Annotated in this window: 110 protein-coding genes (2 of these 110 only partly in view); 64 read left to right on the top strand and 46 right to left on the bottom strand. The window is 70.1% G+C overall.

Annotated features, from left to right (window positions below):
• The 4 genes from boxA to AC07RV_RS14740 form a co-directional block, all read right to left on the bottom strand.
• On the bottom strand, positions 1-125 hold the beginning of the coding sequence (gene boxA, locus AC07RV_RS14725) for a benzoyl-CoA 2,3-epoxidase subunit BoxA (protein ID WP_296788544.1). It extends 1159 nt beyond the left edge of the window; only the first 125 of its 1284 coding nucleotides appear in the window; its start codon is at positions 123-125; the stop codon falls past the left edge of the window.
• 50 nt (positions 126-175) lie between these two features.
• The gene (gene boxB / locus AC07RV_RS14730) at positions 176-1603 is read right to left on the bottom strand and encodes a benzoyl-CoA 2,3-epoxidase subunit BoxB (protein WP_093343739.1); all 1428 of its coding nucleotides are present in this window, start codon (positions 1601-1603) and stop codon (positions 176-178) included.
• 31 nt (positions 1604-1634) lie between these two features.
• Entirely contained in the window at positions 1635-3311 is a 1677-nt protein-coding gene (boxC, locus tag AC07RV_RS14735) for a 2,3-epoxybenzoyl-CoA dihydrolase (RefSeq protein ID WP_296788540.1), read from the bottom strand.
• Positions 3312-3501: 190 nt separating this feature from the next.
• Positions 3502-4437 carry a helix-turn-helix transcriptional regulator gene (locus AC07RV_RS14740; RefSeq protein WP_203203572.1) on the bottom strand — a complete coding sequence of 312 codons (936 nt, stop codon included), beginning with the start codon at positions 4435-4437 and terminating at the stop codon, positions 3502-3504.
• A 162-nt stretch (positions 4438-4599) separates the two neighbouring features.
• Between AC07RV_RS14740 and AC07RV_RS14745 the strand changes: the two genes are divergently transcribed.
• From AC07RV_RS14745 to AC07RV_RS14795, 11 genes are all read left to right on the top strand, one after another.
• The gene (locus AC07RV_RS14745) at positions 4600-5100 is read left to right on the top strand and encodes a DUF4863 family protein (protein ID WP_296788535.1); all 501 of its coding nucleotides are present in this window, start codon (positions 4600-4602) and stop codon (positions 5098-5100) included.
• 124 nt (positions 5101-5224) lie between these two features.
• Positions 5225-6775 carry a 3,4-dehydroadipyl-CoA semialdehyde dehydrogenase gene (locus AC07RV_RS14750; RefSeq protein ID WP_296788533.1) on the top strand — a complete coding sequence of 517 codons (1551 nt, stop codon included), beginning with the start codon at positions 5225-5227 and terminating at the stop codon, positions 6773-6775.
• 58 nt (positions 6776-6833) lie between these two features.
• The gene (locus AC07RV_RS14755) at positions 6834-8381 is read left to right on the top strand and encodes a benzoate-CoA ligase family protein (RefSeq protein WP_296788529.1); all 1548 of its coding nucleotides are present in this window, start codon (positions 6834-6836) and stop codon (positions 8379-8381) included.
• Positions 8382-8442: 61 nt separating this feature from the next.
• The gene (locus AC07RV_RS14760; protein ID WP_296788526.1) at positions 8443-9249 is read left to right on the top strand and encodes an alpha/beta fold hydrolase; all 807 of its coding nucleotides are present in this window, start codon (positions 8443-8445) and stop codon (positions 9247-9249) included.
• Positions 9246-10421, top strand: coding sequence for an ABC transporter substrate-binding protein (locus tag AC07RV_RS14765; RefSeq protein WP_093343725.1), 1176 nt, complete (start codon positions 9246-9248; stop codon positions 10419-10421). The genes AC07RV_RS14760 and AC07RV_RS14765 overlap by 4 nt, the downstream gene beginning before the upstream one ends.
• Positions 10422-10616: 195 nt before the next feature.
• Positions 10617-11489, top strand: coding sequence for a branched-chain amino acid ABC transporter permease (locus AC07RV_RS14770; RefSeq protein WP_093343724.1), 873 nt, complete (start codon positions 10617-10619; stop codon positions 11487-11489).
• A gap of 26 nt (positions 11490-11515) precedes the next feature.
• The gene (locus AC07RV_RS14775) at positions 11516-12508 is read left to right on the top strand and encodes a branched-chain amino acid ABC transporter permease (protein ID WP_296788521.1); all 993 of its coding nucleotides are present in this window, start codon (positions 11516-11518) and stop codon (positions 12506-12508) included.
• An 8-nt stretch (positions 12509-12516) separates the two neighbouring features.
• Entirely contained in the window at positions 12517-13269 is a 753-nt protein-coding gene (locus tag AC07RV_RS14780; protein ID WP_093343723.1) for an ABC transporter ATP-binding protein, read from the top strand.
• Positions 13270-13354: 85 nt separating this feature from the next.
• Positions 13355-14056: an ABC transporter ATP-binding protein gene (locus AC07RV_RS14785; RefSeq protein ID WP_057595313.1), complete on the top strand. Its 702-nt coding sequence runs from the start codon at positions 13355-13357 to the stop codon at positions 14054-14056.
• 12 nt (positions 14057-14068) lie between these two features.
• A complete protein-coding gene (locus tag AC07RV_RS14790; RefSeq protein WP_093343721.1) occupies positions 14069-14968 on the top strand; it encodes a helix-turn-helix domain-containing protein in 900 nt (299 codons plus the stop codon).
• A gap of 88 nt (positions 14969-15056) precedes the next feature.
• On the top strand, positions 15057-16931 hold the full coding sequence (locus AC07RV_RS14795) for a tannase/feruloyl esterase family alpha/beta hydrolase (protein ID WP_296788517.1): 1875 nt from the start codon (positions 15057-15059) through the stop codon (positions 16929-16931).
• A gap of 9 nt (positions 16932-16940) precedes the next feature.
• Here the strand turns inward: AC07RV_RS14795 and AC07RV_RS14800 are convergent, their stop codons facing one another.
• Positions 16941-17399, bottom strand: a complete 459-nt coding sequence (locus AC07RV_RS14800) for a hypothetical protein (protein ID WP_296788515.1) — start codon at positions 17397-17399, stop codon at positions 16941-16943.
• 162 nt (positions 17400-17561) lie between these two features.
• On the opposite strand from AC07RV_RS14800, the gene AC07RV_RS14805 reads away from it, so the two are divergent.
• Positions 17562-19499 carry a sigma-54-dependent Fis family transcriptional regulator gene (locus AC07RV_RS14805; RefSeq protein ID WP_296788513.1) on the top strand — a complete coding sequence of 646 codons (1938 nt, stop codon included), beginning with the start codon at positions 17562-17564 and terminating at the stop codon, positions 19497-19499.
• A gap of 10 nt (positions 19500-19509) precedes the next feature.
• Here the strand turns inward: AC07RV_RS14805 and AC07RV_RS14810 are convergent, their stop codons facing one another.
• From AC07RV_RS14810 to AC07RV_RS14820, 3 genes are read right to left on the bottom strand one after another with little or no spacing between them, the layout of a single operon-like run.
• Positions 19510-20409: an aminotransferase class IV gene (locus tag AC07RV_RS14810; protein WP_296788511.1), complete on the bottom strand. Its 900-nt coding sequence runs from the start codon at positions 20407-20409 to the stop codon at positions 19510-19512.
• Between the two features lies 1 nt (position 20410).
• On the bottom strand, positions 20411-21256 hold the full coding sequence (locus AC07RV_RS14815) for an alpha/beta fold hydrolase (protein ID WP_296788509.1): 846 nt from the start codon (positions 21254-21256) through the stop codon (positions 20411-20413).
• Between the two features lie 22 nt (positions 21257-21278).
• A complete protein-coding gene (locus AC07RV_RS14820) occupies positions 21279-22259 on the bottom strand; it encodes a tripartite tricarboxylate transporter substrate binding protein (protein ID WP_296788507.1) in 981 nt (326 codons plus the stop codon).
• Between the two features lie 103 nt (positions 22260-22362).
• Here AC07RV_RS14820 and AC07RV_RS14825 point away from each other — a divergent pair, with 103 nt between their 5' ends.
• Positions 22363-23436 (top strand): GlxA family transcriptional regulator, encoded by a 1074-nt coding sequence (locus AC07RV_RS14825; RefSeq protein ID WP_093343711.1) that lies wholly within the window; start codon positions 22363-22365, stop codon positions 23434-23436.
• A 49-nt stretch (positions 23437-23485) separates the two neighbouring features.
• Here the strand turns inward: AC07RV_RS14825 and AC07RV_RS14830 are convergent, their stop codons facing one another.
• Entirely contained in the window at positions 23486-24832 is a 1347-nt protein-coding gene (locus tag AC07RV_RS14830) for a hypothetical protein (RefSeq protein WP_143129163.1), read from the bottom strand.
• 371 nt (positions 24833-25203) lie between these two features.
• Here AC07RV_RS14830 and AC07RV_RS14835 point away from each other — a divergent pair, with 371 nt between their 5' ends.
• On the top strand, positions 25204-27006 hold the full coding sequence (locus AC07RV_RS14835) for an NAD(P)/FAD-dependent oxidoreductase (RefSeq protein ID WP_093343708.1): 1803 nt from the start codon (positions 25204-25206) through the stop codon (positions 27004-27006).
• Positions 27007-27028: 22 nt separating this feature from the next.
• Here AC07RV_RS14835 and AC07RV_RS14840 read toward each other — a convergent pair whose 3' ends face one another.
• Genes AC07RV_RS14840 through AC07RV_RS14850 form a run of 3 tightly spaced genes read right to left on the bottom strand, consistent with a single transcriptional unit; the run spans position 27029 to position 28318 of the window.
• The gene (locus AC07RV_RS14840) at positions 27029-27739 is read right to left on the bottom strand and encodes a Crp/Fnr family transcriptional regulator (RefSeq protein WP_093343707.1); all 711 of its coding nucleotides are present in this window, start codon (positions 27737-27739) and stop codon (positions 27029-27031) included.
• A gap of 13 nt (positions 27740-27752) precedes the next feature.
• A complete protein-coding gene (locus AC07RV_RS14845) occupies positions 27753-28133 on the bottom strand; it encodes a DUF1090 domain-containing protein (RefSeq protein WP_093343705.1) in 381 nt (126 codons plus the stop codon).
• Positions 28130-28318, bottom strand: a complete 189-nt coding sequence (locus AC07RV_RS14850) for a hypothetical protein (RefSeq protein WP_143129162.1) — start codon at positions 28316-28318, stop codon at positions 28130-28132. Before AC07RV_RS14850 ends, AC07RV_RS14845 begins: the two co-directional genes overlap by 4 nt.
• Between AC07RV_RS14850 and AC07RV_RS14855 the strand changes: the two genes are divergently transcribed.
• The 4 genes from AC07RV_RS14855 to AC07RV_RS14870 are packed head-to-tail and all read left to right on the top strand — an operon-like array spanning position 28290 to position 33208.
• Positions 28290-29210, top strand: coding sequence for a beta-keto acid cleavage family enzyme (locus tag AC07RV_RS14855; RefSeq protein ID WP_093343704.1), 921 nt, complete (start codon positions 28290-28292; stop codon positions 29208-29210). The two genes, AC07RV_RS14850 and AC07RV_RS14855, sit on opposite strands and share 29 nt — an antisense overlap.
• A gap of 38 nt (positions 29211-29248) precedes the next feature.
• On the top strand, positions 29249-30454 hold the full coding sequence (locus tag AC07RV_RS14860) for an ABC transporter substrate-binding protein (protein ID WP_296788497.1): 1206 nt from the start codon (positions 29249-29251) through the stop codon (positions 30452-30454).
• Entirely contained in the window at positions 30451-31398 is a 948-nt protein-coding gene (locus AC07RV_RS14865; protein ID WP_296788494.1) for a 3-hydroxyacyl-CoA dehydrogenase NAD-binding domain-containing protein, read from the top strand. Before AC07RV_RS14860 ends, AC07RV_RS14865 begins: the two co-directional genes overlap by 4 nt.
• A gap of 1 nt (position 31399) precedes the next feature.
• Positions 31400-33208, top strand: a complete 1809-nt coding sequence (locus AC07RV_RS14870) for a feruloyl-CoA synthase (protein WP_296788491.1) — start codon at positions 31400-31402, stop codon at positions 33206-33208.
• A gap of 3 nt (positions 33209-33211) precedes the next feature.
• On the opposite strand, the gene AC07RV_RS14875 is transcribed toward AC07RV_RS14870, so the two are convergent.
• A complete protein-coding gene (locus AC07RV_RS14875; protein WP_296788489.1) occupies positions 33212-34024 on the bottom strand; it encodes a PaaX family transcriptional regulator in 813 nt (270 codons plus the stop codon).
• Between the two features lie 79 nt (positions 34025-34103).
• On the opposite strand from AC07RV_RS14875, the gene AC07RV_RS14880 reads away from it, so the two are divergent.
• Both AC07RV_RS14880 and AC07RV_RS14885 read left to right on the top strand, forming a co-directional pair.
• Positions 34104-34895: a crotonase/enoyl-CoA hydratase family protein gene (locus AC07RV_RS14880; protein ID WP_296788486.1), complete on the top strand. Its 792-nt coding sequence runs from the start codon at positions 34104-34106 to the stop codon at positions 34893-34895.
• Positions 34896-34933: 38 nt separating this feature from the next.
• Positions 34934-36460, top strand: coding sequence for a class I adenylate-forming enzyme family protein (locus AC07RV_RS14885; RefSeq protein WP_296788484.1), 1527 nt, complete (start codon positions 34934-34936; stop codon positions 36458-36460).
• On the opposite strand, the gene AC07RV_RS14890 is transcribed toward AC07RV_RS14885, so the two are convergent.
• Positions 36461-37885 (bottom strand): aminotransferase-like domain-containing protein, encoded by a 1425-nt coding sequence (locus AC07RV_RS14890; RefSeq protein ID WP_296788482.1) that lies wholly within the window; start codon positions 37883-37885, stop codon positions 36461-36463. It lies immediately after the preceding gene.
• Between the two features lie 143 nt (positions 37886-38028).
• Here AC07RV_RS14890 and AC07RV_RS14895 point away from each other — a divergent pair, with 143 nt between their 5' ends.
• The 3 genes from AC07RV_RS14895 to AC07RV_RS14905 all read left to right on the top strand — a co-directional run bounded on the left by AC07RV_RS14895 (position 38029) and on the right by AC07RV_RS14905 (position 41260).
• Entirely contained in the window at positions 38029-39318 is a 1290-nt protein-coding gene (locus AC07RV_RS14895; RefSeq protein ID WP_296788480.1) for a hydroxymethylglutaryl-CoA reductase, degradative, read from the top strand.
• Between the two features lie 101 nt (positions 39319-39419).
• On the top strand, positions 39420-39875 hold the full coding sequence (locus tag AC07RV_RS14900; protein WP_296788478.1) for a hypothetical protein: 456 nt from the start codon (positions 39420-39422) through the stop codon (positions 39873-39875).
• Positions 39872-41260, top strand: coding sequence for a tripartite tricarboxylate transporter permease (locus AC07RV_RS14905; RefSeq protein ID WP_177239342.1), 1389 nt, complete (start codon positions 39872-39874; stop codon positions 41258-41260). The genes AC07RV_RS14900 and AC07RV_RS14905 overlap by 4 nt, the downstream gene beginning before the upstream one ends.
• Here AC07RV_RS14905 and AC07RV_RS14910 read toward each other — a convergent pair.
• Complete coding sequence (locus AC07RV_RS14910; RefSeq protein ID WP_296788476.1) at positions 41257-42576, bottom strand: AsmA family protein; 1320 nt, start codon at positions 42574-42576, stop codon at positions 41257-41259. The genes AC07RV_RS14905 and AC07RV_RS14910 overlap by 4 nt on opposite strands.
• Positions 42577-42678: 102 nt before the next feature.
• On the opposite strand from AC07RV_RS14910, the gene AC07RV_RS14915 reads away from it, so the two are divergent.
• The 5 genes from AC07RV_RS14915 to minE all read left to right on the top strand — a co-directional run bounded on the left by AC07RV_RS14915 (position 42679) and on the right by minE (position 46522).
• A complete protein-coding gene (locus AC07RV_RS14915; RefSeq protein WP_093343687.1) occupies positions 42679-43104 on the top strand; it encodes a hotdog fold thioesterase in 426 nt (141 codons plus the stop codon).
• A 49-nt stretch (positions 43105-43153) separates the two neighbouring features.
• Complete coding sequence (locus tag AC07RV_RS14920; RefSeq protein ID WP_296788473.1) at positions 43154-44437, top strand: solute carrier family 23 protein; 1284 nt, start codon at positions 43154-43156, stop codon at positions 44435-44437.
• 155 nt (positions 44438-44592) lie between these two features.
• The gene (gene minC / locus AC07RV_RS14925) at positions 44593-45360 is read left to right on the top strand and encodes a septum site-determining protein MinC (protein ID WP_203203544.1); all 768 of its coding nucleotides are present in this window, start codon (positions 44593-44595) and stop codon (positions 45358-45360) included.
• A gap of 64 nt (positions 45361-45424) precedes the next feature.
• Complete coding sequence (gene minD / locus AC07RV_RS14930) at positions 45425-46240, top strand: septum site-determining protein MinD (RefSeq protein ID WP_093344160.1); 816 nt, start codon at positions 45425-45427, stop codon at positions 46238-46240.
• A 3-nt stretch (positions 46241-46243) separates the two neighbouring features.
• Entirely contained in the window at positions 46244-46522 is a 279-nt protein-coding gene (minE, locus tag AC07RV_RS14935; protein ID WP_093343682.1) for a cell division topological specificity factor MinE, read from the top strand.
• Between the two features lies 1 nt (position 46523).
• Here the strand turns inward: minE and AC07RV_RS14940 are convergent, their stop codons facing one another.
• Positions 46524-48131, bottom strand: a complete 1608-nt coding sequence (locus tag AC07RV_RS14940; protein ID WP_296788466.1) for a rhodanese-like domain-containing protein — start codon at positions 48129-48131, stop codon at positions 46524-46526.
• A gap of 2 nt (positions 48132-48133) precedes the next feature.
• The gene (locus tag AC07RV_RS14945) at positions 48134-49114 is read right to left on the bottom strand and encodes a Bug family tripartite tricarboxylate transporter substrate binding protein (protein ID WP_093343679.1); all 981 of its coding nucleotides are present in this window, start codon (positions 49112-49114) and stop codon (positions 48134-48136) included.
• 136 nt (positions 49115-49250) lie between these two features.
• Here AC07RV_RS14945 and AC07RV_RS14950 point away from each other — a divergent pair, with 136 nt between their 5' ends.
• Positions 49251-50219, top strand: coding sequence for a fatty acid desaturase (locus tag AC07RV_RS14950; RefSeq protein ID WP_296788462.1), 969 nt, complete (start codon positions 49251-49253; stop codon positions 50217-50219).
• Between the two features lie 16 nt (positions 50220-50235).
• Here the strand turns inward: AC07RV_RS14950 and AC07RV_RS14955 are convergent, their stop codons facing one another.
• Positions 50236-51153: an alpha/beta hydrolase gene (locus AC07RV_RS14955; protein ID WP_296788459.1), complete on the bottom strand. Its 918-nt coding sequence runs from the start codon at positions 51151-51153 to the stop codon at positions 50236-50238.
• Positions 51154-51358: 205 nt separating this feature from the next.
• Positions 51359-51961, bottom strand: coding sequence for a TetR/AcrR family transcriptional regulator (locus tag AC07RV_RS14960; RefSeq protein WP_093343675.1), 603 nt, complete (start codon positions 51959-51961; stop codon positions 51359-51361).
• 176 nt (positions 51962-52137) lie between these two features.
• On the opposite strand from AC07RV_RS14960, the gene AC07RV_RS14965 reads away from it, so the two are divergent.
• Together AC07RV_RS14965 and AC07RV_RS14970 are read left to right on the top strand one after the other, a co-directional pair.
• A complete protein-coding gene (locus AC07RV_RS14965; RefSeq protein WP_057591795.1) occupies positions 52138-53082 on the top strand; it encodes a CysB family HTH-type transcriptional regulator in 945 nt (314 codons plus the stop codon).
• Between the two features lie 176 nt (positions 53083-53258).
• Positions 53259-53522 (top strand): hypothetical protein, encoded by a 264-nt coding sequence (locus AC07RV_RS14970; RefSeq protein ID WP_093343673.1) that lies wholly within the window; start codon positions 53259-53261, stop codon positions 53520-53522.
• A 91-nt stretch (positions 53523-53613) separates the two neighbouring features.
• On the opposite strand, the gene AC07RV_RS14975 is transcribed toward AC07RV_RS14970, so the two are convergent.
• Together AC07RV_RS14975 and AC07RV_RS14980 are read right to left on the bottom strand one after the other, a co-directional pair.
• On the bottom strand, positions 53614-54024 hold the full coding sequence (locus tag AC07RV_RS14975; protein WP_093343671.1) for an RcnB family protein: 411 nt from the start codon (positions 54022-54024) through the stop codon (positions 53614-53616).
• A 155-nt stretch (positions 54025-54179) separates the two neighbouring features.
• Positions 54180-54776, bottom strand: a complete 597-nt coding sequence (locus AC07RV_RS14980; protein WP_093343670.1) for a dihydrofolate reductase family protein — start codon at positions 54774-54776, stop codon at positions 54180-54182.
• A 148-nt stretch (positions 54777-54924) separates the two neighbouring features.
• Between AC07RV_RS14980 and AC07RV_RS14985 the strand changes: the two genes are divergently transcribed.
• From AC07RV_RS14985 to AC07RV_RS14995, 3 genes are all read left to right on the top strand, one after another.
• Positions 54925-55353 (top strand): winged helix-turn-helix transcriptional regulator, encoded by a 429-nt coding sequence (locus tag AC07RV_RS14985; RefSeq protein WP_296788452.1) that lies wholly within the window; start codon positions 54925-54927, stop codon positions 55351-55353.
• 106 nt (positions 55354-55459) lie between these two features.
• On the top strand, positions 55460-55876 hold the full coding sequence (locus tag AC07RV_RS14990) for a VOC family protein (RefSeq protein ID WP_296788448.1): 417 nt from the start codon (positions 55460-55462) through the stop codon (positions 55874-55876).
• 133 nt (positions 55877-56009) lie between these two features.
• Positions 56010-56648: a GDSL-type esterase/lipase family protein gene (locus tag AC07RV_RS14995; protein WP_093344157.1), complete on the top strand. Its 639-nt coding sequence runs from the start codon at positions 56010-56012 to the stop codon at positions 56646-56648.
• A 16-nt stretch (positions 56649-56664) separates the two neighbouring features.
• Here AC07RV_RS14995 and AC07RV_RS15000 read toward each other — a convergent pair whose 3' ends face one another.
• From AC07RV_RS15000 to AC07RV_RS15010, 3 genes are read right to left on the bottom strand one after another with little or no spacing between them, the layout of a single operon-like run.
• Positions 56665-57027, bottom strand: coding sequence for a hypothetical protein (locus tag AC07RV_RS15000; protein ID WP_296788444.1), 363 nt, complete (start codon positions 57025-57027; stop codon positions 56665-56667).
• Between the two features lie 31 nt (positions 57028-57058).
• The gene (locus AC07RV_RS15005) at positions 57059-57640 is read right to left on the bottom strand and encodes a cob(I)yrinic acid a,c-diamide adenosyltransferase (protein WP_208513809.1); all 582 of its coding nucleotides are present in this window, start codon (positions 57638-57640) and stop codon (positions 57059-57061) included.
• A 13-nt stretch (positions 57641-57653) separates the two neighbouring features.
• A complete protein-coding gene (locus AC07RV_RS15010; RefSeq protein ID WP_296788655.1) occupies positions 57654-58163 on the bottom strand; it encodes a DinB family protein in 510 nt (169 codons plus the stop codon).
• A 212-nt stretch (positions 58164-58375) separates the two neighbouring features.
• Between AC07RV_RS15010 and AC07RV_RS15015 the strand changes: the two genes are divergently transcribed.
• Complete coding sequence (locus AC07RV_RS15015) at positions 58376-59800, top strand: FAD-binding oxidoreductase (RefSeq protein WP_093343662.1); 1425 nt, start codon at positions 58376-58378, stop codon at positions 59798-59800.
• A gap of 91 nt (positions 59801-59891) precedes the next feature.
• Here the strand turns inward: AC07RV_RS15015 and AC07RV_RS15020 are convergent, their stop codons facing one another.
• The 10 genes from AC07RV_RS15020 to AC07RV_RS15065 form a co-directional block, all read right to left on the bottom strand.
• Positions 59892-60797 (bottom strand): CsgG/HfaB family protein, encoded by a 906-nt coding sequence (locus AC07RV_RS15020; protein ID WP_093343661.1) that lies wholly within the window; start codon positions 60795-60797, stop codon positions 59892-59894.
• Between the two features lie 106 nt (positions 60798-60903).
• Positions 60904-61866, bottom strand: coding sequence for a ParB/RepB/Spo0J family partition protein (locus AC07RV_RS15025; RefSeq protein ID WP_296788438.1), 963 nt, complete (start codon positions 61864-61866; stop codon positions 60904-60906).
• Positions 61866-62414: an RBBP9/YdeN family alpha/beta hydrolase gene (locus AC07RV_RS15030; RefSeq protein WP_296788435.1), complete on the bottom strand. Its 549-nt coding sequence runs from the start codon at positions 62412-62414 to the stop codon at positions 61866-61868. Before AC07RV_RS15030 ends, AC07RV_RS15025 begins: the two co-directional genes overlap by 1 nt.
• A gap of 42 nt (positions 62415-62456) precedes the next feature.
• Complete coding sequence (locus AC07RV_RS15035) at positions 62457-63374, bottom strand: ParA family protein (RefSeq protein WP_093343656.1); 918 nt, start codon at positions 63372-63374, stop codon at positions 62457-62459.
• Between the two features lie 9 nt (positions 63375-63383).
• The gene (locus AC07RV_RS15040; RefSeq protein WP_208513812.1) at positions 63384-63998 is read right to left on the bottom strand and encodes a LysE family transporter; all 615 of its coding nucleotides are present in this window, start codon (positions 63996-63998) and stop codon (positions 63384-63386) included.
• 147 nt (positions 63999-64145) lie between these two features.
• A complete protein-coding gene (gene rsmG / locus AC07RV_RS15045) occupies positions 64146-64784 on the bottom strand; it encodes a 16S rRNA (guanine(527)-N(7))-methyltransferase RsmG (protein ID WP_296788431.1) in 639 nt (212 codons plus the stop codon).
• Complete coding sequence (mnmG, locus tag AC07RV_RS15050) at positions 64781-66733, bottom strand: tRNA uridine-5-carboxymethylaminomethyl(34) synthesis enzyme MnmG (RefSeq protein WP_057591811.1); 1953 nt, start codon at positions 66731-66733, stop codon at positions 64781-64783. Before mnmG ends, rsmG begins: the two co-directional genes overlap by 4 nt.
• 170 nt (positions 66734-66903) lie before the next feature.
• Positions 66904-67788 carry a transglutaminase-like domain-containing protein gene (locus AC07RV_RS15055; RefSeq protein WP_296788428.1) on the bottom strand — a complete coding sequence of 295 codons (885 nt, stop codon included), beginning with the start codon at positions 67786-67788 and terminating at the stop codon, positions 66904-66906.
• A 28-nt stretch (positions 67789-67816) separates the two neighbouring features.
• Positions 67817-67966 carry a hypothetical protein gene (locus AC07RV_RS15060; protein ID WP_177239341.1) on the bottom strand — a complete coding sequence of 50 codons (150 nt, stop codon included), beginning with the start codon at positions 67964-67966 and terminating at the stop codon, positions 67817-67819.
• Positions 67966-68151 carry a DUF1328 domain-containing protein gene (locus AC07RV_RS15065; protein WP_057591813.1) on the bottom strand — a complete coding sequence of 62 codons (186 nt, stop codon included), beginning with the start codon at positions 68149-68151 and terminating at the stop codon, positions 67966-67968. The genes AC07RV_RS15060 and AC07RV_RS15065 overlap by 1 nt, the downstream gene beginning before the upstream one ends.
• Before the next feature lie 177 nt (positions 68152-68328).
• Between AC07RV_RS15065 and gstA the strand changes: the two genes are divergently transcribed.
• From gstA to gloA2, 5 genes are all read left to right on the top strand, one after another.
• Entirely contained in the window at positions 68329-68937 is a 609-nt protein-coding gene (gstA, locus tag AC07RV_RS15070; RefSeq protein ID WP_296788424.1) for a glutathione transferase GstA, read from the top strand.
• A gap of 236 nt (positions 68938-69173) precedes the next feature.
• Positions 69174-70277 carry an alkene reductase gene (locus AC07RV_RS15075; protein ID WP_296788422.1) on the top strand — a complete coding sequence of 368 codons (1104 nt, stop codon included), beginning with the start codon at positions 69174-69176 and terminating at the stop codon, positions 70275-70277.
• A gap of 45 nt (positions 70278-70322) precedes the next feature.
• Positions 70323-70808 (top strand): RidA family protein, encoded by a 486-nt coding sequence (locus AC07RV_RS15080; protein ID WP_296788419.1) that lies wholly within the window; start codon positions 70323-70325, stop codon positions 70806-70808.
• Positions 70805-71278, top strand: coding sequence for a GNAT family N-acetyltransferase (locus AC07RV_RS15085; protein ID WP_296788416.1), 474 nt, complete (start codon positions 70805-70807; stop codon positions 71276-71278). Before AC07RV_RS15080 ends, AC07RV_RS15085 begins: the two co-directional genes overlap by 4 nt.
• Positions 71275-71679, top strand: a complete 405-nt coding sequence (gene gloA2 / locus AC07RV_RS15090) for an SMU1112c/YaeR family gloxylase I-like metalloprotein (protein ID WP_296788413.1) — start codon at positions 71275-71277, stop codon at positions 71677-71679. The genes AC07RV_RS15085 and gloA2 overlap by 4 nt, the downstream gene beginning before the upstream one ends.
• Here the strand turns inward: gloA2 and AC07RV_RS15095 are convergent.
• Together AC07RV_RS15095 and AC07RV_RS15100 are read right to left on the bottom strand one after the other, a co-directional pair.
• Positions 71676-73052 (bottom strand): sensor histidine kinase, encoded by a 1377-nt coding sequence (locus AC07RV_RS15095; protein ID WP_444813871.1) that lies wholly within the window; start codon positions 73050-73052, stop codon positions 71676-71678. The two genes, gloA2 and AC07RV_RS15095, sit on opposite strands and share 4 nt — an antisense overlap.
• A gap of 49 nt (positions 73053-73101) precedes the next feature.
• Positions 73102-73791: a response regulator transcription factor gene (locus AC07RV_RS15100; protein WP_093343640.1), complete on the bottom strand. Its 690-nt coding sequence runs from the start codon at positions 73789-73791 to the stop codon at positions 73102-73104.
• 137 nt (positions 73792-73928) lie between these two features.
• Between AC07RV_RS15100 and AC07RV_RS15105 the strand changes: the two genes are divergently transcribed.
• The 5 genes from AC07RV_RS15105 to AC07RV_RS15125 all read left to right on the top strand — a co-directional run bounded on the left by AC07RV_RS15105 (position 73929) and on the right by AC07RV_RS15125 (position 78285).
• Complete coding sequence (locus AC07RV_RS15105) at positions 73929-74801, top strand: alpha/beta hydrolase (RefSeq protein ID WP_093343639.1); 873 nt, start codon at positions 73929-73931, stop codon at positions 74799-74801.
• Between the two features lie 160 nt (positions 74802-74961).
• A complete protein-coding gene (locus AC07RV_RS15110; protein WP_093343637.1) occupies positions 74962-75252 on the top strand; it encodes a phosphopantetheine-binding protein in 291 nt (96 codons plus the stop codon).
• Positions 75249-76559, top strand: coding sequence for a beta-ketoacyl-[acyl-carrier-protein] synthase family protein (locus AC07RV_RS15115; RefSeq protein WP_296788407.1), 1311 nt, complete (start codon positions 75249-75251; stop codon positions 76557-76559). Before AC07RV_RS15110 ends, AC07RV_RS15115 begins: the two co-directional genes overlap by 4 nt.
• 47 nt (positions 76560-76606) lie before the next feature.
• Positions 76607-77743: a sterol desaturase family protein gene (locus AC07RV_RS15120; RefSeq protein WP_296788404.1), complete on the top strand. Its 1137-nt coding sequence runs from the start codon at positions 76607-76609 to the stop codon at positions 77741-77743.
• Positions 77744-77802: 59 nt separating this feature from the next.
• Positions 77803-78285, top strand: coding sequence for a GNAT family N-acetyltransferase (locus AC07RV_RS15125; RefSeq protein ID WP_296788401.1), 483 nt, complete (start codon positions 77803-77805; stop codon positions 78283-78285).
• A gap of 7 nt (positions 78286-78292) precedes the next feature.
• Here AC07RV_RS15125 and AC07RV_RS15130 read toward each other — a convergent pair whose 3' ends face one another.
• Complete coding sequence (locus AC07RV_RS15130; protein WP_296788398.1) at positions 78293-80551, bottom strand: heavy metal translocating P-type ATPase; 2259 nt, start codon at positions 80549-80551, stop codon at positions 78293-78295.
• A 147-nt stretch (positions 80552-80698) separates the two neighbouring features.
• Between AC07RV_RS15130 and AC07RV_RS15135 the strand changes: the two genes are divergently transcribed.
• Both AC07RV_RS15135 and cueR read left to right on the top strand, forming a co-directional pair.
• The gene (locus AC07RV_RS15135; RefSeq protein ID WP_057591827.1) at positions 80699-80893 is read left to right on the top strand and encodes a heavy-metal-associated domain-containing protein; all 195 of its coding nucleotides are present in this window, start codon (positions 80699-80701) and stop codon (positions 80891-80893) included.
• A gap of 68 nt (positions 80894-80961) precedes the next feature.
• A complete protein-coding gene (gene cueR / locus AC07RV_RS15140) occupies positions 80962-81309 on the top strand; it encodes a Cu(I)-responsive transcriptional regulator (protein ID WP_398495232.1) in 348 nt (115 codons plus the stop codon).
• A 4-nt stretch (positions 81310-81313) separates the two neighbouring features.
• On the opposite strand, the gene AC07RV_RS15145 is transcribed toward cueR, so the two are convergent.
• Positions 81314-82288 (bottom strand): YcjF family protein, encoded by a 975-nt coding sequence (locus tag AC07RV_RS15145; RefSeq protein WP_296788392.1) that lies wholly within the window; start codon positions 82286-82288, stop codon positions 81314-81316.
• Positions 82289-82467: 179 nt separating this feature from the next.
• Between AC07RV_RS15145 and AC07RV_RS15150 the strand changes: the two genes are divergently transcribed.
• The 3 genes from AC07RV_RS15150 to creC all read left to right on the top strand — a co-directional run bounded on the left by AC07RV_RS15150 (position 82468) and on the right by creC (position 85094).
• Positions 82468-82635: a hypothetical protein gene (locus AC07RV_RS15150; RefSeq protein WP_296788389.1), complete on the top strand. Its 168-nt coding sequence runs from the start codon at positions 82468-82470 to the stop codon at positions 82633-82635.
• Positions 82636-82848: 213 nt separating this feature from the next.
• Positions 82849-83661 (top strand): response regulator, encoded by an 813-nt coding sequence (locus AC07RV_RS15155; protein WP_296788386.1) that lies wholly within the window; start codon positions 82849-82851, stop codon positions 83659-83661.
• Positions 83658-85094 carry a two-component system sensor histidine kinase CreC gene (gene creC, locus AC07RV_RS15160; protein WP_296788383.1) on the top strand — a complete coding sequence of 479 codons (1437 nt, stop codon included), beginning with the start codon at positions 83658-83660 and terminating at the stop codon, positions 85092-85094. Before AC07RV_RS15155 ends, creC begins: the two co-directional genes overlap by 4 nt.
• 4 nt (positions 85095-85098) lie before the next feature.
• Here the strand turns inward: creC and AC07RV_RS15165 are convergent, their stop codons facing one another.
• From AC07RV_RS15165 to creD, 4 genes are all read right to left on the bottom strand, one after another.
• Positions 85099-85710, bottom strand: coding sequence for a hypothetical protein (locus tag AC07RV_RS15165; protein ID WP_093343625.1), 612 nt, complete (start codon positions 85708-85710; stop codon positions 85099-85101).
• Positions 85711-85790: 80 nt separating this feature from the next.
• Positions 85791-88175, bottom strand: a complete 2385-nt coding sequence (locus tag AC07RV_RS15170) for a penicillin-binding protein 1A (RefSeq protein WP_296788379.1) — start codon at positions 88173-88175, stop codon at positions 85791-85793.
• Positions 88176-88188: 13 nt separating this feature from the next.
• A complete protein-coding gene (locus AC07RV_RS15175; protein WP_296788376.1) occupies positions 88189-89505 on the bottom strand; it encodes a glycoside hydrolase family 3 N-terminal domain-containing protein in 1317 nt (438 codons plus the stop codon).
• Positions 89502-90950: a cell envelope integrity protein CreD gene (gene creD, locus AC07RV_RS15180; protein ID WP_296788373.1), complete on the bottom strand. Its 1449-nt coding sequence runs from the start codon at positions 90948-90950 to the stop codon at positions 89502-89504. Before creD ends, AC07RV_RS15175 begins: the two co-directional genes overlap by 4 nt.
• Before the next feature lie 187 nt (positions 90951-91137).
• On the opposite strand from creD, the gene AC07RV_RS15185 reads away from it, so the two are divergent.
• Genes AC07RV_RS15185 through AC07RV_RS15205 form a run of 5 tightly spaced genes read left to right on the top strand, consistent with a single transcriptional unit; the run spans position 91138 to position 96763 of the window.
• A complete protein-coding gene (locus tag AC07RV_RS15185) occupies positions 91138-93210 on the top strand; it encodes a VIT and vWA domain-containing protein (RefSeq protein ID WP_296788370.1) in 2073 nt (690 codons plus the stop codon).
• Positions 93211-93227: 17 nt separating this feature from the next.
• Positions 93228-94163: an exosortase Q gene (gene xrtQ, locus AC07RV_RS15190; protein WP_296788367.1), complete on the top strand. Its 936-nt coding sequence runs from the start codon at positions 93228-93230 to the stop codon at positions 94161-94163.
• A gap of 43 nt (positions 94164-94206) precedes the next feature.
• A complete protein-coding gene (locus AC07RV_RS15195; protein WP_296788653.1) occupies positions 94207-94734 on the top strand; it encodes a hypothetical protein in 528 nt (175 codons plus the stop codon).
• Positions 94731-96020 carry a biosynthetic peptidoglycan transglycosylase gene (locus tag AC07RV_RS15200; RefSeq protein WP_296788364.1) on the top strand — a complete coding sequence of 430 codons (1290 nt, stop codon included), beginning with the start codon at positions 94731-94733 and terminating at the stop codon, positions 96018-96020. Before AC07RV_RS15195 ends, AC07RV_RS15200 begins: the two co-directional genes overlap by 4 nt.
• Complete coding sequence (locus AC07RV_RS15205; RefSeq protein ID WP_296788362.1) at positions 96017-96763, top strand: GNAT family N-acetyltransferase; 747 nt, start codon at positions 96017-96019, stop codon at positions 96761-96763. Before AC07RV_RS15200 ends, AC07RV_RS15205 begins: the two co-directional genes overlap by 4 nt.
• An 11-nt stretch (positions 96764-96774) precedes the next feature.
• Here AC07RV_RS15205 and AC07RV_RS15210 read toward each other — a convergent pair whose 3' ends face one another.
• Positions 96775-97506 carry a TetR/AcrR family transcriptional regulator gene (locus AC07RV_RS15210; protein ID WP_296788360.1) on the bottom strand — a complete coding sequence of 244 codons (732 nt, stop codon included), beginning with the start codon at positions 97504-97506 and terminating at the stop codon, positions 96775-96777.
• A gap of 131 nt (positions 97507-97637) precedes the next feature.
• Between AC07RV_RS15210 and AC07RV_RS15215 the strand changes: the two genes are divergently transcribed.
• From AC07RV_RS15215 to AC07RV_RS15235, 5 genes are all read left to right on the top strand, one after another.
• On the top strand, positions 97638-99107 hold the full coding sequence (locus AC07RV_RS15215; RefSeq protein WP_296788358.1) for a carotenoid oxygenase family protein: 1470 nt from the start codon (positions 97638-97640) through the stop codon (positions 99105-99107).
• Complete coding sequence (locus AC07RV_RS15220) at positions 99104-99667, top strand: hypothetical protein (RefSeq protein ID WP_296788355.1); 564 nt, start codon at positions 99104-99106, stop codon at positions 99665-99667. Before AC07RV_RS15215 ends, AC07RV_RS15220 begins: the two co-directional genes overlap by 4 nt.
• Before the next feature lie 52 nt (positions 99668-99719).
• Positions 99720-100619 carry a pirin family protein gene (locus AC07RV_RS15225; protein ID WP_057591842.1) on the top strand — a complete coding sequence of 300 codons (900 nt, stop codon included), beginning with the start codon at positions 99720-99722 and terminating at the stop codon, positions 100617-100619.
• Between the two features lie 92 nt (positions 100620-100711).
• Positions 100712-101785, top strand: a complete 1074-nt coding sequence (locus tag AC07RV_RS15230; RefSeq protein WP_296788353.1) for a flavodoxin family protein — start codon at positions 100712-100714, stop codon at positions 101783-101785.
• A gap of 150 nt (positions 101786-101935) precedes the next feature.
• Positions 101936-102508, top strand: a complete 573-nt coding sequence (locus tag AC07RV_RS15235) for a Spy/CpxP family protein refolding chaperone (protein ID WP_093343608.1) — start codon at positions 101936-101938, stop codon at positions 102506-102508.
• Positions 102509-102599: 91 nt separating this feature from the next.
• On the opposite strand, the gene AC07RV_RS15240 is transcribed toward AC07RV_RS15235, so the two are convergent.
• Entirely contained in the window at positions 102600-103037 is a 438-nt protein-coding gene (locus AC07RV_RS15240; protein WP_093343607.1) for a serine/threonine protein kinase, read from the bottom strand.
• 377 nt (positions 103038-103414) lie between these two features.
• Here AC07RV_RS15240 and AC07RV_RS15245 point away from each other — a divergent pair, with 377 nt between their 5' ends.
• From AC07RV_RS15245 to AC07RV_RS15255, 3 genes are read left to right on the top strand one after another with little or no spacing between them, the layout of a single operon-like run.
• Positions 103415-104143 (top strand): endonuclease/exonuclease/phosphatase family protein, encoded by a 729-nt coding sequence (locus AC07RV_RS15245; RefSeq protein ID WP_172705372.1) that lies wholly within the window; start codon positions 103415-103417, stop codon positions 104141-104143.
• 14 nt (positions 104144-104157) lie between these two features.
• Positions 104158-105429, top strand: coding sequence for a cardiolipin synthase ClsB (gene clsB / locus AC07RV_RS15250; RefSeq protein ID WP_093343605.1), 1272 nt, complete (start codon positions 104158-104160; stop codon positions 105427-105429).
• Entirely contained in the window at positions 105426-106421 is a 996-nt protein-coding gene (locus AC07RV_RS15255) for a lysylphosphatidylglycerol synthase domain-containing protein (protein WP_296788350.1), read from the top strand. Before clsB ends, AC07RV_RS15255 begins: the two co-directional genes overlap by 4 nt.
• Here AC07RV_RS15255 and AC07RV_RS15260 read toward each other — a convergent pair.
• Positions 106412-106987, bottom strand: a complete 576-nt coding sequence (locus AC07RV_RS15260; protein ID WP_296788348.1) for an acyloxyacyl hydrolase — start codon at positions 106985-106987, stop codon at positions 106412-106414. The genes AC07RV_RS15255 and AC07RV_RS15260 overlap by 10 nt on opposite strands.
• Before the next feature lie 226 nt (positions 106988-107213).
• Between AC07RV_RS15260 and AC07RV_RS15265 the strand changes: the two genes are divergently transcribed.
• A complete protein-coding gene (locus tag AC07RV_RS15265; protein WP_203203486.1) occupies positions 107214-107735 on the top strand; it encodes a polyhydroxyalkanoate granule-associated phasin in 522 nt (173 codons plus the stop codon).
• A 7-nt stretch (positions 107736-107742) separates the two neighbouring features.
• Here the strand turns inward: AC07RV_RS15265 and AC07RV_RS15270 are convergent, their stop codons facing one another.
• Positions 107743-108833, bottom strand: the 3' portion of a protein-coding gene (locus tag AC07RV_RS15270; RefSeq protein ID WP_296788345.1) for a metallophosphoesterase. The gene runs 157 nt beyond the window's last position; the window shows 1091 of its 1248 coding nt (coding positions 158-1248); its start codon lies off the right edge, out of view; it ends in the stop codon at positions 107743-107745.

Raw genomic sequence — 108833 nt, forward strand, 5'->3', positions numbered from 1 at the left:
TAGTTGTTGTCGTCGTGCGTGATCGCGTTGACGGGGCAGGTGGCCTCGCAGGTGTTGCAGCGGATGCAGATCTCGGGGTCGATCAGGTGCTGCTTGATGACCCCGGCTTCAACGGCCATGTCCATGTTGTTCTCCATCCCCTCGCCGTGGGGACGAGGGATTCATATCCAGGCGCTCAGCCGAAGCGGACGTATTCGAAGTCCACCGGCTGGCGATTGATGCCCATCACCGGCGGCGCGATCCAGCCCGCGAACTTGCCCGGCTCGATGACGCGGCCCATCAACGATGCCACGAAAGCGAAGTCTTCGGTGCTCGGCAGCCATTCGTCGCGCTTGGCGGCCCATTCCATGTCGTTCACCACGCGGCCCTCGGGCGACATCTTGATGCCGGCAAGCGCGCCGATCTGGCGGTTGAAGGCCTTGTGCGGCACGACCAGGCGGGTTGGAATGCCGGCCTTCTCGAGCACCTTGTTCCAGCGGCCGACGCCGGCCACCGAGTCCTTGATGAAGTCGTCGCGCAGCACTTCGTTGAGCGCGTTGAGCATCGGCACGTCCTTCTCGACGAGCTGGCCGTCCTTCACCTCGAGCACCTTGTAGGTCTGGCCCTTGAGCACGTGGTCGTCGGTGCGCTTGCCTTCCTCGTAGCGGCCCTTGAGGCCCGAGCTGTAGAAGATGGCGGCGTTGCTCGACTGGTCGGCGCCGAACAGGTCGATGGTCACGCTGTAGTGGAAGTTCAGGTAGCGCTGGATGGTGCCGAGGTCGATGGCACCGGCCGCGCGCACCTTCTGCGCGTCGTCGGTCTTCAGTTCGTTCATGACCTGCGCGGTGCGCGCGATCACGCGCGACACGCCGCTCTCGCCCACGAACATGTGGTGCGCCTCTTCGGTCAGCATGAACTTGGTGGTGCGCGCCAGCGGATCGAAGGCGCTCTCGGCCAGCGCGGAGAGCTGGAACTTGCCGTCGCGGTCGGTGAAGTAGGTGAACATGAAGAACGCGAGCCAGTCGGGCGTGCGTTCGTTGAAGGCACCGAGGATGCGCGGGTTGTTCTCGTCGCCCGAGGTGCGCTGCAGCAGTGCATCGGCTTCTTCGCGGCCGTCGCGGCCGAAGTGCTTCTGCAGCAGGTAGACCATGGCCCACAGGTGGCGGCCTTCTTCCACGTTGATCTGGAACAGGTTGCGCAGGTCGTACATCGAGGGCGCGGTCAGGCCCAGGTGGCGCTGCTGCTCGACCGAGGCGGGCTCGGTGTCGCCCTGCGTGACGATGATGCGGCGCAGGTTGGCGCGGTGTTCGCCGGGCACGTCCTGCCAGGCCTTCTCGCCCTTGTGGTCGCCGAAGTGGATCTCGCGGTTGGCATCACCCGGGTTCAGGAAGATGCCCCAGCGGTAGTCGCGCATCTTCACGTGGCCGAACTGGGCCCAGCCCTGCGGGTCGACGCTCACGGCGGTGCGCAGATAGACCTCGTGGTTGGTCGAGCCCTCGGGGCCGACGTCGTCCCACCAGTTGATGAAGTTGGGCTGCCAGCCTTCGAGCGCGCGCTGCAGCGTGCGGTCTTCGCCGAGGTTGACGTTGTTGGGGATCTTCTCGCTGTAGTTGATCGTGCTCATCGTTGTTCCTTGGGTTGTACGGGCTGCAGGTTCAGACGCGGTTGAGATCGAAGCCGGCCTTCTCGCCGGTGCCGTAGACCTTGAGCGCACCCTTCTCGCCGACGGCGTTGGGGCGGTTGAAGATCCAGTTCTGCCAGGCCGAGAGGCGGCCGAAGACGCGCGTGATCATGTTCTCCTTGCTCGAGAAGCGCAGGTTGGCCTCGAGGCCGGTCAGCGAGTCGGGCGACATGGCGGCACGCTCCTCGATCGCGATGCGGATCTCGTCGTCCCAGTCGATGTCGTCGGGCGCGGCCGTGACCAGGCCGAGCTTCAGGGCCTCGTCGGCATCCAGCGGCTTGCCGGCGGCGCCGCGCGCGGCCTCGAGCGGCGCGGCCTCCTCGTAGAAGCGGCGCTGCAGGCGGCTCTGGTCGTTGACCATCGGGAAGAAGCCGAAGTTGAATTCGTTCAGGACCAGCCTGGGCGCGCGCTCGGCGTCGTCGGGCAGCGCGAGCATGTAGGTGCGGTCGGCCGCGAAGGCCAGCTCGGCCAGCGTGCCGGCGAAGCAGGAACCGGCCTCGACCAGCGCGAACAGGCTGCGCGAGGACACGTCGAAGCGCGCCAGCGTGCGGCGCAGCGCGCCGATGGTCTCGCGCACCAGCCAGTGGTCCTTGTTCGCGAGCATCACGGCGTCCGAGGCCAGCACGGCCTGGGCGTCGCCCTCGGTCTTCAGCAGCCAGGTGCCGATGTCGAGTTCGTTGGTGCGCAGGTTGAGGATCGCGTCGTCGAGCTCGCGGCACACGGCCAGCGGCCACCAGGCGGCGCCCGCGGCTTCGATGGCGGCGATGTCGGCCGGCTGCGCGCCGCTCGGCGCCTTCACGGTGATCGCCGCGGTGCGCTTGCTGCGGTCGATCTGCACGTTCACGTGCGAATAGGCGATGCCGTCGGCGCTGTCGGTGCGCTCGAGGCGCGTGAGGGCCACGCCCTTGGCGCCGGCGGGGCGGTCGCTGCCGGCCGCGAGCTGCGAGGCGCGTTCCTGCACGGCGGCGGCGAACTGCGCGGGCTTGGCGACCGCGTCGACCAGGCGCCATTCGACGGCACGCTGGCCGCGCACGCCTTCGACGCTGGTGCAGAAGATGTCGGCCAGGTCGTGGCGCACGTGGCGCTTGTCGGTCACGCGGGTCAGGCCGCCGGTGCCGGGCAGCACGCCGAGCAGCGGCACTTCGGGCAGCGAGACGGAGGAGGAGCGGTCGTCGACCAGCAGGATCTCGTCGCAGGCCAGCGCCAGTTCGTAGCCGCCGCCGGCGCAGGCGCCGTTCACGGCCGCGAGGAACTTCAGGCCCGAGTGCTTCGACGAGTCTTCCATGCCGTTGCGGGTCTCGTTGGTGAACTTGCAGAAGTTCACCTTCCAGGCGTGGCTCGAGACGCCCAGCATGAAGATGTTGGCGCCCGAACAGAAGATGCGGTCCTTGCCGCTGGTCACGATCACGCTGCGCACCTCGGGGTGCTCGAAGCGGATGCGGTTGAGCGCGTCGTTGAGCTCGATGTCGACGCCGAGGTCGTAGCTGTTGAGCTTGAGCTTGTAGCCGGGGCGGATGCCGCCGTCCTCGGCGATGTCGAGCGTGAGGCGCGCGATCTCGCCGTCGAAGCCGATCGACCAGTGGCGGTACTGGGAAGGCTCGATGCGGTAGTCGACGCGCGGGGCGGCGGTGGATGCGGTGGTGTCGGTCATGGCGGGGGTCTCCTGGGTCTTCCGTGGGCTTGAAAGGCCGCGGGACAAGGTCGATGCACGAATAATAATGCACTTTCCTGCGGCGATGACATGCATCATGCTGCATGTTTACGGGCACGTCAATGCCTGATGCGGTTTTTTTCGAGAACGTGACCGAAGCCCGGGCCGGCGCGCGGCGGCGCCGGCCGGGTCAGGCCTTCAGGCCCATCGCCTGGCGGGCCGCGGCGCGCAGGTTCTGGAAGCTCTGCGGCAGGGTCTGGCGGCTGGTGTCGACCGTGAGATCGGCCTTCGAATAGAAGGCGGCGCGGCCGTTGAGGATGCGGCGCAGGTCGTCCATGGCTTCGCGGCTGGCGGCCATCGGGCGGGTGTCGCCCTGGGCCGCCACGCGGCCCATGTGCTCCTCGGGCGCGGCCTGCAGCCAGACGGTGGTGCAGTGCGCGAGCAGCTCGTTGAAGGTGGCGGGGTCGGAGACGATGCCGCCGGGCGTGGCGATCACCACCTCGCTGTAGATCTGGATCGCCTCCTCGAGCGCGCGGCGCTCGTAGCGGCGGTAGGCGTTGGTGCCGTAGAGGTCGTGGATCTCGCGCACGCTGCAGCCGGCGAGCTTCTCGATTTCGCGGCTCAGTTCGACGAAGGGCACCTCGAGGTCGTCGGCCAGCATCTGGCCCAGGGTGGACTTGCCCGCGCCGCGCAGCCCCACGAGCGCGATGCGCCGGTGCCGCGCCGGGTCGACCGAGGCCGTGCCCAGCAACTCGCCGAGCGCCACGCGCACGCGGCGCAGATCGGCCTCGCTGCGGTGCTCGAGCAGCTCACGGATCAAAAGCCACTCGGGCGAGCTGGTGGTCACGTCGCCGACCAGCTCGGCCAGCGAGCAGTGCAGCGCGCCCGCCACCTGCTGCAGCACCAGGATCGAGGCGTTGCCGATGCCGTACTCGAGGTTGGCGAGATGGCGCTCCGACACCTCGGCCGCGATCGCCACCGCCTTGCGCGTGAGCCCGCGCTGCGCGCGCAGGTTGCGCACGCGCTCGCCGAGCGCGACCAGCAGCGGGTTCTTCACCTCCCCGGGCGCGGCGGGGGCGGCGCCTTCCGGCGCGGTGGCCAGCACCGCGTCTACATGCTCATTCATGCCATTCCTCTTGTTTCGCCGGCATTGTGCGCGCTCAGGGTAAACACCATAGATGCACTATATTGCTTGACACTGGTTGTCTCGATGCTTATTGTTCGGCCACACGCAAGATACTGCACGTGCAGCATTCCTGCAAGGCAATACCAAAGTTCGAGGCCCACGATGTCCGACAGCAGCCACTCCGCCAGCCCCGGCGGCAAGGAAGCCTTCCACCAACTGATCGCCGGCCTGACCGCCGAGATCGCCGGCCGGCCGCTCGACGCCGAGCTCGACCGCTGGCTCAACGCGAACCACGGCGCCGGCAGCCCCACTTTCGCGCGGCTCGGTGCCGCCTGCCGCCAGGGCGTGGCCGAAGGCTGGCTGTGCGAGCGCGAAGGCGGCGGCATCAGGTACGGCCGCGTCTTCAAGGCCGAGGACGCGCTGCACCGCTTCTCCGTCGACGTGGTCGACATGCAGGACATCGCCGGCCCGCACCACACCCATCCCCAGGGCGAGATCGACCTGATCATGCCGCTGGACGACAGCCCCGCCGCCAGCTTCGACGGACGGCCCGCGGGCTGGTGCGTCTACGGCCCCGGCAGCGCGCACCGCCCGACCGTCGCGCAAGGCCGCGCGCTCGTTCTCTACCTCCTGCCCGAAGGGCAGATCAAGTTCACGGTATGAGGCACTCCCCCAGGCTTGCCCACTTCGTGTGGCCGCCAACCCCCTCGCCGGGGGCAACACCAGCGGCCCGGCAAAGCCGGTTCCGCGGTGTTCCCCGAATCTGCACACATCGAGAGCCCATCGAATGACCGAGCTTCTTCCCAATCACGTCGCCGGCCGCTGGCAAAGCGGCTCGGGCGCCGGCACGCCCCTCTTCGACCCGGTGCTCGGCACCGAGCTCGTGCGCGTCGACGCCACCGGGCTCGACCTGCCCGGGGCCTTCGCGTTCGCCCGCGAACAGGGCGGCCAGGCCCTGCGCGCCCTCACCTACCGCCAGCGCGCCGGCTTGCTGGCCGCCATCGTCAAGGTGCTGCAGGCGAACCGCGATGCCTATTACGAGATCGCGACCGCGAACTCGGGCACGGTGAAGAACGACTCGGCCGTCGACATCGACGGCGCGATCTTCACGCTGGGCCAGTACGCCAAGTGGGGCGATGCACTCGGCGACGTGCGCGCGCTGCGCGACGGCGAGGCCGCCAGGCTCGGCAAGGAGCCGCTGTTCCAGTCGCAGCATTTGCAAGTGCCCACGCATGGCGTGGCGCTGTTCATCAACGCCTTCAACTTCCCCTCGTGGGGCCTGTGGGAGAAAGCCGCGCCCGCGCTGCTCTCGGGCGTGCCGGTGATCGTGAAGCCGGCCACCGCCACCGCCTGGCTCACGCAGCGCATGGTCAAGGACGTGGTCGACGCGGGCGTGCTGCCCTCGGGCGCGCTGTCGGTGATCTGCGGCAGCTCGGCCGGCCTGATGGACCAGCTCCAGCCCTTCGACGTGGTCTCGTTCACCGGCTCGGCCGACACCGCCGCGCTGATCCGCTCGCACGACGCCGTGGCGCGGCGCTCGGTGCGCGTGAACATCGAGGCCGACAGCCTCAACAGCGCGCTGCTGCTGCCCGGTGCCGCGCCCGGCAGCGAGGCCTTCAACCTGCTGGTGCGCGAGGTGGTGCGCGAGATGACGGTGAAGGCGGGCCAGAAGTGCACCGCGATCCGCCGCATCCTCGTGCCGGCCGAGCTCTACGACGCCGCCGCCGAGGCGATCGGCGCCAAGCTCGCGGGCGTGAGCGTGGGCAACCCGCGCAACGAGGGCGTGCGCATGGGCTCGCTGGTGAGCCGCGCGCAGCTGGCCGCGGTGCGCGAGGGACTCGATGCGCTCGCCGCGCAGACCCAGGTGCTGCACGACGGCCGCGACCGCCCGCTGGTCGACGCCGACCCGGCCGTGGCCGCCTGCATCGGCCCGGTGCTGCTGGGCGCGCGCGACGCCGACGCGGCGCGGCAGGTGCACGACATCGAGGTCTTCGGCCCGGTCGCCACGCTGCTGCCCTACCGCGACACGGCCCATGCCTTCGCCCTCGCCCACCGCGGCCAGGGCTCGCTCGTGACCTCGCTCTACGGCGCCGACGAGACGGCGCTCGCGCAGGCGGCGGTCGAACTCGCGGCCAGCCATGGCCGCGTGCACGTGATCACGCCCGAGGTGGCCCAGGCCCAGACCGGCCACGGCAACGTGATGCCGATGTCGCTGCACGGCGGCCCGGGCCGCGCGGGCGGCGGCGCCGAACTCGGCGGCCTGCGCGCGCTGGACTTCTACCACCGCCGCAGCGCGGTGCAGGCGGGCAACGGCGTGCTCGCCGCCCTGGGGCTGTAGCCGCCCTCCCTATAGATACAGCCGCAGCGCCCCCACAGAGGCCCCAAGGAGACACACGATGAGCCTGCCACCCCGCTTCAACTTCGCCGAGCACCTGTTCGCGCTCAACCGCGAGCGCGCCGCGCGCACCGCCTACGTCGACGACCGCGGCACGCTGAGCTACGGCCAGCTCGAGGAACGCGCGCGCCGCCTGGCCGCGGCGCTCAAGGCCGCGGGCCTGCGCCGCGAGGAACGCGTGCTGCTCTTGATGCTCGACGGCAACGACTGGCCCGTGAGCTTCCTCGGCTGCCTCTATGCCGGCATCGTGCCGGTGGCCGTCAACACGCTGCTCACGCCCGAGGACTACGCCTACATGCTCGACCACAGCCGCGCGCAGGCCGCGCTGGTGTCGGGCGCGCTGCTGCCGGTGCTGCAGGAAGCGATGGCGCGCGGCGGCCACGAGCTGCACACGCTGCTGGTGTCGCAACCGGCAGGTGCGCTGCCCGAGGGCGCGCAGGACTTCGAGGCCGCGCTCGCCGCCGCCGAGCCGCTGGCCGCGCCCGCGCTCACGGCCTCCGACGATCCCGGCTTCTGGCTCTACTCCTCGGGTTCCACCGGCAAGCCCAAGGGCACGGTCCACACGCAGGCCAACCTCTGGTGGACCGCCGAGCTCTACGGCAAGCCGGTGCTGGGCCTGACCGAGAACGACGTCTGCTTCTCGGCTGCCAAGATGTACTTCGCCTACGGCCTGGGCAATGCGCTGACCTTCCCGCTGTCGGTGGGCGCCACCGTGGTGCTGATGGCCGAGCGGCCCACGCCCGACGCCACCTTCCGCCGCTGGGTGGAACACAAGCCCACCGTCTTCTTCGGCGCCCCCACCGGCTTCGCGGGCATGCTCGCCTCGCCCAAGCTGCCGGCGCGCGAGGCGGTGGCGCTGCGCATGTGCTCGTCGGCCGGCGAGGCGCTGCCCGGCGAGATCGCGCAGCGCTTCAAGACGCACTTCGGTTGCGACATCATCGACGGCATCGGTTCCACCGAGATGCTGCACATCTTCATCTCGAACCGGCCCGACGACGTGCGCTACGGCACCACGGGCAAGCCGGTCGAGGGCTACGAGGTCGAGCTGCGCGGCGAGGACGGCCGCGCGGTGCCCGATGGCGAGGTCGGCGACCTCTACATCCGCGGCCCGAGCTCGGCGCTGATGTACTGGACCAACCGCGAGAAGTCGCGCGAGACCTTCCAGGGCGGCTGGACCAAGAGCGGCGACAAGTACACGCGCGACGCCGACGGCTACTTCACCTATGCGGGTCGCAGCGACGACATGCTCAAGGTCAGCGGCATCTACGTCTCGCCCTTCGAGGTCGAGGCCACGCTGATGCAGCACCCGGCCGTGCTCGAAGCCGCCGTGATCGGCAAGGAGGACGGCGAGGGCCTCACGAAGACCAAGGCCTTCGTGGTGCTCAAGGACGGCGGCACCACCACCGAGGACGAGCTCAAGGCCTTCGTGAAGGAGCGCCTCGCGCCCTACAAGTACCCGCGCTTCCTCGAGTTCGTGGCCGAGCTGCCGAAGACGGCGACCGGCAAGATCCAGCGCTTCCGGCTGCGCGAGAGAGAGAAGCAGGCATGAGCGCCGCGCCGGGCCGCCCCAAGCAAGCTCGCACCGCAGTGCGGAGCACGAAGGTGTTTCAATGAACATTCCCGACTTCGCCACCATCGACTGGCGCGGCCGCGCGGTGCGCATCGAGTGCCAGTGGATCGCGCCCGAGCGCGGCAACGCGCCGCTCGTTGTGTTCCTGCACGAAGGCCTGGGCTCGGTCGCGATGTGGAAGGACTTTCCCGCGCGCCTGTGCGAAGCCGCCGGCGTGCGCGGCCTGGTGTTCTCGCGCCCCGGCTACGGCCGCTCGACGCCGCGCGCCGAGGACGAGATCTGGGACGTGGACTTCATGCACCGCCAGGCGCACGAGGTGCTGCCCGCGCTGTTCAGCGCGCTCGCGCTCGACGGCGAAAAGCCCTGGCTGTTCGGCCACAGCGACGGCGGCTCGATCTCGCTGCTGTACGCCGCGCGCTTTCCAGACCGCGTCGCGGGCCTGGTCGTGCTGGCGCCGCACATCTTCGTGGAAGACGTGACGGTGGCGAACATCGAGCTCGCGCGCACCGCCTACCTCGGCACCGACCTGCCGCAGAAACTCGGCCGCTACCACGACAGCGCCGACTCGGCCTTCTGGGGCTGGAACCGCATCTGGCTGCATCCGCCATTCCGCGACTGGAACATCGAGGCCGAGCTCGACACGATCCGCTGCCCCGTGCTCGCCGTGCAGGGGCTCGGCGACGAGTACGGCAGCCTCGCGCAGATCCGCGGCATCGCCGCGCGCGTGCCCGGCTGCGAGCTGCTCGAGATCCCCGAATGCGGGCATTCCCCGCATCGCGATCAGCCGGATCGTGTCATCGTCGCGGCCACTTCGTTCATCACCAAAAACAGGAGACAAAGCTCATGACCATTCGCCACACCACCCGCCTCGCGCTGACCGCGCTGTCCTTCGCCGCGCTGTGCACGGCCGCCTCGGCCCAGGGCACGGGCAAGCTCAAGGTCGGCCTGATGCTGCCCTACAGCGGCACCTTCACCGCGCTGGGCGTGGCGATCGAGAACGGCTTCAAGCTCTACGTCGACGAGCAGGGCGGCAAGCTCGCGGGCCGCGAGATCGAGTACTTCAAGGTCGACGACGAGTCCGATCCCGCCAAGGCCACCGACAACGTCAACAAGCTGATCAAGCGCGACAACGTCGACGTGATCGTGGGCACCGTGCACTCGGGCGTGGCGATGGCCATGGCCAAGGCCGCCAAGGAGAGCGGCACCGTGCTGATCGTGCCCAATGCCGGCGCCGACGCCGTGACCGGCCCGATGTGCGCGCCCAACATCTTCCGCAGCTCGTTCAGCAACTGGCAGCCGGCCTACGCCATGGGCGAAGTGGCGGCCAAACAGCAGGGCAAGAAGAAGGTCATGACCATCACCTGGAAGTACGCGGCCGGCGAGGAGTCGGTCAACGGCTTCAAGGAAGGCTTCGAGAAGGCCGGCGGCAAGGTCGACAAGCAGCTCACGCTGCCGTTCCCGAACGTGGAGTTCCAGGCCCTGCTGACCGAGATCGCGGCGGCCAAGCCCGATGCGGTGTACGCCTTCTTCGCGGGCGGCGGCGCGGTCAAGTTCGTCAAGGACTACCAGGCCGCGGGCCTGAACAAGACCATCCCGCTGTACGGCCCGGGCTTCCTGACCGACGGCACGCTCGAGGCGCAGGGCGAATCGGCGCAGGGCATGCTCACCACGCTGCACTACGCCGACGGCCTGAACACGCCGCGCGACACCGCCTTCCGCACCGCCTACGCCAAGACCTTCAAACTGCAGCCCGACGTCTACGCGGTGCAGGGCTACGACGCCGCGCAGATGCTGGGCGTGGGCCTCGCCGCCACCAAGGGCGACATCACGAAGAAGGCCGACTTCGCGGCCGCGGTCGAGAAGGCGAAGATCGACAGCCCGCGCGGCACCTTCACGGTCAGCAAGTCGCACAACCCAGTGCAGGACATCTATCTGCGCAAGGTGGAAGGCAAGGAGAACAAGCTGGTGAGCACGGCGATCAAGGGTCTCGCAGACCCCGCGCGCGGTTGCCGCATGTAAGGCCTCGGCCTTCCGCTGATCGGCTCGATCTTCTTTCGTTTTCGTATTTCGTCCCGGCCCGCCCCTGCCCGTTCGGGCTGAGCCTGTCGAAGCCGCCGCGCAAGCCGCGCGCCCCGCCTTCGACAAGCTCAGGCCGAACGGCTGGAGCGGCATCCGGCTCCGATTCTTGCCAGCCTCTTCAGTGAGACCCCACCCGTGGACTTCGGCACCTTCCTCGTCCAGTGCCTGAACTCGGTTCAGTACGGACTGCTGCTCTTTCTCGTCGCCTCGGGCCTGACGCTGATCTTCGGGATCATGGGCGTGATCAACCTCGCGCACGGCAGCTTCTACATGATCGGCGCCTACATGGCGTTCTCGCTGGCGCCACTGTTCGGCGACCAGTTCCTGCTGATGCTGGTGGCCGGCGTGGTGCTCGCCGCCATCTTCGGCTACCTGCTCGAGTGGGCCTTCTTCAGCTACCTCTACCAGCGCGACCACCTGCAGCAGGTGCTCATGACCTACGGCCTGATCCTGGTGTTCGAGGAACTGCGCTCGATCCTGGTGGGCAACGACGTGCACGGCGTGAAGGTGCCGGCCTGGCTCGACGGCAGCTTCGCGCTGGGCAGCGTGATGAGCTATCCCTGGTACCGCCTGTTCGCCTCGGCCGCCTGCATCGTGCTGGCGCTGGCGCTGTACTGGGTGGTCAACCGCACGCGCCTGGGCATGATGATCCGCGCCGGCGCGAGCAACCGCGACATGGTGCGCGGCCTGGGCATCGACGTGAAGCGGCTCTACCGCATCGTCTTCGCCGCCGGCGTGGCGCTCGCGGCGCTGGCCGGCATGATCGCCGCGCCGATGTCCTCGGTCTATCCGAACATGGGTGCGAGCGTGCTGATCATCTGCTTCGTGCTGGTGGTGATCGGCGGCATCGGCTCGATCACCGGCGCGCTCGTCGCCTCGCTGCTGGTGGGCTTCGTCGACACCTTCGGCAAGGTGTTCTTCGCCGACTTGAGCGGCATCGGCATCTACCTGCTGATGGCGATCGTGCTGATCTGGAAGCCCGAGGGGCTGATGGGACGGCGTCCATGAGTTCGATCCCCAGGACCTCCACGCGCATGATTGCCTCCACGCCCTCTTCTTCACTCGCCCGGGACGCCGGCTCGTTCGGCGGCGCAGCGCTGCCGCTGGCCTGCGCGCTGGCCATCGGCATCGCCGGCCCGCTGCTGGGCAACTACGCCTCGGACTTCATCGTCAAGGTGATGATCCTGTCGATCTTCGCGCTGAGCCTCGAGCTGCTGGTCGGCATGACCGGCCTCGTGAGCCTGGGCCACGCGGCCTTCTACGGCATCGGCGCCTACGTCACGGTGCTCGCCTCGGGCGCCGAGGGCGGCAACTTCGCGCTGCTGCTGCCCGCGGCCATGGGCGCGGCCGGGCTCTACGCCCTGTTCGTCGGCGCGCTGAGCCTGCGCACGCGCGGCGTGTACTTCATCATGGTGACGCTGGCCTTCGCGCAGATGGCCTTCTTCGTGTTCCACGACACCAAGGTCGGCGGCGGCAGCGACGGCATCTACCTCTACGTGCGCCCGGCCCTCGGCGCGCTCGACCTCGAGAACCGCACGGTGCTGTTCTACGTGGTGCTGGCGGCACTGGTGTTCACCTACGCGCTGCTCGCGCTGCTGCGCCGCTCGCGCTTCGGCGCGGCGCTCGCGGGCATCCGCGTCAACGAGCAGCGCATGCGCGCGGCGGGCTTCCCCACCTACGCCTACAAGCTCGCGGCCTTCGTGCTGGCCGGCGCGCTGGCCGGCCTCGCAGGCTTCCTGCTGGCCTCGCGCGACGGCGTGGTCAACCCCGAGCTGATGGCCTGGCACAACTCGGGCGAGGTGCTGCTGATGGTGATCCTCGGCGGCCTGGGCCACCTGCGCGGCGCGGTGATCGGCGCCATCGCCTTCACGCTGCTCAAGGAGATCTTCTCGACCCACGCGCTGCTCGGGCCGCTGGCCGACCACTGGCAGCTCACGCTGGGGCTGACCATCATCGTGTTCGTGGCGCTGCTGCCCAAGGGCCTGATCGGGCTGGTGCAGCGGCTGTCGCCGAGGAGCGGGGCATGAACGCACGCATGAACGATTCGGTGCTGCTGTCAGTCGAGGGCCTCACCCGCCGATTCGGCGGCCTGGTCGCGGTCAACGCGGTCACGCTCGACCTGCACGTGGGCGAGGTGCATGCGGTGATCGGCACCAACGGCGCGGGCAAGTCGACCCTGATCAACATGCTCTCGGGCGAGATCGAGGCCTCGGCCGGCCGCATCCGCCTCGACGGCGAGGACATCACGACGCGCGCGCAGTTCCGCCGCGCGCTCGCGGGCGTGGGCCGCAGCTACCAGCGCACCACCATCTTCCCGGAGTTCAGCGTGCACGAGAACTGCCGCCTCGCGGCGCAGGCGGCCACGCCGCGACCCTGGGCGATCTGGCAGCCGTCGCGCGGCTGTGCCGCGAGCTCGGCCTCGGCCGACGCGGCGCTCGAGGCCGCGGGCCTCGCCGCCGAAGCGCACCGCATCGCCGGCACGCTGAGCCACGGCGCGCAGCGCCAGCTCGAGGTGGCGATGTGCCTGGCCACGCATCCGCGCGTGCTGCTGCTCGACGAGCCGCTGGCCGGCATGGGCGCGGAGGAGACCGACCGCATGCTGAACCTGCTCGCGCAGCTCAAGGCCACGCACGCCATCCTGCTGGTGGAGCACGACATGGACGCGGTGTTCCGCGTGGCCGACCGCATCACGGTGATGGTCAACGGCACGGTGATCGCCACCGGCAGCCCCGACGCGATCCGCGAGAACCCCGAAGTCCGCACCGCCTACCTCGGCGAGGAACACTGATGCCCCCACGCTCTGCACTTCGTGTCATCGCTGCCCCCCGGGGGGGCGCAGGCCTGCCTTGGGGCGGCCCGGTGGGAGGCCTCTGATGCTCAACGTCAAGGACCTCAACACCTACTACGGCAACAGCCACATCCTGCGCGGCGTGCATGCCGAGATCCCGGCCGCGACCTCGGTCGGCCTGCTGGGGCGCAACGGCATGGGCAAGACCACGCTGATCCGCACGATCATGGGCTACGTGCGCCCCGCCTCGGGCGAGGTGCAGGTCGACGGCCGCACGGTCACGGGCCTGCCGCCCGAGAAGATGGCGCGCCTGGGCATCGGCTACGTGCCCGAGGGCCGCGGCATCTTCCCCAACCTCTCGGTGCGCGAGAACCTCGTGATGAGCGAGCGCGCGGGCATCGACGGCCAGCGCGCCTGGACCTTCGAGCGCGTGATGGCCACCTTCCCGCGGCTGGCCGAGCGGCTGTCGCACGGCGGCCAGCAGCTCTCGGGCGGCGAGCAGCAGATGCTGTCGATCGGCCGCGCGCTGATGACCAACCCGCGCCTGCTGATCCTCGACGAGGCCACCGAGGGCCTCGCGCCGCTGATCGTGGCCGAGATCTGGCGCGTGATCGAGCAGATCCGCCAGACCGGCATCGCCACCCTGATCGTGGACCGCGACTACCGCAAGGTGCTGGCCCACACCGAGCTCGCGGTGGTGATGGAAAAGGGCCAGATCGTGCGCCAGGGCGCCTCGGGCGCGCTGCTCGCGCAGCCGCAGGCGCTGGAGGCGCTGCTCGGGGTCTGAAGGCCCACCGCCATGACGCGCGAGATCAGCCTGCTCGACACCACGGGCAAGCCGTTGCGCATGGACGGCCGGCTGCTGCTGAACGCGGGCGCCACGCCGTGGCAGGGCTTCGCCTTCGAGGTGCGCGCGATGATCGGGGACGGCGAGAACCCGGCCTGCTACAACCCGCATCCGCTGATCGGACTGTGCGTGCGCGGCCATCTGAGCGGCGTCATGACGCAGGGCCGGCGTTCGCACCGCATCGAGACGCGCGCGGGCAGCATGAGCATCTTCGAGCGGGGCTACGAGGTCGACCGCGCGAGCTGGACCGGCTGCCTCGAGGAGATGATCGCGATCGAGATCCGCCCCGAGGCGCTGCGCAGCCTCATGCCCGAGAGCGACGGCGAGCTGCACCTGCAGACCCAGCTGTCGACCACCGACGCCACCTTGCAGCTGCTGGCCACCGCCATGCGCGACGAGATCGAGCGCGGCTGCAGCTCGGGCCGGCTGCATGCGCAGGGGCTGTCGATGGCGCTCGCGAGCTACCTGCAGGGCCGCTATGGCTGCGCGCGCAGCACGCAGCGACCGCGCGGCCGGCTCTCGCAGGCCGACCTGCGCCGCGTCTACGACTGGGTGATGGCGCACCTGGCCGAGGACTTCGGCATCGACACGCTCGCAGCCGAGCTGCAGATGAGCGCGGTGCACTTCACGCGGCTGTTCCGCGCCAGCACCGGCGCCACGCCCTACCGCTACGTGATGGAGCAGCGCGTGCGACAGGCACTCGCGCTGCTCGACGGCCCGCTCGCGCTGGCCGAGATCGCGCACGCGGTCGGCTTCTCGAGCCAGGCGCATTTCACGCAGGTGTTCCGCCAGCTCGTGGGCAGCACGCCCGCGCGCACGCGTGCATCGCGGGTAAGTCCGAGGGCCGGTTGAGGGAATCCTGCAAGCGCTGATCGCATGTCGATAGACCGTGCGAGGCACGCTCGGCACATTCGATGTCTGCCAACACAGGAGACAGAAGATGCGCCACCACAACAGATCCCACACCCGTTCCGTTCCACCCTCCATCGCCCTGCTGTGCCTCGCCGCGGCCGCCGCGCTCTCGGCCTGCGGCGGCAGCGGCTCGTCGGGCACCGTGCTGCCGATCGTGCCGGCCGCGCCGCCACCCGCCGCACCGGTCGCGCTGACGTGCGACGACAGCCTCAAGACCGCGTTCAAGCCCGATGCGAACACCACCGTGCGGCTGGTGAAGCAGTTCAGGAAGGGCGACGACCTCAACCTCGACGGCAAGGCCACCGGCACGCTCGCGGCCAGCGACCTGTGCATGGTCAAGCTCAACGTCGGGCCGGGCCACGCCGGTCCCGCGGGCGCGCCCTCGACCTCGCCGGGCATCGGCATCGAGGTCTGGCTGCCCGCCAAGGCCGCGTGGAACCAGCGCGTGCGCGTGCTCGGCGGCGGCGGCTTCGCGGGCGAACCCTCGATCAGCGCGCTCGACCGCATCGGCAACGCCGGCGGCATCGATTCGCCCTCGCGCGTGGCCGGCACCGAGGGCTCGGTCAGCGCCATCACCGACACCGGCCATGCCTCGTCGAGCCCCGTGGCCGGCACCGACGGCGCCTTCGCGATGAACTCCGACGGCACCGTCAACACCGCGCTATGGACCGACTTCGCGAGCCGCGGCATCCACGAGATGGCGGTCAAGGCCAAGGCGCTCGCGGCCGGCTTCTACGGCGATGCGCCGAAGTACTCGTACTGGGACGGCTGCTCCACCGGCGGGCGCCAGGGCCACATGCAGGCGCAGGTCAATCCCGACGACTTCGACGGCATCCTCGCGGGCAACAGCGCGATCAACTGGAGCACCTTCATCACGGCCGAGCTCTATCCGCAGGTCGTGATGCAACGCGACCTCGGCGGCACGCCGCTCACGCCCGAGCAGGCCACGCTGGTGTCCTCGGCCGCGGTCAGCGCCTGCGACAGCCAGCTCACCGGCAAGCACGAGGGCTTCATCAGCGACCCGGCCGCCTGCCGCTACGACCCGGTGCAGGACAAGGCCGTGCTGTGCACCGCGAGCGGCGGCAGCAATGCCACCGCGGCCTGCCTGAGCACCGCGCAGGCGCAGGCCGTCAACAAGATCTGGTACGGCCAGACCCGCGACGGCAGCGTCCCCGCGGCCGCGGGCGACATCGGCTACGGCCCCACGCTGGCGTCGAACCAGCTCTGGTACGGCCCCACGCGCGGCACCGCGCTCTCGGGCCTGGCCGGCTCGGCCGGCGGCGTGCCCGCGCCCTTCCCGATCGCCGTGCACCAGGTCGCGCTGAACCTGCAGGACCCGACGATCGCCACGCCCGATTTCATCAACGCCACCGGCAACGGCGCCGACCGATGGAAGGGCCTGGGCTACGCGCAGCTCGCCAACGCCAGCGACCGCGGCAAGGCGCTGCAGGGTGCGTTCGCGAACATCAACGCCTACAACCCCGACCTCGCGCGCTTCCGCGACCGCGGCGCCAAGATGCTGACCTACCACGGCCTGGCCGACCAGGTGATCCCGAACTCGGGCACCGCCCACTACTACGAGCGCGCGGCCGGCGCGATGGGCGGCATCGATGCGCTGCAGAAGTTCTACCGCTACCTCGAGATCCCCGCGATGGGCCATTGCATGGGCGTGGGCTCGGTCGACGGCCTGCCCGGCACCAGCCCCGCGGCCAACCCGCCGCTGCCCGCGCCGAACCAGCTGTTCACCGCGCTCACCGACTGGGTCGAGAAGGGCATCCCGCCCGAGAACCTCGTGCTGCGCAACGGCGACAAGTCGCTCGCGCGGCCGCTGTGCACCTATCCGAAGAAGATCGCGTACCTGGGCGGGGACACGTCGAAGGCGGAGAGCTTCGCCTGCCGCTGAGCCGTGCGCTCAAGCCGCGCGCTGCTTGACGACCGTGGGCTCGATGGCCGGCGCCGGCCACAGCGCGAGGTGGTAGCGGTCCTCGCCCTCGAGCCCGTCCTCGGACAGCGTCGCGAGCCCCGCGTAGCAGGCGCGCACGCGGTAGGTGCCCGGCGTGATCGCCATGCGCGCCGCATCCGGAAAGTAGTCGGTGCAACCCGCGATCGCGAGGCGCCCGCTCGCCGTCGCGAGCGTGCACTCGACGATGTGCTCCCAGGCATCGGCAGCGAGCGGCGGCGCGGCCTCGAGGATCTCGAGCGTGACCGGCACGTTCATGTTGCGTACCGTGCCGATGCCGACCACGCCGGGCGCGGTCGCGAGCATGCGCTCCACGGCCTCGTCGCTCCATGCATCGGAAAGATCGCCTTCGGCGGATTCGTCCTGGATGTAGAACTGAAAGTAGTCGGCGAAGAGCTGGAAGGTGTGCATGCATCGGTCTCCGGTGGAAACGAAGCGTAGCGCGTCCCGGTGAAAGTCCGGGGGCGCACCGGGTTTCACCTCTGTGCTGCGACAGCGCGACAGCCGAATGATGTCCGGCTGCGCGGCCGCGCCCCGATCTTCCGGCGGCCGCCCGCCATCGCGAGGTCGAGCATGCCTTCCCTGCAATCGCGCCACATCGACAACGTCTATTCGATCGCCACCGGCACCGCGCTGGCCGATCCGGCGACCAGCCTGGTCCACAAGTCGTGGGCGCGCTGCGTGCGCGACCATGGCCTCGATCCCTCGCGGCCCACGCCCGCGCGCATCCTGCCGGCGCACGAGGTGCGCGCGCACCAGCAGCAGCTCGAACACTTCCTGTGCACCGCGCGCGCGGGCATGGAGGACATCTACCGCCGCGTGGCCGACCTCGGCTACATGGTGCTGCTGACCGATGCCGAAGGCATCACGGTCGACTACATCGGCAACCCGGCCTGGGACGACCAGCTGCGCAAGGCCGGCCTCTACCTCGGCGCCGACTGGAACGAGGCGCATGCGGGCACCTGCGGCGTGGGCACCTGCCTGGTCGAGCAGGCACCGATGACCTGCCACCAGACCGAGCACTTCGACGCCACCCACATCGCGCTGACCTGCACCACCGCGCCGCTGTTCGACCATGGCGGGCGGCTCACGGCGGTGCTCGACGTGTCGGCGCTGCATTCGCCCGAGGCCAAGGAGAGCCAGCACCTGGTGCGGCACCTGGTCGCGATCTACGCACGCATGATCGAGGACGCCGATTTCCTGCGCCACTTCCGCGGCCACTGGGTGCTGCGGCTGGGCAGTGCCTTCGGCCTGGTCGACGTCGCCGGCGAACTGATGCTCGCGCTCGACGAGGCGGGCACGGTGGTCGGCGCGAACAGCAGCGCGCGACGGCTGTTCGCGGCCCATCCGGTCGGCACCGGCGTGGCCGAGCTGCTGCGCATGCCGCTCGATGCGATCTGGCGCCTGGGTGCCAGCGCATCGGCCATGCCCTTCGCCCACACCGTGCTGCTGCCGGACGGCGGCGAGTACCACGCCTCACTGCTCGCGCCGCGCGTGGCGCGCCGCACGGCCGCGCCGGTGCCGCCCGCCGAGCGCAAGCCTCTCCATGGCGCCGACCGGTTGCCACCGCTCGAGGGCATCGCGGGCGACGATCCCGCGATGCAGTCGCTGCTCGCGCAGGCGCGCCGGCTGGTCGACCGCGGCATCCACGTGCTGATCGAGGGCGAGACCGGCAGCGGCAAGGAGGTGCTGGCGCGCGCACTGCACGGCGCGAGCCGCCGCGCGGCCCTGCCCTTCGTGGCCGTGAACTGCGCGGCCATTCCCGATTCGCTGATCGAGAGCGAGCTGTTCGGCTATCTGCCCGGCACCTTCACCGGCGGCCGCAGCAAGGGCATGAAGGGCCTGATCGCGCAGGCCGACCGCGGCACGCTGTTCCTCGACGAGATCGGCGACATGCCGATGGCCCTGCAGACGCGGCTGCTGCGCGTGCTGTCCGAAGGCGAGGTCCTGCCACTGGGCGGCGACGCGCCGCAGCGCGTGGACCTCGCGGTGGTGGCCGCCACGCACCGGGGCCTGAGTGAACTCGTCGCGGCAGGCCGCTTCCGCGAGGACCTCTACTACCGCCTGTGCGGCGCCGTGCTGAAGCTGCCGCCGCTGCGCGAGCGCGGTGATCGGCGCCACCTGATCGATCGCCTGTTCGCCGAGGAGGCCGCGGCGATGGATTCGAATGCACGGCTGTCGGCCGAGGCGATCGAGGCGCTGATGGCGCACCGCTGGCCCGGCAACCTGCGCGAGCTGCGCAACGTGCTGCGGCTCGCGCTGGCGTTGTGCACGGGGCGCGAAGTGAGGATGGAGGACCTGCGGTTGCCGGAGCGTGTTGCGGTGGCGATGCCCGCGGCGGCCGTGGTCGACGCGCCCGAGGACACGGCCGCCGAATCGGAGCGGCTGCTCGCGGCGCTGCGCCAGCACCGCTGGCGCGTCGCGCAGGCCGCCGATGCGCTGGGCCTGAGCCGCGCCACCGTGTACCGGCACATGAAGCGGCTCGGCATCGTCGCGCCCCGGCGCGGCTGATCGCACACCGCTACAGCACGGTCCACTCGTTCGATTCGTAGCAGGCCTTCAGTCGCTCGTGCAGCGGATGCGTCACCGAGAACTCGGTCGCATCGATGCGCCGCAGCGGCCGCACGGTGTCGGGCACGTTGGTCCAGAAAGCCAGCTCGAAATCCTTGATCTCGTCGATGCGGATGTCGCGCTCGACGAAGGGAATGCCGTGCGAACGCATGCCCAGCCGCAGCAGGTGGATGGCACCGCCGGGCAGCGCGGGCGCGGTCGGCAGCACCACGCGGCACCCGTCGTAGAAGCCGACGTTCCACGTGCTTCCCTCCGAGATGCTGCGCCGCGCGTCGAGGAACAGCGCGTCGTCGAAACCCGCCGCCTGCGCGAGCTTGCGGTGGTGGAACAGGCCGAAAGTGCCGACATGCTTGACCTCGGGCAGCACGCGCTCGTGCTGCACCGAGCGCACGGCGCGCGGCGGCGGCGCCTCGGCCGCGAGCGGCGACTGGGTGACGAACACGCCGGCGGGCATCGGGCGGGTGAGGTCGGCGAAGCCCGCCACGCGCGGGAAGACGTTGATGCGCACCAGCCAGGTCCGGTCGTCGTCGGGCACGGCCTCGCGCACCAGCCGGCGTACCCGCTCGCCCTCGAGTTCGCTGCCGAACAAGAGCCGCGTGCTGCGGTCCAGCCGGGCCAGCTGGAAGTCCAGCCCCTGCACGCTGCGCCGGCGGATGCGCATGGTGCTGAAGTGCCCGTAGTTGGCGAGCGCCATCGCGCGCAGGTCGCCGACCGAGGGCGGCTCGCCGTCGATGCGGCCCACGGCCGGTGCGGGTGTGGGCACATCGGCCGCGCTGACGCCGCCGACGGCCGACAGGCCCACGGCGAGTAGCGCGCGACGCCCGAGGAAGGAAGCGTTCTCGAATCGCATCTCAAGCTCCTGCAGTTGGAAAACCATGGCGCGCGCCGGCCCAGGCATCGACGAGAAAGGCCAGCACCGCGGCGTTGAAGTTCTGCGCCTGTTCGAAGTACGGCGAATGCCCCGCGGCCGCGATCTCGACCACGCGGCTGCCCTCGACCTGGCGCGCGATGTCGCGCACCACCGCGGGCGTGACCACGCGGTCCTCGGCACCGACCACGAACAGCGTCGGGCGGCGCAGGCGTTGCAGGTCGTCGAGCGCGAGCAACTGCTCCGGCGCGAACAGCGCTGCGAGGCGCTCGCCCCATCCCGGGCCGCCGTGGCCGGCCGCGGCCCCATGCACCGCGGGATTGAACTGGTTGATTTGTCGGTACAGCCAGGCCATCGCGGGCCGCTCGCGCAAGAAGGCCGGGCTCAGCGCGCGGTCCTCGAGCTCGGTCGCCACCACCTCGCCGAGAAAGGCCGCGACGTTGGCCAGCATCCGCGGATGGTCGATCGCCAGCGGCGAGTCGCAGCAGGCGAAGGCCCACACCCGCTCGGGATGGCGCAGCGCGAGCCGCGCGCCGGTCATGCCGCCGAGCGACTGGCACACCAGCGCGGCGCTGTCGATGCCCTCGGCATCGAGCACCGCGAGCGCGTCGGCCACCAGCGCCTCGTGCCCGAAGGCCTCGAGCGGCGCGAGCGAACGGCCGAAGCAGCGCGCGTCGAACGCGATGCAGGTGAAGCGCTGCGAGAACGTGGGAATCTGCTGCCACCAGGTCGCGGCATTCGATCCCGCGCCGTGGCAGAACAGCAGCGCCGGCCCCTGGCCCGTGCGCTCGTAATAGATGTCGACGCCGCCGGAATGCACAAAGCTCATGCCAATGCTCCTCGCGCGGCGCTCATTCGGGCCGCACGCCGATGCGGCGCGCGAGCGTGCGGTAGCGCTCGGCCTCGGCGGCCAGGAAGCGCGCGGCCTCGGCCAGGCTCATGCGCTCGGACACCTGCGAGCCCGAGGCCTCGAGGGTCGTGCGCACCTGCGGGTCGGCCAGGCTCGCCTGCAGCGCCTTGTGCAGGCGCTCGACCACGGCCTCGGGCGTGCCCTTGCGCACCATCGGCCCGGCCCAGGCACCGGCCTCGTAGTCGGCGGCGACGCGGCTTTCCGCGAAGGTCGGCACGCTCTTCATCTGCGCGAGGCGCTGCTTCGAGGCGACCGCGAGGATCTTGAGCCGGCCGGTCTCGGCCAGCCCCAGGTAGCCGGTGGTGAAGGGCATCAGCGCGAAGTCGAGGTTGGCGCCGCCCAGGTCCTGGATCAGCGGCGCACCGCCGCTGTAGGGCACGTGCATGACCTTCGCATCCATGCGCGCGGCCAGGTCCTCGGCCGCGAGATGGAACATCGAGCCCACGCCCACGCTGCCGTAGGTCAGCGGCTGCGCGGCGGAAGAGCGCGCGAGCGCCGCGAAGGCCTCGAGGTCGTCGGCCGCGAGTGCCTTGCGCGTCAGCAGCACCAGCGGGTTGTTGGTGGCCGGCGAGACCAGCACGAAGTCCTCGAGCCTGAGCTTCACCGCGGCGCGTGCGAGCGGCGCGAGGATGACTTCGTTGGGCGAGCCCTGCAGCACCGTGTAGCCGTCGGCCGGCGCGTTCAGCACCTTCTGCGCGGCCAGCGCGCCGCCCACGCCGCCGAGGTTCTCCACCAGCACCGGCTGGCCCAGCTCGCGTGCCATGCGCGGCGCGATGGCGCGGGCGATCACGTCGGCCGGGCCGCCCGCGGGATAGGGCACGACCCAGTTCACCGGCCTGGCGGGCCAGGCCTGCGCACCCGCGACCAGGGGAAGCACCGCGAGGCCGATGGCCAGGCGGCGCGCGATCCATGTGAGGCTCATCTCGAACTCCGGCTGTGGTTGACGTGGGAGCGGATGCTACAAACGCGGTCCCGCGCGGCACAGGACCTTTTCAGCCACTCGGGGTACACAATCCGCCAAGCCCATGATCCGCTTCGACCTCTACCTGCCACATGGCGGCCTGCCCGGCAGCGTCTTCGGTGCCATCGACATCCTGCGCGAAGTGAACTCGCTGGCGCGTGCGCGCGCGGGGCGGCGCATCGACGCGCCGGTGGCCTGGCGGCTGCTCGGGCCCGACGGCGGACCGCATGCGATGCGGCGCCTCGCGTTCCAGTCGGACGAGGAGGCGAAGCGCTCGCGCCGCGCGCCCGCCACCGCGCTCGCGGTGGTGCCGCCGCTGATGATGGTGACCATTCCCGGCCTGCGCCGGCTGGTGGCGCAGAACGCCGCGCTCTGCGCGCAGCTCGCGAGCCGCCACGCGGCCGGCGACTGGATCGGTGCCTGCGGCACCGGCCTGTGGCTGGCCGGGCGCGCGGGACTGCTCGCGCACCAGCCGGTGCCGCTGTCGTGGCTCTACCAGTCGGGCTTCGCGCACGACTTCCCCGACACGCCGATCCACAGCGAGACCCCGTTGACGCTCGGCCCGCACATGGTGCTGGCGGCCACGCCCGACCTGATGCATGCGATGGTGCTCAAGCTGCTCGACGGCGTCGGCCTGTCGGACCTCGCCGCGGCCTGCCGCGACAAGTTCCTCGCCAACCCCGAACGCCAGCACCTGGTGCTCGACATCCCCGAGCAGGTGGTGGGCACCTCGCGCGATGCGCCGCTGCACCGCGCCATCGCCTTCATCGAGGCCAACGCGGGCCGGCCGCTGACGGTGGCCGAGATGGCCTCGGCCGCGGCGGTCAGCGAACGCACGCTGGTGCGGCTGTTCGCGCGCCACATCGAGCGTTCGCCGATCCAGTTCCTGCACGAGCTGCGCGTGAAGCGCGCGCGCATGTGGCTCGAGGCCACCTGGCGCTCGATGCACGAGATCGCCGACGCCTCGGGCTACGCGGACGTCTCGACCTTCCGCCGCACCTTCAAGCGCATCGCCGGCATGAGCCCGTCGGAATACCGCGAGCGCTACACGGTGCGCACGCCGCGCGCGGTGTGGCAGTTGCAGGCTTTCGACGACGTGCTGGCGCCGGGCAAGGGAAAGCCGGCGGCCCGCCCATGAAAAAAGCCCGCACCCTGGCGGGCGCGGGCTTGTCGCGGAGTGGACGCGATCAGTCGACCAGGCCCAGGTGCAGGAAGCCAGCTTTCGCCGTGCCGCGCTCGCCGATCAGCAGCTCGAGCCGCTTCGAACGCATTGCGACGTAGGCATCCCCGCCCTGCGTCGCCGAGCGCATGCCCAGCGGACCGTAGGAAGGTTGGGGCGCCAGGGTGAGATCGGCCTGCGTGGTGATGGCGCCGATCGAGGTCGACAGCGTGTACTTCGAGCCGGCCGCCACGGCGACGTCGGTCGAGCCGTCGGCCGACCAGCCCCTGCTGCTGAAGTCGGCGTAGTCCAGTGCGGCCGGCACGCCCACCGCCAGCACCTGGGAGTTGTAGGTCGACGGACCCGCGCTCAGGTACACGGTTTCGCCGCCGAAGTCGGCGAGCGCGAAGCGGCCGAACAGGCTGCCGTCGACGGCGCTCTTCATCATCCACAGCCCGGGCTGCTGCGGGTCGGGCTCGATGTTGCTGACGGACACGTCGGCGCTCGGGCAGCGTTCGATCTTGTAGACGGTCAGGCTGAGGCACTGCTTCATCACCTTGCCGCCGCCCGAGACCTGGATCTGCGTGATCGTCGACTCCTTGCCCGTGGCCGAGTAGTCGATGCGGCCGCGGTCGTAGGTGCCGTCGAGCTTGCCCTGCTGAAGGACCAGCGCGCGCGACGCGATGAAGGGGAACGGTTCGTAGGTGGTCGGCGACTTGTAGCCCACCGCGAACGGAAGCGAGCCGACGATGTTGTCGCCGAGGCCGCGCAGCGCGAGGACGCTGCTCTTGCTGCGGCTGCTCTGCACCTTCCAGTAGCCGTCGCTCGACGCGCCCGCGGTCAGGGTGCCCGAGCTCGCATCGCCCGCCGTGTCGGTCAGGGTGTAGGTGGCCTTGTCGAAATCGATGGCGAGCACCTGGCGCGAGCCGTTGGCCGCGTACACGGTGTAGCGGCCGTTGCGGTAATCGCCGTTGCCGACCGAGAAGCTCAGTTCCTTGCGGCGGTTGCCCGATGCGCTGGCCGTCAGCTTGAACTCGGCGCTGCCCGTCGCATTGGGGTTCTTGAAGCGCGACAGCCATTGCGAGCCGGAGGTATCGACCTCGACGCGCTGGGCCGCGCCATCGCGGCTGTCCGCGGTCCAGGTGATCTCGCTGCCATCGCTGGACTTGACCGTCACGAGCTGGCCCGGCGCCACCTGGTACTTGCCCGCACCGTCGGGATTCGCCGCGCTGCCGTCGACCTCGACGGACAGCTTGGCTTCCGACTCGGCGGGCGTCTGCGGCACCACGGCGAACGGCAGCCCGCCGCCACCACCTCCCCCACCACCACCGCATCCCGCGATGACCGCCGCCAGTGCCGTGGCGCACAGGGCCATTGTTGTCGTGCTCCTCATTTCCTCATCTCTTTCTGTTGGATTGACTCGTTGCCCCGCCGACCTCGTCGGCAGACGGCGGCCAAATCTATCCGCGACGGAATACTTTCGCATCACCATGAAACGTGGTCGTCGCCCTGCGGCAACGCTCCTCCCAATGGGTGATTGAAGGGACTTCGCAAAGGCGTCGGGGCCGTCTCGCCGTCTCATCCGCGTCGCATCGGGAGCACGACAACGCACCCCACCCGCGACAAAACCCCCGCCAAGTCCTTGATCCACCGTGCGCCACCCCACGGCACGAAAGCTGCGCAACGCAACCCGCGCCGTCCGCGGCGCAGCGTTCGTTCTCATCCATTCATACACGGAGACATTCGATGACCGCATCCACCGCCGCCCCCACGCGGGCTGCCGCCACCTGGCTGGCCGACTTCGGCGCCGCGCTCGCGCGCAACGACGTCGAGGCCACGGTCGCGCTGTTCGAGGCCGAGGGCTTCTGGCGCGACCTCGTGGCCTTCACCTGGAACATCCGCACGCAGGAAGGCGCGGGCGCGATCCGCGCGATGCTGGCGGCGCGGCTGGCCGACACGCAGCCCTCGAACTTCGCGCTCGAGGGCGAGGCCAGCGAGGCCGACGGGGTGACCGAGGCCTGGTTCACGTTCGAGACCCGGGTGGCGCGCGGCCGCGGCCATCTGCGGTTGCGCGGCGGCAAGGCCTGGACGCTGCTGACCACCATGACCGAGCTCAAGGGCTTCGAGGAGAAGACCGGCGCGAACCGCATCAAGGGCGCGGAGCACGGCGTGCACAAGGGCCGCCAGAGCTGGCTCGAGAAGCGCGAGGAGGAAGCGCGCAAGCTGGGCTACACCGAGCAGCCCGAGGTGGTGATCGTGGGCGGCGGCCAGGGCGGGATCGCGCTCGGCGCGCGGCTGCGCCGGCTCGGCGTGCCCACGATCATCATCGAGCGCAACGCGCGCGCGGGGGACTCCTGGCGCAACCGCTACAAGTCGCTGTGCCTGCACGACCCGGTCTGGTACGACCACCTGCCCTACATGCCCTTCCCCGACGACTGGCCGGTGTTCGCGCCCAAGGACAAGGTCGGCGACTGGCTCGAGATGTACACCAAGGTGATGGAGCTCAACTACTGGAGCTCGACCACGGCGAAGAAGGCGCGCTTCGACGAGGCCACGCAGCGCTGGGAAGTGCGCGTGGAACGCGAGGGCAAGGAGGTGGTGCTGCGGCCGAAGCAGCTGGTGTTCGCGCTCGGCGTGTCGGGCTACCCGAACGTGCCCGTGCTCGCGGGCGCCGAGAACTTCCAGGGCGACCAGCACCATTCGAGCAAGCACCCCGGGCCCGAGGCCTACGCGGGCAAGAAGTGCGTGGTGCTGGGCTCGAACAACTCGGCGCACGACATCTGCGCCGCGCTGTGGGAGCACGGCGCCGACGTGACCATGATCCAGCGCTCGTCGACCCACATCGCGCCCTCCGACTCGCTGATGGAACTGGCGCTCGGCGGCCTGTATTCCGAGCAGGCGGTGAAGAGCGGCATCGACCACCACAAGGCCGACCTGATCTTCGCCTCGGTGCCCTACCAGGTGATGCACACCTTCCACATCCCGGTCTACGACGAGATGAAGAAGCGCGATGCCGACCTTTATGCGCGGCTGGAGAAGGCGGGCTTCCTGCTCGACTTCGGCGCCGACGGCTCGGGCCTGTTCATGAAGTACCTGCGGCGCGGCTCGGGCTACTACATCGATGTGGGCGCCTCGGAGCTGGTGGCCAACGGCAGCGTGAAGCTCAGGAGCGGCGTGAACATCGAGCGCGTGAACGAACGCTCGGTGACGCTGACCGACGGCAGCGAGCTGCCGGCCGACCTGCTGGTCTATGCCACCGGCTACGGCTCGATGAACGGCTGGCTGGCCGACCTGATCTCGCCCGAGGTCGCCGACCGGGTCGGCAAGTGCTGGGGCCTGGGCTCCGACACGCCGAAGGATCCCGGCCCGTGGGAGGGCGAGCTGCGCAACATGTGGAAGCCGACGCAGGTGCCGAACCTCTGGATCCACGGCGGCAACCTGCACCAGTCGCGCCACTACTCGCAGTTCCTCGCGCTGCAGCTCAAGGCGCGCGCCGAAGGGCTCGACACGCCGGTGTACGAACTCGCGCCCTCGCACCACCGGCGCTGAGGCGCGCGGCGCCCGGAACTTTTCAGCCGTCGATGCGGCGGCGCAGGCCGTCGAGATCGGTCACGGTGATGCCGCCGTACTCGATGCGCAGCAGACCGGCCGATGCCAGCCGCCGCAACGCCGCGTTGCAGCGCTGGCGCGACAGGCCCGAGAGGTTGGCGATCTCCTCCTGGGACACCTCCAGGTGCGGATCGCTGCCCGGATGCAGCCACTCGTGGAACAGGCCGACGAGCGCGCGCGCGACCTGGCTGTCGGTGTCCAGCAGGTGGTGGGCGGCGAAGTTGCCGAGGAACCAGTGCATGCGCTCGTTGATCTGGCGCAGCAGGAAGTCGTCGAAGCTGCGGTGCGTGGCGCGCAGCCAGTCGAAGGTCTCCAGCGGCATCAGCGCCACCCGGCTGGGGCGCAGCGCGATGATGTCCGCGGTGCGCGGCACGCCGCGCAGCAGCGTGCCTTCGCCGAACCAGCTGCCGGTCGACAGGCCGCCCAGGGTGACCGAGCGCCCGTCGGGCGAGCTCACGCACCACTTGAGCAGGCCGTCGATGGTGCCGTACCAGTGCAGCGGGGTGTCGCCGCAGCGGCACAGCGCGGCGCCAGTCGCCACCTCGACCTCGCGCATCTCCTCGAGCACGCGCTCGCCGGCGGCCACGCCGAGCTGCGGAAACCAGGCCGAGCCCTGCAGCAGTTGAGCCAGGGTCAGCGAGGCGGGGGGAGGAACAGGCCGGGCAGCGGGCATCTTCTCTCGAGGCTCAGGGCAGGTCCTTGACGCGCTGCAGCTCGGCCTGCGCCTCGCGCAGCTTGTCCTCGCGGCGCGCGATCTTGTCGCGATCGCCCTTGCGGCGTGCCTCGGCCAGCTCGCGTTCGCGCTGCGCGACCTTGCGTTCCTCGCCACGGATGCGCTCCTGGTGGCGCGCGGCCAGCCTGGCGTCGCTGCAGTTGCGGCGCACCTCGGCCAGCGCGCGCTCGAGGCCGCGCACGCGGTGGTCCTGGCCTTGCGCCTTGGCGGCTTCGATGTCGCGGGAAATGGCCTCGCGCTTGGCGGCGCAGCCCGCCTCGGGACCGCCCTGCGCGAAGGCCTGGCCCGATGCGAGGACCGCGGCGGCCGCGAGGATCAGCGATGACAGTTTCATGAGCGCTCCTTGTTGTGGATGAATGCGAACGACAGGGGCGACTGTAGTCCCTGCACGCCGCGTAAACCCTGCCCCCGAATGTCGTCGCGATGACTGAGTGCGCTGCCCGCGCCAAAAATAATGGCGCGCTCCACGAAGGACTCCAGGAACCCCGCCATGTCGAAGCGCAAAGTGATCGTGACCATCGCCCCCACCGGCGGCATGGCGCACAAGTCCCAGAACCCCCACCTCCCCACCCAGCCTGCCGAGATCGCGGCCGACGTGCTGCGCTGCTGGAACGCCGGCGCCAGCGTGGCGGCGATCCATGCGCGCCGCCCCGACGATGGCGCGACCTGCGACGCCGGGGTCTACCGCGAGATCAACAGCCGCATCCGCGCGGGCGGCTGCGACATCGTGCTCAACAACTCCACAGGCGGCGGCGTGCACGGCGACATGGTCAAGCCGCTGGCCGGCGACCGCTGGGAGATCGCGTGGGAGGAACGCATCAAGGGCATGGACGCGGGCGCCGAGATGTGCACGCTCGACGCCACCACGCTGAACCTCAGCTTCGAGGGCAGGCAGATCCTGATGGACACGCCGATCACGCGCGGGCGCGAGCTCGCCGCCGGCATGAAGGCGCGCGGCATCAAGCCCGAATGGGAGGTGTTCAGCCCCACGCACATCCTGCAGGACGCGACCACGCTGATCGGCGAGGGCCATGACGACGAGCCCTACTTCATCAACCTGGTGATGAACGTGCACCGCAACTTCCAGAACGCGATGCCCTACTCGCCACGCTTCCTGCAGATGATGGTCGACACGCTGCCCAAGGGCAGCATCTTCGGCGTCAGCGGCATCGGCACCTCGCAGCTCGAGGCCAACGTGGCCGCGCTGCTGCTGGGCGGCCATGCGCGCGTCGGCCTCGAGGACAACCTCTACTTCCGCCAGGGCGAGCTGGCCACCAACGTGCAGCTCACCGAGCGCATCGTGCGCGTGATCCGCGAGCTCGACATGGAAGTGGCGACGCCCGCCGAGGCACGCCAGCTCATGGGCCTGCCGCGCGTGGGCACGCCGCGGCCCGAGTTCGCGCTCGGCTGAACCGGCACCCGCCAGAACAACGAACGGAGACAGATCGAATGAACCTTTCCCGCACCGCCCTGGCCCTCGCGCTCGGCACCGCCCTGGCCGCGAGCGCATCGGCCCAGGTGTCCGACGACGTGATCCGCATCGGCTTCATCAGCGACATGTCGGGCCTGTACCGCGACTACGACGGCCCGGCCGGCGCCGAGGCGATCCGCATGGCGATCGCCGACATGGGCGGCGCCATCGGCGGCAAGAAGATCGAGCTGGTCACGGCCGACCACCAGAACAAGCCCGACATCGCCGCCGCCAAGGCGCGCGAGTGGTTCGACGTGCAGAAGGTCGACATGCTGATCGGCGGCGTCAACTCGGGCGCGGCCATCGCCATGGCCGGCGTGGCGGCGGACAAGAAGAAGCCCTACTTCGTGGTGGGTTCGGGCGCGTCGAGCCTCACCAACGAGTACTGCTCGCCCTACACGGTGCACTACGCCTACGACACGGTGGCGATGGCGCGCGGCACCGCGAGCGCGGTGGTCAAGGCCGGCGGCAAGAGCTGGTACTTCGTGGCGGCCGACTATGCCTTCGGCGCCGCGCTGCAGAACGACGCGACCAAGACGGTGCTGGCGAACGGCGGCACGGTGGCGGGCTCGGTCAAGCACCCGCTGGGCGCGAGCGACTTCTCGTCCTTCATGCTGCAGGCGCAGAGCTCGAAGGCGCAGGTGCTGGCGCTCGCCAACGCGGGCGGCGACACGGTCAACGCGATCAAGTCGGCGGCCGAGTTCGGCATCGCCAAGAACATGAAGCTGGCCGGCATGATCATCACCATCAACGACGTGCATGCGCTGGGCCTCAAGGCCTCGCAGGGCATGTACCTGACCGACAGCTGGTACTGGAACCAGAGCCCCGAGGCACGCACCTGGGCGCGCCGCTTCTTCGACAAGCACAAGCGCATGCCCTCCTCCTTCCATGCCGGCGACTACTCGGCCGCGCTGCAGTACCTGCAGGCCGTGAAGGCCGCGGGCAGCGACGATGCCGACAAGGTGATGGCACAGCTGCGCAAGACGAAGTTCGACGACATGTTCGTCAAGGGCGGCTGGCTGCGCGACGACGGCCTGATGGTGCACGACATGCACCTGATGCAGGTGAAGTCGCCCGAGGAATCGAAGGAGCCCTGGGACTACTACAAGGTGGTGGAAGCGATCCGCGGCGAGGCCGCCTGGACCACCAAGGCCGAGAGCCGCTGCGCGCGGTGGAAGTCATGAGCGGGGCGCACGGCGTGCAGCGCGTCGCGGTGGTCGGCACCGGCGTGATCGGCGCGAGCTGGACCGCCTACTTCCTCGCGCAGGGCCTCGACGTCAACGCGACCGATCCCTCGCCCGGCGCCGAGGAAAGGCTGCGCCAGGCAGTGGCGCAGCACTGGCCCACGCTTGAGCGCTTCGGGCTGGCCGCGGGCGCCTCGGTCGACCGGCTGCGCTTCCACGACAGCCTGGAGGACGCGGTCTCGGTGGCCGACTTCGTGCAGGAGAACGGCCCCGAGCGCATGGACTTCAAGATCGAGCTGTTCCGCCGCATGGACGCGGCCGCGCCGCCCGACGCGATCCTGGCCTCGAGCTCCTCGGGCCTGGCGATCAGCGGCGTGCAGTCGGGCTGCGCGCACCCGCAACGCGTGGTGCTGGGCCATCCGTTCAACCCGCCGCACCTGATCCCGCTGGTGGAAGTGATCGGCGGCGAGCGCACGTCGGCCGACACCATCGAGCGCACCCTGGCCTTCTACGCGGCCATCGGCAAGCGGCCGATCCACGTGAAGCGCGAGGTCAAGGGCCACATCGCGAACCGGCTGCAGGCCGCGCTGTGGCGCGAGGCCTTCCACCTGGTCGAGCAGGGCGTGGCCTCGGTGGCCGACATCGACACCGCGATCGCGCACGGCCCGGGCCTGCGCTGGGCCGTGATGGGACCGTTCATGAACCTGCACCTGTCGGGCGGCGCGGGCGGCATCGCGCACGTGCTCGCGCACCTGGGCGGGCCGATCGAGGACTGGTGGAAGGACCTGGGCGCGCCGTCGATGACGCCGGCGCTCCAGGCGCAGGTGAGCGAAGGCGTGGCGCAGGAGCTGGGCGCGCGCCGCACGGCCGAGCTCGAAGCCGCGCGCGACACCCTGCTGTTGAACCTGATTCGCGCCAAGGCCGACACCGGCACACTCGATTGACATGACCGATTTCCTCCAGGACGACAGCCTGATCGCCCCGCCCCGCACGGTGCGCATCGACTTCGACGACGGCTCCTTCGCGCTGCGCTCGCCGCAGGCGCTGAAGCCCTATGCGCGCTGCATCGGCGAATGGATCGAGCGCTGGGCGCGCGAGACGCCCGAGGCGCTGGCCTTCGCCGAGCGCAACGACGACGGCGCGGACTGGCGCCGGCTCGACTACCGCGCGCTGCGCCAGGCCGTCGGCGCGGTGGCGCAGGGCCTGCTCGACCTCGACCTGCCGGCCGACGCGCCGATCGTGATCCTGTCGGACAACGCGATCGACCATGCGGTGCTGATGCTGGCCACGATGCACATCGGCCGTGCGGCCTGCTCGCTGTCGAGTGCCTATTCGCGCATGGCCAAGGACCCCTCGCGGCTGCACGAGATGCTGCGCGCGCTGCGGCCGGGGCTGGTCTATGCCTCGGATGCGAAGGCCTACGGCGCCGCGCTCGCGGGCAGCGGCGTGGAGGCGGTCGCGGTGTTCAGCCGCAACGCCGACGCGCACCCCGGCGCGCTGGACTTCGCGCGGCTGCTCGCCAGCGCCGAGACGCCCGCCGTGATGCAGGCCTTCGAGGCGGTGCTGCCCGACACCCATGCCAAGTACCTGCTGACCTCGGGCTCGACCGGCAAGCCCAAGGTGGTGATCAACACCCATCGCATGCTGTGCGCCAACCAGCAGATGATGGCCCAGACCTGGCGCTTCCTCGCGCACGAGAAGCCGGTGCTGGTCGACTGGCTGCCCTGGAGCCATACCTTCGGTGCCAACCACGACCTGAACATGGTGCTGGCGAACGGCGGCGCGCTCTACATCGACGAGGGCCGGCCCGCGCCGGGACTGATCGAGAAGACGGTGCGCAACCTGCGCGAGGTGAAACCCACGCTGCTGTTCAACGTGCCGCGCGGCTACGACATGCTGCTGCCCTTCCTCGAGGCCGACGACGCGCTGGCCACCGAGGTGTTCTGGCGCCTGCGCCTGGCCTTCTACGCGGCCGCGGCGCTCGCGCCCTCGACCTGGCAGCGGCTCGAGGCGGTGGCGCGGCGCGTGCGGCCCGACCGGCCGCTGTGGCTCACCACCTCCTGGGGCGCCACCGAGACCTCGCCCGCGATCACCTCGGCGCACTGGAAGCTCGACGGCGCGGGCTGCATCGGCGCGCCGCTGCCGGGGCTGGAACTGAAGTTCGTGCCCAACGGCGAGAAGCTCGAGATGCGCGTGAAGGGCGTGTCGGTGTTCCCCGGCTACCGCGGCGCGCCGCGCGAGACCGCGCAGGCCTTCGACGAAGAGGGCTACTACCGGCTCGGCGACGCGGGCTTCCTGGCCGACCCGGCCGATCCGGTGCGCGGCGTGATCTTCAACGGCCGCGTGGCCGAGGACTTCAAGCTCTCGACGGGCACCTGGGTCTCGGTCGGCACGCTGCGCGTGAAGCTGGTGTCGCTGCTGGCGCCGCATGCGCAGGACGTGGTGCTCACGGGCCACGACCGCGACGAGATCGGCATGCTGGTGTTCGCGAGCCCGCAGGGCGCGGCGCTCGCGCCCGAGGCGCTGGCCGAGCGCATCGCGGGCGTGCTGCGCGCCTTGCGCGCGGAGGGCGCGGGCTCCTCGCAGTGCCCGGCCTGCGCGCTGGTGCTGAGCGAGCCGCCGAGCCTCGATGCGGGCGAGATCACCGACAAGGGCTACATCAACCAGCGCGCGGTGCTGGTGCGGCGCGCGGCCGAGGTGCAGCGGCTGCATGCGCGCGCGCCGGAAGATGCGCTGGTGGTGCGGCTGGGCTGAGCCTCAGGCCGTCGGCAGCGCCAGCCACTGCCGCCACAGCAGCCGCGCCGTGTCCTGGTAGCGGCGCGTGACCGCGAGCAGCTCGGCGCGCGGCTCGGGCGGCATCAGTTCGGCCGGCAGCAGCGGATCGCGGATCAGGTGCGCGATGACCGCGCGGCCCAGCAGCAGCGATTCGCGCACGGCCGTCTCGAGCGGCCGCGTGCGCAGCCGCTGTTCGCTGCGCTCGAGGCCGGCCTGCAGGCGACGGCATTGCGCGGCCAGCGCGCGCACGTCCCACAGCCGGCGCGCGCTCGCCTGCGCCGCCTCGTCGAGGTCGGCGAGCCGGAACACCGGCGCGCCCGGCGAGAGCCCCAGTTCCTTGAGCTTGCGGCGCTCGGCCTCGAGGCCGCCCGCCAGGTTGTCGGGCCGGATCTGCAGGCCGGGCCGCAGCGGCGCGAAGCCGCGCAGCGAGAGCGCGAGGCCGTGGCGGCGCCAGGCGGTCTTGTCGGCGCGCGCCACGCCGGCATCGTGCACGGCCAGCCAGTCGCCGCGCCAACCGACGGCCTGCGCCTGCTTGTGCAGCCAGCCGTCGACCGCGCGCGACAGCGCCGGGCCCTCGCGCTCGAGCCGGTAGTTGCCGCGCTCGCCGCGCGCGATCTTGCCCTCGGCCGCGAGCCGCGTGAGGCCCACGCGCATCGTGGTCTCGCCGATGCCCAGCAGCGCGCCCGCGCGGCACAGCGCCTGCGAACTCAGCGTGCCGCCGTCGGCCACCAGCAGGTCGAGGATCAGGTCGGGCGCGCTCGGCAGGCTGACGGAGACATTACATATCTTGTCCATGTTTGCGAAATGATGAAATGTTTCCTACGATGACCGGGACCGATCCATTCCGTAATTTTGTGTCCGAAGGAGCCCCTCCATGGCATCCGAACAAACCCCTTGTGTACGCGCCGAATCCGACGGCGCCATCCTGACCGTCACCATCGACCGGCCCGGCAGGCGCAACGCAGTCGACGGCGCGGTGGCCGCCGAGCTGCGCGCGGCCTTCGAGCGCTTCGAGGCCGACGACGCCCTGCGCGTGGCGGTGCTGACCGGCGCGGGCGGCCACTTCTGCGCCGGTGCCGACCTCACTGCCGTCGGCGACCCCGCGCGGCGCAACGAGCTCGACCCCGAGGGCGGCGGCAGCGGACCGATGGGGCCGACGCGCATGGCGCTGTCCAAGCCGCTGATCGCCGCGATCAACGGCTACGCGGTGGCCGGCGGGCTCGAGCTGGCGCTGCTGGCCGACCTGCGCGTGGCCGACGAGGACGCGGTGTTCGGCGTGTTCTGCCGCCGCTGGGGCGTGCCGCTGATCGACGGCGGCACGGTGCGGCTGCCGCGGCTGGTTGGCATGGGCCGCGCGCTCGACATGATCCTGACCGGCCGCCCCGTGGGCGCGGCCGAGGCGCTGGCCATGGGCCTCGCGAACCGCGTCGTGCCACCCGGCGGCGCGCTGGCCGCGGCGCAGGAGCTGGCGCGCCAGATCGCCGCCTTCCCGCAGCAATGCATGCTGGCCGACCGCCGCTCGGCCTTCGAGCAATGGGACCTGCCGCTGGCCGAGGCGCTGCGCCGCGAGGGCGCGCGCGGCGTGCCGATCGTCGCGGCCGAGGGCGAGGCGGGCGCCGCGCGCTTCGCAGGCGGCGCGGGCCGGCACGGCGAATTCGGGCGCTGAGCGCGCCCTCACCCGAAGAACACACAGGAGACACGGACTTGCACCCACCCACCTATCTCGAACTGATCCGCCGCGGCGCGCTGCAGCACGGTCCGCGCACCGCCATCGTGTTCGGCGAGCGCAGCCTGAGCTTCACCGAGGTCGACCAGCTCAGCAGCCGGCTCGCGCATGCGCTGCACGCGGCCGGCGCGGCGCCGCGCACGCGCGTGGCGCTGCTGCTCAACAACGGCCTGCACAGCGTGCCGCTGGACTTCGCCTGCGTGAAGGCCGGCATCAACCGCGTGCCGCTCAATGCGCGGCTCTCGCTGGCCGAGCATGCGCGCATGCTGGCCGACACCGGCTGCACCCACCTGGTGTTCGGCCCCGACCTGGCCGAGCGCGCGGCGGCGCTGCGCGAGGCGGCACCGGGCCTGGCCTGCCTGGGCATCGGCGCGGCGCTCGGGGGCGCGCCCGACCTGCTCGCGCGGGCGGCGACGCTGCCCGCCACGGCTCCCGACTTCGAGCCTTCGCCCGACGACGTGGTGCTCACGCTCTTCACCTCGGGCACCACCGGCACGCTGAAGGCCGCGCAGCACACGCAGGCCTCGTACGCGGCGATCTGCCGCAACGTGCTGCTGAACCTGCTGAACGCCACGCCCGAGGACGCGATGCTGCACGCGGCCTCGCTGATCCATGCCAGCGGCGTGTTCGTGCTGCCGTTCTGGCTGCGCGGCGGCCGCACCGTGATCCTGCCGGGCTTCGAGCCGGGCCTGTTCCTGCGCACGCTGCAGGCCGAGCGCATCACGGCGATCAACCTGGTGCCGACCATGCTGCAGATGCTGTTCGAGCACCCGGAACTGGCGGCCACCGACGTGAGCGCGCTGCGCTACGTGATCTACGGCGCCTCGCCGATGCCGCGCAGCGTGATCCAGCGCGCGATGGCGGCCTGGGGCCGGCACCGCTTCTGGCAGTACTACGGCCAGACCGAGGTGCCGCTGTGCCTCGCGGTGCTGCGGCCCGAGGACCATGTCGACGAACTGCTGGGCGCCTGCGGCCAGCCCGCGCTCGAGGTCGAGATGCGCCTGGTCGACGAGGCCGGCAACGAGGTGCCCGCCGGCACGCCGGGCGAGATCGCGGTGCGCGCGCCCTCGGCCGTGGCGGGCTACCACGATGCGCCCGCGCTCAATGCCGAGACCTTCGTCGCGGGAGGCTGGGTGCGCACGCGCGACGTCGGCGTGTTCGACGCGCGCGGCTTCCTGCACCTGAAGGACCGCACCTCCGACATGATCATCAGCGGCGGCTACAACGTCTATCCGCGCGAGGTCGAGGATGCGCTGATGACGCACCCCGCGGTGCGCGAGTGCGCGGTGATCGGCCTGCCGCACGAGAAGTGGGTGGAGGTGGTCACGGCGGTGGTGGTGCCGCGCGCGGGGCAGGCCATCGACGAGGCGGCGCTGATCGCGCACGTGGCCGGGCGGCTCGCCTCGTACAAGAAGCCGCAGCGCGTGATCTTCGCCGAGGAGATTCCGAAGACCGCGGTCGGCAAGCTCGATCGGCGCGCGCTGCGCGAGCGCCACCGGGGCTGATCAGCCGCCCACGCGCTTGAGCGTGGCGCGCATCGCCTTCGCGAAGCGCGGGTCGGCCATGGCGCCGACGTTGAAGCGCGACCAGCGCGAGACCTGCGTCGAGTCGACGCTGAAGATGCGGCCCGGCGCCATCACGATGCGCCGCGGCAGCAGCTCCCTGGCGAAGGCCAGCGAGTCGGCCACGCCCGGCAGCGCGGCCCAGACGTAGAGCGACTGCGGACTGCGCGCGAACACCTCGGCGCCCACCGAGTCGAAGAAGCGCAGCGCCTCGCGCGTGGCCTCGCCCAGGCGGTTCTGCAGCCGGTTCAGGTGGCGCTGGTAGTGGCCCTCGCTGAGGATCACGTCGACCGTGCGCTCGGCGTACTCGGAGCTGCTCACGTGGATCAGCGCCTTGAGGTCGGCGAGGTCGCTCGCGAGGTCGGCGCCGCAGGCGACGAAGCCCACGCGCAGCGCGGCCGAGAAGGACTTGGAGAAGCTGCCGATGTAGATCGTGCGCTCGAGCTGGTCGAGCGCCGCCAGCCGCGGCAGCGCAGTGGGCTTGAAGTCGGCCAGCGGGTCGTTCTCGACGATCAGCAGGTCGTGCTTCTGCGCCAGCTGCAGCACGCGGAAGGCCTTGGCCGGCGAGATGTCGGAGCCGGTCGGGTTGTGGGCCAGCGACTGGGTGAAGAACAGGCGCGGCCGCTCGGCCACCAGCAGCTGCTCGAGCACCTCGAGGTCGGGCCCGTCGGCCAGCCGCGGCACCGCGAGCATCTGCGCGCCCGCGAGCTTGAGCTTGCCGAACAGTGGGTAGTAGCCGGGATCGTCGACCAGCACCTTGCCGCCGGGCGGCACGAAGTAGCGGATGACGATGTCCATGGCCTCGTTGGCGCCGTGCGTGAGCACGATCTGCCGTGGCTCGGCGCCGATGCCGAAGTCGGCCAGCTTGCGCACCAGGTGCTCGCGCAGCGGGCCGTAGCCGAAGCGGCTGCCGTAGCGGAACAGCGCGCCGAGCCCCGTGCGCACCACCTTCGGGTGGTACTTGTCCAGCCGCACGTCGGCCAGCCATTCGACCGGCGGGAAGCCGTCGCCCACGGCCACCGCGTCGGGCTCGGTCTTGAGCTGCTCGCGCATCAGCCACACGATGTCCATCGCGCGGCCCAGGCTGCCGGCATCGTCCTCGGGCGGCCTGGCGCCCGCGGGCTTCGGCTGCGCGCGCACGAAGTAGCCCGAGCCCCGGCGCGGCTCGACCAGGCCGCGCGAGACCAGGTTCTCGAAGGCCGCCACCACGGTGTTCTTGGCATAGCCGTGCAGCTGCGCGAGCTCGCGCAGCGAGGGCAGTTTGTCGCCGGCCTTGTAGGCGCCGCTGGCGATCTGGCGCGCGAGGGCCTCGGCGAGCGAATCGGCGATGGGGGCGGCGCGCGGGCCGCGGCTGGAGAGAACGCTCATGACCAGCGACTGTGACACGGCGGGCACTGGACGCGCCGCACTGTCCCGACTGTCCCGCGAAACTGTGCCTGCCGAGGCTGGTACAGCGGGCCTAGATTCGCACGCTTCCGAATCCACCCCTTGCACGAACCGAAGCACGAACGATGGTCGCCGACGCCCGCCTCCCCAATTTCCGAGCCCTGACACCCGCGCAGCGCCTCGATCACATCGCGCAGGCCGCTGCGCTCACGCCCGAGGAGAAGGCGCTGCTCGCCGCGCCCGGCGCGCTCGGCATCGAGCGCGCCAACGGCATGGTCGAGAACGTGATCGGCACCTTCGAGCTGCCGCTGGGCGTGGCCGGCAACTTCACGGTCAACGGCCGCGAGTACCTGGTGCCGATGGCGGTGGAGGAGCCCTCGGTGGTGGCCGCCGCCTCCTTCATGGCCAAGCTGGCGCGCGAGGGCGGCGGCTTCGAGGCCTCGAGCAGCGGGCCGCTGATGCGCGCGCAGGTCCAGCTGCTGGGCCTGGGCGATCCGCACGGCGCGCGGCTGGCGCTGCTGCGCGCGCGCGATCGCATCCTCGAGGTGGCGAACAGCCGCGACAAGGTGCTGATCGGCCTGGGCGGCGGCTGCCGCGACATCGAGGTGCACGTGTTCGAGGACACGCCGCGCGGCGCGATGGTGGTGCTGCACCTGGTGGTCGACGTGCGCGACGCGATGGGCGCGAACACGGTCAACACCATGGCCGAGGCGGTGTCGCCGCTGGTCGAGCAGCTCACGGGCGGCACGGTGCGGCTGCGCATCCTGTCGAACCTGGCCGACCTGCGGCTGGCCCGCGCCCGCGTGCGGCTCACTCCTGCGGTGCTCAAGACCGCCGAGCGCAGCGGCGAGGAGATCGTCGAGGGCGTGCTCGACGCCTACACCTTCGCGGCCGTCGACCCCTACCGCGCGGCCACGCACAACAAGGGGATCATGAACGGCATCGACCCGGTGATCGTCGCCACCGGCAACGACTGGCGCGCGGTCGAGGCCGGCGCGCATGCCTATGCCTGCCGCCATGGCCGCTACGGCTCGCTCACCACCTGGGAGAAGGACAGCAGCGGCGCGCTGGTCGGCACCATCGAGATGCCGATGCCCGTGGGGCTGGTCGGCGGCGCCACCAAGACCCATCCGCTCGCGCGGCTGGCGCTCAAGATCCTCGGCGTGCAGTCGGCGCAGGAGCTCGGCGAGGTGGCGGTGGCCGTGGGCCTGGCGCAGAACCTCGGCGCGCTGCGCGCGCTCGCCACCGAGGGCATCCAGCGCGGCCACATGGCGCTGCATGCGCGAAACATCGCGCTGGTGGCCGGTGCCACGGGCGACGAGATCGATGCCGTCGCCAAACAGATGGCCACCGAGCACGACGTGCGCACCGACCGCGCGGTGGCGCTGCTCGAGGCCCTGCGCGCCAGGAACTGAATCTCAGCCATCGCGGGAAGGTCCCGCACCACGGACCGCGGCCGATACCGCGGCGGCACGCGGGGCGCGTGCCGTCACACCAGCAAGAACAGAGACAAGCAATGAACCCGAACGGCACGACGCAGGCGCGATGGCGCCTGGTGGAAATCTGGGGCGACACGGCGGACCTGCGCCATCTCGCGGGCGCGATCGCGATCGGCATCGCCGTGAGCCTGGCCGGCTTCCTGCTGGCGAACCGCCTGCTCGCGGGCGCCGTGCGCTCGCCCGAACTGGCGCGTGCCTACGCGATGCTGGCGGGCCTCGCGGGCTGCGTGATCGCGGGCCTGATCTGCGCGCTGCTGTTCGCGCCCAAGCGCGAGGTGGTGGAAGGCGGCGCGGCCGACCCGCGCTGGCGCGAGGAGGTGCTGGCCGAACTGGCCGGCGAGCATGGCGACCTGGGCGCGATGAGCGACCTGCCGCCCGCCGCGCTGCGCGAGCTCCAGGAGCTGGGCCTGCACGACCTGTTCGCCAACCACCGCCCGCGCACGCGCGCCGCCGCCGAAGGAGCCGCCTCGTGATCGACGCCGCATTGCTGAATCAGATCCTCGTCGCCACCGGCATGGGCCTCGTGGGCGCCGTGGTGTTCGCCGCCATCGGCCTGGTGTCGGGCACCGACGAGACCACCACGCTCGCGCCGCTGACCCTGCTGGTGGTGCTGCTGGGCGTGCCGCCCGAGGGCGTGTTCACCTTCTTCCTCGCGGCCGCGGTGGCCAAGCACATGACGCACGCGGTGCCGACCGCGCTGCTGGGCATTCCGGGCGACACCATGGCCACGCCGCTGCTGCAGGACGCCAACATGCTGCGCAACCTCGGCGTGCCGCACATCGCGCTGCGCAAGATGGTGTCGGGCGCGATCATCGCGGCCTTCGTCGCGGTGCCGCTGGCCGTGCTGTTCGCGGTGCTGCTCGCGCCCTACGGCGCGGCCATCACCAAGGCGGCGCCGTGGATCTTCGTGGTGGCGGCCGTCGCCATCGCCTGGTTCTCGAGCGGGCGCTGGGCCTCGGTGGCGACGCTGGTGCCGTTCGTGATCGTGATCGTGGCGCTGCAGTCGCTGACCGCCAAGTACGGCGTGAAGCTCAGCATCAGCTACTTCCTGGGCATCGCGATCGGGCCGCTGGTGGCCGACCTCTTCTCGGTGCTGTCGCCGACGGCCAGGGCGCGCATGGCGCGCGAGAAGGTGCGCACCTTCTCGCTGGCGCCCGACGTGAAGGGCTGGAGCGGCTACTTCCCAAACCCCTTCAAGGTGCTCGACCGCGGCCAGGTCAAATGGACGCTGGCCACCGCCACCATCTCGAGCGCCACCTTCGTGTTCAGCCCGGTCGCGATGACGGTGGTGCTCGGCGAGCTGGTCGGCTCGCGCATCAAGCATGCCTACCACCGGCTCACCACCACGCTGGCCGCGCGCAACGGGGTGACCGAGGCCACCTACGTGGCCGAGGCGCTGATCCCGCTGATCGCGATCGGCCTGCCGCTGAGCCCGGTGGCCGCGGGCCCGGCCGCGCCGCTGTTCAATGCGCCGCCGGTGTTCACCATCGACGCCGCCACCGGCCAGACCCACAACCTGCACAACCTGCTGAGCCACTGGGAGTTCCTGGGCTACGGCATGCTGGCGGTGATCCTCGCGGCGCTGGTGGCCTATCCCTTCACGATGAACTTCGCGCGCCGCGCGGCGCTGTTCGTCTCGCGCAAGGTCAGCCACGAGGCGATCATCGCCACCTTCGTCGGCCTGATCGTGGTGATCAGCGTCTGGGAAGGGCAGCTGCTGGGCCTGTTCGTGATCCTCACCATGGGCCTGCTCGGCGGGCTGCTGTCGCGCGCCATCGGCTTCAACACCGGGGTGCAGTTCATGGGCTATTACACGGCGGTGCTGACGGTGCCCGCGGTGCTGAAGGCGATCGGCTAGGGCTTGGCCTTCTTCTTCGCGCCGGGCGGCTCGTCGAGCCCGAACAGCCGCTCCACCTGCTGCCCCACGCGCGCACCGATCGCGGTGCCCACGCCCGGCAGCACCGCGCTGCCGACGGCCGCGCCCGCGAGCGCGCCGCCGGTCAGCGAGAGCTCGGGATCGCTCAGGGTGCCGCCGATCTTCAGCGGCACGCCGACCACGCCGTCGATCAGGTCGACCGCGGCATCGCCCTGGATGCGCCGGTTGAACAGCCGCACGTTGCCGCTGGCGGTGAGCACGCCCGAGCGCGCCTTGAGGTTGGTGTAGCGCAGCACGGTGCCATCGGGCGTGGCCTCGGTGTCGAGCGTGCCGCTGAGCTCGTCGAGCGCGGTGCGCCCGCCGCGGCTGATGCCGGCGGTGCTCACGGCCTTGGCGAGGTCGAGCTTGGTCAGGGTGGCCGGGCTGACCGAGAACACGGTGCGCGTGCGCAGGCCGCGCATCAGGGCGCCGGCCTTGTCGGCCTCGGCCGTCAGCGTGGTCTGGCCGTGCAGCTTGCCGGCGACGAAGGTGCGGCGGCCGAAGGTCTGGACCAGCGCCTCGATGTCGACGTCGCGCGGCGCGAGCTCGGCCGACACGCGCAGGCGGCCGTTGTCCAGCGTCTCGAAGCGGCTGACGCCGTTCCAGCTGCCGCCCGCCACGTCGATGCGGGTCTGCCAGCGGTCGTTGCGGCCCTCGCGGTCCAGCCGCAGCCGGGCCGGCGGCGAGGCCTCCGTGCGCTCGGCCAGCGCATGGCGCGGGCGCCAGCCGGGGTCGAAGTCGATCTGGCCGTCGTAGGCCAGCTCGATGTCGCGCCGGTCGATCCAGCGCACGTCGCGCCAGCGCAGCCGCTCGAGCGGCGTTTCGGCCAGGGTCCAGGGCGCGGGCAGGGCGATCTGCCCTTTCTCGATGGTCTCGGGCGCGCGGCCGCGGAAGGCGCGGATCGATTCGCCCGGCAGCACCGCGCCCTCGACCTCGAGCGTGTCGGCCGCGACCACGCGCTTCCACAGCGGCGCGAGCTGCAGCCGCAGCGCGATGCGCTGCAGCGTGACCGGGCGTGGCTGGTCGGTGGCGACGTCGGTCAGCACCAGCACCGGCATGGGCAGCAGCGACCAGTGGGCGCCGCCGATCCTGAGGCCGATGCCGTAGTGCTTCTCGAAGCCCTCGGCGATGCGCTGCGACACCTCGGCGTCGCTGGGCAGCAGCCAGCGCGCCGCCCCCCACAGTGCGAGGGCGCCCGCCAGCAGCACCAGGGCCGAGCCGGCGAGCCAGAACCGGACGCGCCGGGAGAGGGGTTTCATCCACGCAAGCTAGCACGCCTAGGCGACTGCCGATGTCAGCCGCCGTCGCTATAGTTTCCGCCACCCTTTTCGAAGCACACCAAGACGAAAGACGAGCACGCCATGCGCATCTGGAAGAAAGACATCTCGGTCGAGGCCCTGACCCAAAGCCACGTCGGCACCACCGTGGAACACCTGGGCATCGAATTCCTCGAGGTCGGCGACGACTTCATCCGTGCCCGCTGCCCGGTCGACAACCGCACGCGCCAGCCCTACGGCATCCTGCACGGCGGCGTGTCGGTGGTGCTGGCCGAGACGCTGGGCTCGTGCGGCGCCCACTACTCGGCGCCCGACGGCGAGCGCGCCGTGGGCCTGGACATCAACGCCAACCACATCCGCTCGGCCTCGAGCGGCTGGGTGATCGGCACCGCCCGCCCGGTGCACCGCGGGCGCAGCACCCAGGTCTGGCAGATCGACCTGACCAACGAAGCGGGCGAGCTGACCTGCGTTTCGCGCATCACAATGGCGGTGCTCCAGCCCCGCGGCTGAGCACGACCGGCACCCTACAAGCCTGGACCACGACACGAGGAGACAAGCCATGAGCAATCCATTCACCTGGCGCGAAGTCGCCGCCACCGAGGGGCGCGTGGTCGCGCCCGACGAACGCCTGCCCTGGGTGCAGACCGGCTTCATGGGCGTGCAGCACGTGATCGCCATGTTCGGCGCCACCGTGCTGGCGCCGATCCTGATGGGCTTCAGCCCCAACATCGCGATCCTGATGAGCGGCATCGGCACGCTGATCTTCTTCCTGATCACGGGCGGCAAGGTGCCCAGCTACCTGGGCTCGAGCTTCGCCTTCATCGGCGTGGTGATCGCGGCCAGCGGCTACGCCGGCAAGGGGCCCAACGCCAACATCGCGGTGGCGCTGGGCGGCATCGTGGCCTGCGGCGTGGTCTACATCCTGATCGGCGCCATCGTGCAGGCCGTGGGCACGGGCTGGATCGAGCGCTTCATGCCGCCGGTGGTGACCGGCGCGGTGGTGGCGGTGATCGGGCTCAACCTCGCGAACGTGCCGATCAAGAACATGGCGGCCGGCAACTTCGACGCCTGGATGCAGGCCCTGACCTTCCTCTGCGTCGGCCTGGTGGCGGTGTTCACGCGCGGCATGGTGCAGCGGCTGCTGATCCTGGTGGGGCTGATCCTGGCCACCATCGTCTATGCCGTGCTGACCAACGGCATGGGCCTGGGCAAGCCGGTGGACCTCAGCGGCATCGCCAACGCGGCCTGGTTCGGCCTGCCGGCCTTCACCGCGCCGGTGTTCACGGCCAACGCGATGCTGCTGATCGCGCCGGTGGCGATCATCCTGGTGGCCGAGAACCTGGGCCACCTGAAGGCGGTGACGGCCATGACCGGGCGCAACCTCGACGGCTACATGGGCCGCGCCTTCATCGGCGACGGCATCGCCACCGTGGTCAGCGGCGCGGCCGGCGGCACCGGCGTGACCACCTATGCCGAGAACATCGGCGTGATGGCTGCCACCCGCATCTATTCGACCGCGGTGTTCGTGGTGGCGGCGGTGATCGCGCTGGTGCTGGGCTTCAGCCCCAAGTTCGGCGCGCTGATCCAGGCCATCCCGCTGCCGGTGATGGGCGGCGTGAGCATCGTGGTGTTCGGCCTGATCGCGGTGGCGGGGGCCAAGATCTGGGTCGACAACAAGGTCGACTTCTCGCAGAACAAGAACCTGATCGTGGCCGCGATCACGCTGATCATCGGCACCGGCGACTTCACGCTGAAGTTCGGCGACTTCGCGCTGGGCGGCATCGGCACCGCCACCTTCGGGGCCATCATTCTTTACGCACTGCTGGGCCGCACGAAGAACTGAGGCACTCCCCGGGGGCCCGCGCAAGCCCCCAAAGTGAAACCTCGTGCAATAAATGTGCTTCCGGGCCGGCCCGGGCCGCGGCGCCGCACCGCCGCGCGCCCCGCGCCCGTTAGACTCCCAGGCTTTTCGCACCGACGTTTTCCAGACGTTTTCCAATGGCCGATGTTTCCGCCGCGCGCACCAGGGCGGTATTCGAATTCAAGAGCGCCACGCTGCCGCTGATCGCAGTCATCCTCAAGACGACCGATCTGGGCGTGCTGGCCGAGGCGCTCGACGCCCAGCTGGCGGATTCCCCCGATTTCTTTGAACAGGAACCGGTGGTCATCGATCTCTCGCAACTGCCGGAAGCCTCGGCCGAGGGCGGGGCGGGCGACGCGCTCGATTTCGAGGCCCTGCGCGGCCTGCTGGCGCGCCACCAGACCCAGCCGATCGCGGTGCGCGGCGGCAGCGAGGCCCAGCACGCCGCGGCCCGCGCCGCCGGCCTGGTGGTGACCGACATGCCCGCCGCCCCGGCCCCGCGCCCGGCCGAGCCGCCGCCGGCCACCCCGTCGCCCGCGCCGCAGATCGTGCGCGAGGTGCCGGTGCCGGCCAACGGCACGCTCCTGATCGACCGGCCGCTGCGCTCGGGCCAGCAGGTCTATGCCCGCGGCGGCGACGTGATCGTGACGGCCGTGGTGAGCCATGGCGCGGAGGTCATCGCCGACGGCAACGTGCACGTGTACGCGCCGCTGCGCGGCAAGGCGATCGCCGGCGCGCGCGGCAACACCGAGGCGCGGATCTTCTCGACCTGCCTCGAAGCCCAGCTGGTGGCGGTGGCCGGCATCTACCGGACCTCGGAAGTGCCGCTGCCCGACACGGTGCTCGCGAAGGCGGCCCAGATCCGGCTCGATGGCAAGAAAATCGTGATCGAGCCCATTGCCTGACGGCAGGCCGGGACGACGCGGCAGCGATCCAGCAACAACCGAATCGAAACAAGAAGGAATGGCCATGGCCAAGATAGTGGTGGTGACCTCGGGCAAGGGCGGCGTCGGCAAGACGACCACGAGCGCCAGCTTCTCCTCGGGCCTCGCGCTCGCGGGCAAGAAGACGGCCGTGATCGACTTCGACGTGGGCCTGCGCAACCTCGACCTGATCATGGGTTGCGAACGCCGCGTGGTGTACGACCTGATCAACGTGATCCAGGGCGAGGCCAACCTGAGCCAGGCCCTGATCAAGGACAAGCAGTGCGAGAACCTGTTCGTTCTCGCGGCCTCGCAGACGCGCGACAAGGAAGCGCTGACGCAGGAAGGCGTGGAGAAGGTGCTGACCGACCTGGCGGCGATGGACTTCGACTACATCGTCTGCGACTCGCCCGCGGGCATCGAGACCGGCGCGATGATGGCCATGCACTTCGCCGACGAGGCGCTGGTGGTGACCAATCCCGAGGTCTCGTCGGTGCGCGACTCCGACCGCATCCTGGGCATGCTCAGCAGCAAGACAAAGCGCGCCAAGGACGGCGGCGACCCGGTCAAGGAGCACCTGCTGATCACGCGCTACAACCCGAACCGGGTGGCGGGCGGCCAGATGCTCTCGCTGGAGGACATCCAGGACATCCTGCGCATTCCGCTGATCGGCGTGATCCCCGAGTCGGAGAGCGTGCTGCACGCCTCCAACCAGGGCGTGCCCGCGATCCACGACAAGGACACGGACGTGGCCCAGGCCTACAGCGACGTGGTGGCGCGCTTCCTCGGCGAGGACAGGCCGATGCGTTTCGTCGAGGCCGAGAAGCCGGGCTTCTTCAAGCGGATTTTCGGAGGCAGATAAGGCATGTCGTTCCTCTCGTTCCTCCTTGGCGAAAAGAAGAAGACTGCCAGCGTTGCCAAGGAACGCCTGCAGATCATCCTCGCCCACGAGCGTTCCAGCCTCAGCGGCAAGAGGCGGCCCGACTATCTGCCCGAACTCCAGCGCGAGCTGGTGGCGGTGATCTCGAAGTACGTGGCCATCAATCCCGAGGACATCAAGGTCCACCTGGAAACCCAGGACAACCTCGAGGTGCTCGACATCAAGATCGAGCTGCCCGACCCGGCGCCCACGCCGGCGCGCTGAGTCAGTCCGGCGCGAAGAAGCGGAAGCGGACCGTCGGGTCCGCGACCACGCGCGCCGACAGGGCGCGCTCCCATTCGAGGTAGTCGGCCCAGGCCGGGTCGCGCCGCGGCCCGAACACGCGCATCACCGAGCCCCAGTCGTCGTCGAACGGGGTCAGCAGGCGCGCCGCCGCGAGCGTGGTCGACAGCGGCCGCCCCGAGGCCTTCCAGGCCTGGGTTCCGCCTGCGAGCCAGCCGAAGCGCGCGCCGGCCCCGGGCCAGCGGCGTTGCGCATCGCGCGCCACGCGGCTCGCCGCGATGCCGTCGGGCGAGGTGAAGACCAGCGTGCGGCCCGGCACGATCCATGGAGAGAGCGGCGCCAGCGAGGCCGGCAGCAGGTAGAGCGCGCCCGGCAGGTGGCCGCGCTCGTAGTCCAGGCTCGGACCGACGTCGACCACCGTGGCGCCGTCGAGCGCCTCGGCATCGATGGCGGGCAGGGCATCGGCGATCGCGGTGGAAGGGGCCGGCGGCAGGCCCTGGGAGGGCAGCGGGCCGTCGAACACATGCACCTCGGCCTGGCCGAGTTGCGTGAGCCAGAAGCTCGTGATGGCGGCGCGCAGCCGGTGCTCCGGGTCGTCGAACAGCACGATGCGCGCGCCGCGCGTGCCCACGAGGTTCTCGAAATGCATCAGCAGCTGGCCGCCGGGCACCTGCTGCACGGCCGTGCCCGCGAAGGCCGGGTCGGGTTGCGGGCGCACGTCGAACAGGTAGAGGCTGCGCCGCGGGTCGGCCTGCCAGCGCGCGAGCTGCGCAGCATCGGCCAACGGCAGGCGGTGGCGCGCGATCAGGCCGTCGGCCAGTTCGCGCAGCCGCTCGAGCGACTCGGCCGGCAGCAGGTCGGCCGGCGCGGCGTTCTGCACCACGGGGCCGCCGTGCAGGCCCCAGTCCATCACGCCGTCCTCGACGAACACCGCGTCGCGCGCGCGGCCCAGCAGCCGCAGGGTGGTGGCGCCGACGATGCCGCGCGTGCGGCTGAAGCAGTTGATGGCCCAGAGGTGGTCGGCAGCGGCGGGCGCATCGAAGCGCCGCAATGCGAGCTCGGTGCCGGGGTGATTGCGCGCGCCCGGCAGCGAGAGGAATTCGAATTCGGCGCGCGGCCGCGCATCGACCAGCGTGGTGGGCCGCCCATCGCGCAGCCGCTCGCGCAACGCCTCGACACCGACCGAGGGCGTGCCGAAATGCAGCCGCGCGCGGTCGCCGAAAGCCTTGACCAACGTGCCGTAGCCGTCGATGACCGGCAACCCTTGCGCGGACCAGGCCTCGATGCCGCCGGCCAGCAGGCGCACATCGATGTAGCCCAGCCGCTCGAGCACGGCCGCGGCCTCGTGCGCGGGGCCATCGGGCGCGGCGCGGTCGTCGTAGAGCACGATCGCCGTGGAACGGCGCGGCACCAGCGTGGCGACCTGCGGCTCGAGGCCGCTCAGCGGCGCATTGCGCGCGAGGTTCGGATGCCGCGCGACGTAGTGGCGGGTCTCGCGCACGTCGAGCAGCGCGAGCTCGGGCCCGTCGGCGGCCAGCAGCAGCGCATGCAGCGCCGCGGCGTCGAGGGTGGGGCGGTGGTGCGCGCTCATGCTCAGTTCGGCTGGATGCCGGCCTGCTTCACCACCGCGGTCCACTTGACGGTCTCGGTCTGGATGAAGCGGGCGAACTCCTCGGGCGAGCTGCCGACCGTGAAGGCGCCGATGTCGTCGTAGCGCTTGCGGAAGTCGGCCGACTGCACGATCTCGCGCAGCTCGCGCGAGAGGCGCTGCACCAGCGGCGCGGGCGTGCCGCTGCGCACCACCACGCCGTACCACGAGGTGACCTCGAAGTCGCCGAGGCCGGCCTCGGCGGCGGTGGGCACCTCGGGCAGCCAGGGCGCGCGGCTGCGGTAGGCCACGGCCAGCGGCTTGAGCGTGCCGGCCTTGACGAAGGGGATCGCGGTCACGACCTCGTTGAAGATGAACTGGGTCTGGCCCGCGAGCAGGTCGTTGATGGCGGGCGCGCTGCCCTGGTAGGGGATGGGCGTGAAGTCGGCGCCGGTCTGGGACTTGAGCAGCTCGCCCGCGAGGTGCGAATAGGCGCCCACGCTGATGCCGTAGTTGACCTTGCCGGGGTTCTTCTTCGAATAGTCGATGAGCTCGCGCGGGCTGTTGACCGGCACCTTGGGATTGACCAGCAGCAGCTGCGGCGTCTGCACCAGCAGCGACACCGGCGTGAAGTCGCGCGCGAGGTCGTAGCTCAGCTGTTTGAACAGCGCGGGCTGCACCGTGAGGTTGGAGGCCGGCGCGAGCAGCAGCGTGTAGCCGTCGGCCGGCTGGCGCGCCACGTAGTCGAAGCCGATGTTGCCGGCCGCGCCGCTGCGGTTCTCGACCACCACGGGCTGCTTCAGGCGCTGCTGCAGCTGCTCGGCGACCTCGCGGCCGATCTTGTCGGCGATGCCGCCCGCGGGGTAGGGCACGACCACGCGCACGGTGCGCTGCGGATAGTCGTCGGGCGCGGCGGCCCGGGCCGGCAGCACGGTCGACAGGGCGAGCAGCAAGGCGGCGAGGCCGCGCGAGGGGAGGGTGTTCATGGGACGACGCAAAAAGCCAGCGAGCCTAGGGCGCGGGGGCGGCGGCGCGAACGAAGTTTCGCACCCTTGCTTATGCGGAATGGGCGCATGCGGCGCGGCCGAGGCTTCCTAGCATCGCAGGCCGGACCGCCTCCTCATGAACACCGCCGCCCGCACCTCCACCCAGCCGCTGCAACCCACGCCCGCCGTTGCGGTGGCCCCCGCGCGCGGCCGCCGCCACTGGTGGTGGCACTACGAGGTGCCCACCCTGCTGCTCGCGGGCGCGCTCTACCTGGCCTGGGCCGCGCTGGTCTGGTGGCATGCGGCGCTGCCGGGCTGGGCGCTGTTCCTCGCCGGCGGCTACCTCGCGCAGTTGCACTTCTCGCTGCAGCACGAGAGCATCCACGCGATGCGCCAGCTGCCGCAGTGGCTGCGCTGGGCCGTGGTGTGGCCGCCGCTCAACCTGTGGCTGCCGTACCCGTTCTACAACCGCGGCCACAGCGCGCACCACGTCAACTTCCATCTCACGCATCCCGAGCGCGACACCGAGAGCGCCTACCACTCGGCACCGGCCTGGGCCGGCTACGGGCGCTTCTGGCGCTGGATCTACCTGGCGAACCAGACGGTGGCCTTCCGCGTCGTGCTGGGGCCCTTCCTGCGGCTGTGGAAGCTGGTGCGCTTCGAGACCGGCCGGGTCGCGGCCGGCGACTTCTCGCGCTTGCCGACCTGGGGCTGGCATGCGCTGAGCGTGGCGCCGGTGCTGTACTTCGTCATCGGCGTGGCCGGCATGAGCCTGGGCGAGTACCTGCTGTGCTTCGTCTACCCGGGGATGATGCTGGGCTCGCTGCGCACCTTCACCGAGCACCGCTGGGCCGACACGCCGCACGAGCGCGTGGCGATCGTCGAATCGAACGCGGTGTTCGGCCTGCTCTACCTCTTCAACAACCTGCACCACGTGCACCACCGCGCGCCGACCATGCCCTGGTACGAGATCCCGGTGTACTTCCGGCGCCACCGCGCGGCGGTGCTGGCGGCCAACGGCCACTTCTACTACCGCGGCTATGGGCAGATCGTGCGGCGGCACCTGTTCCGGCCGGTGTTCGTGCCGGTGCATCCGGCCTGGTAGCCAGGGCCTGTCAGCCTTATCCAGCGACGAAGCCCAGCACGCGCTCGATCACCTCGGCCTCCTTGAGGATGCGGCGGTGCCCCAGCCCCTGCGTGGCGACGAGCCGCGCGCCCGGGATCGCATCGCGGTAGGCCTCGCTGTCGGCGAAGCGGTTCACGCGGTCGTCACGGTCGTGCACGATCAGGGTCGGCCGTGCGATGCGCGGGCCGACGGCGGGCGGCTCGAACTGGGGCATCAGGATGCCCTCGCGCGATTCGATGCGCCGCTGCATCGCGGCGCGCGTGCGTTCGCGCAGGCCGAACACGTGGGCGAAGTAGCGCGTGTATTCGCGCGGCGAGGCGGGCGGTGCCAGCAGCACCAGCCGGTCGGCCGACAGTCCGCGCGCCGCCGCGTAGGCCAGCGCGTTGCCGCCCATCGAGTGCGCGATGGCCGCGCGCAGCGCATGGCCCTCGGCCGCGAGCCGCGCCGCGACGTACTCGAGCGCGCGCGCGAACTGCGGCAGGTTGCTGGCCCAGCCCGCGCTGCGGCCATGTGCCGGCAGCTCGAGCAGCACCGGCCGCAGCCCCGCCGCGGCGATGGCCTTGGCCAGCGGCAGCATCTGGCCCGCATGGCCGCCCCAGCCGTGCATCAGCAGCACCACGGGCGTCTCGTCGACGGCCGAGGCCTGCGAGGCGAGGTGGTAGAGGCCGAGGCTGCCCTGCTCGAAGGCCCAGGTCTCGCGCCGCCACTCGGCGCCCGGCCCCTGGCCGCGGTAGAGCCACTTGGGTGGCAGCGGCGTGCGGAACACGCGGCTGGCCGCGCGCACGCCGAGCGCGGGCCAGAGGCGCTCGATGGCGCCGAGCGTCCAGCGCACGGCGCGCAGCCGGAGGCTGGCGCCGTAGTAGCCGGAACGCGCGGCGTGGGTGGAGGCCGAAGGCGTGGCGCTGCTCGTCATGCCGTGCGCTCCTTCAGTACCAGACCCAGTCCTGGTTGCTGCCGGGCAGCGCACGCAGGGCTTCGCGCAGGGTTTCGACGCTGAGGGCCAGCGCGTAGACGGCCAGGCAGAGGGCAATGATCAGCATGGTGTTTCTCCTTTTTTATCGCACGGTTGTGCGAAATTCAGATAAGCAAAGACGAAAGGCGTGCGCCGGGGACCTGCTTCAGGCGCGGTAATCGGAAAGAATGCGCCGCCAGCTGCGCGCGGCATGCTCGCCGGCCAGCGGATCGCGCAGGAAGCGCGCGTCGTGCAGCAGGGTCATCACGAGGCCGTTGAGCTCGCTGACCAGCAGCGCGGCATCGGTGCCGGCCTTGAGCTCGCCGCTGTCCACCGCCTGCAGCACGGTGCGGCGCAGCGCGGCGCGCCAGCGGGTGATCTCGGCGAGCAGCAGCTCGCGCAGCTCGCCCTCGCGGTCGTCGTACTCGAAGGCACCCGCCATGTAGAGGCAGCCGGTCTCGCTCTCGACGTCGCGGGTGCGCGCGATCCAGCGCTCGACGATGTCGGTCAGCCGCGCCAGGCCCTTGGGCTTCTGCATCGCGGGCACGAACACGTCGGCCAGGAAGCGGCGACCGTATTCCTCGATGACGGCCTTCTGCAGCGCCTCGCGCGATCCCACGCGCGAGAACACGCCGCTCTTGGACAGGGCCAGCCGGCTCGCGATCGCCTGCAGCGTGATCGCCTCCAGGCCCTCGGCCAGCGCGAGATCCATCGCCGCGCCGACGATGGCGGTGCGGGTCAACTCGCTTTTCTGGGTCTTGGCGTCCATGCGGCGCACTTTAGCACAGTCGTGCGAAATTGCAACCCAACGCAAAGGCCGCCTTGCCAGAGGGCCCAAAGATGATTTGCTCATGTGAAACCAACAAACGCATCGTTCCCCGCATAAGCCGTTGTGCAGAGAATTCCCGGTCCGTCCCGCTCCGGGACATGACCCTTCCGCGCCAGATGAACTTCCAACAACTGCGCTCGGTACGCGAGGCCGTTCGTTGCGGCTTCAACCTGACCGAGGTCGCCCATACCCTCCACACCTCGCAGCCTGGCGTGAGCCGGCAGATCCGCGAACTCGAGGAGGAGCTCGGCATCGAGCTCTTCGTGCGGGCCGGCAAGCGGCTCACCGGCCTCACCGAGCCCGGCGGCCACGTGCTGCCGATCATCGAGCGCATGCTGCTCGAGAGCAGCAACCTGCGGCATGCCGGGCAGGAGTTCGTCGCGCAGCAGAGCGGCCTGCTGTCGGTGACGGCCACGCACTCGCAGGCGCGCTATGCGATGCCGGTGGCGGTGCAGGAATTCCGCGCCCAGTTTCCCAACGTGAAGCTGCACCTGCACCAGGGCTCGCCCAAGCAGATCGCGCAGATGCTGATCGACGGCGAGGCCGACGTGGGCATCGCCACCGAGGCTCTGGGCGACTACCCGCAGCTGGTGGCCCTGCCCTGCTACCGCTGGACCCATTCGGTGATCGTGCCGCCGGGCCATCCGCTGCTCGACGCGCCGCTCACGCTCGATGCGCTCACGCGCTATCCGCTGATCACCTACGACACCGGCTTCACGGGCCGCTCGCGCATCGACGAGGCCTTCGCGCAGCGCGGGCTCACGCCCAACATCGTGCTGGCCGCGATGGATGCCGACGTGATCAAGACCTACGTGCAGCTCGGCATGGGCGTGGGCATCGTGGCCGGCGTGGCCTACGAGGCCGAGCGCGACACGCAGCTGCGCGCGATCGACGCGGGGCGCCACTTCGGCATCAACCTCACCAAGCTCGCGGTGCGGCGCGGCAACTACCTGCGCAAGTACGTCTACGCCTTCATCGAGTCCTTCGCGCCGACCCTCACGCGCGCTGTGGTGGAAAAGGCACTGACCGACGAAACCAGGGCTTCGCACTACGAAATCTGAAAAGCGTGGCCCGACAAGGGCTTGGCGCGTGGACTTCGCACGGCGGATGCGGGGCTTTGGTCACGATGTCGACCGAAGCGGCGAGACTTCCATACGAAAGCATGAAAAAGCTGCCAGTTGCTTCACACAAGGAGCGTACATTCGCATTCATCCCAGCTTTCCGGAACGGATCAGCAATGGCATCGATTTCGCAGCAGCACCCCACAGCGAAGGCCAAGGCCCTCAAGGCCGCCGAAGCCAGCGAACGGCGCGAACGCCTGCGACGAGGGCTGCCCGCCACGGTGGAACTGCTGCAGCAACGCCATGCCGACCGCATCGACGACAGCGACATCGATGCCTACGTGAACCTCAACTGGCTCGAATGGCATGGCGGCGGGCTGCGGCTCACGATCACGGGCCGCAACGTCTGCGCGCAGCTCGCGCCCACGGCACTCGTCTGAGACCCCCCAAGAGAAAGCCGCCGCGGCGTGAAGCCTGCGGCGGCTTTCGTGCGGGCTCCTCTCGGAGCCCTGCGGCAGTGGGCACTTGTCGTTATTGGCCAGCGATGATCTGCGAGATCACGCCCGTGGCGATCGCGGCCAGCACGAAGTCACCGCCCACGCCCATCCACTGGTAGCCGCGCGGCGGCGGCTGCAGGCGGTAGGCGCGGTAGTCGTTGACCACGTAGTTGCGCGTGCGGTACTCGCTCGGCACACGGCCGCCGCGGCGCCATTCGGCATGCGGCTGCGGGAAGCCGCGGCGATCGAACTGGCGTCCGTCGCGGAAGTCCTGGTTGCCCCAGTGGCCGGGCGGCGGGCCGCGGCGCTCCATGCGGTCATGGCCCGGAGGGCCGCCGCGATGACCGTCATGGCCGCGGCCCTGCGCGAAGGCGCTGCCCGCTGCCATGCACATGGCGAGTGCCGCGGCGGCCACGGCCATGCTCTTCGTCTTGTTGATGAACATCTGGAACTCCTTCGTGCGTGTTGTGATGACGAGTCCATTGTGGGCGGCCTGTGTGTCGGTCAGCCGGCGCTCAGGTAGGCGCGAAGTGAAACAAGGTAAGCGGCGGTATCCGCGCCTCCTGCACTCCTACAGCCGCGCGGCGCCATGGTGCCGTTTCAGGGCAGGCCGGGCACGTAGCGGTTGACGACGATGCCGCATTCGTAGGCGTCGGAGCGCAGCAGCGCGAGCCGGTGGCCCTTGCTGCGGTCGTTGAACACCGACAGCCCGCCGCCCACCGCGGCCGGATTGACGAAGAACTGGAACTCGTCGACCACGCCGGCCTCGACCAGCGCCGACGCGAAGCCCACGCCGCCGATCGAGAGGATGTCGCCGCCCTCCTGGCGCTTGAGCGTCTCGACCGCCTCGGCCAAATCGCCATGGACCACCGCGGTGCGCTCCCAGCGCGAGGCCTCGAGCTTGTTCGAGAGCACCACCTTGTCGGCATTGACGATCTTCTGGGCGAAGGCGTAGTGGCGATCGGCCGGAAAGCGCTGCGCGGCGCGTCCCCAGTGGTCGAGGTAGCCCTCCTCCGCGATCTTGCGGCTCAGGAGGATGGTGCCCACGCTGTCGAACACGGTGTTGAAGTCCTGCTTGAGGCGCTCGTCCCAGGGCCAGGGATCGCCCCAGCCCCAGAGCTGCCAGTCGAGGTGGGCGTGGGCCGCCGACACGTAGCCGTCGACGGACATCTGCATCTGAAGGATCAGCTTTCTCATGCGCGTTCTCCTGGTGGGTCTGGAAGGGATCGAAGCGCCCTGCTTTCTGCTTGCGAATTGCAATCGGTTTCCGGCGGGCGGTTGCAGTGTCTTCCGACCGATGCAAGAATGCAAGCGGTTCCGAAAGAAAAGCGTAGGAGCGCGCGCCATGGCATCCCAGGAAAAATCCCTCTGCCCGATCAACCTCGCGCTGGAAGTCTTCGGCGACCGCTGGAGCCTGCTGATCGTGCGCGACATGATGTTCGCGGGCAAGCGCCATTTCCGCGAGTTCCTGCAGTCCGACGAAGGCATCTCGACCAACATCCTCACCGAGCGGCTCGGCAAGCTCGTCGAGCAGGGCGTGCTGCGCAAGAGCGACGATCCCACGCACAGGCAGAAGGCGCTCTACAGCCTCACGCCCATGGGCATCGACCTGCTGCCGGTGGTGGCGCAGATCGGCATCTGGGGCCGCAAGCACACGGCGGCCACGAAGGACAGCGCCGCCGATGCCGCCGCGCTCGACAAGGGCGGGCCCGCGCTCTGGAAGAAGCTGCAGGCGGAGCTGCGGCGCGCGCATGCCGAGGGCCGCGCGGCCTGAAAGACACGCGTCACGTCCGGTCACCAGACTCGCGCGGGAGCGCTGGCAGAATGCCGCCCGGCACCCTGCCAAACCCGAACGCAGCAACCACACACCGAGGGGTCCGATGACCGAACACACCGTCGCGGCAGCCGTCGTCTACGCCAAGGACGTGACGCGCCTGAGCACGTTCTACACGCGCGTCGCCGGCCTGTCGCTCGCCCATGCCGAAGGCGGATTCAGCACCCTCGAATCGCCCGCGCTGCAGCTGTTCGTGGTCGCGATGCATGGCGACATCGCGGCCCGGGTCCATGTGTCGCAGCCGCCGGTGCGGCGCGAGAACACGGCGCTGAAGTTCGTCTTTCCGGTCGAGAGCCTGCGCGATGCGCGGCGCGCGGCCGCCGAGCACGGCGGCGCATTGAAGCCGGCCGAGGCCGAATGGGCGTTCGGCGGCCATCGCTACTGCGACGGGCACGACACCGAGGGCAATGTGTTCCAGCTGCGCGAGCGCGCGGTTGGCACGGACGACGAGACGAACGATTGAGCGGGCGCGGCGAACGCCGCATGCCGCATGCCGCGGGCGCAAGCCCTGTACGGTCTTTCGCCCATCGACGGAAACGGCCGCTAAGCTGGCGCCCGCCTCGACGGCCCCTCTTCCCCTCCTCCTCCACGCACGCATGAACCGACGCCACCTGCTGCAGCTCCTCGCCGGCGGCATCGCCGCCTCCACGCTCGCCGCCTGCGGCCGGCGCAAGGCCTCGGAGCCGGCGCTGAAGTCCGATGCCAAGCTGCTCGCGCTGGGCGACAGCCTGACCTTCGGCTATGGTGCCCCGCCCGGTGAGGACTGGCCCGCGAGACTCGCGACGCTCACGGGCTGGCAGGTGGTCAACGAAGGCATCAACGGCGACACCTCGGCGGGCGCCCTGAAGCGGCTCGACGCGCTGCTCGCGGCCGACAGCTACGACGCGGTGCTGGTGGGCATCGGCGGCAACGACATGCTGCGGGGCGTGCCGCTGCAGACCACGCGCGACAACATCGCGGCGATCGTGCGCCAGGCGCGCACGCACACGCCGCGCGTGGCACTGATCGCCACGCCCGCGCCCGAACTGCTGCGCGCGACCATCGGCGCGCTCAGCGACGCGCCGCTCTACGAAGAGGTCGCGACCGCCGAGCAGGCGCTGCTGATCCCGGCGGTGTATGCGGGCGTGCTGTCCGATCCCGCGCTGCGCTCCGACCGCATCCACGCGAATGCGCAGGGCTACGAGAAGATCGCGCAGCAGATCGCCGAGCAATTGCAGAAGGCCGGCTGGCGCTGAACCGCCCCGATGCGCCTCAGGGCGCGTTGCCCTGCGGTCCGACCGGCGGCGGCGCGGTGCGGCCGCTGGAGCCCGGCGCGAGCTTGCGGCCGAAGGCCTCGCCCACGTTGCGCACCGGGCGGCTCGCGCGCTGCGACACGTTGTCGACACCGCGGCGCGTGGCATCGTCGGCGCGATCGATGCCGCGGCCCGCGGCGTTGGTGCCGCGCTGCACGCCGCCGATCACCTTGCTGTCGCGCGGCGGCGGCTTGAGCGTATGGGCGCGCTGCGCGCGCGGCGGGTTGTCGGCGCTCTGTGCCTGCACGGCGGCGGCCGGCAGCAGCATCAGCGCGGCGAGCGACGCGGCGGCCGCAAAGCGGAAGTGAGGACGAAGGGTCATCGGGGATCTCCTCGAAACGTCGGGTTCATCGTCACGCGGGCTCGTCGCCCGCGGCCGCGGCGCGCGCCATGCGCTCGCTCTTCCAGTAGACGTCGTCGCCGCCATCGACGCGGTTGAGCACGCGCGCGAGCACGAACAGCAGGTCGCTCAGGCGGTTGAGGTACTGGCGCAGCGTGTCGTTGAGCGTGGCCGTGGCGCCGAGCGCGACCACGGCCCGTTCCGCGCGGCGCGCGATGGTGCGGCACACATGGGCCTGCGCCGCGCCGCGGGTGCCGGCCGGCAGGATGAATTCGGCCAGCCGCGGCAGCGTGGCGTTGTGGTCGGCCAGCGCGTTGTCGAGCTGCAGCAGGGCCTCGGGCTTGAGCAGCGCATAGCCGGGCATCGAGAGCTCGCCGCCGAGGTTGAACAGCTGGTGCTGCACGTCCACCAGCAGCTCGCGCACCGCCTCGGGCAGCGGCTCGCACAGCAGCAGGCCGATGTGCGAGTTGAGCTCGTCGACGTCGCCCATGGCGTGCACGCGCAGGTGGTCCTTGGGCACGCGCGTGTTGTCGCCGAGGCCGGTGGTGCCGTCGTCGCCGGTGCGCGTGGCGATCTGCGAGAGTCGGTTGCCCATGGTGTGTTCGTTCCTATGCCGAGGGGGTGGAGGCGGTCTGCGCCTCGATCTTGCCGCGCAGCCATTGCAGGCCCGCGAGGTGCTGCTGGTCGTGGCTGCACAGATAGTGCACCAGGCTGCGCAGCGTGAGCGGACCGTAGCCTTCGAACACCGCGGTGCGCGCGAACTGCGCGGCATCGAGTGTGCCCAGCAGCGCCAGCGTGTGGGCGCGCGCGGCGCGGAACTCGACCAGCGCGCGCTCGGCATCGGCCGCGCCATAGGGGCGCTGCGCATTCACGGCCTCGCTGTCGATCGAGGCCAGCACCGGGCGCTCTTCGTCGAGCGTGCGGCGAAAGCGCAGGTGGTAGCCCTCGACCTCGATGTCGCGCACATGGCAGACCTGCTGCAGCGGCGTGAAGGGCTCGCTCGGCACGCCCTCCCACGAGGCCGGCGCGAAGTCGCGCGAAGCCGCAGGGATCGCGGCGTAGTGGGCTTCGAGCTGGGCCGGAAAGGCGGCCAGTGCCTGCAGGGTCGTGGGATCGATGGTCATCGCGGCACGCGGCCCGTGCATCGCGGGCCGCGGAGAAAAGCGGGAGGAGGATTTTGCGGCATCGGCGTTCGAGGCTCAGCCGCTTAACCCCCTCGGCCGACTGCCGTACGGGGATCGGCCCGATGCCGATTCGCGCCCCGCTTCGTAGAATGGTCCGTTCGCCCCCGCCCCTCTTTTCCCCCTCTTCCACAGCCAGGAGACCTCCGATGAACGCCCCGACCTCGACCTCGCATCTGCTGCCGGAGCTTCATCTGCGCGAGGTGCCGGCAGTGCTGATCGATGCGCTCAAGGCCCGCTTCGGCGAACGCTGCTCCACGGCGCTCGCGGTGCGCACGCAGCACGGTCGCGACGAATCCTCGTTCGATGCGCCGCCGCCCTCGGCCGTGGTGTTCGCCGAGAGCACGCAGGACGTGGCCGATGCCGTGAAGCTCGCGAGCGAATACAGCGTGCCCGTCATCCCCTTCGGCGTGGGCTCCTCGCTCGAAGGCCACCTGCTCGCGGTGCAGGGCGGCATCAGCATCGACGTGTCGCGCATGAACCGCGTGCTGTCGGTCAATGCCGACGACCTCACGGTCACGGTGCAGCCGGGCGTCACGCGCAAGCAGCTCAACGAGGAGATCAAGAGCACCGGCCTGTTCTTCCCGATCGACCCGGGCGCCGACGCCTCCATCGGCGGCATGACGGCCACGCGCGCCAGCGGCACGAACGCGGTGCGCTACGGCACGATGCGCGAGAACGTGCTGGCGCTCGAGGTGGTGACGGCCGCCGGCGACACGATCCGCACCGGCACGCGCGCGAAGAAGTCCTCGGCCGGCTACGACCTCACGCGCCTGATGGTGGGCAGCGAAGGCACGCTGGGCGTGGTCACCGAGATCACGCTGCGCATCTATCCGCTGCCCGAGGCGGTGTCGGCCGCGATCTGCTCGTTCCCGAGCATCGAGGCGGCCGTGCGCACCACCATCGAGACCATCCAGCTCGGCGTGCCGATCGCGCGCGTGGAGCTGATCGACGTGAACACGGTGCGCATGGTGAATGCCTACGCCAAGCTGAACCTGCGCGAGGAACCGATGCTGCTGATGGAGTTCCACGGCTCGCCCGCGGGCGTGAAGGAGCAGGCCGAGACGGTGCAGGAACTCGCGAGCGGCCACGGCGGCAATGCCTTCGAATGGGCCAGCACGCCGGAAGAACGCACGCGCCTGTGGACCGCGCGGCACAACAGCTACTTCGCCGCGGTGCAGTCGCGCCCGGGCTGCCGCGTGATCTCGACCGACACCTGCGTGCCGATCTCGCGCCTGGCCGACTGCCTGCTCGACTCGGTGGCCGAGGCCGATGCCAGCGGCATCCCCTACTTCCTCGTCGGCCACGTGGGCGACGGCAACTTCCACTTCGGCTACCTGCTCGATCCCAACGTGCCCGAGGAGCGCGTGAAGGCCGAGGCGCTCAACCACGCGCTGGTGAGCCGCGCGCTCGCGCTCGAGGGCACCTGCACCGGCGAGCACGGCGTGGGCCTGCACAAGATGGACTTCCTGGTGACCGAGGCCGGTGCCGGCGCTATCGACATGATGCGCACGATCAAGCGCGCGCTCGATCCGAAGAACATCATGAACCCGGGCAAGATCTTCCAGCTCTGAGCGCGCGTCCCGCGCGTCTGAAAAAAAACCCGGCGGCTTCGCGAGAAGCCCCGGGCTTTTTGCTGGGCGGGCCCGCAGGCCCCGCGCTCGACTACTTGCGACGACGCGCCGGCTGCTGCGGCTGCTCGGCCGGCACGTAGGTCTGCGACGGTGCCGCGCCGCCATCCACGCCGAGGCGGCCACCGCCACCGAGGCCCTGGCCGCGCACCGTCTGCGCCTTGTAGTTGCGCAGCGAGCGGACCATCTGGTTGAAGGCGTCCATGAAGGCCGCCGCGATCACCTTGCCCTGCGCGGTGTTGGTGTAGCCGCCGAGGCCGCCGCCGGCACTGCGGCCGACGATGGAGCCGAAGGCACCGAAGTCGGTCTTGGAGGCGCTGCCTTCGGAGGCCGCGACCTGCACGCCCGAGCGGTTGTCGATCAGGGTCAGCAGCGCCGAGGCTTCCTTGGTCTGCATGCTGCCGCCGATCGCGGCCAGCGCGCGGCCGCGGTTACCGCCGACCAGGCCGCCGAGCGAACCGCCGAGGCCGCCCGCATCGCTGTTGCTGAACACGATCTCGGGCGACAGGCCGTAGTCCGACGCGACCATCTGGCCGCGGCCGAAGTTGCTGCCGCCGCGCATCTCGCCCGACTGCTGCAGCGCGCGTTCGCGCGTCATCGCGTTCATGCCGGCCGCGCCGCGCTCGACCACCACGAAGCAGTTCGACTGCTGCACCAGCAAACGCAACAGGTTTGCAGTAGGCGGCAGGCGGTATTCGCCCGTGAGGATGGTGTACCAGCCCGCGTTGACGTTCTCGATCAGCGAGACAGTGCCCAGCGGCGATTCGCAGCGCTCGAGCTGGCTGCTCTCGCCCGAGGTGGCGCCGCCGGCGGCGCTGCCGGTGGCCATGGTCTTGGCCGACTGGCTGCCCATCTGCATGTCGGTGGTGGCGCAGCCCGTGAGCAGCAACGCGCCCACGGCCACGGCCGCGAACGGGAAACGGGTGGTGATGAACTTCATGGAGAGCTCCCTCTGGCGAGATCGGGTGGAAAAAAGCTGCGGCGAGGATACGCGCAATGGATGACTGGAACAATCAAGCGGACGTCGGAGGATGCCGCGAAGCGGCTTAGGCCGTTCGGCGGATCCGCTCGATCAGCCCGTTGAGCGCATCGATCGAGCCGAAGTGGATCGCGAGCTCGCCGCTCTCCTCGATCTTGCCGCCGCGCTTGCTGCGCTTCTTGATCCGCACCTCGACCTCGGCGGTCAACAGGTCGGCCAGTTCTTCCTCGACCCGCTCGAGGTCGCGCGATTTCTCGCCGGTCTGGCCGCTGCGCCGCGGCGTGGCCGTGAGGCTGAATTCGGCCGCGAGCTTCTTCACCAGCGCCTCGGCCTCGCGCACCGACATCTTCTTCGCGGCGATCTGGTTCGCCGCCGTGATCTGGGTGCCGCGGTCCAGCGACAGCAGCGCGCGCGCATGGCCCATGTCGATGTCGCCGGCCATCAGCATCGCCTGCGCGGGCTCGGCCAGGTTGAGCAGGCGCAGCAGGTTGCTGGCGGCGCTGCGCGAGCGGCCCACGGCCTGGGCGGCGGCCTCGTGCGTGAGGCCGAACTCACTGACCAGGCGCTGCAGGCCCTGGGCCTCTTCGAGCGGGTTCAGGTCCTCGCGCTGGATGTTCTCGATCAGCGACATCGCCGCGGCGGCCTCGTTGGGCACGTCGCGCACCAGCACCGGCACGCTCTCGAGGCCAGCCAGCCTGGCGGCACGGAAGCGGCGTTCGCCCGCGATGATTTCGAACTCGGCGTTCTTGGCGGCGGCCGAGGCCTCGTCGAGCCGGCGCACCAGGATCGGCTGCATGATCCCCTGCGCCTTGATGCTCTCGGCCAGCTCGTAGAGCGCGCCCTCGTCCATGCGGGTGCGCGGCTGGTAGACGCCGGCCACCATCTGGTCGAGCCGCAGGCTGTTGGGGTTCTGCGGCGCGCCGTTCTCGCCGGAGCCGCCGTCGCCGGCGTTGTCGCTGGAAGGGGCGGCCGTCGGGCCGAGCAGCGCTTCGAGGCCGCGGCCCAGGCCCTTGGGTTTCTTGGTCGCCATCAGTTCTTTTCTTTCGACACGTCGTTCAGGAGTTGCCGGCCCTCGGGCCAGTCGCCCAGGCCGGATTCGGCATTCAGGTGGCCGCGCGCGCCCGCGTCAACGAAGCGCGCGCCCCAGTCGCTCGCCATCTGGCGCGAGCGAGCGGCCTCGCAATACGGGTCGTCGTTGGCCGCGATCAGCACGGCGGGAAAAGGCAGCGGCTGGCGCACGATCGGCGCCCAGCCCGGGATCATCTGGCGCACGTCCTCGCGCTCGAGGTCGCCGGGCGCGACCAGCAGCGCACCGCGTACCCGCGCGGTGTTGCGCGAATGGGCGGCCCAGGCCGCCACCAGGATGCAGCCCAGGCTGTGGGCGGCGAGGACCACGTCGCCGGGCGAAGCCAGCACTTCCTCCTCGAGCCGCGCCGACCAGTCGCCGCGCAGCGGCCGCATCCATTCATGCTGTTCCACGCGGTGGTCGTGGTGCTTTTCTTCCCAGAGGGTCTGCCAGTGGCCGGGGCCGCTGTTCTGCCAGCCAGGCAGCAGGAGGACGCGGGGTTCAACACTCATTTGCTATTATTTTTATAGCTAACTATAGAGACTGGATAAGGGTCAGACGTTGTTTTCGCTGCTGGACTTGGGTTCGCCCACCGGCGCCAGTACGTCCTCGGGAATCGGCAGGTCGGGCGAGGTGCGGCCCGGCGCCGGCGGCGTGCTGGGCGCCACCGCGCCCGAAGCGAAGGCGCTCGCGGGCGGCATCTTCGCGATCAACTCTTCGGCGAAGGCGATGAAGGCCTGGCTGCCGCGCGCCGCCGGATCGAAGACCACGCCCGGCAGTCCGTAGCTCGGCGCCTCGGCCAGCCGCACATTGCGCGGGATCACGGTGTCGAACACCTTGTCGCCGAAGTGCGCCTTGAGCTGCTCGCTGACCTGCTGCTGCAGCGTGATGCGCGGATCGAACATCACGCGCAGCAGGCCGATGATCTGCAGGTTCTTGTTGAGGTTGGCGTGCACCTGCTTGATGGTGTTGACCAGGTCGGTCAGGCCCTCGAGCGCGAAGTACTCGCACTGCATCGGCACGATCACGCCATGCGCCGCGCACAGGCCGTTGAGCGTCAGCAGGCTCAGGCTCGGCGGGCAGTCGATCAGCACGAAGTCGTACTCGGCACCGACCGCGGCCAGCGCGGTGCGCAGGCGTTTCTCGCGGCGGTCGAGTGCGACCATTTCGACCTCGGCACCGGCCAGCTCGCGGTTGGCACCCAGCACGTCGTAGGCGTAGCCGCCCTCCGCCAGCTTGTCGGCCTTGACCCGCGCCTCGGCCACCGAGGCCGACTCGAGCAGCACGTCGTACACCGTGGTCTCGAGCTGGCGCTTGTCGATGCCCGAACCCATGGTGGCATTGCCCTGCGGGTCGAGGTCGATCATCAGCACGCGCTGGCCCACCTTGGCCAGGCCGGCGGCGAGGTTGACGGTGGTGGTGGTCTTGCCGACGCCGCCCTTCTGGTTGGCGATGCAGAAAATCTTGGCCATGGAGGAGGATCAGTTCGAGGCGGCGAGCTTGACGCCGAAGGCGATCAGGAAGACACCGGCCAGCTTCTCGAGCACGCCCGAGATCCGCGGATTGGCGCGGATGCGCTCGGCCAGGAAGTGGGTCAGCAAGGTGGAGGTCAGGCCGTAGAGGAAGGTCAGCGCCGCGATCGTGACCGCCATCGCGCCGAAGGTGACCACGCCCTGGTGGCGGGCCGGGTCGACGAACAGCGGGAAGAAGGCCATGTAGAACACGATCGCCTTGGGGTTCAGCAAGGTGATCATCAGCGCCTGCCGCATGAAGTGGCGCGGGCGGATGTTGAGGATGGGTGCGGCCCCGGGCTTGGCGCGCAGCATCTTGAAGCCCAGCCAGGCCAGGTAGCCGGCGCCGAGCCACTGCACCGCCTTGAAGGCGGTCGGATAGGTGGCCAGCACGGCCGACACGCCCGCCACCGCGGCCCACATCAGCACCTGGTCGCCGGCAATCACGCCCAGGGTCGCCGCCAGGCCGCCGCGAATTCCGCCTTTGCTGGTCGACGTGATCAGCGCCAGGTTGCCCGGGCCGGGAATCAGGAGGAACAGGATGATGGCGACGACGAACGCGCCGTAGTCAGCGATGCCGAACATGGGAATTGCCTCGTGGAAAGAGGGAAAGGGGAGCCGTCGAGTCTAAGCGAGGCAGGTGGCGCGGCGATTGGCCGAACGGCCGGTTTTGCGCGGCCCGCGCGTTTCTTTTGGCAAGACGACGAGCAGCGCAGTCTTGCCGGGCACGGATCAGGCCTGTTTTCGTGCCCAGACGATGCAACGCTCGGCGTCGAGGCCGGGCACCGTCAGTTGTTCCACGTGAAACACCGCGACTTCAGCGGGCAGCCCGGCGAGCTCATCGGCCGGATTCTTGCCCTTCATCGCGAGCCACTTGCCGCCCTCGGCCAGCAGGTGCAAGGAGCCCGAGAAGAAATCGGGCAGCGACGCGAAAGCGCGCGAGCTGATCAGGTCGAAGCGGCCTTCGAGCTTTTCGACCCGGGCGTGCAGACCGCGCAGGTTCGGCAGCACCAGCTCGCCGGCCACCTGCTGCACGAAAGCCATCTTCTTCGCGACCGCATCGAGGCAGGTCACGTCGAGATCGGGCCGCAGTATCGCGATGACCACGCCCGGCAATCCTGCCCCCGATCCCACGTCGAGCAGCTTGCCCTGCCCTGCCCACTCGCGCTGCAGCGGCGGAATCACGGCGAGGCTGTCGAGCAGGTGGTGGGTCAGCACGCTGTCGGGATCGCGCAGCGCCGTGAGGTTGTAGACCTTGTTCCACTTGAGCATCAGCGCGCCATAGGCCGTGAGCTGCTCGGCCTGCCGCTCGGACAAGGGCACGCCCAGCGTCTCCGCGCCCGCGCGCAGCCGTTCGATCGTCGCCGTCATTCGGCGGACTGCGGCTCGGTGGCTGCTTCCTTGGTCGCGGAAAAGGCCTTGTGGCCGCCCTTGCGCAGGTGGATCAGCAGCAGCGAGATGGCCGCCGGCGTCACGCCCGAGATGCGCGAAGCCAGGCCCAAGGTCTCGGGCTTGTGCTTCGCGAGCTTCTGGCGCACCTCGAAACTCAGGGCCTTGACCTGGCCGTAGTCGAAATCGGCCGGCATCTTGAGGCTCTCGAAGTGGGCGGCGCGCTCCACTTCGTCGTTCTGGCGCTCGATGTAGCCCGAATACTTGGCCGATATCTCGATCTGCTCGATCTCGGTCTCGCTGAGTGGAGCCTCGGCGCCGTACTTGCCGCCGTCCAGCGACATCAGGGTCTGGTAGTTCACATCGGGCCGGCGCAGCAGGTCAGCGAGGTTGTACTCGTGCTCGATCGCCTTGCCGAGCACCCGCACCGACTCGGTCGCCGGCAGGTTGCGCGGGTTCACCCAGATCGACTTGAGCCGCTCTGTTTCACGTGAAACAGCGTCGCGCTTGCGGCTGAAAGCATCCCAGCGCACGTCGTCGACCAGGCCCAGCTTGCGCCCTGCTTCGGTCAGGCGCATGTCGGCGTTGTCCTCGCGCAGCTGCAGCCGGAACTCGGCACGGCTCGTGAACATGCGGTACGGCTCGGTCACGCCCTTGGTGATCAGGTCGTCGACGAGCACGCCGAGGTAGGCCTCGTCGCGGCGCGGCAGCCAGGCGTCTTCGCCACGGCATTGCAGCGCGGCATTGATGCCGGCGAACAGGCCCTGGGCCGCCGCTTCTTCGTAGCCGGTCGTGCCGTTGATCTGTCCAGCGAAGAACAGCCCCTGGATCGCGCGGGATTCGAAGCTGCTCTTGAGCTCGCGCGGATCGAAGTAGTCGTACTCGATGGCGTAGCCGGGACGCAGGATGTGGGCGTTCTCCAGTCCGGGCATCGAGCGCACCAGCTGGTACTGGATGTCGAAAGGCAGACTGGTCGAGATGCCGTTCGGGTAGTACTCGTTGGTGGTCAGGCCCTCGGGCTCGAGGAAGATCTGGTGGCTGTCCTTGTCGGCGAAGCGATTGATCTTGTCCTCGACGCTCGGGCAGTAGCGCGGACCGACGCCGTCGATCTTGCCGGTGAACATCGGGCTGCGGTCGAAGCCCGAGCGGATGATCTCGTGCGTGCGCGCGTTGGTGTGCGTGATCCAGCACGGCATCTGTTGCGGATGCATCTCGACCTTGCCGAGGAAGCTGAACACCGGCATCGGCCCAGCCCCGCCGGGCATGCCGTCACCGGGCTGCTCGGTGCACTTCGAGAAGTCGATGCTGCGGCCGTCGAGCCGCGGCGGCGTGCCGGTCTTGAGCCGGCCCTGCGGCAGCTTGAGTTCCTTGAGGCGCGCCGACAGGCTCACGGCCGGCGGGTCGCCCGCGCGGCCGGCCTGGTAGTTGTCGAGGCCGACATGGATGCGGCCGTCGAGGAAGGTGCCCGCGGTCAGCACCACGGTGCGCGCGCGGAAGGCGATGCCGACCTGCGTGACCGCGCCCACCACACGATCGCCCTCGACCATCAGGTCGTCGACCGCCTGCTGGAACAGGCTCAGGTTCGGCTGGTTCTCGAGGCGGCGGCGGATCGCCGCCTTGTAGAGCACGCGGTCGGCCTGGGCACGCGTGGCGCGCACGGCCGGACCCTTGCTCGAGTTGAGGATGCGGAACTGGATGCCGGCCTCGTCGGTGGCGATCGCCATCGCGCCACCGAGCGCGTCGACCTCCTTCACCAGGTGGCCCTTGCCGATGCCGCCGATCGAGGGGTTGCAGCTCATCTGGCCCAGCGTCTCGATGTTGTGGGACAGCAGCAGCGTCTTCGCGCCCATGCGGGCGGCAGCGAGCGCGGCTTCGGTGCCGGCATGGCCGCCACCGACGACGATCACGTCGAATTCTTCGGGATAAAGCATGAGAAGGGGCGCACTGACGCGTGCGCGGCGCAAAGGAGGGCCATGATTTTAATCGGCCCACCCTGCTCGCGCCCACTGTGGGGGCAAGCTGGTCGCGAGACTCTAAAAGTCCGCCAAACCCTTCAGGGCCTCGATAGTTTGCTATGTTTTTTGTAGCAAACTATCATAGGTCAAGCCGACGTGGCCAGTTCCACCACCGGCACCGGCTTCTCGATGCCCACGAGCGCGCCGCTGGCCGGCGGTTCCACGGGTGGCGCCACGCTCTGGTCCTGCAGTTCGGTCACCACGATCTGCTTGTCGCGCATGCTCACGCTGCCGAAGATGGTGCAGAAGGCCACGTCCTTCGCATCGCGCCCGGTGCCCACGCGCACGAGACGGTCGACCGGCGCCATGCGCGTGGCGTCGAACAGCACCCAGCGCCCGCCGAGCCAGGCCTCGAACACGGCATGGAAATCCTGCGGCGGTTCCTCGAAGGCCACGTAGCCCACGACCAGCCGCGCCGGGATGTTGAGCGCGCGGCAGAAGGTGATGCCCAGATGCGCGAAGTCGCGGCACACGCCGGCGCGCTGCACGAAGACCTCGCGCGCCGTGGTGGTTGAGTCGGTGCTGCCCGACTCGTAGGTGATGCTGTCGTGGATCCAGTCGACGATCGCCTGCACGCGGCCGATGCCGGGCGGCAGGTCGCCGAAGAGCTGGAAGGCGCAGCGCGCCATCAGGTCCGACTCGCAATAGCGCGTCGGCATCATGTAGTGCAGCACCTCGTCGGGCACTTCGTTGACCGGCACTTCGGGCAGGTCGTGCGGCACGTCGACCTGGGTGCGCTGCACGGTCGCGGTGTAGGCGATCTTCAGCGGCCCCGGTGCCACGTCGAAGCGCAGGAAGCGGTTGCCGCTGGCCTCGTCGCAGAACACCTGCACCTCGGCCGCCGGCTCGATCGTGAGGGTCTCGCGGATCACCGCCTGCGCGCCCGCGCGGGCCGCCTCGATGTTCAGCAGCAGATGGGCCGGCGCGGCGACTTCGTAGTCCAGCTGCGCCTCGATGTGCGAGATGTGCATGTGGCTCCCCTTCCCTTCTTCGCCTGGCTCAGGCGCGCCTTCGGCGCGAACGGTGCTCGGGCAACTGCCAGTGCGTCTGCGTCACCAGCAGCACCCGCAGGACGCAATGCGCGGGGCTCTGCAGCAGCAGGCGCAGCGAGCGCGTGCGCGGCCAGCGCACCGACCGGTGCCGGTGCATCAGTCGAGTGCCTTCTTCACCGCGCCCACGCCCAGCGCGGCGAGCACGATGAAGATCACGGCCAGAATGAGGAACAGGCCGAACAGCACCTTGGCAATGCCCGCGGCGCCCGCCGCGATGCCGCCGAAACCCAGCAGGCCGGCCACCAGGGAGATGACCGCAAAGATGATGGCGTACTTCAACATCGAGTGACTCCTTTGCCGCGGGTCGCAGCCCTCGGTGCTCGAAGAATAAAAAAGGGTGCGCTACGCCCCGATAGTCACCGAGCCCAAGCACCCGTAGGACAAACCCGCGCCGCCCAAACCCGCTAGCATCCGGTGCGTTCCAAAGAACCATTTCAACGATCGATTGGAGTTTTTCGCATGAAGCTGTACTACTCGCCGGGCGCCTGCTCGCTCTCGCCGCACATCGCGATGCACGAAGCCGGCCTCGCCTTCGAACCGGTGCTCGCCAGCACCAAGAGCCACAAGCTGCAGGACGGCACGGACTACTACGGCATCAACCCGCTGGGTTACGTGCCGATGCTCGAACTCGACGACGGCACGCGCCTGCGCGAAGGCCCCGCGATCCTGCAATACATCGCCGACCTCGTGCCCACCAAGAACCTCGCGCCCGCCGCCGGCACCCTGCAGCGCTATCGCCTGCAGGAGTGGCTGACCTTCATCGGCACCGAGATCCACAAGGGCTTCAGCCCGCTGTTCAACCCGGCCATGCCCGAGGAAGCCAAGACCATCAGCCGCGACAAGCTCACCTCGCGCTTCACCTGGCTCGACGGCGAACTCGCGAACAAGCAGTACCTGATGGGCGACCAGTTCAGCGTGGCCGACGGCTACCTGTTCACCGTGACCAACTGGGCCAAGCCCACCGGCGTGGACCTCGCGGGCTTCGCGAACCTCCAGGCCTGGCGCGCGCGCGTGAGCGAGCGTCCCGCCGTGCAGGAAGCGATGAAGGCCGAAGGCCTGCTGAAGTAATCCAGCACCACCGAGGCGCGCCATCGCGCTTCGCCACCAGCGGCCGGCACCTCGCCGGCCGTTTGCTTTTGGCGGGCCGCCCGTGCAATGCCACCCGATTGCATTTGCACCGCCGCATCGCCTAGCACCAAGACTACAACCCCGTGGCAGCAGGGTTGAGGCCCCGCCCCTACCCTTGCGCCTGCGTTTGCCGTTCACACCTTCTTTTTCATTCCACTTCCCAAAGAGCCTCGGCCATGTCCACCCTTTTCGACCCCGTCCAAGCCGGCGACCTGAAGCTCGCCAACCGCATCGTGATGGCGCCGCTCACGCGCAATCGCTCGCCCAACGCCATCCCGACCGCGCTCGCGCCCACCTACTACGCGCAGCGCGCGAGCGCCGGCCTGCTGATCACCGAGGCCACCGCCATCAGCCAGCAGGGCCAGGGCTATGCCGACGTGCCCGGCCTCTACGGCACCGAGCAGCTCGATGGCTGGAAGAAAGTGACCGACGCCGTGCATGCCGAGGGCGGCAAGATCGTGGTGCAGCTGTGGCACGTGGGCCGCGTCTCGCACACCAGCCTGCAGCCCGACAACGGCCAGCCGGTCGCGCCCTCGGCCATCACCGCCAAGACCAAGACCGTGCTGATCCATGACGGCGTGCCGACCTTCACCGAGACCTCCGAACCGCGCGCGCTCGACGCCGCAGAGATCCCCGGCATCGTCCACGGCTTCGCCAGCGCCGCGCGCAACGCGGTCGAGACGGCGGGCTTCGACGGCGTCGAGATCCACGGCGCCAATGGCTACTTGCTCGACCAGTTCCTCAAGGACGGCAGCAACCAGCGCAGCGACGACTACGGCGGCAGCATCGAGAACCGCGCGCGCTTCCTGCTCGAGATCACGCGCGCCGTGGCCGATGCCGTGGGCGCGCGCCGCACCGGCATCCGCCTGTCGCCGGTCACGCCCGCCAACGACGTGCACGACAGCAACCCGCAGCCGCTGTTCACCTACGTGGTGAAGGAACTGGCCAAGCTCGACCTGGCCTACGTCCACATCATCGAAGGCGCCACCGGCGGCCCGCGCGAGATCGCCGACCGGCCCTTCGACTACGAGGCGCTCAAGGCCGCCTACCGCGACGCCGGCGGCAAGGCCGCCTGGATGGTCAACAACGGCTACGACCGCCCGCTCGCCGAGGAAGCCGTGAAGGAAGGCGACGATCTCGTGGCCTTCGGCAAGCCCTTCATCTCGAACCCCGACCTGGTGCGCCGCCTGCGTGAGCACGCGCCGCTCAACGAGCTCGACAAGGCCACCCTGTACGGCGGCGGCGCCAAGGGCTACACCGACTACCCCGCGCTGGCCTGAGCCCGCGGGCGACCGGCGCGCGGTGCTTTCGGGTACCGTTGCGCCATGTCGCAGATCGAGAACCAGCTGGCCGCGCGCGGCCTCGTCCTTCCGCCCGCCGTCCAGCCCCCACCGGGCGTGGTGCTGCCCTTTCGCTTCGTGCGCATCGTCGGACGGCGCGCCTTCGTCTCGGGCCACGGCCCGCTGAATGCCGACGGCAGCATCGCCGCGCCGCTGGGCAAGCTCGGGCGCGAGCTCGACGTGGAACAGGGCTACGTGGCCGCGCGCCTCACCGCGCTCGCGATGCTCGGCAGCCTGCAGCGCGCGCTCGGCGACCTCGACCGCATCACGGCCTGGACGCGCGTGTTCGGCATGGTCGCCTCGGCCCCGGGCTTCGACCGCCAGCCCTCGGTCATCAACGGCTTCTCCGACCTCGTGCTCGAGCTCTTCGGGCCCGAGATCGGCGCGCATGCGCGCAGCGCGGTCGGCATGGCCGAGCTGCCGTTCAACATCCCGGTGGAGATCGAGGCCGAGGTGGAGATCGCCGAATGAGCGAAGCGCCGCGCTGGAGCCTGCGCCGCGCCGAAGCAGCCGATGCGAACGCGATCCGCGACTGCGCGATCGCCGCCTTCAGCGTCTACCTGCCGCGCCTGCCGATCGTGCCGCTGCCGATGCGCAAGGACTACGCAAGCGCCATCGAGTTGCAACAGGTGTGGGTCGCCGCCGATGTTGCGGATGCCACGGAGATCGCGGCCGCGCTCGTGCTCGACATCACCGACGAGGGCTTCCTGATCGACGTGATCGCGGTGCAGCCGAAGCACCAGGGCAGCGGCGCGGGCCGCGCCCTGCTCGAGCTCGCCGAGCGCGAGGCGCTGCGCCAGGGCTTCGATTCGATCTACCTGTTCACCAACGAGAAGATGAGCGAGAACCGCGCGCTCTACGAACGCATCGGCTACGTGGAATACCGGCGCCTGGTGCTCGAGAACCGCACGCGCGTCTTCCTGCGCAAGGCGCTGCGATGAACGCCACGCCCAAGCTCGCGCGCATCCACCATGCCGCGATCATCTGCTCCGACTACGCGGTGTCGAAGCGCTTCTACAGCGAGGTGCTGGGCCTGCGCATCGTCGCCGAGCACCTGCGTGCCGAGCGCCATTCGTACAAGCTCGATCTCGCGCTGCCCGACGGCTCGCAGATCGAGTTGTTCTCCTTTCCCGATCCGCCGCCGCGCGTCTCGCGCCCCGAGGCGCGCGGGCTGCGCCACCTCGCGTTCGAGGTGCCCGACGTGCGCGCCGCGACCGATGCACTCGAGGCGCAGGGCATTGCCGTCGAGCCGATCCGCGTCGATGAATACACGGGCCGGCGCTTCACCTTCTTCGCCGATCCCGACGGGCTACCGCTCGAACTCTACGAAACCGCGCCCTAGCTCTTGCGCGTGAAATCCACGCTGACCTTCAAGCCCGTCGGCTCGGCCGCCTCGAGCCGCAGCTCGGCGCCCAGCAGCTCGGCATAGCGCGCCACGATCGACAGGCCCAGCCCCGAGCCCTGCCCCAGCTTCTGCCCCGCCGGGCCCTGTGCCCAACGCTGCATCAACAGGCGCTGCGCATCGAGCGGAATGCCGGGGCCGTCGTCGATCACGCTGAGCACTTCGCCACTGACTTCGACCGTGATGGTGCGGCCGCCATAACGCAACGCGTTGTCGATCAGGTTGTCGAGGATGCCCTCGACCAGCGCCTCGTTGGCCTGCACCGTCACGCTGTCGTCGAGGCCGCGTGCACCCAGGTCCACGCCACGCGCATCGGCGCGCCCGAGGTGCCGCAGGACCGTCTGCTCGGCCAGCGCATCGAGCCGCACGGGTGCGGTCTCGAGGCTGGTGCTGGCCTCGTCGGCCAGCGCGAGCGCGAGCAGCTGGTCGATCAGGTGGCTCGCGCGCTCCTGGCTCTTGGCCACCTGCTCGAGCTGCTCGCGCCACACCGAGGGCTTCTGCTGCGCGAGACCGTAGTCGGCCAGCGCGCGAATGCCCGCGAGCGGCGTGCGCAACTCGTGCGCCACGTTGCCCACGAATTCGCGCTGTCCGCGCACGCTGTGGCCCAGCCGCTCGAACAGCGCATTGACCGCTTCGCCGAGCCGCTGCAGCTCGCGCGAAGTCTGCACCACCGTCACCGGCGAGAGGTCGCGCACGTCGCGCCGATCGAGCGCCTGCTGCAGGTCGCCGAGCGGCCGCAGATCGCTGCGGATCCCATGCCAGAGCCACACGGCGAGCAACATCAGCAACAGCACCTGCGGCGCCAGCGCATAGCCCAGCAACTGCCGCACGAGCGCCGTGCGGCTCAGCGTGGTCTGCGCGATCACCACGCGATAGGGCATCGCGACGCCGGGTTCGGCATCGTGCTCGAGCACCACCGCGCGCATCGGCTTGCCCTGGTAGGTGACATCGGAGAAGCGATAACGCGCGCCGCCCACGGGCAGTGGCGCCTGCAGGTCATCGGCGCCCGAGATCAGGGTGCCGTCGAGCCGCTGCACCGAGAAGTTGACCTTGTCGATCTGGTCGAACAGCACCGTCGCCACCTCGCGCGGCGTGAGCAGCAGCTCGATGCCGCGCTCGCCCGCCTGCACGTTGGCCGACAGCGCATAGGCGTCGTCGAGCATGCCGCGATCGAAGGCCTGTTCGGAGAAGTAGTTGGCGATGACCAGCGCGATCACCGCGCCCACCATCCAGCTCAGCGCGAGCGGCACCAGCACGTTGCGCAGCACGCGCCGCGTGAGCGTGGACACCGCGCGCGGCGGCCTGGGCGCGATGCGCGCGTGCGCTGCTTCGCTCTCGCTTTCGCTCACGGTCGCGGCGCGCTCAGACTTCGGCTTCGAGCAGGTAGCCGATGCCGCGCAGCGTGCGGATGCTCGCGCCCGAACCGACCAGCTTCTTGCGCAGCCGCGAGATGAAGGCCTCGAGCGCGTTGTCGCCCAGCGATTCGTCGAAGCTCGAGAGCTTGTCGGACAGCGCACGCTTGCTCACCGTGCGGCCCGGCGGGCTCATGAGTTCCCACAGCACCTCGAACTCGCGCGCCGGCAGGTCGAGCGGACCGCTCGCGGTGGAGAAGCGCCGTGCCTTGCGGTCGAGCTTCAGCTGGCCCAGCAGCACGATGTCTTCGGTGCCCTTCGCGCGCCGCACCAGCGCGCGCAAGCGCGCCTCGACCTCGGCCAGGTCGAAGGGCTTGCCGAGGTAGTCGTCGGCACCGGCATCGAGGCCCGCGATGCGTTCCTCGGTGCGGCCGCGCGCGGTGAGCACGAGCACCGGCGTGCGGTCGCCGCGCGCGCGCGCCTGTCGCAGCGCGGTGAGTCCACTCGCGAGACCGCTGGTCGCGCTCGCGGTGGCGGGCAGGTTCAGATCGAGCAGCACCGCATCGAAGGGCTGCACGCGCCAGAGGTGGTCGGCATCCTCGACGTTGGTGGAAACATCGACGCGGTGACCGGCGTCCGCGAGGCTGCGAAGCATCACGTCGCGCAGCACAGCATCGTCTTCGACTAGCAGGATTCGCATGATTTTCGAGTGGGTTGAGGTGCCTATTCTTGCTCGCGGGAGGGTCAGCAGGCGGTCAGTACGACACGCGATAAACACGGCATGAGCATACGACAGCCCATCGCCGCACGGTTCCTTTTCATCGGGGCCGCATCGTCATGAGCGCACGCGAACCTTCCAGCCTGCTGAGCTTCGTGCACCCCGCCGTGCAACGCACCGCGGTCGTGCTGCTGCATGGTTTGTGCAGCACACCTGACGAACTGCTGACCGTGCAGTCCGCGCTGCGCGACGGCGGCTACGCGGTGCACCCGATGTCGATCCCCGGCTACTCCTTCGACGCCAATGCGCCGATGCAGCAGGCCGCGCCCTTCCAGCAGTGGCTCGACAGCATCGAGGCCCAGGTCACGGCCCTGCGCGAGACGCACGAGCGCGTGCTGCTCGTGGGCATCTCGGCCGGCTCCTCGCTCGCGCTCGGTGCCGCCATCCGCTGCGGCGACGCGGTCGATGCGCTGGTGCTGATGTCGACCACGCTGCGCTTCGACGGCTGGGCCATCCCGCGCACGCAGATGCTGCTGCCGCTGGCCTACTACACGCCGCTGGGCCGCTTCTGGCAGTACCGCGAACGCCCGCCCTACGGCGTGAAGAACGAACGCGTGCGCGCCTGGATCGAGCGCGAACTGCGGCACCGCAAGATCTCGCGCGCCGGCAGCTCGGTGATCGGCGTGAGCCACCTGCGCGAACACCATCGGCTGATCCGCCATGTGCGCGCCAACCTGCATCGCGTGCAGTGCGACCGCGTGCTCGCGCTGCATGCGCAGCAGGACGAGGTGGCCAGCGTGGCCAACCTCGAGATCCTCGCGCGCGGCCTGCGCTGCCGGTCGTTCCGCAGCGTCGTGGTGAGCAACAGCTACCACATGATCACCATCGACAACGACCGCCAGCAGGTGGTGCGCGAAACCGTCGCGTTCGCCGACGAGGTCGCGCATGGCACGGGCGCCGATGCCCCGATTTCCTCTCTGAAGGCTTCCTGAAAAGGAATGCGTTCGCCACCGCGATGCCATCGATCCCACTCCACAATGAACCACGCAAGGTGACGCGGCGACGCGCGTCTTCCCTGCATTCGCAGCGCCGACCGATGGCACTTCCGCACGACGATCGTGCATCACGCTTCGCCTGAAAGGAACAAGCCCCATGTCCACTTCGCCCACCTTCAACAGCATCGCGCGCATCCTCGAGAACGACTTCCACGTCGAAGCGAACCTGGTTGCACCGCAGACCGCGCTCACCGACCTGGGCCTCGACTCGCTCGCGCTGATGGAGTTCGTCTTCGCGGTCGAGGACGCCTTCCACCTGCGCATTCCCGAGGACCGTCTCGATCCGCGCGAAGCGGGCATCACGCTGCAGCGCCTGTGCGAAGTGATCGATGCGGAGAGCGCCGCGACGGCGAACACCGCGAACGCGCCTGAGGCGGCGCACGCATGAGCAGCGGTGTAGAGCATGCCGTGATCGCTGCTTCGGCGCAGCGCATCGCGGCGCCGCCGGTGCGCGTCAGCGGCATCGGTTTCGTCACGCCGATCGGCCGCACGCTCGAGGCCTTCGACGACGCGCTGTTCCATGGCCGCTCGGCCGTGCGTTCGCACACGCTCGCGATCCCCGGCATGGACAGCGTCGAGATCGCGGTGGCCGCCTGCGACTTCGACTCGAACGGCGTGCGCAGCACCTCGCGCCTGCCGCTCGATCGCGGCACCGCGATGGCGCTCGCCGCAGCACAGGACGCCGCGGCACAGGCCGGGCTGACGCGCGACAGCGTCGATCCCGAACGGCTCGGCATCTTCTGGGGCAGCGGCCTCGCGGGCGCGGGCAGCTTCGACACCACCACGCAGGCGCTCTATGGCGAGCAGCGCCGCATGCGGCCGACGACCGTGCTCACCGTGATGCCCAATGCGGCGGTGGCCGAGCTCGCGCTGCACTTCGGCGCGCACGGCGCGGCGATCGCCTATGCCTGCGCCTGCGCCTCGTCGGCGGTGGCGATCGGTGAAGCGATGCGCGCCATCCGCGGCGGCTGGATCGACGTCGCCATCGTCGGCGGCCACGACGCCATGCTCACGCCCGGCGTGATGGCGAGCTGGCAGGCGATGCGCGTGATGGCCGCGCCGCCGGCCGATGCACCCGAGACCGCCTGCCGTCCCTTCTCGGGCGACCGCGCGGGCTTCGCGCTCGGCGAAGGCGCCGCCGCGCTGGTGCTCGAGTCGGAAGCGCATGCACGTTCGCGCGGCACGGCCGACACAGGCGACACGGGCGACGGTGCGTCCTACGTGCTGTCCGGCTACGCCACCAACTGCGACGGCACGCACATCACCAACCCCGACAGCGCGGGCCAGGTGCGCGCGATGCGCGCGGCACTGCGCGACGCGGGCCTCGATGCCGCCCAGATCGGCCATGTGAATGCCCACGGCACCGCGACCATGGCCGGCGATGCCGCCGAAGCCGCCTCGGTGCGCGAGCTGTTCGGCAGCGCGATGCCGGTGTGCGCCACCAAGGCGATCCACGGCCATGTGCTCGGTGGTGGTGGCGCGATCGAACTGATCGCGACCTTGCGCGCACTGGCGCACGAGGCCGTGCCACCGATCGCCAACCTGCGCGAGCCCGACGCGGCCTTCGATCTGGCCTTCGTGCGCGGCGAGGCACGCGCCGTGCCCGGCATGCGCTGGGCGATGTCGAACTCCTTCGCCTTCGGCGGCACCAATGCCGTGCTGGTCGCGGGACGCATCGACGCACCATCTCGCTGAAACTTCGCTGAAGTTTTTTTCGCGCGCAGGAAGGCTCAAGGCAGGCAGTGCATCGGCTGGTGGTTCTCGTCGTGCCGGTGTTCGTGCTGCTGATGGCCTGCGAGTTCGCCTGGGGCTGGCTCAAGCAGCGCAACACCTACCGCTTCGCCGACACCGTCGCGAGCCTGAGCCAGGGCCTGCTGAGCCAGGCGCTCGCGGTCTGCACGCAGCTGTTCCAGATCGGTCTCTACGCGCTCATCTATCCGCACGTCGCGCTCTGCACCGACGCGGGCTTCTGGGACAGCGCGTTCGGCTGGATCGCCGCGGTGCTGCTGTTCGACTTCTGCGACTACTGGCTGCATCGCGCGAGCCACGAGTCGGCGCTGTTCTGGGCCGCGCATGCAGTGCACCACCAGAGCCGGCGCTTCAATTTCTCGACCGCGCTGCGGCAGGAGAGCATGGTCGCCTTCCTCGGTTGGGCCTTCTACCTGCCGATGGCCGTGGTGGGCGTGCCGCCCGAGCAGTTCGGCCTCGCGGGGCTGATCGTGCTGGTCTACCAGTTCTGGATCCACACCGAGCACATCGGCAAGCTGGGCTGGTTCGACCGCGTGTTCTCCTCGCCCTCGAACCACCGCGTGCACCATGCCGTCAACGACGGCTACCTCGACCGCAACTACGGCGGCATGCTGGTGGTGTGGGACCGCCTGTTCGGCACCTTCGCCGAGGAGCGCGAGCGCTGCGTCTACGGCACGCGCAAGCCGCTCGCGGGCTTCGATCCGCTGCGCGCCGTGCTCGGCCCCTATGCACCGCTCGCGCGCGATGCCTGGCACACGCGGCGCTGGCGCGACAAGCTCGGCGTGTTCTGGCGATCGCCGGGCTGGCGGCCGGCCGACGTGGCGGCGCGTTTTCCCGAACCCGACTTCTCGCTCGAGGCGGCCGCCGCCCTCGACGATCCACCGGTCGGCCGCGCACGCGCGATCGCGGCCACGCTGCATTTCGCGGGCTGGGTCGGCATGACGCTGGCCTTTCTCTGGCGCGCGGACGACATGGCTTTTCGCACCGGGCTCGAACTGCTGGCGCTGACGGTCGCGGGCTTCTGGGCCGTGGGCGCCGTGCTCGATGCGCGGCTGCGCTTGCGCTGGGCCTGGCCCGCGCAGGTGCTGCTGCTGGCGCTGGCCGGCGCCCTCGTGTTCGCGGCGGGTTGAGCGGCCGCGCGGGATTGCTATCCTGCGGACCCCTGACCGACCTCGAACATGGAGCCACCGTGCGCCGACTTGCCACTTCCCGCGACCTCGCTGCCGTCCATGCCCTCTACATGCACGAGAAGGTGGTGCGCTTTCTCGGCTACGACCCGATGCCGCTCGCTGACTTCCGGCCGATCCACGAGGAACTGGTGCGCAGCGGCTGCTTCCACATCTGGGAGGTCGAGGGCCGCATGGCCGGCTTCTACCGCGCCACGCGCTACCCGGGCCGCGTGGCGCATGTCGCCTGTCTCGGCACGCTCGCGGTGGATCCGGCCTTCCATGGCCGCGGCGTGGCGCTGGCCATGGTGAGCGATGCCATCGAGCAACTGCGCGCGGCCGGCGTCAAGCGCATCGAGCTCTATGCCGAGAGCGACAACGCGCCCGCGCTGCGCTTCTACGAGAAGCTGGGCTTCGTGCGCGAGGGCACGCTGCGCAAGTTCTACAAGCGCGCCGGTGAAGCCGACTACATCGACGACCACCTGATGGCGCTGCTGCTCGATTGAGCCGAATTCAGGAACCCTTCCAGCGCCGCAGCAGCAAGGCATTGGCCATCACGCTCACGCTCGACAGCGCCATCGCCGCCCCGGCCACCACCGGGCTCAGCAGTCCGAAGGCCGCCAACGGAATCCCCGCCACGTTGTAGGCGAAGGCCCAGAACAGGTTCTGCCGGATCTTCGCCACGGTGCGGCCCGAGAGGTCGAGCGCCTGCGCCACCAGCGCGAGATCGCCGCGCATCAGCGTGATGCCCGCGGCCTCCATCGCCACGTCGGTGCCGCCATCGGCCGGCGCCATCGCGATGCCCACGTCGGCGGCCGCGAGCGCGGGTGCGTCGTTGGCGCCATCGCCCACCATCGCGACCACGTGGCCGTCGCGGCGCAGCGCGCTCACCTGCTGCGCCTTGTCGGCCGGCAGCACCTCGGCGCGCACGTCCTCGGGCGCGATGCCCAGCCGCGCCGCCATGGCGCGCGCGGCGCGCAGGTTGTCGCCCGAGATCATCACCACGCGCAGGCCGCGCGCACGCAGCGCGGCGACGGTCTCGGCCGCCTGCGGCTTGGGTTCGTCGGCAAAGGCCAGCAGGGCCAGTGCCTCGGCCGCGCCGCCGGCATCGAAGCGCAGCAGCGCCGACACCGTGGCGCCCTGCGCCTGCAGCCGGTCGACCTCGGCGGCATCGACATCGGCATCGAGCTCGCGGCACCAGCGCAGGCTCGCGAGGGCCCAGGCCCCAGCGAATTCGCCCTCGACCTCGCCGCGCACGCCGCGGCCCGGCATGGCCTGCATCGAACGCAGCGCCGGCACCGCCAGTTTCTTGTCGGCGGCGGCCACGAGCACGGCGCGCGCCAGCGGATGTTCGCTGCCGCTCTGCAGGCTCGCGGCCACGGCCAGCAGCGCATCGGCATCGACGGTCCGAGCGACGGGCACGAGCGCGGTCAGCACCGGCCGGCCCAGCGTCAGCGTGCCGGTCTTGTCGAAAGCCACCGTGTCGACGCGGTGCGCGAGTTCGAGCGAACGCGCGTCCTTGATGAGGATGCCGCGCCGTGCCGCCACGCCCGTGCCCGCCATCACCGCCACCGGCGTGGCCAGGCCCAGCGCGCAGGGGCAGGCGATGACCAGCACGGCCACCGCGTGGATCAGCGCGGTCTCGATGTCGGCGCCGCCGACCAGCATCCAGCCGCCGAAGGTGAGCAGCGCGATCACCAGCACCACCGGCACGAAGATGGCCGCCACCTTGTCGACCAGCCGCTGGATCGGCGCCTTCGCGGCCTGCGCATCCTCGACCAGCCGGATGATGCGCGCGAGCACGCTCTCGGCACCGACCGCGCGCACCTCGACCACCAGCCGGCCGTCGCCATTGACGGCACCGCCGGTCAGCAGGTCGCCCGGGCCCTTGGGCACGGGCAGCGGCTCGCCGGTCAGCATCGACTCGTTGACCTCCGATTCGCCGTCGACCACGCGCGCATCGGCCGGCACGCGTTCGCCGGGACGCACCGCGAGGCGGTCGCCCACCATCACCTCGGCCAGCGGCACGTCGCTCTCGCCGCGCGGGCCGACCAGGTGCGCCACCTCGGGCCGCAACTGCTGCAGCGCGCGGATCGCCGAGGTCGCCTGGCGCTTGGCGCGCGCCTCGAGCCACTTGCCCAGCAGCACCAGCGTGATGACCACCGACGAAGCCTCGAAGTACAGGTGCGGCATCATCCCGTGGCCCGCGTGCTCGCCGGTGGCCGAGCGCCACCAGAGCCACAGCGAGAGCCCGTAGGCGGCGCTGGTGCCGAGCGCGACCAGCAGGTCCATGTTGCCGGTCAGCGCGCGCGCCGCATGCCAGCCCGCGCGGTAGAAGCGCGCGCCGAGCCAGAACTGCACCGGCGTCGCGAGCAGCAGCTGCAGCCAGGGGTCGAGCATCCAGTCGCGGCCGAAGAACTCGCCGACCATCGGCAACATCAGCGGCGCCGACAACGCGAGGCCAACCGCCACCGGGCCGAAGCCGTGCCAGGGCGAGAGCGCCGCGGCTTCCTCCTGCGCATCGGCCGCGGCGCGCGGCTCGTAGCCGGCGGAGCGCACCGCGCGGCGCAGCCGGGCATCGATGTCCTCGCCACCCTGCGCCTGCGCCACCACGCGCGCCGATTCGGTCGCGAGGTTCACGCTGACGTCCTGGACGCCGGGCACGCCCTTGAGCGCGCGCTCCACGCGCATCACGCAGGACGCGCAGGTCATGCCGCCGACCGAGAGGTCGAGCGTGAGATTCGGCAACGGCCGTTCTTGTACGTTTTCCATGGTGCGAAGGCTAAAGCTTCACACCATGGCAAGGTCAAGCGCGGCAAAAAGAGTCCCTGGACTGGACATTGACATCGTGGCAAGGTTCAGACTTCGGTTTCCGAACGGGCCAACACCCACCTTTCCATCCACGAAGGAGCAGAAACGATGAGCCAGAAATTCCAGGTCGCGGGCATGAGCTGCGGACATTGCGTGAACGCCGTGCAGAACGCGGTGCAGACGGTCGACCCCGAGGCCCAGGTCACGGTCGATCTCGAGACCGGCCATGTGGACGTGCTGAGCCAGCAGCCGCGCCAGGATCTGGTGGCGGCGATCGAGAACGCCGGCTACCGGGTGCAGTGACGGTGCCGGTCACGCACGGCCCCGTGGCGATCGGCGAGGCCGCCCGGCTGTCGGGCGTGTCCGCGCGCATGGTGCGCCACTACGAGGGCCTGGGCCTGCTGAGCGCGGTGGCGCGTACCGACAGCGGCTACCGCCAGTACGGCGATGCCGACATCCACACGCTGCGCTTCATCAAGCGCTCGCGCGACCTCGGCTTCTCGATGGAGGAGATCGCCGAGCTCGTGGGCCTGTGGCACAACCGCCGGCGCACGAGTTCGAGCGTGAAGCGCATCGCGCAGAAGCACCTCGAGGAACTGGAGCAGCGCATCGCCGACATGCAGTCGATGCGCAGCACCCTGGCCCACCTGGTGCACTGCTGCCATGGGGATGCGCGGCCCGAGTGCCCGATCCTCGACGACCTGTCGAAGACCGCCTGACGGTTCAGGCGCCCCGGACCAGCGACAGCACCTTGCCCGCATCGAGCGTGCGGGCCTTCTCCTGGATCGCCGGCAGGTAGCGCGACTGCAGGCCCTGGCCTTCCTGCACCACGCCCGAGAAGGCGTCCTTGAGCATCTGCGTCGACAGCGTGCGGCCGCCCGCGTAGTAGCGCTTGGCGACATGGCCCAGCGCATAGGTGGTGGCGAAGCTCATGCCCGAACTCACGGCCTGCTTGCCGACGCCGCGCAGCAGGCCGCCGCCCACCTTGCCGAGCAGCCCGCCCAGCAGCTTGCGCCCGGCCTGCTCGAGGTACTGCGAGGTCAGGCCTACGCCCACGGTGGCGATGAAATCCTTGACGTGGCCGCTGTCGAGCTCGTAGCCGTGCGCCTTGCCGATGCGGTAGACCAGCTTCATCTGCAGCGGAATGATCGCCATGGTCGACAGCGTCTCGGGCAGCAGCTCGAGCGCGCCGTTGAGGATGGCGGCATTGAGGATCGACTTGTCGAGCTCGGCGCTGTCGGGCGACAGCGGCGACGCGCCCGCCGCGACGGCCGGCACCGGCGCCGCGGCCACCACCGCGCCCGCGGAGGCACCGGCCACCGCCCCGGCCGCCGCGATCTCCTCGGCCTGGTTCGAGAACTGCGCCGCCGAGGCATCGAGCCCGAGCGAGGTGCGCACGTCGGTCAGGAACATCCGCTCGGCCTGCGACTGCGCGCCGTCGGCATCGCACACGCACACCGCCATCTCGTAGGCGAGCTGCTTCGCCTCGGTGCTCTGCAGCTGCGCCGCCACCGACGGCAGCGAGACACGCTTCATCAGCACGTCCTGGTAGAGCGTCGGCAGGTTCAGGCCGTCGGTCTGCGACAGCCCTTCGGCGATGCGCTTGATCTCCGCGCGCTCGCGTTCGTGCTTTTCGCCGTCGACGAAGGCGGCCAGCAGGCTGAGGGTCACGATGGCCTGGGTTTCGGAAGGTGTCACGGCTGGAATTTCCACAAGATGAAGGACGAAGTTCGGTCGGAAGACCGGGGGAAGGTTCCGCCGCGCGTTCTCCCCACAAAGCGGGTGCAACTCTGTGGATAACCACAGAACTACTTTGTAGGGGCGCGGCAAGTTATTGATTTTTATGGGGAATCTACAGACCGCTTAAAAAATAGGCAATGAATTTCCTCACCCAAAAAACGCCTTTCGCAGATTTCCGGAGGGCTGTCAAAGGACAACTCTGGGGAGAGTTCTGGCACAAGCAGATGGTTATCCACAGCGCCGGACGGATGCGCCAGGTTGTCCCTTTGGACGCGACAGCACAAAAGCACGGCTGCGCACAGTGACCGCTGTATGACAAGTGCTTGTCACATAACGAAAAAAGCGGCCTGTCCACAGAAGGGGCGGACCCTTATCTACTACTACTAATTTGAATAAGAAGAATAAGAAATAGAGAGAGACCAAAGGTCGCGCCCGAAAAAAAGTCCGAAGGCCGCGCCTCGTTGCAACGCCGTCGGCGTGGCTGGCGCCCGCCCCGTGGCGCTCGCTACCATCGCTGGATGAGCTTCAAACCGCGGATCCTGATCGCCGAGGACGAATCGGGCATCGCCGACACCCTCCAGTACGTGCTCAAGAGCGACGGCTTCACGCCGGTCTGGTGCGCCACCGCGGAAGACGCGCTGGCGCAGTTCGCGCAGGAGGCGCCGGCGCTGGCGATACTGGATGTGGGATTGCCCGACATGAACGGCTTCGAGCTGTTCAAGCGGCTGCGCACGCTGAACCAGGCCATGGGCGGACCGGAGGTGCCGATGCTCTTCCTCACGGCGCGCAGCGACGAGATCGACCGCGTGGTGGGGCTGGAGCTCGGCGCCGACGACTACGTCGCCAAGCCGTTCTCGCCGCGCGAACTGGTGGCGCGCGTGCGCACCATTCTTCGGCGCAGCGCGCGGGGCGCGCCAGGGCCCTCAGGAACGCCACGAAGCCCCGGAACCTCCGAACAGGGGGTCCCCCATGCCGGAGCGCCCCAGGCGGCGCCTGCGGCGCCTCAGACCCCTCCAGTGCCCAGCCAGCCCTTCGTGCTCGACCAGGAGCGCATGCAGATCCGCTACTACGGCCGGCTGCTCGAACTCTCGCGCTACGAATACGGTCTGCTGCGCCTGCTGGTGCAGCGCCCCGGGCGCGTGTTCACGCGCGACGAATTGCTCGAACTCGTCTGGGACGACGCCAGCGAGAGTTTCGACCGCACCGTCGATGCCCACATCAAGACCCTGCGCGCCAAGCTCAAGGCGATCGCGCCCGAGGTCGAGCCGATCCGCACGCTGCGCGGCACCGGCTACGCACTCAACGAAGAACTGCCCGCCAGGATCTCGTGACCCGGCGCACGCGCATCTTCATCGGCATCCTGCTGATCTACACGGCCGGCATCGCCTTCCTGCTGTACCGCGTCGTTTCCGACATCGATCCGCGCTACCGCGAGTCGGCCGAGGAATCGCTGGTCGAGACCTCGCAGCTGGTGGCCAGCCTGGTCGAGCAGGACGTGATCGCGGGGGCCATCAACACGGCGCGGCTCGAGCCGCTGTTCCGCACGCTCTATGCGCGCGAGTTCTCGGCCCAGATCTACAACCTGCACAAGAGCCGGGTCGAGCTGCGCGTCTACGTGACCGACCGCGGCGGCCGCGTGATGTTCGATTCGCTAGGCCGGCACCTGGGCGCCGACTACTCGAAATGGAGCGACGTCAGCCGCACGCTGGCCGGGCTCTACGGCGCGCGCACCTCGCGCGACGTTGACGTCGATCCGCGCACCTCGGTGATGTACGTGGGCGCGCCGATCCGCTGGAACAACGAGATCGTCGGCATGGTCAGCGTGGGCAAGCCGGTGCAGAGCTTCGGCCAGTTCGTGGAGGACGCGCGGGCGCGCACGATCTGGGTCGGCGTGGGTTCGGCGCTGGCGCTGCTGCTGCTCGCGGTGATCGTCTCGGTCTGGCTGGTGCGGCCCTTCGGGCTGATCCGCGACTACTGGGGCTGGGTGCGCGCGCAGCGCAGCCTGAGCCTGCGGCGCATGGCGCGGCGCGCGGTCGACGCGGTGCGCAGCGGCTTCAGCGAGATGCGCGACACGCTGACCGGCCGCAACTACGTCGCCGACTACGTGCAGACCTTCACTCACGAGGTGAAGAGCCCGCTGTCGGCGATCCGCGGCGCGGCCGAGCTGCTGCAGGAACCCTCGATGCCGCACGAGGAGCGCGAGCGCTTCCTCGCCAACATCGCGCGCGAGACCCAGCGCATCCAGGAGATCGTCGACCGCATGATGGAGCTGACCGCGCTCGAGACCCGGCGCGCGCTCGAGCGCACGCAGCCGGTGGCGCTGGCCTCGCTGATCGACGACATCGCGATCAGCGCGCGGAGCGCCGCGGCGCAACGCAACATCCGCGTGCACGTGGACATCCGGGCCGAGGCCTCGGTCGAGGGCGATCCCTTCCTGCTGCGGCGCGCCGTCAGCAACCTGCTCGACAACGCGATCGATTTCTCGCCGACCGGCAGCGAGGTGCGCATGACGCTGGAGACCACCTCGCGGCTGGCACGCGTGAGCGTGCGCGACCGCGGACCGGGCATTCCCGACTACGCGCAGGAGAAGGTCTTCCAGAAGTTCTATTCGCTGGCGCGGCCGCACAGCCAGAAGAAGAGCACCGGGCTGGGCCTGGCCTTCGTCAAGGAGATCGCCGCGCTGCACCACGGCCGCATCGAGCTCGGCAATGCGACGCGCGGCGGCGCGGTGGCCACGCTCACGCTGCCGCTGCTGTCTCCCTGAGCTGCTACTGGCGCCCGATCAGCGCGAGGTAGTCGCGCCGCGTGCCTTCGCTGACCGAGGCGATCAGCTGCTCATACGGGGTCTTGTGGCGCGCCAGCATGCGCGCCGAGGCCACCATCTTCGATTTGCAGAACCAGTGGCAGGTGTGCTGCATCAGGAACAGCTCGGCCGACAGCGTGTAGGCCTTGTCCTTGGGGCTGCGGCCGGCGCGGTTGTGCATCACCTCGTTGATGCCGCGCGCATGGATCGCGAAGGCCGCGCGCAGGTCGAAGGTCTCGCGCGGAAACAGCAGGTGCGCATAGGGCAGCGTCGCCAGCGGCGAGGTGCTCACGCGCGTCTGCGCGGCATCCACGCGCGCGAACTCGGCCGCGAAATTGGCGAACTGGGCCGCGAGCCGCGCCTCGGTCGCGTCGAGCACGCCCCAGATCTGCTGGCGCCGCTCGGGATCGTCCTCGCCGAGGCAGCGCAGGTAGCCCTCGGTGAGGTTTTCCATCAGCTTCTCGATCTGGTAGTTGCCCAGGTGGCGCGCCAGCAGCGCGATGCGCCGGCGCTGGTCGTGGGACTTGAGGAGGTAGGCGCCGATGGCGATCAGCGCCACCAGGGTGAGGATTTCCATGGACTTGGGAACGGGCGGACGGGAAGAAAGGGTGTGCGCCGAGTGTAGAGACCCCGGCGCGGCCCCTGCCGCCCGCGGCCCTAGCGGAAGAAGTCCAGGATGCGGTTGCGCTCCTCGGGCTGCGGCGGCGCGCCGATCGGCACGCCGGTCAGCACCTCGACCGGCTGCGGTGCGGCCTCGGGCTCGAGGCCCAGGCTCGCGACGCCGCGGCCCGGCGCGTAGTCGTCGAAGTAGAGCTCGCCGTCCACGTGTACCAGGCCCGGCGGCTCGGGCAGCTGCGCCACCGGCACGCCGCGCAGCGCGGTCTGCATGTAGCCGGTCCAGATCGGCAGGCTCAGGCTGCCGCCGGTCTCGCCGCGCACGCCGAGCTGGCGCGGCGTGTCGTAGCCGATCCAGGTCACGCCGACCATGGTGGGCTGGAAGCCCGCGAACCAGGTGTCGAAGGAGTCGTTGGTGGTGCCGGTCTTGCCGAACAGGTCGTCGCGCTTGAGCGCCTGGTAGGCCTTGAAGCCGGTGCCATTGCGCACCACGCTCTGCAGCAGCGAGTCCATCAGGTAGGCGTTGCGCGCGGGGATCGCGCGGTTGCTTTCGTCGAGCGCCGGCGGCTCGGTTTCCATCAGAACCTTGTCCTTGGCATCGGTCACGCGCGTCACGAGGTAGGGATTGACGCGGTAGCCGCCGTTGGCGAACACCGAATAGCCGGCGGCCATCTGCAGCGGCGTGACCGAGCCCGCGCCGAGCGCCATCGGCAGGTTGGCCGGATGCTTGTCCTTGTCGAAGCCGAAGCGCGTGATCCAGTCCTGCGCGTAGTCGGTGCCGATCGACTGCAGCACGCGGATCGTCACCAGGTTCTTCGATTTCATCAGCGCGGTGCGCAGCGGCATCGGGCCTTCGAAACCGCCGTCGAAGTTCTTCGGTTCCCAGGGCTGGCCGCCGTTCGCGCCGGGCTCGAAGTACAGCGGCGCGTCGTTCACCACGGTGGCGGGCGTGAAGCCCTTCTCGAGCGCGGCTGAGTAGATGAAGGGCTTGAAGCTCGAACCGGGCTGGCGCCAGGCCTGCGTCACGTGGTTGAACTTGTTCTTGCTGTAGTCGAAGCCGCCGACCAGCGCCTTGATCGCGCCGGTGCGCGGGTCCATGCCGATGAAGGCGCCCTCGACCTCGGGCAACTGCGTGATCTCCCAGCTGTTCTTGGCCGTGCGCGCCACGCGGATCACCGCGCCGCGGCGGATCTTGATGTTGGGCTGCGCCTTGGCCGCCAGGCCCGACTGCGCGGGGCGCAGGCCTTCGCCCGTGATCTCGATCGCCTCGCCGTTCGCGCGCACCGCGCTGACCTGCTTGGGCGAGGCATCGAGCACCACGGCCGCGATCACGTCGCCGTTGTCGGGATGCTCGGCCAGCGCGTCGTCGACCGCCTCGTCGACCTCCTTCGGATCGTCGGGCAGGTCGACGAACTTCTCGGGGCCGCGGTAGGGCTGGCGGCGCTCGTAGTCCATGATGCCGCGGCGCAGCGAGCGGTAGGCCGCCGACTGGTCGGCCGCCACCAGCGAGGTGTAGACCTTCATGCCGCTGGTGTAGATGCTGTCGCCGTACTGCGAATGCATCATCTGGCGCACCGTCTCGGCCACGAACTCGGCATGCAGCCGGTTCGGGTCGGCGGCATCGCGCAGGTGCAGTTCCTCCTTCTTGGCCTCGGCCGCCTGCTCGGCGGTGATGAAGCCGGTCTCCTGCATGCGGTCGATCACGTAGAGCTGGCGCGCGCGGGCGCGGCGCGGATTGGCCACCGGGTTGTTGGTGCCCGGCGCCTTCGGCAGGCCCGCGAGCATCGCGGCCTCGGCGATCGTGATGCTGGCCAGCGGCTTGCCGAAGTAGGCATCCGATGCCGCGGCGAAACCGTAGGCACGGTTGCCGAGGTAGATCTGGTTCATGTAGATCTCGAGGATCTGGTCCTTGGTCAGCTGCTGCTCGAGCCGCAGCGACAGCAGGATCTCGTAGGCCTTGCGGCTCAGCGTGCGCTCGGAGCTCAGATAGACGTTGCGCGCCACCTGCATCGTGATGGTGGAGGCGCCCTGCTTGCGCCCGCCCTTGAGGCTGGCCACCGCCGCGCGCAGGAAGCCCTTGTAGTCGACGCCGCCGTGGTCGTAGAAGCGCGCGTCCTCGACCGCGAGCACCGCGTCCTTCATGACCTTGGGGATCGCCGCGAAGGGCGTGAGGTTGCGGCGCTCCTCGCCGAATTCGCCGAGCAGCTCGCCGTCGGACGAAAACACGCGCAGCGGCTGCTTGGGCCGGTAGTCGGCGAGTTCGGAGCTGTCGGGCAGGCGCGGCGAGATCAGGGCGATGGCGACGGCGCCCGCGACCGCGAGCACCAGCACGCCCGAGCCGGCGACGATGGCGCTCCAGACGGCGATGCGCTGCCAGCGCGGTGGTTCGGGGGCGTCGGGTGAGCGGGGCTTGAAGGGATTGAACATGAGGGAGGTCCTGCTATTGAGAGAGTCCGCGCAGGCGCGGGTTCCGGGCCAGCCGCGATGCGCTCGCGGCCAGCATGGCGGCGTCGATGGCGCCGCGGCTCTCGGCCTGCCGCGCGCAGTGCATCGCGTCGAAGTACTTGTCGTGGTCGTAGGCGACCAGCAGCAGGTCCACGCCGGCATTCAGCGCACGCACCGTGGCGTTGCACAGGCCCCGGTCGTAGGCTGCACCCATCGTGAGATCGTCGGTGACGAGCAGGCCGTCGTGCCCCCACGCGCCGCGAATCACGGACTGCACGATTTTGCGCGAGAACGATGCCGGATGGTCGGGGTCGAGTTCTGGAACGATCACATGGGCGAGCATGACAGCCGCTTGTGTCGAAGCCGACACCTCTTGAAACGGTTTCCAGTCATGTGTTGCAAGTCGGACCGCGGGCGTGCGCAAAAAACCGGTCACATGGTGCGTGTCCTCGGCCACGCCGGCCAGTCCCGGAAAGTGCTTGAGCGTGCCTTGCACGCCGGCCGCTTCGAGGCCCTGTTCGTAGGCCCGCGCCACCTCGGCGACGAGGGCCGGATCGGCCGAGATCGCTCGTTCGTCGATGCGGGTGTGCAGGTCCCAGCGGCCCGGCGCGCGGCCGGTGCGCAGGTCGACCACGGGACTGAAGTTGAGCGTGATGCCCAGCGCGGCGAGCGCCCTGCCCTGCTGCTCTCCGTAGGCACGGGCGCGCTGCGCGAGTTCGTTCTCGGGCACGTCGGTATCGATCAGGGTGGCCAGCGAGGGCTGGCGTTCGATCAGCGGCGAGAGTCGCGACACGGCACCGCCTTCCTGGTCGGTGGCGACGATCAGCGGCGGCAGGCCGGCCGCCGTGCGCAAGTCCTGCAGGCTCGAGATCTCCTCGCGCAGTTGCGTCGCGCTGCGGCCCCTGACGTTGCGGCCGGTCACGAAGATGCCGCCGATCGCGCCGTGGCGCGCGAGCTCGCGCAGCATCGGCATCTCGGCGTTCTCGTAGCCGACGATGAAGTGCGCGCCGAGCCTGCGTGCCTGCGCGTCCGATGCGGCGAGCACTTCCGCGCGGCGCTGGCGGCTCGAGAGCTCGTCGGCCCCGCTGCAGAGCATCACCGCGCACAGCAGCCCGAGCAGCATCGGGCGCAGCGAACGGCGCGCGAAGCGCCAGACGATCGCCACGCCGCCGCCCGCGAGCGCGAGCAGCAGCGGCACCTCCCAGGCGCGCAGGAAGCGCAGGTGCGGATCCTTCAGGTGCCAGGCCCAGAAGCAGAGAGCGACCAGTGCCAGCCATCCCAGGGCACCGAGCGCGACGCGCAGCGCTTTCATGCCGGATCGACGAGGGCCGCCGGTGCGGCTTCGGGCCGGCGCGACAGCGCATACCAGTCGACCTTGCGCGTCATCAGCATCAGCGCCGAGAGCATGCCGAAGATCAGCAGCGCGCCGAGCAGCAGCGCATTGCTTTCGGAGGCCAGCAGCCCGTAGAGCGCACCGTAGAGCACCGCGACGAAGGCCGCGAAGCCGGCGCCGCGCTTCCAGCTGCCGAGCACGGCGGCGAAGTAGATGCCCAGCAGCAGCACGCTCGCGCCGGCCGCGCCCGCATAGGCGAGCCAGAAGGCCAGCTTCTCGGACAGTGCCAGCAGCAGCAGGAAGAAGATCGCGATCGACAGGCCCACCAGGCCGTACTGCACCGGGTGCAGCCGCAGCTTGCGGAACAGCTCGAACATGAAGGCCGCCATCAGCACCAGGCCGATGAAGAGCGCGCCGTACTTACCCGCGCGGGTGCTCATCGAATAGACGTTGATCGGCTGCGCGAGCGAGACATCGAAGCTCTGCGGGTTGAAGGGCTGCGGGCCGGCGCGCACGTTGCCGTTGGCCGAGGCCGCCGTCGCGTCGGCACGGCCCGCCAGGTCGGCGCGCACCTGTTCGCGCGCCGAGCTCACGAGCGAGGACACGCGCCAGTGCGCATCGAAGCCCTGCGGCGTGACCTCGCGCTTGGCCGCGAGGAAGCGGCCGCCGAAGCTCGGATGGGCCCAGGGCGACTTCAGGTGCGCGCTGGTTTCTTCCGAGATCGGCACCATCGACAGGGTGTCTTGGCCGACCAGCGAGAGCTTCATCTCGAAGGGCAGCGCCGCGCGCGATTGCCAGGCGGCCAGGGCCGCGGCACCGAGCGGCGCGTGGATGCCGTTGGCGAACCAGGAGTCGTCGGGCAGGCCGGGCACGCGCTGGCGCAGCCGCAACTCGGCGCCGTTCACCGTCAGCGCGGGCGAGCCGTCGAGGCCGCGCAGGTCGCTCACGTTGAAGGCCACCAGCGGGGCCTTGAATTCGATCTTCGAATCGGGCTCGCTGTGCGCGACCGCCTCGGGGTCGAAGGCCGCGAAGCCGCCCGACAGGGTGGCGTCGAGCGTGTAGAACGGGATCTTGAAGATGCCGCGGTAGCGCTGCTGCGGCGTCATCGATCCCTCGATGTGCAGCTTGTCGGGGAACACCACGTGCGCCATCTCCTTGCTGCGCGCCTCCTGGCCGATCACCTTGCCCTGCGCGTCGCGCAGCGGCTCCATCCAGCGCTCGACGTAGGGCACCAGCAGCAGCGGGCCCACCACGGTCTGCGGGCCCGCATAGGTGGCGGCCAGTTCGGCGGCGGCCTCGCGCTGGCTGTCGCCGCGCTCGTTGTTGATGCGGTCGATCTCGGCCAGCGGAATGCACAGCAGCAGCACCAGCAGCAGCAGCCCACCCACCTTGGCCAGCATCGAATCCTTCAGCAGTTGAAGCATGTTTTCTCTCCTCGTTGACGACGGACCGGATGCTCGCCGTGCGATCCGAAGCCCGTGTGAAGCGTGGCGGCGCGGCGACTTCACGCGGACTTCACACAGCGCGGCGGACTTCAAGAAGCCTTCCCAATGCCTTCTCGCAGGCTGGCGACAGTGCGGGCCATCCGATACACAGAGAAGAGGACCCGACATGCACACCCCCTCCACCCATCGACCCGGCCGCTGGCTCTGGCTGGCGACGCTGAGCCTCGCGGTCGCGGGCTTCGTCGCGCTGAGCCTGAATCCCGTGCATGCGCAGGAAGCGACCGCGCCGCGCCTGAAGACCGAGAGCCCGTATTTCTTCGTGAAGAGCGACGACCCCTCGATCGACCGGCTGCCGCTCAAGGGCACCGAGGTCTCGGTGAAGATCTCGGGCGTGATCGCCGACGTGACGGTGACCCAGACCTACCGCAACGAGGGCCAGCGGCCCATCGAGGCCAAGTACGTGTTCCCGGGCTCGACCCAGGCGGCCGTGAGCGGCCTCAACGTGCGCCTGGCCGACCGCCTGATCACCGCGCAGATCCGCGAGAAGCAGCAGGCGAAGATCGAATACGACACCGCCAAGCGCGAGGGCAAGACCGCCGCGCTGCTCGAGCAGCACCTGCCGAACGTGTTCCAGATGAACGTCGCCAACATCCTGCCGGGCGACGACGTGAAGGTGGAGCTGCGCTACAGCGAGCTGCTGGTGCCGCAGTCGGGCAACTACGCGTTCGTGTTCCCCACCGTGGTGGGCCCGCGCTACAACAGCCCGCAGTCCTCGAACGCACAGGCGCCCTGGGTCGGCCAGCCCACGCTGCGCGCGGGGGTGGCGGCCGGCACCACCTTCCGGCTCAAGGCCAGCATCGACACGCCGATGGGCCTGAAGGAGATCCGCTCGATGACGCACGCCATCGCCGTGAAGAAGAGCGACGAGGACCGCCATGCCGAGATCGAACTGGCCGCCGACGGCCGCCCGGCCGACAACCGCGACTTCGTGCTCGACTACCGCCTCGCGGGCGAGAAGATCGAATCGGGCCTGATGCTCTACAAGGGCCAGGGCGAGAACGCCGAGAACTTCTTCCTCGCGATGGTCGAGCCGCCCAAGGCCGTGGCCGCCAGCGCCATCTCGCCGCGCGACTACATCTTCGTGGTCGACATCTCGGGCTCGATGCACGGCTTTCCGCTCGACACCGCGAAGACGGTGCTCGAACGCCTGATCGACGGCCTGCGCCCCAGCGACACCTTCAACGTGCTGCTGTTCTCGGGCAGCAACAAGATGCTGTCGCCGGCCTCGGTGCCCGCGACCCGCGCCAACATCGAACAGGCACTGGCCACCATCAAGAACTTCGAGGGCGGCGGCAGCACCGAGCTGATCCCGGCACTCAAGCGCGTGTATGCCGAGCCGAAGGACGAGAAGGTCTCGCGCACCGTGGTGGTGGTGACCGACGGCTACGTGACGGTCGAGCGCGAGGCCTTCGAGCTGGTGCGCAACAACCTGTCGAAGGCCAACGTGTTCGCCTTCGGCATCGGCTCCTCGGTCAACCGCAGCCTGATGGAAGGCATCGCGCGCGCCGGCATGGGCGAGCCCTTCATCATCACCGACCCGGCGCAGGCGCCCGAGCAGGCCGCGCGCTTCCGCCGCATGGTCGAGTCGCCGGTGCTGACCAGCGTGAAGGCCACCTTCGGCGGACTGGACGTGTACGACGTGGAACCGCAGGCGCTGCCCGACGTGCTGGGCGAACGGCCGGTGATCGTGTTCGGCAAGTGGCGCGGCGAAGCGCGCGGGCGCGTGATCGTCGAGGGCCAGGGCGCCGAAGGCCCGTACCGCCAGGAAGTGCGCATCGATGCGCGCACGCGCCAGGACACGGCCGCGCTGCGCACGCTGTGGGCGCGCCATCGCATCCAGAGCCTGAGCGACCAGGAAGCGCTCGAAGGCAGCGCGGCCTTCAAGGACCGCATCACCGAGCTCGGCCTCAAGTACGGCCTGCTGACCCAGTACACCAGCTTCATCGCGGTCGACAAGGTGGTGCGCAATGCCGCGCCGCAGGACAGCGCGAGCGTGAACCAGCCGCTGCCGATGCCGCAGGGCGTCAGCGATACCGCCGTGGACGGCGGCGCGCTCGGCGCCGAGGTGCCGAGCACGCCCGAGCCCGAGACGCTGGGCGCCATCGCGGTCGTGCTGTCGGTGCTGGCGATGCTGCGCCGCCGCGCGCGCCGCCACGATGCACGCCGTTTCACGGCCTGATACGGGAGCACGACCTCATGTCCCTGGCAACTCTTGCCCACCGCCATCCACGCATCGTGGATTGGGGCATCCGCATCGACCGATTCCCGGCCGCCGCCTGGCTGGCCCTGCAGTTCGCCGCGCTGGCGCCGACCTGGGGCTGGATGCTGCGGCGCATGGTCGACGGATCGGACGATCCGCTCGGGCTGCTGGCGCTGGTCGCGCTCGCGGCGCTGGCCTGGCAGTGCCGCGGCGAACTGCGCGCCGCGCCGCGGCTGGGCTGGCTCGCGCTGGCCGGTGCGGGCACGCTCGCGGCGACCGTGTTGCGCACCGGCCTCGGCAGCCTGCCCGCGCTGCCGCCGCTCGCGGCCGGCCTGTTGGCGGTGCTGTCGCTGGCGGCGGGCCTGATGGCCTTCCTGCCGCGCCGCGTGGCGGCCGTGCCGGTCGCGGGCCTCGCGGTGCTGGCGCTGCCGCTGCTCTCGTCGCTGCAGTTCTATGCCGGCTATCCGCTGCGCGTGGTGACGGCCGAGGCCAGCCGCTGGCTGCTGGCACCGGGCTTCGAGGTGACGCGCGAAGGCAGCACCCTGCTGATCGATGGCCGGATGGTGATCGTCGATGCGCCGTGTTCGGGCGTGCAGATGGTCTGGCTCGGCTACTTCACGGCCTGCGCCGTCGCGCTGTGGGCGCGGCGCGCCGACCGGGGCTTCCTGGCCCGGCTGCCGCTGGTCGGCCTCGCGGTGCTGGCCGGCAACATCGTGCGCAACAGCGTGCTGATCGCCTGCGAGGGCGCCGGCCATCCGCTGGCGCCGTGGGCGCACAACGCGCTGGGCCTGGTCGTGCTGGCGCTGGTGTGCGGTGCCATCGCGCGGCTGATGGCGCGCGAGCGAAGCGGCGCGGGCCTCGATTTCGTCATGCGGCCCGTTCCGGGCCTGATCACCACCCAGGGAGGCCGCCGTGTCGACACTGCCCATTGAGCGCCTGTTCGAACGCCTGTTCGCGAACCATTTCATCAACCGCATGGGCCACAAGACGCTGTTCGCCGTTGCGATGCTGCTGTGCATCCTGTGGTCGGGCGCCGCCGCGCTGCGCGCGCCAGCCGTGGCCGCGCCGGTGGCGAGCACGATCGAGTGGCCGCGCGAATGGGACGGCGCCGCGCTGCGTCCGCTCGCGCTCAGCGAGGTGGAGCAGCGCTTCGCCGACCGCTTTCCGGGCGCCATCGGCCGCATGACCGACGGCCGCCAGACCCTGGTGATGCGCGAGGTGCGGCAGCCCACGCGCATGCTGCATCCGGCCGCCGACTGCTATCGCGCGCTCGGCTACCGCATCGCGCAGGAGCGGCTGGAGCACCAGGTGCAGGCCGGCGAATCGCATTTGTGGCGCTGTTTTGTTGCGCAACGGCACGGCGGGCAAAAGTTACGCGTCTGCGAGCGCATCGTGGGCGCCGACGGCGCCGCTTTCACCGACACTTCAGCCTGGTACTGGGCGGCAGCCAGCGGCCGGTCGAACGGACCGTGGCAAGCCGTCACCGTGGCGAGACCGATGTGAACCCATTGCTGAAAAAGACCCTGCGATTTCTCCTCTTCGGCCTGCTGGCCCTGGTGATCACGGCCGGCGTGGCCATCTTCCTGATCGTCAAGCTCGCGCTGGCCCCCGCGCCCGGCGAATGGCGCACCACGGTGAAGGCCGGTCCGCTCGCCTTCGAGACCGGCGTGCCGACCGCGGTGCGCATCGCCACCTCGCCCTGGTTCGCGCCGTGGCTCGATGGCCGCTCGCTCGACACCGGCCACGGCACCGTGCGCTTCGCCTGGAAGGCGGCCGACGGCCTGCTCGAATTGCACTGCGCGCCGTGCAGCGTCGAACTGCCGGCGCTGGGCGCGCAACCGATCCGCGTGCAGCAACTGGTGGCCACGGTGCGCCGCGACGGCAACACGCTCAACGGCACGCTCGGCGCCACGCCGCAGGGATCGCCCGTGGGCGATCCCGCCGCCACGCTGCAGGGCAAGTGGGAAGGCCGCCTCGCGCCGAAGAACCTGCAACTCAGCGTCGACATCCAGGACGCGCCGATCGCGCGCTGGTACGCGGTGCTGGTGCCCGGCCTGCCCGAGCTGCAGCGCGCGCGCATCGGCGGCACGCTGGCGCTGCGCGGTCACGTCGTGCTGCCCGAAGCCACCTTCTCGGTGCTGCCCAGCGTCAGCCAGTTCACGGTCGAGGGCCTGGGCACCGAGGCCATGCTGGGCGCGCGCACCAGCTGCGGCCCGTCGGCCAGGCTGACCAACGACAGCTGGCTCGCGCGCGCGGTCATCGCCGCGGAGGATCAGCGCTTCTTCACCCACACCGGCTACGACCTGACCGAGATCCTGGCCTCGATCGACAACAACCAGAAGGAAGGCGCGCAGAAGCGCGGCGGCAGCACGCTCACGCAGCAGCTCGCGAAGCTGCTGGCGACCGGCAGCGAGCGCACGGCCGAGCGCAAGCTGCGCGAGCTGCTCTACGCGGTCGAGATGGAGCAGACACTGGGCAAGGCGCGCATCCTGCAGCTCTACCTCGACAACGCGCCCTGGGGCGGCAACCTCTGCGGCGCGGAAGCCGCGGCCAAGCGCTATTTCAAGCGCAGCGCGCGCAGTCTCGAACCGGCGCAGGCGGTCTGGCTCGCGGCCATGCTGCACAAGCCGCAGGCGGTGCTCGAGCAGTGGCGGCGCGACGGCGCCATCGATCCCGACCGCGTGAAGTGGGTGGCCGAGGGCGTGCGCGGCATCAGCCGCAACCAGCGCGAGTCGCTGCTCAAGAGCGTGGCCAGCGCGAAGTTCGCGCCGCCGGAGCCGAACCCATGAGCGCCGAGGTCGAAGCGATCGAGCGCGCCACGGTCGCGGCCGTGTCTCCCGATGCCGTCGGCGCCATCGAGGGCTGGCTGCTGCCCTTCGACTACGGCACGGTCTCGCGTGCCCGCTCGGCCGTGCCGCTGCGCCATGCGCCGGCGGCCCAGGGCACGCTCGAGCGGATCGAGCAAGGCTACGCCGCGCAGGGGCTCCCGCCGATGCTGCGGCTGGCCGATCTGGAATGCTTCGACGGCCTGCGCGCCGAACTCGAAGCCCGGCGCTATCGCGGCGCCAAGCCCACGCTGGTGCAGACCGCCACCTTGCGGCAGATGCAGGCCGTGGCACCGACCGGCGCGCTGCCGGCCGAGGTCGACACCGCGCCCGACGACGCCTGGGCGGCGCTGTTCCTCGGCGAGGGTTTCGATCCCGTCGACGGCGCCCACCGCGTGCGCGTGCTGGCGCGTGCCCAGGGCTCGCTCTATGCGAGCGTGCGCGAAGGCGGCCGCACCGTGGCCGCGGGCGCAATGGCCTTCGGCCATGGCTGGGCCAGCGTGCACGGCATGCGCACCGACGCCGCCCAGCGTGGCCGCGGCCTGGCCGGGCGCGTGCTCGCGGGGCTGGCGCAGGTGGCGCTCGAGCGGGGGTTCGAAAAAGTGTTCCTGCAGGTCGAGGCGCAGAACGATCCCGCGCTGGCGCTGTACCGGCGCGCCGGTTTCCAGACGCGCTGGCAGTACCGGTACTGGCAGCCGTCGGCCTGAAAACGGCGGACTCAGCCCCGCGGCTCGAGCTCCAGCCCGAAGCGCACCTCGTCCAGTGCCGCGTCGACCAGCGCCAGCGGATCGTCGAAGCCCGGCGCGAGCTTGAGGATGCCGCGCAGCCGGTGATCGATCAGCAGCACCGCGAGCCCGTGCACATAGCCCCAGGCCGAGGTCATCTGCATGGCTTCGGCATTGCTCAGCGAGGTGGGCGGGCTGTCGGGCAGCCGCGGCGCGCCGCCGATGATCGAGGCCATCACGCGCATCGCCTCGGCGGCCGCGGCGCCCAGCACGGGGTGCAGCATGTCGATCTTCTCGGTGCGGAACATCAGCCCGAACAGCGCCGGGTTCCCGTGCGCGAAATGCACGTAGGCGCGGCCGATCGCGTTGCGCCGCGCGCTGGCGTCGGCACCCTCGGGTGCCGAGGTGCGCATCGCATCGGCCAGGCGATGGAACCCCACGGCGGCGAGCGAGCTCAACAGGCCGGTGGTGTCGCCGAAGTGGTGCTTGGGCGCGGTGTGCGAGACGCCCGCTTCGCGCGCGATCGCGCGCAGGCCGAGCCCGGCGATGCCGTCGCGCTGCAGCACGGTCTCCGCCGCGGCCAGCAAGGCATCGGGCAAGGCGCCGTGGTGGTAGCGGCGGGCCGGCGCGGTGGACTCGGCCGGTGTGGCCGCTGTGGCCGGCGAAGATTCGGCGGTGGCCGGCTCCGTGGAACGGGAACGGCGCGGACGGGAGGCAACAGGCATCCAAAAATCTTACCACTGGAAAAATCTCTTGACTTCACCGGAGGGCTCGGCGATATTTCCACTGGAAAGATAAGCCCTCCCCGCTTTTCCACCCCTACACCGGCCCCGGCCGACGATCCGAAGGAACCCCGATGAACGATGCCGTCACCCGCAGCGCCCCGCCTTCCAACATGGGCCCGATCGACTTCGAGACCGACGTCGGTCCGCTGCCGCTGAAGGGCACGCTGCCCGCCGGCCTGCGCGGCACGCTGGTGCGCAACGGCCCGAACCCGGTGGCGCCCGACCCGCGCGCCCACTGGTTCGCCGGCGACGGCATGCTGCATGCCTTCCACATCGCCGACGGCGCGGTGCACTACCGCAACCGCTGGGTGCGCACCCAGCGCTGGCAGGCCACGGTCGAAGGGCAGGAACGGCGCCGCGTCGGCTTCCAGAGCACCGAGGGCGAGGCGCCGAAGCGCGAGGACGACGGCACCGGCAACACCAACGTGATCGGCCATGCCGGCCGCATGCTCGCGCTCGAGGAAGCGCACCTGCCGATCGCGATGACGCTGCCCGGGCTCGACACGCTCGGCGCCACCGACCTCGACGGCCGCCTGCACGGCAGCTTCACGGCCCATCCCAAGACCGATCCGCGCACCGGCGAGCTGCTGTTCTTCGGCTACGGCACGCCCGCGCCGCTGTCGGCGGGCATGAGCTTCGGCAGCATCGCGGCCGACGGCCGCGTCACGCGCTTCGAGACCTTCGAGGCGCCCTACGCCAGCATGGTCCACGACTTCATGGTGACCGAGGGCCACGTGATGTTCCCGATCATGCCGATCACCGCCAGCCTCGAGCGCGCGCAGCAGGGCCGCCCGCCCTATGCCTGGGAGCCCGAGTTCGGCACCCGCGTCGGCCTGATGCCGCGCGGCGGCAGCAGCGCCGACATCGTCTGGTGGCGCGGCCCGGCCTGCTACGTGTTCCACGTGATGAATGCCTGGGAGGCCGACGGCAGCCTGTACGCCGACGTGATGCAGTTCGACACGCCGCCGCTGTTCCCGCGGCCCGACGGCTCGCCGATCGGCGCGGGCGATCCGCCCGCGCGCCTGGTGCGCTGGCAGTTCGAGCTCGCCAACCCGGCGCGCGAATTCACGCGCACCGTGCTCGATCCGCGCCCCGGCGAATTCCCGCGCATCGATGACCGCTTCGCCGGCCTGCCCTACCGCCATGGCTGGTACGTGCTGCGCGACGACGAGGGTTCCACCGAGGCGCGGCGCAACTTCGCGGGCCTCGCGCATGTCGACCATGCCAACGGCGAGCGCGGCATCTACAAACTGCCGGCGCCCGACACGATGTCGGAGGCCGTGTTCGTGCCGCGCTCGGCGCAGGCCGAGGAAGGCGATGGCTGGCTGCTCGCCACCATCTGGCGCGGCGCCAGCAACACCAGCGAGCTCGCCGTCTTCGATGCGCGCGCCGTGGCCAACGGCCCGCTGTGCACAGCCGCGCTGCCGCACCGCGTGCCCGTGGGCTTCCATGGCAACTGGTTCGATGCCGAGGGCAGCGTGCCCGGCGCCGCCGCGCAGGCCGATGCGCAACCCACCGTTCGCTTCGGAGCGTCGTCATGAGCATGCTGCTGGCCTTCGCGCCCTTCATCGTCTTCGCGCTGTTCGACCGCCTGCTCGGCGTGGTGCCCGCGCTCTCGGCCGCGGCGGCGCTGTCGGCCGTGCTGCTGCTGCGCGACTGGCTGACGCCCAAGCGCACGGTCAAGGTGCTCGAGATCGGCACCGTGCTGCTGTTCGGCGGCCTGGCCGTGTTCGCGCTCGCCACGCACACCGAGTGGTCGCTGCTCGGCGTGCGGCTGCGCGTCGACGCGGGACTGCTGCTGGTGGTGCTGGCCTCGATGGCCATCGGCCAGCCCTTCACCCTGCAGTACGCGAAGGAGCAGACGCCGCCCGAGGTCTGGGTGCTGCCGGGCTTCAAGCTGGTCAACATGGTCATCACCGCCGCCTGGGCCGTGGCCTTCGCGCTGATGGTGCTGGCCGACGTGGCGATGGTCTACCTGCCTTCGCTGCCGCTGTGGGTGGGCATCGCGGTCACGGTCGCGGCCATCGTCGGCGCGATCCGCTTCACGCAGTGGTACCCCGAGCACATGCGCGCGCGCTTCGAGGCCGCGGCCGGGGGCTGAGCGCCCGCCCCCACGGGTGGCGCGGTCGGGCCATTGGTGCCACCATGGCCGGATGACCCACACGAACCACCATCATCTCCACCATCCCACCGAGCCCGTGGCCGCGCCGCGCGGCATCGACCACATCGTGGCCGGTGTGTCGGCCAGCGATGGCGACGGCGTGAAGCTCACGCGCGTGCTCGGGCAGCCGCTGCAGAAGCGGCTCGATCCCTACCTCATGCTCGATGCCTTCGGCAGCGACAACCCCGGCGACTACGTCGGCGGCTTTCCGAACCATCCGCACCGCGGCTTCGAGACGGTCACCTACATGATCGCCGGCCGCATGCGGCACCGCGACAGCGCGGGCCACGAGGGCCTGCTCGAGAACGGCGGCGTGCAATGGATGACCGCGGGCCGCGGCCTGGTGCACAGCGAATTGCCCGAGCAGCAGGAAGGCCTGATGGAAGGCTTCCAGCTCTGGCTCAACCTGCCGGCCGACGAGAAGCTGCGCGAGCCCTGGTACCGTGACATCCAGAGCGCCGAGATCCCCGAGTTCACCACCGCCGAGGGCGTGCACGTGCGCGTGATCGCGGGCGCGAGCCATGGCATCGAGGGCGCCGTGCGGCGCGAGCGCACCGAGCCGCTGTACCTCGACATCACGCTGCCGCCGGGTGCCGAGTTCGCGCAGCCGCTGCCGCCTTCGCACAACGCGCTGGTCTACGTGTTCCGCGAATCGCTGTGGATCGCGGGCAGCGAGGTGCCGACGCGGCGCATGGCCATCCTCGCGAACGAGGCCGGCAGCGACGGCGTGCTGCTGCGCGCGGGCTCGACCAACCACAGCCCGGCGCGCGCGCTGCTGATCGCGGGCCATCCGTTGAACGAACCCATCGTGCAGTACGGCCCGTTCGTGATGAACACGCCCGAGCAGATCAAGCAGGCGGTCGACGACTTCCGCCAGGGCCGCTTCGGCTGAGCCTGCGCCGACGCGGCGGTGCGGCCTGCGCCTACCGCGTGTCGGCATGGAGGTCGGCGCACGGGGCCGGGCGAGGCTTCTACGTTGCCTGCATGCCCCCCACGATCCGAAAAGGACAGGCGCCCGCCACGCTGCAGCGCGCCGAGTTCCATGAACGCTTCATGCAGGACTTCCAGGACCCGGCCTTCCAGGCCGAGTCCGACTCGCTGCGGCGCATCGAGCTGATCGCCTGGGAGGCCTACCACGAAGGCCGCAAGGCACCCGTCACGCGCAAGGCCGGGCCCGGCTATGCCGATCCCGACTACGAGCTCTCGGTCGACTGGCTCGAGGCCAAGGCGCGCATCGACGCGGCGCACGCCAAGTGGGCCGATCCGCAGAGCCACTCGCGCGTGCTGCTGGTCAACGGCTCGCCGCGCAACGACGGCACCTGTCCCGGCGAGATCTCCAAGACCTGGCGCCTGACGCAGCTCGCGCGCGAGGTGCTCGAGGGCAGCGGCGTGAAGACCGACGTGCTCGACCTCAGCCTGCTGACCTCGGACTACGGCCGCGAGATCCATCCGTGCAAGGGCTGCGTCTCGACCGCGATGCCGCTGTGCCACTGGCCCTGCAGCTGCTATCCCAACCATTCGCTGCGCCAGACCGGCGACTGGATGAACGAGATCTACGAGCGCTGGACCGCGGCGCATGGCGTGATCGTGCTCACGCCCGCCCACTGGTACCAGGCCACGAGCCCGCTCAAGCTGATGATCGACCGCCTGGTGTGCGCCGATGGCGGCAACCCCGATCCCACCAGCACGCACGGCAAGAAGGCCGAGGAGGCCAAGGCGCTCGAGCTCGAGGGCTGGGGCTATCCCAAGCATCTCGATGGCCGTGCCTATGGCGTGGTGGTGCATGGCGACGTGGCCGGCATCGAGAGCGTGCGGCGCAACCTCTGCGACTGGCTCGACTGGATGGGGTTGGTCGACGCAGGCAGCGCGGCGCAGCTCGATCGCTACATCGGCTACTACGAGCCCTATGCCACCAGCCACGACACGCTCGATGCCGACGCCGACCTGCAGGAAGAGGTGCGCAACGTCGCGCGCGCGATGGCGCAGGCGGTGCGGCAGCTGCGCACCGGCAAGCTCAAATCGCCTGACCGGGGCCTGAAGAGGCCGCGTCCCAAGTAGCTCGCGCGCAAAAATTCACGGCCGCCCGCGCCGCCATTCACCATTCTTTACGCAGGCTCACGCGGGGCTCACGGACGGCTTACAGAAGGCTTCCACACTTCGTCTCACCAGCTGCCCATCGGCGGCGGTTCTTCGAAAGGAAGCACTCTCATGATCTCTCTCCGCCAACGCATCCTCTGGGCCGGCCTGCTGGGCTCGGCCGCCCTCGCATCGTCGGGCGCTTTCGCCCAGACGCCGGCGCCCACGACCGCGGCACCCGCCGCTGCCGTGGCGCAGGCGGATGGCGCGGCCCCGCAGCGCAAGGCCCACGCGGACCACAAGCGCATGGATCCGGCTAAGCGTTTCGAACGCATGCAGGAACATCGCGCCAAGCGTCTCGCGGCCCTCAAGGACAAGCTGAAGCTCAATGCCTCGCAGGAAAGCGCCTGGTCCAGCTACACCGGCGCGACGCAGTTCTCCGGTCCGCGTCCCGATGGCCAGCGCATGACCCGCGCCGACTTCGCCAAGCTGACCACGCCGCAGCGCATCGAACGCATGCAGGCCCGCCAGGCCGAACGCAGCGCGATGTTCGCCAAGCGCGCCGACGCCACGAAGTCCTTCTATGCCGCGCTGACGCCCGAGCAGCAGAAGACCTTCGACGCCGAGACCCTGCACTTCGGCGGCCACCGCTTCCATCGCGGCGGCCACCACGGCGGCCCCGACGCCCAACCGGCCAAGGGTTGAGCCCCGGCCCTCGGCGCCGTCGCCGAGGATGGCTCATGACGAAGGCCCGCAACGCTTCACGCGTTGCGGGCCTTTGTTCTGGGCGATCCGATTACTTCGGCGTGCCGGTCTTCTCGGTCGGGTTGGTCGGCACCTCCGGACGCTCGCCCGGCTGGCCGAAATGCGGCTTCACCTTGCGCGCCTGCTGGCTCACCTGCCAGCGCGATTGCTCGCCGGTCGGTGCCGTCACCATGTTCGGCTGGCCGTTCATCACGGTGCTGGCCTCGCCCTTGGGCACCAGGTTGTTGGTGTTGTTGCGGTTGTGCGCACGGGCCTCGGCGCGCACGGTCTCGAGCGACACCGGCGCATTGCCGTCGGGCTGCTGCGTGGGATTGGCCACGCCGGTCGGCGATTGCGTGCTGGCCTGGCCGCCCAGCGCCGGATCGGGTGCCGCGGGCATCGAGGAGGTCTGCGCCATCGCAAAGCCGCCCGCGCCCATCAGGCCGGCCAGCAGGGTCGCTCGAAGAAGTCGTTGCTGTGCGTGTTTCATGATCGGTTTCCTTTGCGTCTCGATAGATGGTGTGAAGAAATCGCGGACGCCTTTCCCGACGTCCTGAATTCACCGTAGGAGCCGCTCCGTTCGGGCCTTGTGGGGGTGCGTCAGGGCTGCCTGTAGGAGCCGGCCGGCCGCGCGCGAAGGCGCCGCGAGCCTGTCGCGTCGGAGGGCTGGAGGCGCCACGAGAAGGTGGCGCGTTCCTACAGGCGGGCACGGATCGAGCACGTACAACCCGAAATCCGATGTCCTCCACACCGATCTTCACGAACGAATCCGTCGCCAACGCGGAAGCCGCCCACGCGGTGGGTGCGAATCCGCCCGGCCCCGTCACCGCGGCCGGACTCGCGGCCGCGCCCGTGTCGTTGAAGGTCATGACGGTGAACACCCACAAGGGCTTCACCGCGCTCAACCGCAAGTTCATCCTGCCCGAGCTGCGCGACGCGGTTCGTACCGTGGGCGCCGACGTGGTGTTCCTGCAGGAGGTGCTGGGCACCCATTCGCGCCATTCGCGCCGTGTGAGCAACTGGCCCGAGGCGCCGCACTACGAATTCCTGGCCGACACGATGTGGCCGCAGTTCGCCTACGGGCGCAACGCGGTCTATCCCAAGGGCCACCACGGCAATGCGCTGTTGTCGAAGTTTCCGATCGTGCACCACCGCAACCACGACGTGTCGGTGGCCGGGCCCGAGAAGCGCGGGCTGTTGCACTGCGTGCTGCGGCTGCCGGGCCGCACGGTCGACGTGCATGCGATCTGTGCCCACCTCGGCCTGGCCGAGGCGCACCGGCAGCAGCAGCTCGAGCTCTTGTGCCACATCGTGCGCGACGAGGTGCCGGCCGACGCGCCGCTGATCGTGGCCGGCGACTTCAACGACTGGCGCGGCCGCGCGCATGCGACCCTGGCCGAGGGCGCGTCGCTGCGCGAGGTGTTCGTGCATGCGCACGGCCACGCGGCCAAGACCTTCCCTTCGCGTTTCCCGGTGCTGCCGCTGGACCGCATCTACGTGCGCAATGCCGGCGTGCACGCGCCGGTGGTGCTGCCGCGCCGGCCCTGGTCGCACCTGTCCGACCACGCGCCGCTGGTGGCCGAGATCGATCTCTGAAAGCGCATCCATCCATGAGCAACGGCAACCACTGGGTCGCGGGCAACCGCATCGAACTGCTCGAGAACGGCGAGCAGTTCTTCCCGCGCGTGTTCGAGGCGATCCGCGCGGCACGACGCGAAGTGGTCATCGAGACCTTCATCCTGTTCGAGGACAAGGTGGGCCTCGACTTGCACGCCGCCATGTGCGAGGCCGCTCGGCGCGGCGTGAAGGTCGACCTGATGATCGACGGCTTCGGTTCGCCCGACCTCTCGCGCGAGTTCCTCGAGGAATTGAGCAGCGCCGGCGTGAAGGTGCGCGTGTTCGATCCGGGCCATCGCTTCCTGGGCCAGCGGCTCAACGTGTTCCGCCGCATGCACCGCAAGATCGTGGTGATCGACGGCGAGCGCGCCTTCGTCGGCGGCATCAACTATTCGGCCGACCACCTGATGGACTTCGGCCCGAAGGCCAAGCAGGACTACGCGGTCGAACTCGCCGGGCCGATCGTGGCGCAGATCCACCACTTCGCGCTGCGCGCGATCGCGGTCGGCGGCAAGGGGCCGGGCTGGTTCCGGCGCCGGCTCAGGCAGGCGCCGCCCGTGGGCGACACGGTGGCCGGCGAGGCCGAGGTGATGTTCGTCACGCGCGACAACCGGCATCACACCAACGACATCGAGCGCCACTACCGCGCCGCGATCCGCAGCGCGCGCGAGCGCATCGTGATCGCCAACGCCTACTTCTTCCCGGGCTACCGGCTCATCAAGGAACTGCGGCGCGCGGCGCGGCGCGGCGTCGACGTGCGGCTGATCCTGCAGGGCGAGCCCGACATGCCGATCGTGAAGACGGCCGCGAGCATGCTCTACCACCACCTGCTGCATGCGGGCGTGCGCATCTACGAATACTGCGAGCGGCCGCTGCATGGCAAGGTCGCGCTGATGGACGACCGCTGGAGCACCGTGGGCTCGAGCAACCTCGATCCGCTGAGCCTGTCGCTCAACCTCGAGGCCAACGTGGTGGTGCGCGACGCGGCCTTCAACACGCTGCTGCACGAGCGCCTCGACCACCTGATGCAACACAGCTGCAAGCAGATCGACACCGCCGACCTCGCGAGCGAATGGAGCGGCTGGCGGCTGGTGCGCAGCTTCTTCATCTTCCACTTGATGCGCTGGTATCCCTCGCTGCTGGGCTGGCTGCCGCGCCACGTGCCGCGGCTGAAGCCGGTGGAGGTCACCGACCTCGGCGACCGGCGACGCAAGAACCACGGCGACGGCGTCGAGGGCGCGCCCGCGTCGACGGAGGCCGCATGACGATGGCGGCTGGCGGCCGCCTGCATGCGTTGCCCGCCAGCGGCTGGCGCCGCGCCTGGCCCTGGGCCAGGCGAACGCTGGTGTGGGGCTTCTTCGGGCTCGTGGCCTGGCTGCTCGTGAGCCAGGCGCGTTCCATCGACTGGCACGAGGTCGGCGACGCGATCGCCGCGCTGCCGCCCCTCACGCTGCTCGGCGCGGGCCTGCTCGCGGCCTGCAGCTTCGCGCTCTACAGCACCTACGACCTGCTGGGGCGCCACCTCACGGGCCACCCCTTGCGTGCCGGCACGGTGATGGGCGTGACCTTCATCAGCTACGCCTTCAACCTCAACCTCGGTTCGCTGGTCGGCGGCGTGGCCTTCCGCTACCGGCTCTATTCGCGGCTGGGGTTGCGCAACGACACCATCACGCGCGTGCTGGGCTTCAGCATGCTCACCAACTGGATCGGCTACCTGGTGGTGGCCGGCGCCGCGTTCTTCTTCTGGCCGCTGGGCCTGCCGCCCGCGTGGAAGGTGGATGGCGAGGAGTTGCGGCTGTTGGGCGCGGCGCTGCTGGTGCTGGCCGCGATCTATCTGCTGGTGTGCGCCTTCGCGCATGGGAAGCGCTGGCATGTGCGCGGGCACGAGCTGCGCACGCCGACTCTGCGCATGGCGCTGCTGCAGTTCCTGCTGTCGTGCGCCAACTGGTCGCTGATCGGTGGCGTGATCTGGCTGCTGCTGCAGGGCCAGGTCGCCTATCCGCAGGTGCTGGCCGTGCTGCTGGTGGCCGCGGTGGCCGGCGTGATCACGCACGTGCCGGCGGGGCTCGGCGTGTTGGAAGCGGTGTTCGTCGCGCTCCTGGCGCACCAGGTGGCCGAGGCGCAGTTGCTGGCCGCGCTGCTCGCCTACCGCGGCCTCTACTACCTGCTGCCGCTGGTGGTCGCCACGCTGGCCTACTTCGCGACCGAGTTGCGCGCGCGGCGCGGGCGCCGGGCCCGCATCGCGCATCAGAAGTGATAGGTGTAGCGCACCCGCACGAAGTTCTCGCCGGGGTTGGGCTTCTTGATGCCGCCGTTGGAGAAGTGCTGCACGCGCAGCGACAGGTCGTGTTCCCCATGCTCGCCAAAGCTGCGGCCCACGCCGAGCACTTCGGTGAACTGGAACGCGGTGCTGAAGCTGCGGTCGGGCGTCCGGTAGACATGGTCCATCACGCTGCCGCCCACGCCGCCTTCGACGTACCAGGGCGAGCTGCCGTGCGCGAAGCGCCAGCGCCAGGTGTAGATGGCGCCGATCTGCACGTAGTCGCGCCGGCCGTCGTCGAGCGCGGGTGCGTGCCAATCGCTGAGGAAGACGTCCCAGTAGGTGGTGAGCGCGCCTTCCTGCACCGGCTGTCGCGGTGACCAGGGCAGCGTCATCCCGACGGTGAAGGCATTGGTGCTGCCCATCTGGCCGTGGGGGGCGCGTCCGCCTTCCACGTAGAAGCCGCGCTGGCTGTCCTCGAAGGCGTGGGCGCTGCTGCCCAGCAAGCCCAGCAGTCCGGCCAGCGCGGCGGCACGGAGCGGGGTGGAAGCGTTGAATCTCATGATCCGGATCGCCAAAGCGAATGATGAAAACTGAAGGTCATATTCACTTTGCGTTCAGTTTCGTGTCGTGCCGCTACGCGATTTCCACGTCGAGAAGTAGGACTTCATCACCAAAGCTGCAAAACGCCACGGAATGCGCTCAGGTTCTTGTTGCACTGCAGCATTCGCCATGCGGCAGGCCTATAGTGGGCCGATCTCCCTCGCAGGCATTACGCCGCTCCCCACGATGTCGTCCACTTCTTCCCTTCCTTCCTTCAGCGTTTCGTCATGGCCGCTGTGGCCGCTGCGCGAATGGACCGAGCTCGCGCTCAAGACGCAGGAGATGCTGCTGTCGTCGGGCACCGTGATCCGCCTGCGCACCGAGCGCATCGCGCAGGCGGGGCTCGCGCCGAGTGCCGACGACCTGGTCGAATTCCGGCGCATGGGCGACGAGAAGCTCGAGGCCGCGCATGCCTCGGGTTTCGCGATGGCGCGGCAATGGCACAGCAGCCAGATCGGCCTCGCGAGCCGCATCTGCCAGCAGTGCCTGCATGGCGCCGCGGCCTTTCTCTCGCTCGCCGGCAGCGTCACGCCGGCACAGGCGGCCGAGCATGGCGATGCGCTGATCCGCGCGGCTTCGCGCGCCGCGAACGCGGCCCAGCGCTGGCCGAACAGCACGGCGCGCATCGCGAGCGAGGGATTGAAGCCGATCCACGCGGTGGCCACCGCCAACGCACGGCGGCTCGGCGCGCAGCAGGCCGCAAGCTGAGCCTCGCTCAGCCGCGCGCCGGCATCAGCGTCAGCAGCGTGATCTCGGACGGGGCGCCGAAGCGCTTGGGGGGGCCCCAGTAGCCGGTGCCGCGGCTCACGTAGATCCACATGTCCTGCAGCCGGTGCAGGCCCGCGGTGAAGGGCTGCTGCATCGGCACGAACAGGTTCCACGGGAAGAACTGGCCGCCGTGCGTGTGGCCCGAGAGCTGCAGCTGGAAGCCGGCCGCGGCCGCCTTCGGTGCGCTGCGCGGCTGGTGCGCGAGCAGCACGCGCGTGTGCACCAGCGGCGGTGCGTCGTCGAGCGCGCGCTGCGGATCGCTCTCGTGCGAGGCATCGAAGTGGCCGGCCGTGTAGTCGGTCACGCCGGCCAGCACCAGCTGGCTCTCGAAGGTTTCCTCGTCGTTCTGCGCGCCGCGCACGTTGCGCGTCTGCAGCACCACGTGCTCGTTGAGCAGCACCTGCAGGCCGAGGCGGCGCAGTTCGTCGATCCAGGCATGGGCGCCCGCGTAGTACTCGTGATTGCCGGTCACCACGAAGGTGCCGTGGCGCGCGCGCAGCCCGGCCAATGGCGCGATGTGCTCGCGCAGCTCGGGCACGGTGCCGTCGACCAGGTCGCCGGTGATCGCGATCGCGTCGGCGCCGAGCCGGTTCACCGCGTCGACGATGCGCTGGATGTAGCTGTTGCGGATGGTCGGGCCGACGTGGATGTCGCTGAGCTGCACGATCGTGAAGCCCTTGAGCGCGGCCGGCAGGCCGCGGATCGGCACATCGACGTGCTTCACGTCCGCGGTGCGGCGCGCATTGACGAAGCCGATCAGCGAGACCAGGGTGGCCAGCGCGAACACGGCCAGCGCGCTCCAGGGCCGCAGCGTGTCCCACGGCACCGCGAGGCCGGCCACGCGCTGCGCGACCCAGGTCAGCAGCAGGCCGGCGTCGCGCACCAGCGTCAGCACGAACAGCGACGAGAACCAGCCCATGCTCAGCAGGCCGGTCCATTGCAATACGGAGTGCAGCGGCTTCTTGCGCGGCGCATGCCGCGACAGGAAGGGCAGCGGAATGGTCAGCGCCGACACCACCAGCGCCAGCAGGCCGATCG

The sequence above is a fragment of the Variovorax sp. GW821-FHT09B01 genome (genome assembly GCF_059418345.1).

What these genes read in the sequence shown, in the direction of transcription:
- AC07RV_RS15155 (WP_296788386.1), top strand. Translation starts at nt 82,849, where the DNA reads ATGAGCTTCAAACCGCGGATCCTGATCGCCGAGGACGAATCGGGCATC.
- AC07RV_RS15205 (WP_296788362.1), top strand. Translation starts at nt 96,017, where the DNA reads ATGAGCGCCGAGGTCGAAGCGATCGAGCGCGCCACGGTCGCGGCCGTG.
- AC07RV_RS14780 (WP_093343723.1), top strand. Translation starts at nt 12,517, where the DNA reads ATGAACGATTCGGTGCTGCTGTCAGTCGAGGGCCTCACCCGCCGATTC.
- AC07RV_RS14810 (WP_296788511.1), bottom strand. Translation starts at nt 20,409, where the DNA reads ATGCGATTCGAGAACGCTTCCTTCCTCGGGCGTCGCGCGCTACTCGCC.
- AC07RV_RS15265 (WP_203203486.1), top strand. Translation starts at nt 107,214, where the DNA reads ATGTCGTCCACTTCTTCCCTTCCTTCCTTCAGCGTTTCGTCATGGCCG.
- gstA (WP_296788424.1), top strand. Translation starts at nt 68,329, where the DNA reads ATGAAGCTGTACTACTCGCCGGGCGCCTGCTCGCTCTCGCCGCACATC.
- AC07RV_RS14785 (WP_057595313.1), top strand. Translation starts at nt 13,355, where the DNA reads ATGCTCAACGTCAAGGACCTCAACACCTACTACGGCAACAGCCACATC.
- AC07RV_RS14955 (WP_296788459.1), bottom strand. Translation starts at nt 51,153, where the DNA reads ATGACGAGCAGCGCCACGCCTTCGGCCTCCACCCACGCCGCGCGTTCC.
- AC07RV_RS15000 (WP_296788444.1), bottom strand. Translation starts at nt 57,027, where the DNA reads ATGACCCTTCGTCCTCACTTCCGCTTTGCGGCCGCCGCGTCGCTCGCC.
- AC07RV_RS14940 (WP_296788466.1), bottom strand. Translation starts at nt 48,131, where the DNA reads ATGAGCGCGCACCACCGCCCCACCCTCGACGCCGCGGCGCTGCATGCG.
- creD (WP_296788373.1), bottom strand. Translation starts at nt 90,950, where the DNA reads ATGCTTCAACTGCTGAAGGATTCGATGCTGGCCAAGGTGGGTGGGCTG.
- AC07RV_RS14825 (WP_093343711.1), top strand. Translation starts at nt 22,363, where the DNA reads ATGATCCGCTTCGACCTCTACCTGCCACATGGCGGCCTGCCCGGCAGC.
- AC07RV_RS15130 (WP_296788398.1), bottom strand. Translation starts at nt 80,551, where the DNA reads ATGGAAAACGTACAAGAACGGCCGTTGCCGAATCTCACGCTCGACCTC.
- AC07RV_RS14795 (WP_296788517.1), top strand. Translation starts at nt 15,057, where the DNA reads ATGCGCCACCACAACAGATCCCACACCCGTTCCGTTCCACCCTCCATC.
- AC07RV_RS14860 (WP_296788497.1), top strand. Translation starts at nt 29,249, where the DNA reads ATGAACCTTTCCCGCACCGCCCTGGCCCTCGCGCTCGGCACCGCCCTG.
- AC07RV_RS15225 (WP_057591842.1), top strand. Translation starts at nt 99,720, where the DNA reads ATGACCCACACGAACCACCATCATCTCCACCATCCCACCGAGCCCGTG.
- AC07RV_RS14990 (WP_296788448.1), top strand. Translation starts at nt 55,460, where the DNA reads ATGACCGAACACACCGTCGCGGCAGCCGTCGTCTACGCCAAGGACGTG.
- mnmG (WP_057591811.1), bottom strand. Translation starts at nt 66,733, where the DNA reads ATGCTTTATCCCGAAGAATTCGACGTGATCGTCGTCGGTGGCGGCCAT.
- AC07RV_RS15080 (WP_296788419.1), top strand. Translation starts at nt 70,323, where the DNA reads ATGTCGCAGATCGAGAACCAGCTGGCCGCGCGCGGCCTCGTCCTTCCG.
- AC07RV_RS15170 (WP_296788379.1), bottom strand. Translation starts at nt 88,175, where the DNA reads ATGTTCAATCCCTTCAAGCCCCGCTCACCCGACGCCCCCGAACCACCG.
- AC07RV_RS15060 (WP_177239341.1), bottom strand. Translation starts at nt 67,966, where the DNA reads ATGCACCGGCACCGGTCGGTGCGCTGGCCGCGCACGCGCTCGCTGCGC.
- AC07RV_RS14960 (WP_093343675.1), bottom strand. Translation starts at nt 51,961, where the DNA reads ATGGACGCCAAGACCCAGAAAAGCGAGTTGACCCGCACCGCCATCGTC.
- AC07RV_RS15240 (WP_093343607.1), bottom strand. Translation starts at nt 103,037, where the DNA reads ATGAAACACGCACAGCAACGACTTCTTCGAGCGACCCTGCTGGCCGGC.
- AC07RV_RS15110 (WP_093343637.1), top strand. Translation starts at nt 74,962, where the DNA reads ATGTCCACTTCGCCCACCTTCAACAGCATCGCGCGCATCCTCGAGAAC.
- minC (WP_203203544.1), top strand. Translation starts at nt 44,593, where the DNA reads ATGGCCGATGTTTCCGCCGCGCGCACCAGGGCGGTATTCGAATTCAAG.
- AC07RV_RS15100 (WP_093343640.1), bottom strand. Translation starts at nt 73,791, where the DNA reads ATGCGAATCCTGCTAGTCGAAGACGATGCTGTGCTGCGCGACGTGATG.
- minE (WP_093343682.1), top strand. Translation starts at nt 46,244, where the DNA reads ATGTCGTTCCTCTCGTTCCTCCTTGGCGAAAAGAAGAAGACTGCCAGC.
- AC07RV_RS15015 (WP_093343662.1), top strand. Translation starts at nt 58,376, where the DNA reads ATGAACGCCCCGACCTCGACCTCGCATCTGCTGCCGGAGCTTCATCTG.
- AC07RV_RS14855 (WP_093343704.1), top strand. Translation starts at nt 28,290, where the DNA reads ATGTCGAAGCGCAAAGTGATCGTGACCATCGCCCCCACCGGCGGCATG.
- gloA2 (WP_296788413.1), top strand. Translation starts at nt 71,275, where the DNA reads ATGAACGCCACGCCCAAGCTCGCGCGCATCCACCATGCCGCGATCATC.
- AC07RV_RS14950 (WP_296788462.1), top strand. Translation starts at nt 49,251, where the DNA reads ATGAACACCGCCGCCCGCACCTCCACCCAGCCGCTGCAACCCACGCCC.
- AC07RV_RS15210 (WP_296788360.1), bottom strand. Translation starts at nt 97,506, where the DNA reads ATGCCTGTTGCCTCCCGTCCGCGCCGTTCCCGTTCCACGGAGCCGGCC.
- AC07RV_RS14985 (WP_296788452.1), top strand. Translation starts at nt 54,925, where the DNA reads ATGGCATCCCAGGAAAAATCCCTCTGCCCGATCAACCTCGCGCTGGAA.
- AC07RV_RS14890 (WP_296788482.1), bottom strand. Translation starts at nt 37,885, where the DNA reads ATGAGCGTTCTCTCCAGCCGCGGCCCGCGCGCCGCCCCCATCGCCGAT.
- AC07RV_RS15220 (WP_296788355.1), top strand. Translation starts at nt 99,104, where the DNA reads ATGAGCATGCTGCTGGCCTTCGCGCCCTTCATCGTCTTCGCGCTGTTC.
- AC07RV_RS14900 (WP_296788478.1), top strand. Translation starts at nt 39,420, where the DNA reads ATGAACCCGAACGGCACGACGCAGGCGCGATGGCGCCTGGTGGAAATC.
- AC07RV_RS15165 (WP_093343625.1), bottom strand. Translation starts at nt 85,710, where the DNA reads ATGGAAATCCTCACCCTGGTGGCGCTGATCGCCATCGGCGCCTACCTC.
- AC07RV_RS14895 (WP_296788480.1), top strand. Translation starts at nt 38,029, where the DNA reads ATGGTCGCCGACGCCCGCCTCCCCAATTTCCGAGCCCTGACACCCGCG.
- AC07RV_RS14995 (WP_093344157.1), top strand. Translation starts at nt 56,010, where the DNA reads ATGAACCGACGCCACCTGCTGCAGCTCCTCGCCGGCGGCATCGCCGCC.
- AC07RV_RS14775 (WP_296788521.1), top strand. Translation starts at nt 11,516, where the DNA reads ATGATTGCCTCCACGCCCTCTTCTTCACTCGCCCGGGACGCCGGCTCG.
- AC07RV_RS14815 (WP_296788509.1), bottom strand. Translation starts at nt 21,256, where the DNA reads ATGAGCTTTGTGCATTCCGGCGGCGTCGACATCTATTACGAGCGCACG.
- AC07RV_RS15150 (WP_296788389.1), top strand. Translation starts at nt 82,468, where the DNA reads ATGAATTTCCTCACCCAAAAAACGCCTTTCGCAGATTTCCGGAGGGCT.
- AC07RV_RS14845 (WP_093343705.1), bottom strand. Translation starts at nt 28,133, where the DNA reads ATGAAACTGTCATCGCTGATCCTCGCGGCCGCCGCGGTCCTCGCATCG.
- AC07RV_RS14850 (WP_143129162.1), bottom strand. Translation starts at nt 28,318, where the DNA reads ATGGTCACGATCACTTTGCGCTTCGACATGGCGGGGTTCCTGGAGTCC.
- AC07RV_RS15105 (WP_093343639.1), top strand. Translation starts at nt 73,929, where the DNA reads ATGAGCGCACGCGAACCTTCCAGCCTGCTGAGCTTCGTGCACCCCGCC.
- AC07RV_RS14835 (WP_093343708.1), top strand. Translation starts at nt 25,204, where the DNA reads ATGACCGCATCCACCGCCGCCCCCACGCGGGCTGCCGCCACCTGGCTG.
- AC07RV_RS15135 (WP_057591827.1), top strand. Translation starts at nt 80,699, where the DNA reads ATGAGCCAGAAATTCCAGGTCGCGGGCATGAGCTGCGGACATTGCGTG.
- xrtQ (WP_296788367.1), top strand. Translation starts at nt 93,228, where the DNA reads ATGTCCCTGGCAACTCTTGCCCACCGCCATCCACGCATCGTGGATTGG.
- AC07RV_RS15025 (WP_296788438.1), bottom strand. Translation starts at nt 61,866, where the DNA reads ATGGCGACCAAGAAACCCAAGGGCCTGGGCCGCGGCCTCGAAGCGCTG.
- AC07RV_RS14755 (WP_296788529.1), top strand. Translation starts at nt 6,834, where the DNA reads ATGAGCCTGCCACCCCGCTTCAACTTCGCCGAGCACCTGTTCGCGCTC.
- AC07RV_RS15035 (WP_093343656.1), bottom strand. Translation starts at nt 63,374, where the DNA reads ATGGCCAAGATTTTCTGCATCGCCAACCAGAAGGGCGGCGTCGGCAAG.
- AC07RV_RS14840 (WP_093343707.1), bottom strand. Translation starts at nt 27,739, where the DNA reads ATGCCCGCTGCCCGGCCTGTTCCTCCCCCCGCCTCGCTGACCCTGGCT.
- AC07RV_RS14745 (WP_296788535.1), top strand. Translation starts at nt 4,600, where the DNA reads ATGTCCGACAGCAGCCACTCCGCCAGCCCCGGCGGCAAGGAAGCCTTC.
- AC07RV_RS14975 (WP_093343671.1), bottom strand. Translation starts at nt 54,024, where the DNA reads ATGTTCATCAACAAGACGAAGAGCATGGCCGTGGCCGCCGCGGCACTC.
- AC07RV_RS15195 (WP_296788653.1), top strand. Translation starts at nt 94,207, where the DNA reads ATGGGCCACAAGACGCTGTTCGCCGTTGCGATGCTGCTGTGCATCCTG.
- AC07RV_RS14760 (WP_296788526.1), top strand. Translation starts at nt 8,443, where the DNA reads ATGAACATTCCCGACTTCGCCACCATCGACTGGCGCGGCCGCGCGGTG.
- minD (WP_093344160.1), top strand. Translation starts at nt 45,425, where the DNA reads ATGGCCAAGATAGTGGTGGTGACCTCGGGCAAGGGCGGCGTCGGCAAG.
- AC07RV_RS15235 (WP_093343608.1), top strand. Translation starts at nt 101,936, where the DNA reads ATGATCTCTCTCCGCCAACGCATCCTCTGGGCCGGCCTGCTGGGCTCG.
- AC07RV_RS15085 (WP_296788416.1), top strand. Translation starts at nt 70,805, where the DNA reads ATGAGCGAAGCGCCGCGCTGGAGCCTGCGCCGCGCCGAAGCAGCCGAT.
- AC07RV_RS15040 (WP_208513812.1), bottom strand. Translation starts at nt 63,998, where the DNA reads ATGTTCGGCATCGCTGACTACGGCGCGTTCGTCGTCGCCATCATCCTG.
- AC07RV_RS15005 (WP_208513809.1), bottom strand. Translation starts at nt 57,640, where the DNA reads ATGGGCAACCGACTCTCGCAGATCGCCACGCGCACCGGCGACGACGGC.
- AC07RV_RS14880 (WP_296788486.1), top strand. Translation starts at nt 34,104, where the DNA reads ATGGCATCCGAACAAACCCCTTGTGTACGCGCCGAATCCGACGGCGCC.
- AC07RV_RS14800 (WP_296788515.1), bottom strand. Translation starts at nt 17,399, where the DNA reads ATGCACACCTTCCAGCTCTTCGCCGACTACTTTCAGTTCTACATCCAG.
- AC07RV_RS14765 (WP_093343725.1), top strand. Translation starts at nt 9,246, where the DNA reads ATGACCATTCGCCACACCACCCGCCTCGCGCTGACCGCGCTGTCCTTC.
- AC07RV_RS14830 (WP_143129163.1), bottom strand. Translation starts at nt 24,832, where the DNA reads ATGGCCCTGTGCGCCACGGCACTGGCGGCGGTCATCGCGGGATGCGGT.
- AC07RV_RS15175 (WP_296788376.1), bottom strand. Translation starts at nt 89,505, where the DNA reads ATGAAAGCGCTGCGCGTCGCGCTCGGTGCCCTGGGATGGCTGGCACTG.
- AC07RV_RS15260 (WP_296788348.1), bottom strand. Translation starts at nt 106,987, where the DNA reads ATGAGATTCAACGCTTCCACCCCGCTCCGTGCCGCCGCGCTGGCCGGA.
- clsB (WP_093343605.1), top strand. Translation starts at nt 104,158, where the DNA reads ATGAGCAACGGCAACCACTGGGTCGCGGGCAACCGCATCGAACTGCTC.
- AC07RV_RS14970 (WP_093343673.1), top strand. Translation starts at nt 53,259, where the DNA reads ATGGCATCGATTTCGCAGCAGCACCCCACAGCGAAGGCCAAGGCCCTC.
- AC07RV_RS15030 (WP_296788435.1), bottom strand. Translation starts at nt 62,414, where the DNA reads ATGAGTGTTGAACCCCGCGTCCTCCTGCTGCCTGGCTGGCAGAACAGC.
- AC07RV_RS14790 (WP_093343721.1), top strand. Translation starts at nt 14,069, where the DNA reads ATGACGCGCGAGATCAGCCTGCTCGACACCACGGGCAAGCCGTTGCGC.
- AC07RV_RS14805 (WP_296788513.1), top strand. Translation starts at nt 17,562, where the DNA reads ATGCCTTCCCTGCAATCGCGCCACATCGACAACGTCTATTCGATCGCC.
- AC07RV_RS14820 (WP_296788507.1), bottom strand. Translation starts at nt 22,259, where the DNA reads ATGAGCCTCACATGGATCGCGCGCCGCCTGGCCATCGGCCTCGCGGTG.
- AC07RV_RS14980 (WP_093343670.1), bottom strand. Translation starts at nt 54,776, where the DNA reads ATGAGAAAGCTGATCCTTCAGATGCAGATGTCCGTCGACGGCTACGTG.
- AC07RV_RS15230 (WP_296788353.1), top strand. Translation starts at nt 100,712, where the DNA reads ATGCCCCCCACGATCCGAAAAGGACAGGCGCCCGCCACGCTGCAGCGC.
- AC07RV_RS15020 (WP_093343661.1), bottom strand. Translation starts at nt 60,797, where the DNA reads ATGAAGTTCATCACCACCCGTTTCCCGTTCGCGGCCGTGGCCGTGGGC.
- AC07RV_RS14945 (WP_093343679.1), bottom strand. Translation starts at nt 49,114, where the DNA reads ATGAACACCCTCCCCTCGCGCGGCCTCGCCGCCTTGCTGCTCGCCCTG.
- AC07RV_RS15215 (WP_296788358.1), top strand. Translation starts at nt 97,638, where the DNA reads ATGAACGATGCCGTCACCCGCAGCGCCCCGCCTTCCAACATGGGCCCG.
- AC07RV_RS15065 (WP_057591813.1), bottom strand. Translation starts at nt 68,151, where the DNA reads ATGTTGAAGTACGCCATCATCTTTGCGGTCATCTCCCTGGTGGCCGGC.
- AC07RV_RS14865 (WP_296788494.1), top strand. Translation starts at nt 30,451, where the DNA reads ATGAGCGGGGCGCACGGCGTGCAGCGCGTCGCGGTGGTCGGCACCGGC.
- AC07RV_RS15255 (WP_296788350.1), top strand. Translation starts at nt 105,426, where the DNA reads ATGACGATGGCGGCTGGCGGCCGCCTGCATGCGTTGCCCGCCAGCGGC.
- AC07RV_RS14750 (WP_296788533.1), top strand. Translation starts at nt 5,225, where the DNA reads ATGACCGAGCTTCTTCCCAATCACGTCGCCGGCCGCTGGCAAAGCGGC.
- boxB (WP_093343739.1), bottom strand. Translation starts at nt 1,603, where the DNA reads ATGAGCACGATCAACTACAGCGAGAAGATCCCCAACAACGTCAACCTC.
- AC07RV_RS14915 (WP_093343687.1), top strand. Translation starts at nt 42,679, where the DNA reads ATGCGCATCTGGAAGAAAGACATCTCGGTCGAGGCCCTGACCCAAAGC.
- boxC (WP_296788540.1), bottom strand. Translation starts at nt 3,311, where the DNA reads ATGACCGACACCACCGCATCCACCGCCGCCCCGCGCGTCGACTACCGC.
- rsmG (WP_296788431.1), bottom strand. Translation starts at nt 64,784, where the DNA reads ATGACGGCGACGATCGAACGGCTGCGCGCGGGCGCGGAGACGCTGGGC.
- AC07RV_RS14740 (WP_203203572.1), bottom strand. Translation starts at nt 4,437, where the DNA reads ATGAATGAGCATGTAGACGCGGTGCTGGCCACCGCGCCGGAAGGCGCC.
- AC07RV_RS14875 (WP_296788489.1), bottom strand. Translation starts at nt 34,024, where the DNA reads ATGGACAAGATATGTAATGTCTCCGTCAGCCTGCCGAGCGCGCCCGAC.
- AC07RV_RS15185 (WP_296788370.1), top strand. Translation starts at nt 91,138, where the DNA reads ATGCACACCCCCTCCACCCATCGACCCGGCCGCTGGCTCTGGCTGGCG.
- AC07RV_RS14920 (WP_296788473.1), top strand. Translation starts at nt 43,154, where the DNA reads ATGAGCAATCCATTCACCTGGCGCGAAGTCGCCGCCACCGAGGGGCGC.
- AC07RV_RS14910 (WP_296788476.1), bottom strand. Translation starts at nt 42,576, where the DNA reads ATGAAACCCCTCTCCCGGCGCGTCCGGTTCTGGCTCGCCGGCTCGGCC.
- cueR (WP_398495232.1), top strand. Translation starts at nt 80,962, where the DNA reads ATGGTGCGCCACTACGAGGGCCTGGGCCTGCTGAGCGCGGTGGCGCGT.
- AC07RV_RS15075 (WP_296788422.1), top strand. Translation starts at nt 69,174, where the DNA reads ATGTCCACCCTTTTCGACCCCGTCCAAGCCGGCGACCTGAAGCTCGCC.
- AC07RV_RS15055 (WP_296788428.1), bottom strand. Translation starts at nt 67,788, where the DNA reads ATGCACATCTCGCACATCGAGGCGCAGCTGGACTACGAAGTCGCCGCG.
- AC07RV_RS14870 (WP_296788491.1), top strand. Translation starts at nt 31,400, where the DNA reads ATGACCGATTTCCTCCAGGACGACAGCCTGATCGCCCCGCCCCGCACG.
- AC07RV_RS15115 (WP_296788407.1), top strand. Translation starts at nt 75,249, where the DNA reads ATGAGCAGCGGTGTAGAGCATGCCGTGATCGCTGCTTCGGCGCAGCGC.
- AC07RV_RS14965 (WP_057591795.1), top strand. Translation starts at nt 52,138, where the DNA reads ATGAACTTCCAACAACTGCGCTCGGTACGCGAGGCCGTTCGTTGCGGC.
- AC07RV_RS15245 (WP_172705372.1), top strand. Translation starts at nt 103,415, where the DNA reads ATGACGGTGAACACCCACAAGGGCTTCACCGCGCTCAACCGCAAGTTC.